The following is a 114398-nucleotide window of genomic DNA, read 5'->3' on the forward strand; positions in this document are numbered from 1 at the left end:
TGGTAGACCAGGGTGCGGTCGAAGCCGGTGAGCTCGCAGATCAGCTCGGCCGCCAGCTGGCATAACTCGGTGGTGGTGCCCAACCGCTCGATCGCGCCCATGAACTGGCGGATCTGCGGGTACAGGTCTTCCAGCGAGCCCGGCTCGCCCGGCACGGACTGCTCCAGCTCCACCATCAAGGTGTCGCCCACGCGGTGGCCCAGCACCTGGTGGGTGCAGCCGCCGGCAATGGCGTGCGCCCCGAGGAAGCGGGTGGTGTCCGGGGCCAGCTCGGCCAGCGCCGCGCGGCAGCTGGCCAGGGCACCGCCCAGCACCGCTTCCACCGGCTGGCCCAGCGGGTCGCCATGGGCTTCCAGCACAGCCGGCTGGGAGATGGCGCGTTCAATCACCACCAGCGAAGCCGGGTCCAGCACCAGCAGCATGCCGTAGGGCTGGATAGCCCCCGGGGTCCGGATGGGTTCGCGCGCGCACGCGGAAAGGTCCAAGGCGCTCTCGCTGGGGATTCCGTTCGACATGCCTAAAGCCACAGCCACAAAGGCTATAGCTTGGCATAGATGGGTGCCTGTTCATGTGTACGCCGATTGGCCCGCTGACGAAACCAATGCCAATGCATTGGATCCCGCTAACCGCCCGCCGAAACTCTGGACCCACGCACGCACCCATGTAGAGCCGGGCTTGCCCGGCTGCTCTCCCATCCCCGCCACAAAAGCCCGAACGTAGCCCACCACCCCGGTGGGCTACGCCGAGCCCCCAATCCCAACCGCTACTTCGGCATCAACACACTATCCACCACATGCACCACGCCGTTGGACTGCATGACATCCGCCGTGGTCACCGCCGCCTTCCCACCCTTGGCATCCACCACCCACACCTTCCCATCCTGCAGCTTCACCGTCAGCGGCTCACCCTGCACCGTCTTAAGCGTGCTGCTACCCCCGTGACTACGCGCCGCCGTCATCAGCTGGGAAGACGTATAGGTGCCCGACACCACGTGATAGGTAAGCAGCTGCGTAAGCTTTGCCTTGTTCTCAGGCTTCAGCAGCGTATCCACCGTGCCCGCAGGCAGCTTCTCGAAGGCCTGGTTGGTCGGCGCAAACACCGTAAATGGCCCCTTGCCGCTGAGCGTTTCGACCAGGCCAGCCGCCTTCACCGCTGCCACCAGCGTGCTGAGGTTCTTGGCAGTGGAGGCGTTCTCGACAATGGTCTTGTTCGCGTACATCGGCGCACCGCCCACCATCGGGTTGTCGGCGGCAAACGCGGCGGGTGCCGCACAGGCGACCGCGATACCCGCGGCGATGGCAAGGCGTTGAATCTGGCTACGCATGTTCGTGTCCTCGTTCATTGGGTGCAGGGAAGCCTGCGAAGGACGCGTCGTTGCAGGTCATGTCACGCGGCGCGTTGTGCACACCTCTACGAGCGGAACAGGCGGATCAGATGCAGCGCCTGGCGGATATGTTGTGAATGATTCAAGCACGTGAGCCCACGGGACTGTCAGGAATTTTGTGTTCGGGCATAACATGTTGAAAAGGATCATGTATGCCACCCAAGAAAATGACCGCCAAGGCCGCTGCCCGTCAGCTGCCTACCCTGCCTGCCGAGCTCGTTGAGCAGCTTGCCAACGGAGCGACGACCGCGGGCGAGATCCTGGACATCACCACAGCCCTGAAAAAGGCCTTGATTGAGCGGGCACTGAAGGGCGAGCTGGGCCATCACCTGGGGTACCCACCCGGAAGCGAGCGACCGGAATCGACCGGCAATCAGCGAAATGGAACGTCCAGCAAAACCGTTCTGACTGAGGATGGCCCCCTGCGACTGGACGTTCCCCGGGACCGGGATGGCAGCTTCCAGCCCATCCTGATTCCCAAGCACGAGCGGCGTTTCACTGGTTTTGACGACAAGATCGTCGCGATGTACGCGCGCGGAATGAGCGTCCGCGACATCCGCGCGTTTCTGTCTGAACAGTATGGAACAGACGTGTCGGCGGACTTCATCAGCTCGGTGACCGACGAGGTTCTGGAAGAGATTTCGGCGTGGCAGACGCGTCCGCTGGAGCTGATGTATCCGGTGGTGTTCTTTGATGCCCTGCGCGTCAAGGTGCGTGACGAGGGCGTAGTGCGCAACAAAGCGATCTATCTGGCATTAGGCGTTCTACCTGATGGAAGTCGCGACATCCTGGGCATCTGGATCGAGAACACAGAAGGGGCCAAGTTCTGGATGAAGGTCTTCAACGACCTCAAGACGCGCGGCGTGGAGGACGTACTGATAGCGGTGACCGATGGCCTTAAAGGCATGCCCGAGGCGCTGGCGGCGGTCTACCCAGCGACCACTCTCCAGACCTGCATCGTGCATCTCATCCGCAACAGCTTGGACTACGCCGGCTGGAAGGATCGAAGGGCTCTCGCAGCCGAGCTGAAGCCCATCTACCAGGCCATCAATGCAGAGTCCGCCGAACAGGCCCTGGAAGCGCTGGAGGCCTCGCCGCTGGGCAAACGCTACCCCTCGGCGCCCCAGGCATGGCGACGGTCATGGGACCGCGTCATACCCTTCTTCGCGTTTCCACCTGAGATCCGTCGTGTCATCTACACCACCAACGCCATCGAGAGCGTTAATGCGCAGCTGCGGAAGGTCATCAAAACCCGAGGGCATTTTCCAACTGACGAGGCGGCGATCAAGCTGATCTGGCTGGGGCTGCGCAACATCACGGCCAACTGGGGAGGCACCAGCCACGGCTGGAAGAACGCGATGAACCAATTTGCCGTACTTTACGGGGACCGATTTATCCGGAGCCCGTACTAAGAAGCCGGGCTGTCACAGGGCAGCCCACGTCGCCCGAACACAAAAATACGGACACTCTCGAGCCCACCCTCACGTAGAGCCACGCCCTGCGTGGCTACGACCGACCCACCGCAACGCGCCCGACCCCCACCGCACCGCACATCGGTCCATTCGCGACCACACAACCCACGCCCACCCCCAACTGCCAACCCGGTCACACATGGCGCAAAGACCCCCACACAACGCGCCTATCACGACACCAAGTGTCGATACCTGCCCAAGATTCACGTTGCTCGCCCGGTCGCCCCTATCATCCAAACCAAGCCGCAACCTCCTGCGTATCCATCTGATGCAGGGTGTGCCTTCGGAGCTTGAAATCTCCTCAATTCGCTACTGCTGCGCTTCCCACGTCGGGAGGGTGATGGAATACAACACCCCTGTGGGAAATACATCGCGTCGCGTTCCGTAGCGGATTGAGCGAATTTCAACCTCCCGACTCCCTCGCCACACCGGCGAGGGAGCACACTTCGAGTGAGGTTGCCCGTGCGTAAATCGATATTTGAACAACTCACCCTCAGGCACTCAGGCTGCAGCTGGCATCAGCCGAAGAAGGTGCGGGTCACCAGAATGCGCATCCCCGCCCAGGGGTACAAAACCGGGGTCGACGTTCCGGCGGTGATGCTGCAGGGCATGTGGCTGTACGGCTGGGAATTCGAGTCCGGTGGCTGGGTGAAGATCTCGGCCTCGCGGGGGAAGCTCGTGCTGGAGGTGGACCACGAGGCGCGGCGGAAGGCGGCGTGGTTCCGGAAGCATGGATCGATGAAGGGGTGGAAGCGTCGGCGGCGGGGGATCCGGGGTTTGATCTCAGCTGTCGTACGCTGGTGGCGCAGGTAGCGGGCTGAACAGGGCCGGGCTGGGCAAGAAGTGTCTTCCCAGCCAGTGCATGCTAGCGTTCAACTCACCAACACGGATGATTAATGCAATGGCTGCAGCACGCATATTTCAAGCGCTCGCCGGGCTCGCGACAGCCGTATCGCTAGCTGGATGCATGTCGGTCGGTCAATCGGCCAAGCCCACGACTCCCTTCATCACCATTCCACCTCCTCCAGAGGGTGTACATGAGATCGTCCTGCTGGCTGCGATGCAGGGCAGGATCGTCGACAGAGATGGATGCCTCGTTCTCAGATCCAAACGAAGTGAGAGTGCTGTCATCTTTGCCAGTCGCTTCAGGCTCGACCGCGCAAGTGGAACCTTAAGTGATGGCGTTGAAGGAGGGCGAACAATCAAACTGGGACAGAAAGGGCGCTTCTCAGGTGGTTCCAGTGACCGACGCAGCACGGAAGCTTGGCTTGGCGAAGCTTTCCCTATAACGTGCCCCGACAGAGTCGTTCAGATCGACGAAGTCAGGTGATCTAACCAACTCTTTAAGCCAGTCGGAGCAGTCAATCGAGCGTCCTCCGGTGGAAAGATAGTCCCGCATTGTCCCACCGTTCTCTGCGCTTACCGCAATGTTCATCGCTTGGGTCGCGCGCACATGGCCGGAAGCGGACGTTAGTCCCGTTCGGCCCTGAATGGAAGTGAGATTCGCGAGTTATATATAACATTTATCGACGGAAGGCGATTGGCTTTCACAATTGCCTTGGAAAACATGGCAGGTCCGCAGCTCCAATCAATGCGAGGGCGTTATGGATATCCAAGTCGACATGTTTGAGGTGCAGTTAGGCGCTGCAATTCTTCTACAGTTCAAGGTTGGTGCCGATCGCATTGTCACAGTGCTTGCAGACGGGGGAACAAGTGGGGGTAGTTACGGTGCAGATCATGTTCTAGAGAAGCTGAAAACGGTACTGCCGATCCAAGATGAAAGCAGCCCACCTCGCATTGACCTGCTAATAGGAACGCACTATGACGCTGATCATCTGAACAGGCTTGTCCCTGTCATAGATGCCTACGAAATTGGAGACGCGTGGATGCCCCCCATCGCGAACGACGCCAAGCAGCCCGCTGCAGACTGGGAAGGGGTTCGTTGGTCGAATCTTCTGGGGCCTCAGTTGACCGGTGTGAGCGGCGATAGCGCTCTAGCAGTGTATCTTCAGGCAAAAAGAGGTGTCATAGAGCGGGCATCTCGTGCGCGCCAGATGCTGGTCCAACGGTTCGAGGGTGACGGCTTCAAAGCCACGTACACTCCGAATTTCTATAAAGAACTGCACGTCGAAGAAGGCGACGTGAGTGAAAGCTACTTCCTGGCTGCCCGGGCGGGAGATCAATCAGACGCAGAAGATTCTCACGACCACGCTTGCAAGGAGGTTCGTCCACCGACCCATCTCGGAGTTGCGGAGGAGATGGAAGACGCGGTGGAGATTGCATATGGAAATTTCGCCTACCTCTCGAACCCGGATGCGGCGCTTATGCCCGGAAACAGCCAGGAGAGAAATCTGTCCTACATTGGGAAGGCTGCCGCGAAGGATGCATTGGCAGCCATGAATTTGAAGAAGGTAGTGGACGCATTGGCGAGGAAGAACGTCAGTGTCCGATACCAGTATGTAAGCGATGGTGAGCCTTCCTCGTATGCATGGAACGAGGAGAGAGAGAGTTTTGTCAGAGCGAAGAGTCCCAAAGGTCTTGCTCTAACGCTTCTTGGCCCTTCTAAGGGACTAATCGCCAAGTACTGGAAGCGACTCCCTGTTGGCGAGTATGTCGGATTTGCGCTCAAGCGTGCGCTTCCGGTGGAATCCATAACGCCCCAGAACGAGCTTAGCTATTCGATGATCTTCAGTTACGAAAATCAAGGTGTGTTGATATCGGGCGACACAGGTTTCGTCGACTTCGTTTCGTCGGGAGGCAGGTTCAGCCCGGAAAAGCTCTTTCCTAACCTAATTGAGGCGCTAAAAGTGCCGTTGCCGGTGGTGCAGGTTGCCCACCATGGTGGGCATAACAAGTACTTCTATCACGCGCTGCAGGCCGCTGGTTACCCACTGGCCGGTGGAGTAAATTATCTGCTCCTATCGCACGAGGAGAAGTCTGCCGTGCGTCCTTCTGAGGTATTTTCAGAATTCGTAGGGAACTTGGATATGGACCCGACGCGTATTCAAATCCTCTTCACCTCCAAGCCTCGTAAGGATCTCTCGTATGATTACAAGGACCTGTTCGGGCCTGTGGTTCCTACGAATGGTGAGGCGAAGCGAGGGGACGTTAGACTTATCTTCAGTGACGGGGAGTGGTCCGTAGTCCAGCATGCAGTCACCTACGGTTGAGAATTTTTTCGCGAGAAGCCGCTGTCTTGGAAGGAGGTGAGAGAGCACGGGTCCAATGATTACCCGACACCTGCTTTCCGTTGGCTGGTCTAGGTCATGAGGCTGTTTGTGCAGTCGGTGGCGTGTGGAATCGTCGCGATCGCGGTCACGCGGTGTTCGACGCCCTCTATGGCAGCAGGGACTAACACGAATGGGCAGTGCTTAAGAATGGGGTAATAGGCTCAGAATTACCCCATTTCCGCCCAGCGTAGAGCACCGGGAGCGCCGGCTACGGCGGTTCTGAAGCAGGAGCAGCGGGCAGCCGTTCACGGATCCAGGCCGCGAACTGTCCATTGTGTGCAAAACGACGAAGCTCGAACTGTCCGGATTCGTGCACGACCTGCCGCCAGCGGACGCATCCGTACCTCTGCGGAGTCTGCTCCGGTTGATGCTCGGCCACCCAGTCGGCAGCGGCTTCCAGATTCGCCCATCCATCAACGGACAGCTTCCGAACGGCCTGCCTCAGTGCCGTGACGATGCCCGCAATGGGCCAGTGGATCTGGCCATCCGGAGCGATGCCGTTGACCATCAGATTCGCGAACATGGGTGACTGAACCAGCTCAGCGGCCTGTTTCTTAGCTTCGTCCATGTATCCAGCAAAGGTGAGCAGCTGCTCGAATCGCCGGTCGATGTCTTCGTATGACTGGACCAGCACGAGTTGGGCACGTTGGCATCCATCTACCGTCCAAAGATCGTGTAGGTCAATGAAGTGGTGAACGAGCGCGTTGCGTAGCGATACCAGTTCGCGTAGATCCGCCTTCAGTGTGTCATAGGCTTCGCTTGGCAGATCAAGTCCTACCTTCACGCTAAACCCAATCGGGCCGCTGCTTTCGTTGGGTGTGCCGTCAGGGTGGGTATCGCACTCCTTCGAGATGTAGCTGCCCAACAGCGTTCCAACAAGCTGTCCCAGCGTGAGTCTGTCCGCGTCCACGCTGGGCACGGTCACTCCACGTGCAATGGATTCCGAAGTTCCAAAGACGCTGTGTGCGGCAATCATGGCCTTCATCAAGCGCTCGTACTGCTGCAGCCTCAGCAGGCAACGCCCCAGTAGCCGCTGCACTTCATGCTGAGGAGCGACAAGATCTGGTGGTTGGATGGCAGTCATTGAACACCTTGGCGAAGGCCGCCAACGAATACTAGCGCTCGACGATTGCAGAGCGTAGGGCCGTTGGATAAGCTGCTGTCGTACGCCTCGGTACCGTCTCTGCCTACAGGGCATGCGGCCGGGGTATTTTTTTGCCTGTCGGCGTCAGTACTGCTTCTTGGGCACATGCGAAGCTATTGAGAAATTGGTTTTAACCGATGCGCAGCAATCACAGCACCACCAGCAAGCACGCTTCACGCATGGGCTCGGCTCTCTTGGCCACAAGGGTGCCGGAGGTGCCGGAGAAGGTGGTGGCCGCTTGTACCCCACCTGGCTTCGTGCAGGGTTGTCAGGATTCGTGCCCCTGAAGTCACCGGGGAGAATGGGGCGGGGTTGGTTCGGTCTGCTTCTGCTAGTCATGAATCTCACACTCCTTCATCAACCTTACGAGTTCAACTTTGCTGACGGGAACGGCCAACGCTTCAGTACTTGCATGCACCAGCTATTTGCAGATGAAAAGACATCACGGGCCGTGGGCCCCAATTCAGCGAATCACACCCTGGCGCAAAGATCTTCTCCGGCACTGGGGCATCCCGATGTTGACGCGCATGGCGCGCCACCACAGCGGCCGCAGAGCCCTGATTTCCTACCTATTCACCCCGCATTTCACAATTTCACACTCCATCCACGTCGCCGGACTTCAACTGAATGCTGGGGAGAGCACCTGCGGAAAACACCGCTATATTCCAGACACCCCCGATGAAGGAGAACCACCCCATGTTCCTGACCAAGCAGCACCTCAAGACCGCGAGCAAGCTGGGCGTTGCCCTCGTTGTCACTGCCGGCCTCAGCGCCTGCGCCACCTACAAGGACGAATTCGCCACCATCAACTCGCGCCTCGACAGCCTGGACACCAAGGTCCAGGGCGCAGCGCAGAGTGCGGAGCAGGCCAACCAGTCCGCGCAGCAGGCCAACCAGCGTCTGGATGCCATCGAAGGCCGCGTACAGCAGCTTGAGAGCGCACCCCGCCGCGTGCCGCGCGGTTGATCCCTCCTCCACATTCGTTGAGGGATTTCTGAATAGGGACCAGTGGCCGTTGCTGGCCACTGGTCCCTTTTGATCATGTCGTCCTTGTTTTGAAGAGTAGTCCCCCATGCACGCACACCCCGCACGCCACGCCCTTCGCGGCGCACTCATCCTGGCACTGGCCTTTGCCGGCATCGGCGCAGCCAACGCGCAGGAAGCCGAGGTCGTCCAACCGGCCACCTCGCCCAATGACGAGCTGCCGCAGGACCAGCCTGTGTCCGACATGGTGATTGAGCTGGCTGGTTGGGTGGTGGCCACCAAGGACACGCAGGGCTACCCCTTCGCGATCATGGACAAGGGGAATGCACAGATTCTGGTATTTGACGGCAACGGCAAGCTGCGCGGTGCAGCCCCGGGGCTGTTTGGTTCGGCCGTAGGTGACCACACGGCACCGGCTGTCACCCATGTCGCGCTGAGCGCCATTCCGGGTAAGGACCGCACCACGCCCGCCGGCCGTTTCATCGGCGGATACGGCCCCGCCGCCGACGCTGAAAGCGTGCTGTGGGTGGACTACGACGCCGCCATTTCGCTGCATCCGATCCCGCCCGGCAGCAAGACCGAACGGCGCGCAGAGCGCCTGGCCACGCCCACGCCGGATGACAACCGCATCTCGCACGGCTGCATCAATGTGTCACCGACGTTCTATGCGGCGGTGATCAACCCCACGTTTGCCAAGGGTGGCGTGTTCTATGTGCTGCCGGATGTGGATTCGCTGGAGAAGACGTTCCCGGAGTTCGCGGCGAGCCGCGCCGGGAAGGCAGCGGATGGAGAAGGTGGCAAGCGTCACGCCAGTAACTAATGGTTGAACGTCCCCACCCTCAACCGCTCGCGTAAGAAAGGCCTTATACGACAACGGGTTGGATGAACTTAGCGGGTTTTGGCTAGGCTTAGCAGATCGCCGAAATGCCTGCTAAGGACCTCACGTGTCCCTCCAGACCACGCTGCCGTACTTCGCCCGCCCGGACCTGCTTGAGAGCGTCACCCGGCTGTTGCTCTCCGGCGCGAACGTTACCCTGTTCGCGCCTCGGCGGCATGGCAAAACCTCGTTTGTCCGCTATGACCTGCTGCCGGCGCTGCACGAAGCCGGCTGGTTTGCTGCGCGCATCGATCTCTGGCGCAACCGTGACAATCCCGAGCTCGGTCTGGTGGAAGGGCTGGAGGCCGTTGCCTATGCCACGCCGCCGCGCAGTGCGCTGATGCGTCCCATGAATCTGTCTTCCCTGCGGGCCACGTTCAAAGTGCCAGGGGTGGATATTCAAGGGAACTGGTCGCCGGCAACCGGGCCAACGCCGCACCCGGAGGCCAGCCTTGAGAACCGCCTTGCCAATGCGCTGCATCTGATTGCAGAGCGCGGTACGCATTCCTTGATTGCGCTGGACGAGTTCCAGGCGTTGGCGGACAAGGGCTCCGACAACTTCGTGGCCGCGTTCCGCACCGCGCTTCAGGACGTCGAGGGGCGGCTGAGTGTTTTCTTTACCGGCTCGTCCCGCGACGGTCTGATGCGACTGTTCCACCGGGCCCGGGCACCGTTGTTCAGGTCCGCCGAATCACTCACCCTGCCCAACCTCGGTGACGGCTTCGTGGATTCCCGGGCGGACTATCTGGACGAAGTGGCGGGAGTAAAGGTAGATCGCGATGCACTGAAGCTGTTCTTCCCGCGCCTCTGCTACACCCCGCTGTTCCTCAACGAAATCGTGCGGATCATGCTGGTCAGAGGAAATGCAGATCTCGATGCTGCGGTCCACGAGTGGTATCGCGCAAAGTTCGATGACTATTATGCCCAGTGGTTCGCCGCGCTGCAGGACGTGGAGTCTGCGGTGATGGTGTGGCTTGCCACCAGCGGGCAGAAGACCGTGAATAGCGAAGAAGCACGCGAGGCCATACGGCAGTACATCGAGGCAGACGCAGTGCCTACCACCTCGCGCGTGCAGACCGCCATCCGCCGCCTGACAGGCGAACAAGCGCTTGAACCGACCGGGGTCAATGGCGAGTACGAAATCGCAGATCAGGGCCTGCAGATTGTGCTGAGCAATGCGGTGAACCAGGATTTATTCAGAGCGTGCGTGAAGCGCCGCGCCGCCTGATCGCACAGCCAACGCCGTAGAGCCACGCCCTGCGTGGCTGCGCTCACCCATCTCCCGGCAGACGCGCATGGTGCGTCACAACGCGCGCCTACTCCGCAACGAACGTAACCGGCACCCGCACCCGGCTCCGAATCGGTTTGCCCCCTTCCTGCGCGGGCGTGAAACGCCAGGCGGCCGCCGCCTCAATTGCGGCAGCGTCCAGCTTGGGGTAGCCGCTGGATCTATCCATCGCCACTTTGGAAATTGCCCCTTCCGGATCCACGTCCAGGACGAGTACCACCGTGCCTGACTCATAGTCATCGGCCGACCCGGTCGGATAGCGCGGCGGCGGGTTGTATACGGCCTGCGGGAAGACAAAGTCGGACTGCGGCGGGACAGGTGGAGGAGGCGGCGGAGCCTCCGCCAATACGGTGCCGCTGATGGCCAGCAGCAACACTGGAAGCAGTCGCCCCACGCCTTTGCGCCCGCTCGAAACTCTGATGGCATCCATGCGTCACAACCTTCCTATGGGTGGGATAAGCGGCAATGTTATCGTGCTGGACCCTGATTCCAACCGTCGTCAGCGCTGACACCACGAGGCTTTCCGTGCCACCCCGCCGCACCCCCGCTGGCTCCCGCACACCGGTCACACTGCAGACCGTAGCCGACCGCGTGGGTGTTTCCACCATGACCGTCTCCAACGTGATACACGGCCGTGGCAAGGTGGGTGCGGAAACGCGTGCGCGCGTCAAGGAAGCTGTTCGCGTGACGGGCTATGTGCCCAACATGGCCGCGCGGCGCTTGGCCGGGGTGGCCGGCACGCGATTGGGGCTGCTCTACCCCGATGTGCGCTCGCCGTTCCTTACCGAGGTTCTGCTTGCCGCACTGGCCAGTGCAAACGCCGTGGGGGCACAGTTGGTGGTGCGCGAAGGACGAGCGGCAACCCTGGAACATGCCGAGAAGCTGGTGGTGGAGGCCATCGAGGGGGGCGCGGAAGGGCTGCTGCTGGTGCCGCCCTACGCGGAACTGCTCGCAGGTTCCGAAACGTTCCTGCGCCTGGGTATTCCATCTACCGCCATCGCCGGCGCGGCACCGCTACACGGCATGCAGACCCTTCGCATCGACAATCGCGGTGCGGCTGATCAGCTCACCTCTCATCTGCTACAGGCGGGGCATCATCGAATTGCCTTCATCACCGGGCCGATGGATCACGGCGACAGCCAGCAGCGCCTGCTGGGATTCCAGGACGCGATGCATCGTGCTGCTCTGCCCATCGACCCTGCGTCCGTCCGTGCGGGTCGCTTCTGCTTCCAGTCCGGCTGCGAGGCCGCCGAAGCGCTGCTGGCCGCATCTTCCCGGCCCACTGCCATCGTCGCCAGCAATGACGACATGGCGCTGGGAGTGCTCTGGGTCGCCCAGCGCGCCGGCCTGCGGCTGCCCGACGATCTTTCGGTGGTGGCATTCGACGACACCGCGGCGTCCCGCCGCGCCTGGCCTCCACTGACCGTGATCGCCCAACCCATGGCGAGCATGACGGATGCCGCCGTGGCGGCACTGATCAACACCTTGTCAGGGAAGGCCGAGCTGCCCTCCGGTGAATGGGTGCTGCCCTACGAACTGCTTGTTCGCACGTCCTCAGCTCCACCGTCCCGACGATAGGGGTGGAGGTTTAGCGATCAACCCGCTTTCATTGTCCTCATGTAAGCGTTTTCATGAGGTTTAAATGAGCATTCGTATCGATGCGCTGATGGCGCAGATGACGGTGGAAGAGAAAGTGGGGCAGCTCAATGTCACCGCCGACATGGTTCGGCCGTTCGCACCGGACATCAACCCGGTCGCCAACGAGCAGAATGCCGACCAGGTGCTGCAGCTGATCCGAGACGGCAAGGTCGGTTCGCTGTTCAACGGCAAGGGAAAGCACGGCGCAGTGGAGCTGCAGCGGGTGGCGGTGAAAGAGAGCCGGCTTGGGATTCCGGTCATTCTGGCCGCCGATGTGATTCATGGCATGAGCACGGTATTCCCCATTCCGCTGGGCGAAACCGCCAGCTTCGAGCCGGACCTGGCCCGCCGTACGGCACGGGCCACGGCGGTGGAAGCCACAGCACAGGCGATCCACTGGACCTACGCACCGGCCATCGACGTCACCCGCGATCAGCGCTGGAGCCGTGGCGCGGAAGGCACCGGCGAGGACACGCTGGTGGCTTGCCGGTTTGGTGCTGCACGCGTGCAGGGCTTCCAAGGCGAGACGCTCACCGCCGAAGACGCCTTGCTCGCCACCGCCAAGCATTACGTGGCATACGGGGCCAGCCTGGCAGGTCTGGACTACAACACCGTGGACATCGCACCGCAGACGCTGCGTGACGTGCATCTGCCGCCGTTCCAAGCGGCCGTGAACGCGGGCGTAGCCAGCGTGATGAGTTCCTTCAACGACATCAACGGCGTGCCGGCCAGCGCCAACAAGCCGCTGCTGGTGGACGTGCTGCGGGGGGAATGGAAGTTCAACGGCATCACCATTTCCGACTACACCTCGGAAATGGAACTGGTCGCCCACGGCTACGCCGAAGACATGAAGGATGCGGTGCTGAAAGCCTTCATGGCCGGCTTGGACCTGAGCCTGCAGAGCGGGCTGTATCTGGAACACCTGCCGGCGCTGGTCAAAGAAGGGCAGGTGCCGATGTGGCGGCTGGATCAGGCCGTGCGGCGCATGCTGGAACTCAAAGAACGCATCGGTCTGTTGGATGATCCGTATCGTTCGCTGCGCATGCAAGACATCACCGCAGAGCAGCTGGAACAGCACGAAGACCTGGCACGCGAATCCGCGAAGCGCTCCATCGTCATGCTGAAGAATGAAAGCCGCGTGCTGCCCTTGAAAAAGTCGGGCCAGCGCATTGCGGTGATTGGTCCATTTGGTCGAGACCGCGACAACATTGAAGGCTGCTGGACATTGTTCGGCGACGCGTCGCGCTATGTATCGCTCGAAGACGGCCTGCGCGCGGCCGTGACCGACGAAAGTGACCTGACCTTTGTCGATGGCTGCGGGCTGGAAGAGGGGATCGAAGGCGGTATTGAAGCGGCCATCGCGGCGGCGCGACAGGCCGACGTGGTCATCCTGGCGTTGGGTGAACCTCAACGCTATTCCGGTGAGGCTCAGTCGCGCATTGAGATCACTTTGCCCGCCGTCCAGCAGCGCCTAGCGGATGCTATCTCGGATGCAGGAAAGCCGGTCGTGGCCTTGATCCGTAATGGACGTGCACTGGCGCTGCACGGCGGTGTGCGCAAAGCTGACGCCCTGCTCATTACCTGGTTCCTGGGCTCGCAGACCGGTCATGCCACGGCCGATGTCCTGTTCGGCGATTACAGCCCGTCCGGTCGCCTGCCGGTTTCCTTCCCGCAGGCATCCGGCCAACAGCCGTACTACTACAACCATCCGCGCACCGGTCGTCCAGAGCTGCCTGACATCAAAGAATTCAAGACGCGCTGGCGCGAGATCCCGCACGAAGCGCTGTATCCGTTCGGGCATGGGCTCACGTATGGAGACGTGCGCTACAACGCGACCGAGCTCAACGCGGACGTGATGCCACGTGGTGGGTCCATTTGTGTAAGCGCCACTGTGACAAATGCGGGCGAGCGGGTGATCGAGGAAGTAGTGCAGCTCTACATCCACGATCGCGTTGCCAGCCGGGTACGTCCCGTGCGCGAACTGAAGGGGTTCGAAAAGATCGCCATCGAGCCAGGGCAGTCGGTGGAGGTTTCGTTCGAGATCAACGAAAGCATGCTGGAGTTCACGGACGTGGATGGCGTGCGCCGTGCGGAGCCTGGTGCGTTCGATGTATGGATCGCGCCGTCCTGCGTGGCTGGTACGCCGGGAAGATTTACGTTGGCGTAGCCTTCCAGCGCGTAGAGCCACGCCCTGCGTGGCTGAAGTCCCGGCAGCCACGCGTACCACGCAGGGCGTGGTACCTACGGATGAGGAGTTACCGCAGACGCGCATGGCGCGTCTCTACAAGGACGAAAGCACCCGGCTATCGTCCCATTTGTTAGACCTGCCATTTTGGCCATCCCCGAGATGGCACCCGCCCCCCACACCGTGCACAATCCCCGAATACCGGGCATGACGCCCGGTCCACTCCGCGTCACGTCCGGGGGGACGGCACGGAGCACGACAACAGGGGGATACACCATGGATTCGCTCTATCCGGCGGGGCCGTCGGCCGTGCCTGCACAGCTCACCGCGCCCAGCTCCGCCTACCGCCGCCACGCCTGGCTGGCAGTGGCCGGTCTGCTTGTTTTCGCCGGCGCGTACTTTGCCTTGATGGGCTGGTTCGGCTGGACCGCCTTCCGCATGCTGCGCACGCTGCTGTCTGGCGAGGGCGGCAGCGCGCTGGTCAATGCCATCGTCGGCGGCTGCGCGCTGTTCCTGGCCGTGTTCATGGCCAAGGGCCTGATCTTCCTCAAGCGCGGCAAGGCCTCCAAAGACCTGGAGCTGAAGCCGGCCGACCAGCCGGAGCTGTTCGCCTTTCTGCACCGCCTGGCCGACGAGGCCGGCGCGCCGCGACCGAATCGGGTGTATCTGTCGCCACGCGTCAACGCCGGCGTGTTCTACGACCTGTCGCTGGTCAATCTGCTGTTCCCCTCGCGCAAGAACCTAGACATCGGTCTGGCGCTGGTGAACGTGCTGAACCTCACCGAATTCAAGGCAGTGCTGGGGCACGAGTTCGGCCACTTCGCGCAGCGCACGATGGCGGTCGGCCGCTGGGTCTACATCGCCCACCAGGTCGCTACCCAGTTGGTGGCGCGGCGCGATGCGCTGGACAGTTTCCTGGCCGGCCTGTCGCGCACCGATTTCCGCGTCGCGTGGGTCGGCTGGACGCTGTCGATCATCATCTGGGCGATCCGCTCGCTGGTGGATACCGCCTTCAGCGTGGTGACCCTGTCCGAACGCGCACTCTCGCGCGAGATGGAATACCAGGCCGATCTGGTCGCCGCCTCACTGGCCGGCAGTGATGCGCTGGTGCATGCGCTGCACCGCCTGGGCGCGGCCGACGAAGCCTGGGACCGCACGCTGGGCTTCGCCTCGCGCGAATTCGAGGCCGGCCGCGCGGTGGCCGACCTGTTCGCGGTGCAGACGCGCATGATCGCCAACCTGCGCCGGGTGACGCCGGACCCCATGTATGCCGATCCGCCGGAGCTGCCCGAGCACGAGCGTGAGCTGCATCGGGTGTTCCGCAACGAGATGGTGCGCGCACCGCAGATGTGGTCCACGCATCCGGCGAATGCAGATCGCGAAAACAACCTGAAGCGCCGCTACGTGGCGGCGGTGATCGACGAGCGCCCGGCGATGCTGCTGTTCCGCGACGCTGACGGGCTGAAGCACCGGCTTTCCCGCGACATGCTGCGCGAGACGCCGCCAGCATTCGCCGACACGGCCGACTCGCTGGACCGGCTGGATGCGGAGTTCGAAGTCCGTGCCCTGCACCAGCGTTACCAGGGCACCTATCTGCGCCGCTCGTTCCTGCGCAATGTGGCGACGCCTGCCGAGCTGTTCCTCGCCTCACTGCCGTCGCTGGAGAACGCCGCGCTGCGCGAGCGCATCTGCGCACTGTACGCACCCGCCCATGGCGAGGCACTGCAGAGCCTGAAGCGTTTGGAGGAAGAGCGCGCCACCCTGGACGCCGCCCGTGCAGGCCACCTGCGCGCATCCGGCAACCGCGTGCACTGGCGCGACCAGACGCTGGACACCAAGCGGCTGGCCCCGGCTATAGCAACCTTGGATGCGGAGATCGCATCGCTGCGGCAGGCGGTGTTCCTGCACGACCAGGAGTGCCGCAGCCTGCATCGGCTGGCCGCACGCCGCAATGGTCATGGTTGGGAGGAACTGCTGGAGGGCCAGGTCAGCCTGATGCACTTCTGCGAACACGTCGAGGCCGATCTGCGCGATGTGTACGGCGTGTACGTCAATACCATGCACGTGGTGACCGCCGACAACCGGGTTTCCGGGAAAGAACTGCGCCGGCTGATCGCGGCCGCCAACATGACTCAGCGGGCCCTGGCCGTCGTCTACGACTACGCGCGCGTCTGTCATGTTGATGAAACCGTCATCGAACACGGCGGCCAGCCGCTGCAGGAATCGCTGGGAGAATTCGGCCTGGCCCCGGCTACGGAACAGAACATCAACGACTGGGTCCGCAAGGTGGGCAGCTGGGTCGAACACACCTGTGCGGTGCTGTCCCGCCTGCGCGCCGCTACGCTGGAAGCGCTGCTGGCCAACGAAGATGCCGCTGTGGACCGTCTGGATGCCGGAGAGGTGGTACCCACCGCGCCAGAGCCTTCGCGGGTGCCGAAGGACTACCCGGTGCTGCTGCCGGGCAAGGAACGCAAGCTGCAGACCAAGCTGGGATTGTGGGACAGGTTCCAGACGGCGGATGGCTGGGTCGCCAGCGTCGCGCGCGGCGCGGTGGCGGCGGCCATCGTCATCGGCGTCCTGGTGCTGGGCATGCACACCGGCACCGCCACGGTCTCGGTGTACAACGGCCTGGCCATTCCGGTGCGGGTCACCATCGACGGAAGCAGCGTCAACCTGGACCCGCTGCAAAGCACCGCGATGGATGTGGATCCCGGCGCGACCCACAAAGTGGAGAGCCACACTGCAGATGGGCAGCTGATCGAGTCCTTCGACAGCGAGCGCATCTCCGGCCGTCCGCACTTCACCTACAACGTGGCCGGTGCAGCACCGCTGGTGGAGTGGACGGCTGTCTACGGCAACGTGAAAGAGCAGGCCGAGCGCAAGCTGGGTGCGCAGCGCTGGCTGGCTACCAGCGTCGACTTCGTGCTGAAGACGCCGCCAGAAACGATCCAGACCAGTGAGTATGAGAGCGGCGGCACCCGCTCCGTGCTGTCGGCCGTAGGCGACGTGGCTCCGCACCACCAGACTGGCCTGGTCGACAACGACGAACAGCGCAAAGCCATGATCCTCGCGCATGCGCGTTGGGATGCGCCGGAGTCGCAGCACCTGATCATGTGGCTGGGGATGGCGTCGACCTATCCGGACGCCCTGCAGAGCCTCATCGCCGAGCGGCTGAAGCGGAATGCCGAGGACGTTGTCACCTTGCGAATGGAACAGGAGCTCAGCACGGGTAACGCGCACGCGGCCACCTGTGCGCGCCAGCAGCAGGCGGCGGCGGAAAAGCCGGAGTCTTCGGCGCTGGCCTATCTGGCGGTGCGCTGCACGGCCGACGGCCCGGCGCAGGATGAGGCGTTCCTCGCAGGGCACCGTCGCTGGCCGGACCAGCCCTGGTTCGCACTGGCGGCGGGCCACACGCTGGCCGCGCGCAATGATTGGACCGGTGCCAACGAGATGCTGACGAAGGCGGCCGCCGCACCGCAACTTGCCGAGGTAGCGTCCGTGGAGCTGGCCCGGGTCAAGCGCATGCTGGGCAGCAGCGCGCAGGAGCTGGCGTCGCTGGCGGAGCAGTCGTCGTTCGTGGCGCGCATGCTGGCGTTCGAAAGCGAGGAAGTGGTCGGCTCTCCGTTTGAAGCCTACCTGCAGCTCGACCGCGGAGAGTACGAGCGCGCGTTGGGCCTGGCGCAGGTGGATGCTGACCTGTTGACGCGCCTTGTCCCTCTGGTTGCGGCTTCCGACGGTGCCCCCGGCGAATGGGCCCAGAAGGCACTGGCGATGCCGGTGGCGGACGACGTGGACTCCGATTCGGCATGGACCCTGTGGGCCCTGGCGCTGCGCCACGGCCGCAACGAAGCGGCGTGGCGCGAGAAGGTGCTGGCCACCGATGCCAGCGAGGCCGCGCGCGTGGTCGCGTTCGCTGACGCAGTGCGCGCGAATGCATCCGTGCAACAGGCCGAGGCGGCGCTGGGCAACGTGAGCTCCACCAACCGTGGCTACGCCTATACCGTCGCCGCCGTGCTGCGCGGTAAGGACTGCCCGCAAGCGTGGCGCGAAGGTGCCAAACGTCTGCTTTTCGGCTACGAACGCCCCCACCTCACGTAGAGCCATGCCCTGCGTGGCTGGACCATCCCCAGATGCACCTGAAAGCACTCCTCAACCGGTTGGGAATCGGCCGCCGCCAAAGCACGGCGGCCGAACCCATGTTCATGAACATGCCCGACGACGAGCTCGCCGCCGTTGCACGTACCGCACAGAAAAGCCTTGCCCACTTCCGTGCGCTGCTCGCGGCTACCAAAGAGCCTGATGCCTCGCCGCTGGTCAAAACCTACATTCCGGATCCGAATGGCAAAGGAATGTGGCTGTGGCTGAGCGTCGAGGGTGAAACCGGGTCTGGCTTCGACGCGCGTGTGTTCGAGGCCCCAGCCCATTTTCCTGGGGTCACCGCCGGTTCCCTGCGCTTCATTCCCGATGAAGAAGTAGGGGACTGGGCAGTCATCATTGATGGTGTGCTGCATGGGGGATATTCGCTCCGCCTGCAGCGAAGCCGGCTGCCGGAATCGGAGCGAGCTGCCTACGACGCTTACATCGGGGCGCAGCGCTACGCGCCTCTGCCTGACCTGATGTAATCATTGCCGGCGCATTCGACGCGTAACACGTACGCTATCGCCATATGGCACGTAGAGCCACGCCCTGCGTGGCTGCATCCCACGCAGGGCGCGGAACCTACTGGAAAGGAATCAAAATCCATTGACGCGCATGGCGCGTCACTACTCACCACTGTCTCGACGCTCCATTTCCCTACGTCGCTTTCATTGCCTGACATTCCAGCGTTTGATGCTGGTAGTTCTTCCCCAGTCTATTAAGTTCGCTTTGCGCCTTCTTGAGCGCATCAGCCTCACTCGTGGCAGTGACAAAGTAGACCGGTCCAGCACCAAATTGCACATACTTGCCGACGTTATCCTTGGCTTGACACACATACGATGCCTGCGGGCCGTCCTCAGATGCTGCCGCCAGACTTGCCGGCAGCGTCAGAGCCAGCAAAAGAAAGTGTTTGATGTACATCGGAATGCCTCCGGAACCATCCAGACATTCCCCCGCCCAAGCATCATCCAATGTCAGTTGTTACCGACGCGTAGAGCCACGCCTGCGTGGCTGCAGTTCGTTCGGAGGCCTTCAGCCGGGCAAGCCCGGCTTTACGCCTGGATCAAGCCACGCCCGCTGCGCGCGCCAACTCCGCTGCAAGCGCATCTCCTTTGCGCTCGCTGTAGCGGTCAACAAGGTAGTCCGAACGGCCGCGGGTCAGCAGGGTGAACTTCACCAGTTCCTCCATCACATCCACCACGCGGTCGTAGTAGGGCGAAGGCTTCATCCGGCCGTCCTCATCGAATTCCTGCCATGCCTTGGCCACCGAGGACTGGTTGGGGATGGTCAGCATGCGCATCCAGCGTCCCAGGACGCGCAGCGTGTTGACCGTGTTGAATGACTGTGAGCCACCACACACCTGCATCACCGCCAGCGGTCGGCCCTGGGTGGGACGCACGCTGCCGTCTTCCAGCGGCAACCAGTCGATCTGGTTCTTGAACACGCCAGTAACCGTGCCGTGCCGTTCCGGGCTCACCCACACCTGCCCCTCCGACCACTGTGACCATTCCCGCAGCCGCTGCACTTCGGGGTGGCTCTTGTCCACGCTGTCCAGCATCGGCAGCCCGTGTGGGTCGAACACCCGGGTCTCGCAGCCCAGGTGACGCAGCAGCCGTTCGGCCTCCAGCGCGAGCTTGCGGCTGAACGATTGCGGCCGCAGCGATCCGTAGAGCAGGAGGATGCGAGGCGGGTGGCTGGGCTCGGCGGCCAGACGGACAGGGTCGGGCTGGGGAAGAAGGCCGCCTTCCAGATTTGGGAGCAGGCCACTTGTGGTAGAAATATTCATTCGACTATTCTAGAAATATGGAAACAAAGAATGCAATCGCCGCTCTCACCGCCCTCGGCCACGGCACCCGTCTGGCCGCCTTCCGCCTGCTGGTCGAAGCCGGTCCCGCCGGACGCATGGCCGGGGACATTGGCGCGGCGCTGGAAGTGCCGCCAGCCACGCTCAGCTTCCACCTGAAGGAGCTGTTGCAGGCCGGCCTGGTGGAGAGCGAGAGCCAGGGCCGCAATGTCTGCTACCGCGCCAACTTCAGCGCGATGACCGGGCTGATCGACTACCTCACCCATAACTGCTGTGCCGGTTCTCCTGTGCCGGACTGCAGCCCCCGTTCCCCTGATTGCGCCTGCTGACCGGAGAATTCTGTCGTGACCGCCCAACGCGTTCTGTTCCTGTGCACGGGCAACTCTGCCCGCAGTGTTCTTGCCGAAGCTACGCTGCGGGCGTTGGCCGGGCACCGTTTTGAGGTGCTCAGCGCTGGCAGCCAGCCCACCGGGCAGGTCAATCCATTTGCCATTGCCCAGCTTCGGTCCGAGGGCATCGCCACAGCGGGCCTGCGAAGCAAGTCCTGGGATGAGTTCGCCGATGCCGCGCCCATGGATCTGGTCATCACGGTCTGCGACGCCGCCGCGTCTGAGGCCTGCCCGCTGGTCTTCGGCGACTTCATCCGCACCCATTGGGGCCTGTCCGATCCGGCAGCCGTGGACGGCAGCAACGAAGCCAAGGCACAGGCGTTCGCCGACGCCCACGCCATTGTCAAAGCACGACTGCTGGCCCTGCTGGCGCTACCGGCTGCGCTCTGGAGTGACCGCGACGCGCTGAAGCAGGCGCTGGACCGGATCGGTTTCGTGCAGCCGGATGACGCCGCCGCATGAGCAGTGCGGCACCGATGGGGCTGTTCGAGCGTTACCTGACCCTCTGGGTCGCGCTGTGCATTGTGGTGGGTACGCTGCTGGGCCACTTCCTGCCGGGCACGTTCGCCACATTGGCGGCAGCTGAGGTCGCCCAGGTCAACCTTCCGGTCGCGGTGCTGATCTGGCTGATGATCATCCCGATGCTGCTGAAAGTGGACTTGGGGGCCATGCGGCAGGTCGGCCAGCATTGGAAGGGCATTGGCGTCACGTTGTTCATCAACTGGGCGGTCAAGCCGTTCTCGATGGCGCTGCTGGGTTGGTTGTTCCTGCGCCACGTGTTCGTGAGCTGGCTGCCGGGGGAGCAGATCGATAGTTACATCGCTGGGCTGATTCTGCTCGCGGCCGCGCCGTGTACGGCCATGGTCTTCGTGTGGAGCAACCTGTGCCGGGGCGATGCCAACTTCACCCTGAGTCAGGTGGCGCTGAACGACGCGATCATGGTGGTGGCCTACGCGCCGGTGGTGGCGCTGCTGCTGGGGCTGTCCGCCATCACCGTGCCGTGGAACACCCTGATCCTGTCAGTGGGTCTATACATCCTGGTGCCGGTCGCCGCGGCCGCGCTGCTGCGGCGATGGCTGCTGCAGCGTTCCGGTGCCGCGGGTCTTCAGTCCGCGCTTCAGAAGGTTGCTCCATTGTCCCTGTCCGCGCTGTTGCTGACGCTGGTGCTGCTGTTCGGCTTCCAGGGAAGGCAGATCGTGCAGCAGCCCCTGATCATTGCGGTCATCGCTGTGCCGATCCTGATCCAGGTGTACTTCAATTCGGGCCTGGCTTACCTGCTTAATCGTCGCCTCGGGGTCGCGCATTGTGTGGCCGGGCCGTCCGCACTGATCGGTGCCAGCAACTTCTTTGAACTGGCCGTTGCCACCGCCGTGGGGTTGTTCGGCGTGCATTCCGGCGCCGCGCTGGCCACGGTAGTGGGCGTGCTGATTGAAGTGCCGGTCATGCTGTCGGTGGTGCATATCGTCAACCGATCACGCCGCTGGTACGAAAGGCATCCGTAGAGCCACGCCCTGCGTGGCTGCAGTTCGTTCGGGGGCCTTCAGCCGGGCAAGCCCGGCTCTACGTTCGGCAAAGCCGCATCACGTAGGGCAATGCAGCATCCCATGGGGAAATGCCGCATCGGTCAGAGCAACCCAACCATCCCACGTTTTGCACTACATTGGTGCAATGACGTCCGCGCTCCCTCCTCCCGACCTCGACACGCTGGGCACACCCGTTGCCTGGGCCGATGCCGAGGGCCGGGTCGCAGGCTGCAATCCGGCCTTTGCCCGCTGGCTGGGGGTAAGCGTTCGCCGCCTGATCGGCCAGCCGCTGGCGTCACTGGAAGTGCAGGGCGAGGCGCTGGCCCATTTTCTGGCTCGGGGCGAGCAGGACACCCTGCGTCTGCACCGGCTGGCGCTGGCGTTACCGGGCGATGCACCGCGCTTCGCCGAGGGCTGGCTGAGCCGGCGCGATGAGAGCGGTTGGCTGCTTGAAGCTCACCCGGTCGACGAATTTCCTGGCCTGGACCCGACCCAGGCACTGCCCAGCGCACTCAGCGCGGCGCTCAAGGGTCTGGCCCACGAGCTGCGTAATCCGCTGGCTGGCTTGAAAGGGGCAGCCCAGCTGCTGGCCCGCCGCAGCGCCCAGCGCGACGCCGACGAGCGCGAGCTGATCGCGCTGATCGGCTCGGAGATCGAACGCCTAAACGGGCTGCTGGAACAGCTGCTGTCGCCGGCCCCGGCCGCGCCGCATGCGCCATTGAACATCCACGCCTCGCTGGAGCGGGTGCTGCGCCTGGCCGAAACCGAGGGTGGCTGGGCGGTGCGCCTGCAGCGTGACTACGACCCCAGCATTCCCGAGTTCGACGGCGACGCCGACCGCCTCACCCAAGCGGTGTGGAACCTGGTCCGCAATGCCATCCAGGCCGGCGCGGGCACGGTCACCCTGCGCACCCGGGTCGAACATGGGGTGCGTATCAACGACGCACTGCACCCGCTTGCGCTGCGCCTGGAAATCGTGGACGACGGTCGGGGTGTGCCCGAAGACCTGGCCGAGCACCTGTTCCTGCCGCTGGTCAGCGGCCGCGCCGAAGGCACTGGCCTGGGCCTGGCACTGGCCCAGCAGGTGGCGCGCGAACACCGGGGCACACTGACCTACCGCTCGCGTCCGGGCCATACCGTATTCACCGTGCTGCTGCCGATGGGGCAGGGCACGCTCGCCATGGAGGAGCCCGCCCATGGCGGATGACAGCCGTAGCACTGCCCCGCGCATCTGGGTGGTGGACGATGACCGCTCCGTGCGCTTCGTGCTTTGCACGGCGCTGCGCGATGCTGGCTACCAGGTGGAAGGCTTCGACGGCGCGGCCGCCGCGCTGACCATGCTGGAAACCCAGGCCCCGCCCGACTTGCTGTTCACCGACGTGCGCATGCCCGGCGATGACGGCCTGGTGCTGCTGGACAAGCTCAAAGCCGCACACCCGCAGTTGCCGGTGATCGTGATGTCGGCCTACACCGACGTCGCCAGCACTGCCGGCGCGTTCCGCGGCGGCGCGCAGGAATTCCTGTCCAAGCCGTTCGACCTGGACGACGCGGTGGCCCTGGCCCAGCGCGTGCTGCCGGAGCCTGACACCGCCATTGCCGAACCCACGGCGGCCACGGCAGCGGCCACGGTTGACCAGCGCCCGCAACTGGTCGGCGACACGCCGGCGATGCGCGCGCTGTTCCGCGCGATCGGCCGTTTGGCGCAGGCTCCACTATCGGTTCTGATCAACGGCGAAACCGGTACCGGCAAGGAACTGGTGGCGCATGCGCTGCACCATGAGTCCCCGCGTGCGCAGGGGCCGTTCGTGGCGCTCAACACGGCGGCCATTCCGTCAGAACTGCTGGAAAGCGAACTGTTCGGACACGAAGCCGGCGCGTTCACCGGCGCGCAGCGCCGCAACGTGGGCCGCTTCGAGCAGGCTGATGGCGGCACGTTGTTCCTGGACGAGATCGGCGACATGCCGCTGCCGTTGCAGACCCGTCTGCTGCGCGTGCTGGCCGAGGGCGAGTTCTTCCGCGTCGGCGGGCGCGAGCTGATCCGTGTCGATGTGCGCGTAATCGCCGCTACCCACCAGGATCTGGAATCGCTGGTAGCGCAGGGCCGTTTCCGCGCCGACCTGCTGCATCGTCTGGACGTGGTGCGCCTGCGCCTGCCGCCGCTGCGCGAGCGCCGCGACGACATCGCACAGCTGGCCGACACGTTCCTCGCCGCCGCCGCACGCAAGCTGGACACGCCGCCGAAGCGGCTTACAGCTTCGGCCCTGCAGGCGCTGCGCGAGCACGACTGGCCGGGCAATGTGCGCGAACTGGAGAACGTCTGCTGGCGCATGGCCGCACTGGCGTCTTCCGACACCATTGGCGTGGCCGATGTGGACAGCGCGTTGCACCGGGGGCCCGGCGCGCGGACCCGCAGCCAGGGCGACCCGGGCCAGTGGGAAACGCTGCTGTCGGTCTGGGCACGACAGCGCCTGGCCGAAGGCGCGGAAGGTCTGCACGCGCAGGTGCGCGAAAAGGTCGACCAGGCCCTGCTGGAAGCGGCGCTGCAGATCACCCACGGCCGTCGCGCTGAAGCTGCCGCTCGCCTGGGACTGGGGCGCAACACCTTGACCCGCAAGCTGGGGGCCGGGCGTCGTCGCGGGGGCTGAATGCCCTGTTCACGGGAATAACACGTATGTGGTGGCCGCTTTCATGATCCATGGACAGCGCCGCCGTTAGGTTGGAAATACAAGGAGTCTTCCATGCGCAGTACCCGAATCCTGATTGGCAGCGCCGCGCTGGTGGCACTCAGTGCGTGCAGCACCACGCCGCCACCACCTCCGCCGGCTCCGCCACTGCCCACGGTGAGCACAGCGAAGATGGCCGAGGCCAATCTGTCGCCGGCGTCGGCCAGCATCGTTAGCGGACGGTTGGCCGTGGTGCCCGACCCGCGCGGTGGCGTGCACATCACCGGCGTCATCGGTGGTCTGCAACCGCTGCAGACCGCGGCGTTCCACGTGCATGAGCGTGGCGACTGCAGCGCGGTGGATGCCAGCAGCGCCGGCGCGCATTTCAACCCGACCAACCAGCCGCACGGCCGCACCAGCGGCGGCACGCATCACCTGGGCGACATGGACAATCTGCGCGCCGATGCACAGGGAAGGGTCAATGTCGACGTGCGCCTGCCGGCGGTGACGCTGGGTGGTGGCGCGCCCAATGACATTGCGGGGCGTGCCCTGATCGTGCATGCCAGCGCCGATGACTACCGTAGCCAGCCTGCCGGCAATGCCGGTGCCCGCGTTTCCTGCGGCATCATCCGGGTCACGCGCTGAGGCGCGTTCCCTTTTGCCGCTTCACCCCGTTGTATCTGCAAGGAGATCCACATGCGTCTGATCCACACCGCGTTGTTCGCCGCCATTGCCACCCTTGGCCTGACCGCCTGCAACAAGCCGGCCGAACCGGAAGCAACCCCGGCCGCTGACACCGCACCGGCGGCCGATGCCGCTGCCGCCGCCAACGATGCGCCGCCGGCGATGATGAGCAGCGATGCGCATGCCAATCACACCGCCATGGCCGAGCTTGCGCCGACCCAGGGCAACGACGCCAAGGGCAGCATCACCTTCAGCGTGGTGGACGGCAAAGTGCACGCCAAGGGCGAAGTCACCGGCCTGAAGCCGAACAGCGAACATGGCTTCCATATCCATGAAACCGGCGACTGCAGTGCACCCGATGGTGCGAGCGCCGGTGGTCACTTCAATCCGGGCAAGGAAGACCACGGCAGCGTGGCGGCCAGCCCGCATCACGGCGGTGACATGCCGAACATCAAGGCCGATGCAGAGGGCAAGGCGGTGGTGGATGCGGATGTGTCGACCAACGTAAACATTGGTGAGGGCAATGAATTTGACATCATTGGTCGTGGGCTGATCGTCCATGCTGACCCGGATGACTACAAGACTCAGCCGACCGGGAATGCCGGTGCCCGTCTGGCGTGTGCTGTGATCAAGGCTGCGCCGTAAGACCGCGCTTTGACGCGCATGGCGCGTCACTACGCAATGCACAACGCCGGCTCTCGCCGGCGTTGTTCATTGAATCCCCCGTAGGGACACGCCATGCGTGTCCGGCGCGATCTCAGCGCGCCAGCAGCTCGCGCGGCTCCTGCCCCGGTTCGCAATGCACGAACAACACCGGCAGGCCGTGCGCTTCCAGCACGGCGGCCATCTGCCGCTGGCGCATCAGGTATTGGTCGTAGATGCCCTGCAGGCGCTCGCAGTCACCGGTGCCGTGGTTGTAGAAGTTGCACCAGCCGGCGGGATCGAACAGCGCCATACGCACTTCGCCGTCAGCGTATCGAAGCAGCGGTTCCGGTGCGGCATCCAGCCATTCCTCGGCCTGCGGGGCCAGCACGGCGGTTTCGATCAGCGGCCACAGCGCGGCCAGGCCCTGGTTGTCGTACTGCATCGACATCATCGCGGCCAGGTCGTTCACGGTGAAGTACCGCGCGTGCTCGATCTGTGCGCCAAACGCGTTCTGTGCCAGCAGGGCGGTGTCGGCCCCGGCCATGCCCGAGGCCAGCAGCACGTCTTCCAGCGCTTCGGCGACGGCCTGGGTCTGGGCCACTTCGCTGCCGGTCAACACGAACGGCACCACCCGCAGGCCACCGCCGGTCAGGGTGGCGTCGGCCTGCAGCGGCAGCGGTACCTCGCCGTCGGCATTGGTGCCGAACGCCAGCAGGCGCGGGCCTTCGTTGCGGCCGGGAGCGCGCATCTGCAGTTCTTCCAGGCGGCGGTGAATGGGCCAGCCCGGGCGCAGCACTTCGGCCGGGTCGAAATGGGCTCCGAAGAACACCAGGTCCAGCCCGCTCACGCCGGGGACCAGCTTGGCCAGGTCGCGGCCGATGCGTTCGGCCAGTTCGCCGGCCTGGGCGGACGACAGCGCCGCGTGGCGCGGGGCGTCGCCGCCGGCCAGTTCCAGTGCCAGTACGCCTAAGGCATTCATGCCGGGGTCGGGTTTGCTCATGGTTTCACAGTTGGCCCATCACAGGGCGGCAGCTACACTTGGCTCCATTATGCCTGCTCCTTCGTGCAGGCCATGTTGCAGACACCCCTTCCATGTCAGGTATGTCCATGCCCAACGCTCGTCCCGTCGCCATCCTCGGTGGTGTCCGCATTCCGTTCTGCCGCCAGAACACCGCCTATTCGGATGTCGGCAACCTTGGCATGTCGGTGCGCACGCTGGGCGCGCTGGTGGAACGCTTCGGTCTGCACGGGCAGCAACTGGGCGAAGTGGCGATGGGTGCGGTGATCAAGCACTCCAGCGACTGGAACCTGGGCCGCGAAGCCACGCTGTCGTCGGGCCTCTCGCCGCTCACCCCGGGCATCACCCTGCAGCGTGCCTGTGGCACCTCGCTGGACACCATCATTACTGTCGCCAACAAGATCGCGCTGGGCCAGATTGAATCGGGCATCGGCGGCGGTTCGGACACCACGTCCGACGTGCCGATCGTGTACGGCAAGAAGCTGCGTGCGCGTCTTCTGGCCGCCAACCGCGCCAAGAGCACCGGCGACAAGATCAAGGCGCTGACCTCGGGCTTCAAGTTCAGCGAACTCAAGCCGGAGTTCCCGGGCGTGGCTGAGCCGCGCACCGGCAAGAGCATGGGCGACCACTGCGAAGACATGGCCAAGGAATGGAACATCGCCCGCGATTCGCAGGACGAGTGGGCCGTGTCCTCGCACAAGAAGCTGGCCGCCGCCTATGAGCGCGGCTTCTTCAACGACCTGATCGCGCCGTTCCGTGGTGTTGAGCGCGACAACATCCTGCGCCCGGATACCTCGCTGGAAAAGCTGGCCACGTTGAAGCCGGCGTTCGACAAGGTGTCCGGTCGTGGCACGCTCACCGCTGCCAACTCCACCCCGCTCACCGACGGTGCGGCGGCGGTGCTGCTGGCCAGCGAGGAATGGGCGCGTGCACATGGCCACGAGCCGCTGGCCTACCTGCGTGATTCGCAGGTGTCGGCGGTGGATTTCGTGCACGGCGAAGGCCTGCTGATGGCTCCGACCATCGCGGTGCCGGAAATGCTCAAGCGCAACGGTCTCACCTTGCAGGATTTCGACATCTACGAGATCCATGAAGCCTTCGCGGCGCAGGTGCTGTGCACGCTGCGTGCGTGGGAAAGCGAAGATTATTGCCGCAACCGCCTGGGCCTGGATGCGCCGCTGGGCCGCATCGATCCGGAGAAGATCAACCCGCTGGGCTCGTCGCTGGCCACCGGCCATCCGTTCGCCGCCACCGGCGCACGCGTCATTGCGACGGCCGCCAAGCAGCTGGCCGAACGCGGTGGTGGCCGCGCGCTGGTGTCGATCTGCACCGCCGGCGGCATGGGCGTGGTGGCGATCGTCGAACGTTGATTGATCGCGTCGACGAAGCAAAAGGCCGCCAAATGGCGGCCTTTTTGTTGGTGGGCGCTACCGGTCAGGGCTCGCGCCGGTTCCCAAACGCATCATGCTCGGCCGGGTGATCCAACACCGGTGCCGGCTCACTCATCAATGACTGCTCTTCCACAGTCGCCCGCTCCGGCACCACCGCGGCCACCGGCGCACCTGCGGCCTCAGCCCTAGCCAGCGCCACGCTGTCCTCACCACGCTGCTGCCTCAGTGCATTCCCAAAGCACTGCGCAGCCAACGTCGGCTCACCGCGCGCTACGAATACTTCGCCCAGCGCTTCCCACGCCTCCGGACCCGCACCGGCAGCAATGGCACGGTGCAGATAGTCCTCGGCCTGCACATGCTCGCCCTGGCGCGCAGCAATCCGCCCCAGTGCCAGCAGCAATGCCGGGCTACCCGGCTGCTGGCCCAGCCAGCGCTGCAGATTGGCTTGGCGGGTCGCCAGCTTGTCCACCGGCATCTGCCCGTACAGGGTCACCAGCGATTCGTTCCAGCGCGAGTCCAGCGCCTGTTCCAGGTTCAACAGCGCCGGTTCTTCCCAGTCCAGCGCCACCGCGCGAAGCGCATACGCGCTCACCACATCCGGGTCGCTGCGCAATGCCTTCGGCGTGGCTTCCCACTGCGCAGCCAGCGCATTGACGTCAGTGGCTTCCAGCAGCGACTGCGCGGCCAGACGGCTTTCCAGTTCGGCCATGTCTTCGTCGGGCAGGATCTTCTGCTTGCGCAGCGCACCCAGCTGTCCATACGCCTCGTGCGCGCGGCCTGCACGCGCCAGCGCCTCGGTGCGCAGCCACAGGCCACGCGGCGGCAGCGGCTGCACGCCGGGTACGTCCAGCGCGTTGATCGCGTCTACCGGCCGCTCCAGCTGCAGCAGACGCTCGGCCTGCATCAGCGCATATCCGGTGGCATCGGTGGTGGAAAGACGCTGCAGATACTGGTCGACACTGGCGGCGTCATTACGCGCTTCGGCGCTGCGCACCGCTGTGGTCAGCGCCACCGAGCTTACTTCGCTGTCTTCAGCGGCGCTCACCAGCGACTTCTCCGCACGCTGCCAGTGGCCGTACTCGTGCGCCTGCAGACCTTCGATCAGCTTCACCCGGCCCTGCTTGCGACGGTAGCGGCCCCAGGCGCGGAACGGCGACGAGGCCAGGCTCCACAACAGCCACAGCACCAGCAACGCCACCAGCACCATCAGCGCTACCTGCGGCACGCTGCTGCGGTAGTCCACGCCGCCGTGGCGGTAGATCACCTCGCCATACTGACGCAGTGATTCGGTGCCCAGCCATTGCGCGGCCACCACGCCCAGCACCACGGCCAGCAGCAGGACCACCACGGATTGAATCGGCTTCATTGTTTAACTCCCGTCGCGCAAGGTGCGCAGTTGCTGCAGGGTGCTGCCCAGTTCGGGCAGGGCGGGGCGCAGCACGCTGGTGCGCAGTTGCCTCAGTTCAGCACGTCGCTCGCGCAGAGCGGGTGAATCCGGCCACAGGCGCGGCATCCACAGGCCCACGCGGTCCAGCGCCTGTTCAAACGCCGCCTGGTCGCCACGCTCCACTGCCGCCCGTGCCAGGGTCAGTTCCAGCTGCAGCGAATCCCAGGCCGCCACGCGTTCAGCACTGCTCAGCGGACCTTGCGAAGCGGTCGGGGTGATGGTGACGAACGGAGCCAGCAGGCTGTGCCACCATGGCGTGGCGGTCGACGCGGCAGGGGCTTCCACGCGCTCGGGCAGCGCGGTCAGCGCCTGCGCGAAGGTGCCCAGGCGTTGTTGCACGGCGGTGCGCGTGCCGGACCCCAGCGTGTCCAGCGCATTGCGCTCCTGCATCAATGCCTGGCGCAGGTTGAGGTAGTCGTTGCCCTGCACGTCTTCCAGTGCGGTGGCCGCCAGCGCATACAGGCGCTTGGCTCCGTCCACGTCGTCGGCATACGCCAGCCGCTGCCCGGCTTGGCTGAGCAGCAGTTCGGTTTCTTCCAGCTGCAACGCCTGCGCGCTGTGGCGGGTGCTGTCGGCGAGCTTGGCCAGGTTCTCTTCCAGCAACGCGCTGCGCTGGCTCAGGCCAAGCATTTCGTCGCGCAGCACGCGGTTGGTGGCGGCGGCATCCTGCACCCGCTGCGAGGTGGAGCGCTGGTCGCGGCGCAGCGCCTCCAGGCTGTCACTCAGGCCCTGTACCAGGAGCGCAGCGTCGGCCTCGCGCTGGGCGGTGCGGGCCTGCTGGGCCTGCCATTGGCTCCAGCCCCACCAGCCGGCCGCGCCCGCGCCCACCGCCACGACAGCCAGAGGCAGGATCCAACGCAGGGCAGGGCGGTGTGGCGGGGGTGATTCAAGCTCATTCATGTACGCATCCTTGTCGTTCGCGCCGGTGTCTTCACGAGCTGGCGAGCGATCAGGCGCACAGCATCGCCCGTCCCCCGCGCGGCCCGCAAGGCCACCGTTCTTCCCTGTTCAGTCAGGTGCGCGGGCGGTGACGACCGCGTGCGCTGCCTGCGCCAACTGTAGCGGTTGTGGGCCCTGCGCCAGATGGATACGGGCAAAGCCGTCGCTTTCGGCCAGCGTGGCCAGACGCTCGCTGGCGGCGACCACGGTGCTGGCGCGCAGACGGGCCAGCAGGTCGGGCGGCAGCTGCGTCACCGCCCAGGCCAGGGCCTCGGCGCTGCTCAGGGCCAGGACCCAGGGGTCGGGCTGCCGGCGCAGCCGCTGCAGGGTGCGCGGGGCCGGGGTCAACGGCGTGCGTGTGTACACATCCACCCGCCGCAGCTGCGCACCGCGCGCTTCCAGGGTGGGTGCAATCAGTCCGCGTCCGCCCGGGGCGGTGACCAAGGTCACCGAGCGCCCCTGCAGCTGCGCCAGTTCCGGCAGCCCCAGCAGCCCCTCGCTGTCCATACGCTCCGGTGCCGCCACCTCGCGGGCTCCGTGGCTGTGCAGGGCAGCGGCGGTGCCGGCCCCCACCGCCAGCCACTGGCCCGGATGCGGGTCTGCCAGGGGGGCCAGTCGCGCGGCGGCATGGGCGGCGGCCGGGCTGGTGAACACCACCCGGTCAGCCTGCAGGCCCTGCGCCAGCGCGCTGCGGGTGATGGCGTCAGTGCGCGCCAGCAGAGCCCAGGGCGACAGCGCCAGCAGTTGGCCGCCCAGCGCCTGCGCGGCCCGTCGCATCGCCGCATGCTGCCCACGCGGGCGTAACGACACCAAGGTCCATTCCGGCACATGTGCGTGGCTGTTCATTCCGGGCATTATGCGAGTCCTTCGCTGCAACGTCGCCGTACCGATGTCCGAACCGCTCTCCCTGCCCGACCATCTGGGCGCGCTCCAGCAGGTGCTGGACCGCATGCCGCCCGTGGCGGCCATGCAGATCCGCGTGGCTGGCTACCAGGACCAGCAGCTGGCGCTGACCGCACCGCTGGCTGCCAACGTCAACGACAAGGGCAATGCCTTCGGCGGCAGCCTGGCCTCGGCGCTTACCCTGGCTGGCTGGGCCTTGGTCACCCTGCGCCTGCGACTGGCCGGTTTCGACGCCGACGTTTATGTGGCCGACAGCCACGTACGCTACCTCGCACCGGTCTATGGCGACCTGTCGGCCCAGGCCCAGGCGGTCGACGAGGCCGACTGGGACACGTTTCTGGCCACCTTTGCCCAGCGCGGCAAGGCCCGCATCGAGGTGCTGGCCCGCCAGCCCGGCGACGCCGGCAAGCCCGCCGCTGAACTGAGCGGCCGCTACGTGGCGTTCGCAAGAAGGTAGGATGGGCACCTTGCCTATTGGGGAATTCGCATGCGTCGTACCTTCCAGATCCTGTTGCTGGCCTTGCTCGCGCTGACCAGCGCGTCTGTCTTCGCGGCCGACGGCCAGAAAATCACCAAGAAGATGCGCAAACAGCTGGAAGAAACCCAGGTCAAGTACGACTCCACCCTGCGCTGGGGCAATCTGGATGACCTGATCCCCTATCTGGACCCGGAGTACGCCGAAGAGCATCCGATCACCGACCTGGAGCGCAGCCGCTTCGAACAGGTGAAGATTGCCGGCTACCGCGGCAGCGACAACATGCCCATGCCGGGTGGCCGCGTCGGCCGTAGCGCCGAGGTCCGGGTGATCAACAACAACACCCAGGCCGAACGCGTGGTCCGGGTGAACGAGATCTGGCGCTGGGACGCTGAAGCCAAGCGCTGGCTGCAGGCCAACGGTCTGCCCGACCTCTGGCAGAGCCGCTGACACCCCCTCAAACCCCCGCTGGCCGCCGCTTCGCCCGCATGTGCGACAATCGGCCCCCGCTTAATTGACCCGTGATCTGAGTGAATTACGAAGAGTTGCTGGCCTTTGCCGGCCGAAACCCGATGCTGTCGGCGGCCTTTGTCGGCCTGACCGTGGCCATCATCGTCACCGAAATCCGCCGTATGACCCGTGGCTACCGCGGGCTGAAGCCGGCTGAGCTGACCCAGCTGATCAATGCCGGTGGCACCGTGGTGGTCGACCTGTCGTCCTCGTCGGACTTCGAAAAGGGCCACATTGCCGGCAGCCGCAACGTGCAGCCGAGCCAGTTCGGACCGGAACACAAGCTGGTGGCCAACGCCAAGCAGAGCCCGGTGGTGCTGGTGTGCCGCAGCGGCACGGCGTCGGAAACGGCGGCCAAGGCCCTGAAGAAAGCCGGTTTCGAAAACGTGAGCGTGCTCGAGGGCGGCATTCCGTCCTGGCAGCAGGCCGAGCTGCCGCTGGTCAAGGGCCGCAACTGATTTCCCCCGATTCGCATCGCGCACCTTGTGCGCGGTGCCACACGCCCGCATAGCAGGGCATGTAACAATCGGTTTCTACTGTATTCATTACTGCATTCATTCTGGAGCATCAGGAAATGTCCGAAGAGAACACCAACGGCGCCATCGCGCCGGCCGACGCCGCCACCGGTCCCGCCTTCACCGTTGAGAAGATCTACGTCAAGGACGTTTCCTTCGAATCGCCGAATGCCCCGGGCGTCTTCAATGAAGCCGTGCAGCCGGAACTGCAGCTCAACCTGAACCAGCGCGTGCAGCGCCTGGGCGAAACCGCCTTCGAAGTGGTCCTGGCCGTCACCCTGACCTGCAAGGCCGGCGACAAGACCGCCTACGTGGCTGAAGTGCAGCAGGCTGGCGTGTTCGGTCTGATCGGTCTGGAGCCGCAGGCCATCGACGTGCTGCTCGGCACCCAGTGCCCGAACATCCTGTTCCCGTACGTGCGTTCGCTGGTGAGCGAGCTGATCCAGGCCGGCGGCTTCCCGCCGTTCTTCCTGCAGCCGATCAACTTCGAAGGCCTGTACGCCGAAACCCTGCGTCAGCGTCAGGAAGAGGGCGGCACCTCGCTGGCCGATTCCGAGCCGGCCGGTAACGCCTGATCGGCGTTTCGATGACTCAGAACGCAGACAAAGTCGCCGTTCTTGGTGCTGGCTCCTGGGGCACCGCCCTGGCGAGCCTGCTGGCTCGCCACGGCTGCAACACCGTGCTGTGGGGCCGCGATGCGGCCATGGTCGAGGCCATCGACCAGCGCCACGAGAACACCCGTTATCTGCCGGGCATTCCGCTGCCGGAATCGCTGCGCGCCACCACCGACCTCGCGTCGGCGGTCAAGGACGCCACCTGGATCCTGGTCGTGGTGCCTTCGCACGCTTTCGGTGAAACCGTGCGCGCGCTGGCTCCGCTGCGCCCTGCCGGTGCCGGCGTGGCCTGGGCCACCAAGGGCTTCGAGCCCGGTTCCGGTCGCTTCCTGCACGAAGTCGCGCGCGAAGTGCTGGGCCCGGACGTGCCGCTGGCCGTGGTTACCGGTCCGTCGTTTGCCAAGGAAGTCACCCAGGGCCTGCCCACCGCGATCACCGTGCACGGTGACGACGTGGAGTTCGCCCAACAGGTGGCTGAAGCCATGCACGGCCCCGCCTTCCGCGCCTACACCGGTGACGACATGGTCGGTGCCGAGCTGGGCGGCGCGATGAAGAACGTGCTGGCCGTAGCCACTGGCGTCGCTGATGGCATGCAACTGGGCTTGAATGCCCGTGCCGGCCTGATCACGCGTGGTTTGAACGAAATGCTGCGGCTGGCCGCTGCCATTGGTGCCAAGCCGGAAACCCTGATGGGTCTGGCTGGCTTGGGCGACCTGGTGCTCACCTGCACCGGCGACCTCTCGCGTAACCGCCGCCTGGGCCTGGCCCTGGGCCGTGGCCAGACGCTGCAGGACGCCATCCGCGAAATCGGGCAGGTGGTGGAATCGGTGCAGACGGCAGATGAAGTCATGCGCCAGGCCCGCCGCCACGGCATCGACCTGCCGATCTCCGACGGGGTGCGCGCCGTGCTGCACGGTGAGCAGACCCCGGCCGAAGGATTGCAGGCATTGCTGGCCCGCGAACAGAAGCCGGAATATCCGGACACGCTGTTCAAATGATCCAGACAGAACCCCGGTGCAAACCGGGGTTTTTGTTTGCGGTCGAGATGCCCCAACCCAATCTGCAACTTCTTGCAGAGTGTGTGCTCACATCGTGCGCAGCCGCGGCCATTCCATCCGTAACCACGGCGTCAGCCGCGCATTCGCATCGGCCAGTTCGTATCCAGCGCCGCCGCCATTATCGAGCAGGCCTGCGGCATCCCGGTTAGCCTGAACTCCGCGCGCCCACGCGACACAACCACGCGGCTACGGCCGCCACCGCCATCGACGGCGTTCGCTGCGCCTGCATTGTGACGTGGTAGGTGAAACCCGGCAGTGTCGGCCCGAATGGCCGGCGTAGCTGTCCGGCAGCGAGTTCCTCGGCCACCAACGCCACGCTCAACAGCGCAATGCCCTGGCCGGCCACCGCCGCCTGGATGGCGTGGCCCTCGTCGGAAAAGCGAAGTTGCGGTCTTGAGGCGTCCCACGGGACGCCAGCTTTGGCGAACCATTTCAGCCAGGTCGGATTGTCTGCCGAGACACGCTGCCAATCGAAATGGATCAGCGGCACTTTGGCCAGGTCGCCATAGGTCTCCACTGCCAACATCGGGTTTACTACTGGCGCATACACGTCGGCGAACAGAGCTTCACTGTCCGCACCCGGGTAGTTCCCTTTGCCGTAGCGGATGGCGATATCGAAGGACGGATCAGCCAGATCGACCAAAGCATCGGACGCATGCAACTGCAGGTCGATGTTCGCGTGCTCGGAACGGAACGCCGCCATGCGTGGCACCAGCCACTTCGCGGTAAAGGCATTGGTGGCGGAGATGGTGACCTTTGCCCGCGTCTGCGGCCGCATCAGGCGCGTCAGTTCCGCTTCGAACGCATCAAAGCCCTTCTGCAGTACGGGGTACAACTGCGTCCCTGCATCGGTGAGTTGCACTTGGCGCACTTGCCGGGCGAACAGTTTCACCTCCATGAAGTCCTCCAGCGCCCGCACACTGTGGCTAACCGCAGTGGGCGTGATCGACAGTTCAGCAGCGGCCAGCTTGAAGCTGCCGTGGCGAGCAGCGGCTTCGAAAGCGCGCAGAGTGGACAACGGAGGAAGACGTCGCATGGGGCGCTCCAATAGATGAAACAAGATCATCCATAGCCTGAGAAATGATCGTTTGTACCTTGTCTCCGGGGCGAACACCATGAGGCACCTGAAGTCATTCATGACTTTGGCTCATCTAATTGTCGCCCAGAGAACACAGCCATGCGCGAACGCATCTCCACCCAGCCCGACCCTTACGCCCCGTACCTGCTCTCCCAGGGAATCCGCTTCGGCGACCTGGTCTTCATTTCCGGCCAAGCCGCCGGCGGCGAAGACGGCCGTATCGTGCCCGGCGACTTCCTCACCCAGGGTCGGCAGGCCTTTGCCAACCTGCGCCGCGCGCTGGAAGCCGGGGGCTCCAGCCTTCACGACGTCATCAAGGTCACCATCTTCGTAACCAATATGGGCCACTTTCAGGACGTGGTGCAGCTTCGCCGCGAATTCTTCACCGCTCCCTATCCGGCCGACACCATTGCCGAGATCAAGGCGTTGTATGACCCCGCTGCAATGATCGAGATTGAAGCCATTGCCGCCGTCTGCGCACCGAAGGTGGCGTGACCATGACCAATGTGCTTGTACAGCCGACCGCGCTCGGCCGCCTGTCGCTGCCCAACCGACTCGCAGTGGCCCCGATGACCCGCGTCAGTGCCAGTGTCGATGGCCTCGCCAGCGCCCGCATGCAGGACTACTACGCGGGCTTCGCCGAAGGCGGGTTCGGACTGGTCATCACTGAGGGGCTCTATACCGACCAGGCCTTCGCCCAGGGTTATGCGTACCAGCCTGGCATGGCCAGCGGAGCGCAGCGCGACGCATGGAAGCCGTTGGTGGCGACGGTGCAGCAGCGCGGTGCGCGCTTCGTCGCCCAGCTCATGCATGCCGGCGCGCTGTCGCAGGCGAACATCTACCGCACCGGCACGCGCGGTGCCTCCGTAGTGCAGCCCAAGGGGCAGCAGATGACGTTCTATCGTGGTAGTGGACCCTATGCGTTGCCTGCAGCGATGACCCAGGCTGAGATCGATGAAGCGGTGGCCGGGTTCGCCCAAGCGGCCGCGCATGCGGCCGCCGCCGGCTTTGACGGCGTGGAGATCCATGCCGCCAATGGCTATCTGCTGGATCAGTTCATCACCGAAGCCACCAACCAGCGCAGCGACCGCTACGGCGGTGAAGTTGAACAACGATTGCAGCTGCTGCGCGAAGTGGTGGCGGCCGTACGCGCGGAAGTGGGAGCTGACTTCCCGGTCGGCGTGCGCATCTCACAAGGCAAGGTCAACGACTTCCACTACAAGTGGCGTGGTGAAGCCGAGGCCACCGCACTGTTTCGCGAATTGGCAGCACTGCCGTTGGACTTCGTCCACGTGACCGAGTTCGAAGCATGGCAGCCCGCGTTTGAAGGCAGCCCCTCCCTGGCGCACCTGGCGCGACAGCATAGCGGCCTGCCGGTGATCGCCAACGGCTCGCTGCACGACCCTGCGCAGGCCACCACACTGGTTCAACGCGGCCACGCTGACGTCATTTCGCTGGGTCGCGGCGCGCTGACCCACGCCGATTGGCCCAACCGACTTCGCCAAGGGTTGCCTCTGGAAGCATTCGACCCCGCCATCCTGAGCCCGATCGCCGACCTGAAGTAGAGCCGGGCTTGCCCGGCTGCTTCAAAAAAGAAAGCCCGGCTAGGGAGCCGGGCTTTCCATGACGCGTGGGAGAGAGGTCACACGTCACACAACAACGTACTGCATAAATATTTCAACACTTACCACGTGAAGCGTGGCCCAACGAAGTACTCCTTGTCGCCGCCCTTGGCCAGCTTCACTTCACCGCTCAGGCCCCAGTTCGGGGTGAACTTGGCCTGGGCACCCACGCGGCCATAGAACTCGCCGTCCGGGTTGATGCCGTGCTTCTTGGTGTAATCCTCGTAGCCGGCCATCGCGTAGCCTTCAAAGTTCGGGGTGAACGCCGTGCGCACGCCCACTTCGGTGCTGTAGCCGTTGAAGTCCAACCCGTGCTTCGGGTCGAACTTCTGGTACGCCACGCGGGCCACCAGGTCGGTGGTCGGGGCGATGCCGTAGTTGTAGCCGGCACCGATGCGCCACTGGTCAACGTCGGCGTTGCCGCGCTTGGTTTCCTGCGCGTTGTAGTCACCAAAGATGTGGAAGTTCGGATGCACAGCCACGGAGCCCTTCACGCCCCAGCCATCCGCATCGCCACCCTTGGCGTCGGTGTTCACGTAACCGCCTTCCACGTAGTTGTACGACAGGCCATCGGCGGCAGAAGCGGCGAACGGCAGCGCGGCCATCAGGCCCAGGGCAAGCAGAGAGGTCTTCATAATCGGGAAACACCTTTTTTATTTTTGGTTTTGCCGACCACACCGCTCGGGGGAGGGGAGAGAGCGGGTGGTCGACAGGTGTTAATTATCCGTTTGATGACGCAATCGACCCTGAATATTGAACTGACCAGTACATGAATGAAGCGGGGGTTCAGGGAACTCTTGTCGCTTCTGCCTGGTGATGCTTTCCGTCCCGAGATACCCAAGGCTTGCCCAAGTTCGAAATCTCGTTCAAGAGACTGTGACCATGGCCGAACACGAAATACCAATCCTTGCTTCAGGTAAGTGCCCCGCATGTGGTGCGACTGATGCGCTGACTGCATTCAATGGCTCTTTGCCTCTGGCCAGCGGTAGCCTGACCGTAGACGTTTGACTCAGCAACAGGCAGCACTGCTCGCGGGTGTCGGACCCAATGGCTTCAGTCGATACGAAAAAGGTCATGCACAGCCGGTAGCGGCTGAATCGGATCGGGTGCTGCGCGTCGCGCGCGTGGTCAGCGAGGCTGAGCGCGTCTTCGGCGACGCCACAAAGGCGGGCCGCTGGCTCTCCAGTGTCAGCACCATTCTCGGTGGCAAGCCACAGGACCTGCTGGCAACCGATGCCGGTGCGCGCGACGTGGAGTACGAGTTGATGCGCATCGATCAAGTGGACTTTGCCTGATGTGGGTGTTTCTACCAGAACCGTTTCAACAACCTTCGCAGGTGTCTGCGCTTACCGCCCTTGAACCCGGCCTTCTCCCATGCGAGTGAGCCGCGGATCTGCAGAAGGATCTCCGTACCCTGACGGGACGGCGCGGACCGCACCCTCAACGTGCCGCCGACGCGCGCGGCACGCTCGCGCATGCCCGCCACGCCCCAGTGCCCGGCACCAGCGAGGGCGTCCGGCTGGAAGCCAACGCCATCGTCGCGAATGCGCAGCGCGAACGCGTGCCGCGAGTAACGGATCCGGATTTCAACCGACGTTGCCTCTGCGTGCTGGAATGCGTTGAGCAGCGCCTCGCGGCCGATCATGTAGGCCTCTTCCCAGACGCGCAGTTGAATCGCTCGGGGTGCGCCTTCCACCGCCAGGTGCACGGCAGGCATTTCCCGTCCGGCTTCTTCCTGCACGCCCAGCAGCGCCGCCCCAAGGTCGCGTGACTCACCGGAGTGCCGCCGCAGTCCGCGGACGCGCTCCCGGCCTTCGGAGGCCACACGCTCTGCGGTGTTGATCGCGGACTCCAGTTCGGCCCTGACCGGGTCATCGCCAGCCAGTTTCCGGCTCGACGCGTCCAGCCGCAGAATCAGGCCCTGGGTGCTCTGCAGCAGCGTGTCGTGCAGCTCACGGGCAATGCGCTCGCGCTCGCGATGGCGTTCATCCAGCCGGGAGCGGATGCGGGCTCCCACCTGCCTCAGCCTGAGCAGATACAACAGCCAAAGCACCCCTGCGAACACAATCACGCACAGTGCTCTGAACCACCCGGTTTCCCAGTAGTTCGGCGCGATGGAGATGACCAGGCTGTCGCCGGTTTCGTTCCAGACGCCATCGTTGTTGCTGGCCATGACGCGGAACACGTAACGGCCATGGCCCGGGGCGTTGTAGAGCGCGGAACGTTCCGATGTTTCGATCCAGCGGTCGTCGAAACCCTCAAGCCGATAGCGGAACCGCACCCGTTCGGGAATGGAAAGACTCAGCGCGGTGAAGCCGATGCGCAGGTTGCGCGTGTCGGCGGCCAGTTCAACCTTGCCTTGGTCGAACGGCAGCGCAGTGCCATCTGCTTCCAGAGAGAGGATCTCTACCGGTGGTGGAATCAGGTTGCGCGCAATCCTGCGGGGGTCGACCGAGACCAATCCGCTGGTGGTGGCGAACCACAACCTGCCGTCGTCGGAGCGAGCAGCAGTAGGCAAGGGCCGGAACTGCGCGGCGACGCCCGGCAGTCCGTCCAGTGCATTGAACTTCTCATAGCGAGGCCGATCCGTTCCGCCAAACAGTGCAGGTACATCGGCTGCACGAACATGCAGCACGCCACGGGCTCCATTGAGCCACAGATCCCCTGCCGCATCGGAGACGATGCCACTGATGCCGCGGAAGTCCTCCAGAACGGCGGGCAGCACGTTGCGCACCCGTCCATCTTCAATCCGCGCCAGACCGCGCTCGCCGCCAATCCACATGGCCTGGCCGTCTTCGTGCAGCGCCGTCACGTTCCCCACCTGCGGCGCTTCCCCGGTCCACGGTGTCCGAAACCGGTCGCCTTCCATGACCACCACGCCACCGCGTGCAAAACCGAGCCAGAGCCGGTTGCGGGCGTCGACCTGCATGACCAGCGGCGAGTCGCCCGACGGCAGGCCGGCGCGGTCCTGCACCGGTGTCCAGCGTTCGTGCTGATAGCGATGCAGGCCCGGCGTATTCAACGACAGCCAAAGGGCCCCGTCACTGGTGACGGCCATCGCCTGCACGCCGGAACGTGCGGCCACGGGCAGGTCGGTGATCCTGCGGAACTGCGTGCCTTCCGCTTTCCAGACGCCATCGGGTCCGGCCAGCCATAGGCCGCCGGAGCGGTCACGCTGGATCGCGGTAATCACGGACGACAGGGCAAGCGGTTCGCGCGTTGTGGCAGTGACCCGCTGCAGTGGCTGGTTGCGGGTTCCCACCAGCAGGCGGTCACCGTCGGCGGCGATGGCGAAGTCCTGCGAACCCTCCGGCATCGGAACCTCGGCCAGATTGGCATGGCGGAACCGATCCAGGCCGCGGCTGCTGCCCACCCACAGATTGCCCTCGCGGTCTTCCAGCAGTGGCTGCAGGTAGTCGGAGCTGAGCCCATCGGAGCGTTGGAAGCGCTCGGGGTGCCGCATCGCATCGCCAGGGGCGAATCGCAGCAGCCCGGCTCCCAGCGTGCTTGCCCACAGCACGCCATCACGGTCGAACAGCAGGCCCGCCGATGGTGCGTCTTCCCCCGTCCCGGAAAGCGGTCGGATACCGCCGTCCGCCTCGGCCACCCAGACGGCACCATCCGGAGCCTGCGCGATCTGGCTGACGCGCCCCACCTTGCCCGGCACCGCAACGAAAGCGCTGGAACCCCGCCGTAGCACCACCATGCCGTTTCCGGTCGCGATCCACAGCGTGCCATCGCGATCGGCGAATACGGTGCGGGCCTGGTGCCCGGGGTAGGCCATTGAAGCGGCCGGCCGGTTCCAGCGCTGTCCGTCGAAATAGAAAGGGCCGGTAAACGTAGCGGCCCACAGGCGACCGTCGGCGTCCTCGGCCATGCGGTAGACGGTGCTGGTCGGCAAGCCATGCTGCACCGAGAAATGCCGCAGGTGACCGCCTTCGATCAGGCTGATGCCGCCATAGCGGAATCCCACCCACAACTGTCCGCTGCGGGAGGTGTACAGCGTGGACACGCTGGTCGCGGGAAATGCACTGGCGTCGGGTGGGATGAAGCGGGTAAAGCGATCGCCGTCGAACCGGTAAAGCCCGATCTCGGTTCCCAGCCACAGGTAGCCATCGGGCGTCTGCGCCAGCGCGGTGACCTGCCCCGGCGCACCCTCGTTGACCGTCCACGCGGTGTGGTGGAACTGGGCCACCGAACGCTGCGGATCCAGCGCAACGGCGGACCCGGCCAGCAACAGCAGGCATACGCAGAGAAGGCAAGCCAGGGCGCGCGTGGGGAACATGAAGTGGAAGCCTGTAGTCTGCACGCCGGTGCGGCATATGCAGGGCGCATCATATGAAACGCACAGGGCAGCGTGAAGCCCGCGCTGGCAACCACGCGCGCGCTGGTAAAGAAGACGTAGAGCCACGCCCTGCGTGGCTGCGTCGCGACCGGAAGGGTCGAAGCCACGCAGGGCGTGGCTCTACGGTGTCGAACTACTCGCTTTCCGCTGCAGCCAGTGCAGGTGTATCCAGAGTAGGAAGCACCGGCTTGCGCTTGGCAACCACAGGTAAGCCCCCGAGCGGTAACGCCCCGAACTCGCGCCGGATTCCGGTATTGATGGTTTCCAGGTCACGCGCCATCACGGCGTCGTGGTGGGGGTCGCGCTTCTTCAGCGGTTGAGGCCGGTACCGACTGACGCCGTCTTCCATTGCCCTGCTCCCTTCATCCGTGGGGCCAGGCCGAACGGCCCGGGGTTGTGGCGGACGTTATCACAGGTTTCGGACCGGTACAGCGCCCGGGATTCCGGCAGCGCGCCCTCCCGGAATGCGCGATGATGCGTATACGGAACCACCCTGCGAGGGATTGCCACCATGCTTCTCTGGATTCGCTCCGCTCTGGCTTTACTACTCGCTTCAAACCAGGCGCAGGCCGCGTCCGATGACCCTGGTCTTGTGCTTGTACAGCCTAAGGAGAGGGAATGTTTGGACACGCGGAACCACGGTCGTATCCCACTCGTACTCACCAATCGTTCCGCAGGACGCATTGCGTTCCATCTCTCCGCTCCAGGCCAGGAGCGCAACTGGATTCATGCGCGTTCATTCGATATCGACTTCGGTCCGCTGAACTCCAATGAGAATGTTGGCGTGGTGCTGGATGAGCATTTCCCGTCAGGACGGCAGGTGCGCTTTGACCCGGGTGATCAGATGGACGTCTTCGTGACTGCCGATATATGGCCAACGCCTGGCTACACCGGAAAGGTCCGCGCCAGATTGAGGGACACAGAAGGCCGCCAGTACGTATCCGAGGAACTTGACGTTTGCCAAGTGTCCGATGCCGCAGATACAGAGAAGTGAGGAAGTCCATCATGCAGAAATGGAAGGCATCCGCAGTCGGTGTCGTCGCTGTGCTGGCGATCGTGATCAGTGGGGGATACGGACTTGCGTGGCGTGCGCTGCCGGACTGCGTTGACCCTACTTTTCAGGATGTCCAGCGCCGGGGCGTCACCGGTCTTGAGTTCGGTGGGCGCAAAGTCGCTCTTGGCAGGGCCGATGTCGTGGCCCGTATCGAGGGACCTTTCCTGGTAGAGACGATGTACTTCGTGCCGTTCGACCTGCACGGCACAACTCATGTGCAGCGCTACCTCATTCTTCCCTGGGGGCTGCGACAGATTGGAACCAAGGCCTACCATTACGTCGATGCCGGCTGCTCACACGAGGCATTCCGCCAATTGGAACTACACCGCCCGGAAAGCGGGCGGTGTAGTGTCCAGTATCATGCCTCAGCGTAAGCCGGATAATCGATATACCCCTCCGCGCCACCGCCATAGAACGACTCGCGCTTCGGCGCGGCCAGCGGCCAACCGTTCTTCAACCGCGCCACCAGATCCGGGTTGCTGATGAAGCTGGCACCAAACGCGGCCAGGTCGATCACGCCTGCGTCGATCAGCTGCTCGGCGCGTTCGCGGGTCATGCCACCGGCCAGTATCAGCGCGGTCTTGGGCAGGTGAGGCTTCAGGCTGTGCAGCAGGCCTTCGAAACCACCCTCGCCGCTGCCGTCCGCCGGCCGGTCGCCCATCTTGTAGCCCGACTGGTCCATCAGGTGCACATACGCCAGCTCGCGCTTGCCGATCTCACGAACAAGAGCGGTATAGGTGGCGCCAATCTCGGGATACAGCGGCATGTCGAACAGCTGGCCATAGGGCGAAAGGCGAATCGCGGTGCGGTCCTTGCCAATGCGCGCCACCACCGCATCAATCACCTCCAGGGTGAAGCGCAGGCGGTTCTCCAGCGTGGCAGCGGAGTAGGCGTCGGTGCGGTCATTCACCAGCGGGTTGAGAAACTGCTCATGCAGGTAACCGTTGGCACCGTGGATTTCCACGCCGTCAAACCCTGCCTCGATGGCGTTGGCGGCGGCCTGTGCGAAGGCTTCCACGATGCGCGGAATCTCGGCGGTTTCCAGCTGGCGCGGCGCCGGGGTTTCAATCAACGCCGCTTCGCCCTGCGGGTTATAGCCGAACGCCTGCGCACCCACTGCCTGCCTGGAGCTGGCGCTGACCGGCTGCTGGTTGTCGAACTGGATGGTGGGATGGGACACGCGGCCCACGTGCCACAGCTGGGCGAACATGCGGCCGCCGTTGGCGCGCACTGAGTTGGTGGTGAGCCGCCAGCCGGCAATCTGCTCCGGGGTGAAAATGCCCGGGTTGAACAGGTAGCCCTGGCCCTCGCGCGAGATCGGGGTGCCCTCGCTCACGATCAGGCCGGCGCTGGCACGCTGGCTGTAGTACAGCGCGGTGCGCTCGTCGGCGGCGTCGTGCGGGGCACGGGCGCGGGTCAGCGGGGCCATCACCACGCGGTTCTTCAGGGGGGTGCCCGCCAGGTCAAAGGGTTCAAACAAACGGCTCATAGGTTGTCCTGCAGTAGGGAAGGGGCGCAGGGGACTGCGCGCTGCCCATCAAGCTAGGGGCTTGCGAAACGGGCTACAATCACGCCGTCCGGCAAATCACTATTGCTGGAATCGCAATTTGCCAACCGGTGCCCCGCCGCCCATGCAGCTCAAGGCTCTCCGCTACTTTCTTACCGTTGCCGGCACCGGCAGCTTCCTCGCCGCCGCCCGGCAATACAGTGTTCCAGCCTCGTCGGTGTCGCGTTTCATCGCCGCGCTGGAGAAGGAACTGGGCAAGCAGCTGCTCTACCGCAGCACCCGCGCGGTGCGTCTGACCGAGGCTGGCGAGCTGTTCCATCATCAGGTGCGCGATGCGCTGGAGATACTGGACCAGGCGGCCGAGCAGGTTGAGGGCAAGGATGCCGGCATCAGCGGGCTGATCCGCATCAACGCGCCCGAATCGCTGGGCCGCCGGCATATCGCACCGATCATTGCCGAACTGCAGGAGCTGCACCCGGCGCTGGTCGTCGAACTCACCCTGACCGACCTCTACATCGACCCGGTGCAGGACGGCGTGGACATCACCATCCGCATTGGCCCGTTGGTGGACTCGGGGTTGATCGGCAAAGTGATATCGCCGAACCACCACCAGGTGGTGGCAAGTCCGGCCTACCTCGCGGTACATGGCACGCCTGAAACGCCGGAGGAGCTGCTGCAGCACCGCTGTCTGGTCTACAAGGGGCAGCTGGGCATGCAGCGCTGGTACGTCAATACCGGCGACGGGCAACCACTGAAGGTGCTCAACGTCACCGGCCCGCTACGCAGCAACAATGCGGAAGCGTTGTTGGCGGCGGCTGTGGCCGGGCGTGGCATCGTGCTGTTCCCGGACTGGATGTTCGACAACGGAACGTTCGCGCGCGGCGACATGGTGAAGCTGCTGCCGCAGTGGCAGTTCTCCACCCAGCCGGATCAGGTGTACCTGCAGATGCTGTCGCCCGAGAACAAGATGCGCTCGCGCAAGGTACAGACCGTGTCGGCGTTCATTCTGGAAGCGATCGGGTCGCCGCCTTACTGGTGCCTGGACACGTGAGCTGTGGGGGAAAAAAGCGGTCCCGGCACCATTCATCCCCGCCGGGACCGCCACAGCACGTCCGTGTTACTGCTCTGGCGGTTGCGGGGGAGCGGCGCTCCTCGTCAAAGCGCCAACACAACCAGCCAGTCCGCACAGAATAGAAATGCCGTAACCAGGTCGCCATCAGGCAATCCTTAAAGCCGGGTCGCTGCTACCGGAAAAGATCCGACTCGAGGCAGTAGCTGATCAGGTCCTGGTCGGACTTGGTACCCAGCTTGCGCATGGCGTTGATCTTCTGGGTACTCACGGTCTTGCTGCTGCGACTGAGCTGCTTGGCAATATCATTGACGGTCAGCCCCTGTGCGAACAGGCGAATTACCTCGAACTCACGCGGGGAAAGCGCACTGGCAGAGGGTGCCTCGCCAACATCGGGCAGAGGCTGTTCAACCGGCAACTCCGGTGAGCGGTATACGCGCTTGGCCTGAACCGCCTGCACTGCAACGATCAACTCCTTCAGGTCGCCACTCTTGCGCACGACCCCCGCGGCACCGGCACGATACATCTCGACGATGATCGACGGGTTGGAGAGCATGGTCAGCACCAGCACCTGGGTATCCGGAAAGTGCCGGCGCAGGTACGAGATCAGCTTGATGCCGTCGCCCAATGATTCGTCACCGGGCATGTTGTAGTCGGTGATGATGATCGCCGGGGAAAGCGTGCGTGCCAGCACCACCAGGGATGCCGGGTTCTGGGCCTGGCCGACAACGGTCAGGCCCGGGTCGCGGTCAATCACATCGCGAATGCCGGCGAGCACAATCGGGTGATCATCGGCAATGACGATCGGGGTCTTCATGGGGAGGCTCCACACCGGCAGGAAAGGTCAGGAAAGCGCAAGCTTGTCATCGGGTGGATGCTGTTCCAACTGGGACAGTGCGCGTTCCAGCTGATGGTGGAAGGTTGCCGTGGCGAAAACCACCTGGTCAACCGGTGCACCCGCATCGATGGCAACCTCGATGTCGGTCACCTGGTCGACCAGTCGCTGTGCAGACACGGTAACCAGCGCACCGCCTATGCGGTGCAGCATCTGGCGCATCTGCACGGTGTCCGCCTCCAGCGTTGCCCTCTCCAGCGCGTGCAGATCGTCCCGCATGGTGGTCAGAAACAGTGAGCGCAGGTGCGCCGGCACCGCCAACGTACATACGGCATTGTCACTGCCGGGTGACGAGTCCAATGCAACGCTGGCGGCCAAAGGGCTCAGCTGAAGGTAGAGCGCGTGCAGTGAGATTGGCTTGACCAGGCAGCTGTTCATGCCGGCAACGCGGCAGCGCTCGCGCTCCTCCGGTGCCGCGTTGGCCGTCGCGCCAATGATCGGAACCTGCGCACCCCGGCCGCGCAACGCGCGCGCCAATGCGTAACCATCCATATGGGGCATGTTGACGTCGGTCAGCACCGCATCAAAGCGACGTTGGTCCCAGTAACCCAGCGCTTCGTCGCCATCGCCGGCGACCACCGCATGGCATCCCAGCTGCTCCAGCTGTTCGCGCAGTATGGTCTGGTTGATGGGATTGTCCTCGGCGATCAACACATGCAGTCCCAGTGGACGCAGCGCCGGCTCGGGCAGCACCGCGTTCGGCAACTTGCCGTGCCCACTGGCCTGCAGCAGCGCGTCGACCATGGCATCCAGACGATGCATTCCGACTATCCAGCGTCCCTGGTTGAACTCGGTGCGGTCCCCGCCGTCGGTCACGGCCACCACATGCGGCCCGGCCCACTCTGGAACGGGTTCGTCAAGCACGATATCCAGCAGCGGCGTGTGGGTGTCGAAACTCTCAGCATTGTCGACGTTGAACAGCACTGCATGGGCCCCGCGTTGACGGAGGCGGCCGCACAGACTTTCGGCCAGCTCGCGGGCGGATGAGCGCACATAAAGCGTCTGCGGCGAGTCAAAACGAGGGTGCGGGTCCGCAGCGTCCCTGCTGTGCATCAGCGGCAGCGCGAAACTGAAGCTGCTGCCCAGGCCGCTCTCACTCACCACACGCAGCTGGCCGGCCATCAGCCCCACCAGATGCGCGCTGATGGCAAGGCCCAGGCCGGTGCCGCGCAGCGCGTCCGTACCTGGGTTGGCTTGATAGAAGGCTTCAAACAGGCGCTCGTGGTGTTCCTGGGCAATGCCGATGCCGGTATCAGCTACCTGCCAGTGCAGTCTGGGCGGTTCGCCTGGTTGCTGGAGTGTGGTCAGCCGGACGACGATACGGCCAGCATCGGTGAACTTGACCGCATTGCTGAGCAGGTTGTTCAGCACCTGGCGGATGCGCGCGGCGTCGCCGACCACCTTGATGTCGGTGCTGGTCTCAATGCAGGCATACAACTGCAGGTGCTTTCGGGTAGCGGCTGCCGCGTACGAACGCAGCACATCCTCGGTCAGGGTGGCGGGGTTGAATACCACCGGTTCCAGAGTCAATTGACCGGCTTCGGCCTTGGAGACGTCCAGAATGTCGCTGATCAACTCCATCAGCGTGGCCGAGGAGCGCTGGATGGTGCTCAGATACTCCTGTTGCCGTGGTACCAGCGGCGTCAGTCCCAGCAGCTCGAGAGTGCCCAGCACACCGTAGAGCGGTGTGCGGATCTCATGGCTGATGGTGGCCAGGAACTGGCTCTTAGCCCGGTTGGCCTGGTCGGCGGCCACGCGGGCCTGCTGCAGCACCTGCTCCGCTTCATGCTGCGCGGTGAGGTCCACGAACAGGCACAGCACCACCGGCTCGCCGCGATAGCGGGCCGGGGTGGCCGTCACCAGCAGGTGGCGACCGCCCGGGGTGGTGAAGGTCTGCCCATCCGGGTGGTCTGTACTCAGGCTGGTCTGGGCGGCGGCACGCCACTCGCTGTGCCAGCCCGGTGCCTCGTGGCTGTTGCCCAGCCAGGTTCGGGCCGGTGCATTGTCCAGCATCACCTCGCCATCCCGTCGGCGCAGCAGGCACAGGCCAATCGGTGCGTTGTCCAGCACGGTCCTGCTGAATGCTTCGCTTTCCAACAGGCGCTCGTGGTTGGCGCGCAGGGGTTGCAGCACCGAGCGTCGGTAGCTGCGCAGCAGCAAGGTGCCGCCCCCTGCCAGCAACAGCGCCAGTACCACGCTGCCGATCAGTGGGCCGCGTGGATGGCTGAGAATGCGCCCCCAGCGCACGTGATAGACCACCTGCCAGCCGGCGTCGGTTCGCATGCGGTACACCAGCCCGCGCAGCGTGTACTCGCGGCCGGCCTGACGGGTGGCGGTCACTGCAGGGCCGTACACCTGCATGCCATCGGGTGCGATGATCGACAGCTGGTCATAGATGGACTCACCCAGTACCTGTCGATGATCGTCCAGTCGGGAGACGTCCAGCAGGCAGGCAACTGCAGGTGCATTGGCGCTGCCTTCTTCGCCGCCCCACGCCGCCGCGTCCTGGGGGGCACGCGCTATCGATATCAGCCGCGGATTGCCCGGACCCAGTTCGCGGCCGGTCCAGCGCACGTCACCGCGCTGCGCGGATGCGCTGGGAGCCAGCTGCTTGATGTACCCCAATGTCGCTTGCAGGATGGGCAGCGGCGGGCGGGCCGAGCCGATGTCATCGGCGGTGGAAGGCACCAGAATGCCTGCGGTACCGGCCGTGTTGATCAGCAGGCAGCGGGGCGAAGGGAAACGTGATTCCGCCCAGAACGCACTGTAGAAGCCGGTAAATCGCCGTCCCAGCAGGGTGGCGCTGTCATGCAGCGCCGGGTCGACGCCCAACTGGGCGAACGGGAGATAGGTGACGGGCCCTTTGACCGGTGGTCCACCCGGTTGTAGCGGATGGTTGGGGTCCTGCACGCGCCAGCCACGCAGGAAACGCTCGTGCTCCTGCAGTGCGCCACCCAGGCGGCGGAAGTGGAACTCAATCTTGTCCTGCTCGCTGTGCAGCAGCTGGGTGGCAGTCGACAGCAGCAGGCCCGCCTGCAGCGTTGCCAGTGCAATGACGCCGATCAGCAGCGCATGTACACGCAGCGAACGGCGGGCCAGCTGACGGAACGGTGCAGCTTCAGGCATGACGTCCCCTTGAAGGGCGGCGGCAGTACGTTGGGGGAAGGCGTGGCGCGCTCCACTGACATCCTCGGCCATTGCGCCGTCAGTGGCAAGGCGGGGTGGGGTGGACACTGCCCTCGCGGCCCAGCAGCGCGGCAAACGCATCGGCAGGTACCGCCCGTGAAATCAGATAGCCCTGCACCTGGGTGCAGCCGAGCTTGCGCAGCGTGGCCAGCTCTTCGTCCGTCTCCACACCCTCAGCCACGATGTTCAGCCCCAGCCGGGTACCCAGCGCGATCACCGTGGCCAGTGCGCCGTGCAGTGCAGGGTCCCGCGCGCAGCCGGTGACGAGTGCGCGGTCGATCTTGACCTCGGTAAACGGGGTGCTCACCAGGTTGTGCACCGAGCTGAGCCCCTGACCAAAATCGTCCTGGGCCAGGCCAAAGCCTTTCATGCGCAGGCGGCACGCTCCCGCGTAGTAGTCGCTTACATGCGCGGTGGTGCTGCCCTCCATCAGCTCGAAACAGAGGTCGCCCGGACGGCCATGATGGGACAGGGTCAGTTCCAGCAACTCATCGGGAAGGCTGGAGCGCTCGAGCAGGTGCGGTGGCAGATTGATCGAGACCGGGATGCGGAAGCCCTGCTCGCGCCAACGCGCCTGAGCCTTCACGCTTTCCACCAGGATGTGTCGAAGCAGCATCGGCTCCAGTCCCTGCTCGGCAATCAACGGCAGGAATACCCCCGCCGGCAGCGTGCCCCGGGTGGGATGGCACCAGCGTACCAACGCTTCTGCCGCCACCACCTGGCCGGAATCCAGTGACTTCTTGGGCTGGAACCACGCGGTGATCTCGCCCCCGGCGATGGCATCACGCAGTTGCGCACGACTGGGCGTCAACGGTGCTGCGTCAGCCGGCATCGCAGGGACGGTCAACGGCGCAACGCGTAGTTGGGCTACCAGCGCATCCATGTCCGCCTGTGTGACCGGCTTTGGCAGGCTGCCCAGCACGGTCAGGCCCAGCGACTCGGCCATCAGCCGCGCCGAGGTCAGCATGCGCGGCGGGGCAGAGCTCACAAGTGACAGCTTCGGGTGGTGCTCCTTGGCCGCCAGTGCCTGGATGAACTGGATGCCGTCCACACCCGGCATCATCAGGTCGGTAATCACCAGGTCATAGTCAAACAGATCGCACATCGCCACCGCATTGGCTGCATCACCTGATGTATGAGTGACGACACCCGGCAGCGCGTGCAGCAGGTTGGCCAGATAGCCACGCTGGAACGGCTGGTCCTCCAGTATCAGTACACGCAGCGGGGTCATGTCTGTACTCCTGTGGTCAGTTCCGTGAGGGCGCTGCGCAAGACGCAGAGATTGATCGGCTTCACCAGATAGCTGTCCATGCCGGCGGCCAGGCAGCGTTCGCGGTCCTCCGGCGTGGCATTGGCGCTGGCCCCGATCACGGGCACGGCAGCACCCTGTAAGCGCAGCTGACGGACCAGTGAAAGCCCATCCAGCTGCGGCATGTTGATGTCGGTCAGGACCACGTCGAAGCCTTCCGGTGTGAACTGCGCCAGAGCTTCGCGGCCGTCGACTGCGGTTACCACCGTGCAGCCCAGCATCTCCAGCTGTTCTTTCAGGATGACCCGGTTGATCGGGTTGTCCTCGGCGACCAGTACCCGCAACCCCAGTGCCGAGTCACGCGCTGACGGCAATGGCGACGGCGAGGCCAGCATGCCCTGCTGCAGCAGGGCCACTGCCTCGGCGATGGCGCTGATGCTGTGGAGCGTAACAATCAGGCTGTTGGGATGCGTCGAGTCCAGCGCAGCCAGCTCGCCGCCCGTGGCCAGCGCGGTGACGCGAGGTCCTGGCCACGCAAGCGGAACACGGTCATGCGGATCGCTGTCGAGCAGGATCGCGTGGGCGGCATCCAACGGCGGCATGTCCTCGTTGTAGCGGTAGGCGGTCGCTCCCCATCGGCGCAGCCACTGGCAGGCACTGTCGGCCAACTCGGTATGGGCCGTGCGGACATACACCGGCGGGTGCGAGCGCAACTTCGGCGCATTCGTGTCGTGCTCCTGGCCATCTTCGTCCACACCTGCCGGGATGATGGCGGTGAAGCTGCTGCCCAGTCCCGGCTCGCTGACCAGGCGCAGCTCACCGTTCATCAGGCGAACCAGATGGTCGCTGATGGAAAGCCCGAGCCCGGTACCGTCGGAGCGCAGCGGATTGGCAACCTGCATGAACGGCTCGAAAAGGCGCGGCTGTTCGGCTGCCGGGATGCCAATTCCGGTATCGGTTACCTGCCAGCTGATCGTGGCCGAACCGGCCTCGCGCGCCACCAGGTTGACCCGCAGCACGATGCGGCCGGCATCGGTGAACTTGATTGCATTGCTCAGCAGGTTGCCCAGCACCTGACGGATGCGATCGGCATCGCCGCTTACCTGAGCCGGCAGGCGTGGGTCGGTGCAGACCAGAATCTGCAACTGCTTGCGTGCGGCGGCGGCGGCATAGCCCAGCACCACGCTCTCACCCAACGCCATGGGCGAGAAGGTCCTTACCGCCAGGGTGAGCTGTCCCGATTCGATCTTGGAAACGTCCAATACATCGCTGATCAACTGCAGCAGCACCGAGGACGACTGCTGGATGGTCTTCAAGTACTGTGCCTGGCGTGCATCCAGTGGGGTCCTGCCCAGCAGCTCCAACGTGCCCAGCACGCCATAAAGCGGCGTGCGGATCTCGTGGCTCATGGTTGCCACGAATGCGCTCTTGGCCTGGTTGGCTTCTTCCGCGGCCTGTTTGGCGGCCGACAATGCCTCCTGGATCTGGCGATGGCGGCTGACGTCGCTGAACACACACAGCAGTACGTCGTCGCCGTGGTAGCGCGTGGCGGCGTGCAGCACCTGCAGCAGGTGCCCGGCCTGCGTCTTGAACTCGATGCTCTGCACGCCACGCGCCGATGCAGTGGATAGAGCCACCGCGCGTCGCCAGTCACCATTCCAGTCGCCGTGAAGGGTGTCCGCCCCCAGCCAGTCCCTGGCCAGCTGGTTCTCGACCATCACGTTGCCATCGCGCAGCCGCAACACACAGATGCCTACCGGTGCCATCTCGATGACCGTGCTGCCGAAATCGAAGCTCTCCAGTAACTGACGATGTTGTTGCTGGGCTGGCTGGATCAGTTGCCGGTCCAGCCGGCGGACCAGCACATACAGCGTCGCCATCGCCGCTGCGCAACACAGCAGCGACAGCAGAAAGGGAAGCATCAGGTCGCGCAGCACCGTGCGTAATGGAAGGTGGCAGACCAGATGCCAGTTGTCCTGGCCGATGCTCTTCACCAGGGCCAGGCCCTGCGGAAACCCGAAGTCCCAGATGAAGGAAAACGCATCATTGTGTTGCGCATGCAGCCAGCCGCCGGGCAGGTCGATATCGTCGCCGCTGAACAGTGCCGGTCGACCTTGCGGGTCGGCCAGCAGCACGCCGACCATGCCGGTGCCATCGGTTATCTGGGTCAACGCCTGCGGGTCCAGCACCAGCACCAGCCAACGCAGGGGATGCGGCCCTTCCTCGGCAGCACGGTACAGGTACACGGTGCGCTGCGGGCCGCTGGTGACGAGCCAGTACACCTGCACGTCGGGGCCGGTGGATGCTGCGTGCGCGCGCAGCAGGGAAGCGGTGAGTTCCGGCGGCGGCGGGGTGGTGAGCGGATGCTCGCCGTGCAGCCAGCGGCGCGGCACATACGGGTCGTCGCTGACCAGCACCAGGCGAGCGCCCAGTTCGCTCAACGTGCGCTCGGCGCGTGCTGACAGCAGCAGGCTCAGCTCGCGACCGTCGCGCCCGGCTCCCAACGGCAGCTGGCGCACGCCGACATCGTCAGCGCTGTGCGCGTCGGTACGCAGCGACGCCGATTCCACTACCGAGTCGGTGAGGTAGTTCAACAGCGCCTCGCGGCGGTCGAAATAGATCTGGGCCCGATACGCGGTGGCGTTCATGTCCCGGCGGTACTGCGACACGTTGCCGCTCAGTTGCGCCAGCAGATAGAACCCGGCTGCGCCCAGCAGGCAAAGCAACACGCACACCGACAGCCAGCGCAGCAGCGCAGTGGCAGCAGCGATGGGGGCATCAATGCGCGATCGTTGGGGCAGAATGCGGTACATGGGCTCATGCTAGGAATCGCCCGCAGCGGCACCCATCAGCCAATCCTTAAAGCCAGCGGATCGGCCCTTTCGTGCCGTTATTGGTTCAGGCGGGTGAAAGCAAAAAGGCGCATGCACCGGCATCCATCCAGGATGCCCGGTGCACGCGCCCCCGGAGACGGTTACCAGCGGTAGGAAATACCCATCTGCGCGCCGATGTCGCGGAAGCCCATGCCGCCGCTCTGACGGTTCAGCTCACCCCAGCCACGCCAGCTTCCACCCAGGTTCACCTGCACGCCTGCCTTGGCTTCGTAGATGTCCTGCGGCAGCTGGCGACGCAGGGCTTCACCGTCCATACGGATGACCGCATCGTTGCCGCCATTCCACCAGTTCAGTGCCACATACGGCTGTACCGGGTGCTGGGCGGCGTCTGCCGCGCGGGTGTACAGACGCACCCCGACGCGGGTGGTGGTGGTACCGCTGTTGTCGTGCTCCACTGCCGTGCTGTTTTGTTCCACCAGTTGATCGGCGTCGTAACGGCTGTGGATCACCTGCACCTGCGGCTCCAGATACACGCTGCGGTGTTCATTGCGGGCCAGCGGCAGCGTATAGCCTGCTTCGGCCGAGCCGGTCCAGCTGTGCGAACGATAGCGTTCCTCGGCCAGGCCTTCGCCCTGCACACGGTTGCGGAAGCGGCCGTACTGCACCCAGCCGTCGACATATGCACCGCCGTCCATCTGTACACTCTGCAACCAGGTGGCATACAGGCCCGCGGTGCTGCCATCGACCACACCGCGGGAGGTGTAACCAGTCACGCTGGAACGCGTGTCGTTGCTGGCGTGGCCGACACCCAGCATCGCACCGACCTGCAGTTCACCGCCTTCATTGGCGGCAAAGCGGCGACTCACGCCAACCAGCGCGCTATTGACGTGGCTGTCCACGTGCAGCTGGCGGCTGGCATTATGGCCCTCCGGTTGGTTGCTGCGCACCCGTGCCCAGGTCACCATCCGGTCATCGCCGTTGGCCTGCGCGGCGGGATCGCCCGCACGGTCGTACAGGCTGTGGCGGAACATGCCCTGCGCGGCGCTCTGATTGGCCAGATAGGAGCCCGATTCCGGCCGCTCTACTTCAGGACGGATCGGGTCTACCGGAGCGGTGGGGTCAACCGGGTCAACGGGGAGTACCGGATCGACGGGGTCCACCGGGTCCACTGGATCCACCGGGTCGACGGGGTCAACCGGATCCACCGGATCGACAGGATCCACCGGATCGACATACACAGAGCGCAGATACCAGTTGCCGTCATCCGGGGTGGTGATGCCACCCTTGTACAGGAAGTAATCGTAGGCACCGGCCACCGCACGACCCTGCAGGCTGAACGCCGCGTCGGACTGCCCACCGACGGTGATCAGACGAATGCCCTCAACGGTGTCCGCACCCGCACCGCCGGCGTTGTTCACGCTGACGCTGGCGGTGCCGCTGCTGTTGCCTTCGATGACCAGTTGGTCACCCGGCGAGGCGTCATCGCCCAGAGCCCGGTTGAATACCCACTGCCCGCCCTGGCCGACGTAGTCGCCGGCCACCGTGACGGTCTTGAACGTGCCTGCGGTCGGGGCATCGAAGGTGATGTTGCCGGCATGGGTCAGCGTGCCAACACTGGAGTCGCCACGCACAGCCCACTGGCTGGTGCCGTCTACGCTCAGCTGTGCCACGGCATTGCCCGTGCTGTTCACCAGCGCGCCATGCAGCAGGCTGCCGTTGTTCAGTGCCACGTTCACTTGTGCGGTCGCGCTGTCCACGCTGATGTCGCCCAGCAGCGTGCTGCCATTCGTGGCGGAGACGTCCACCTGGCTGGTGGCGATGCTGCTGCCGTCGGTGAATACGGTATCGCTGACCCGCACCGCTCGGCCGGTACCGTTGCCGGCAGTCACGGTGCTGTTGTCCAGCGTCACGGCGTGATTGCTGCCCTGCAGCCACAGCGCCGGGCCACTGGCCGACTCGAAGTTGCTGTTGGTGAAGGAAGCGTTGTTCCAGTAGGGCCCGAACGCGGTCAGGTAGGAACGGTAGGCACCGCTGTTGTCGCCGGTCATGCGGATGTCCAGCGCATCGGCCTCGGACAGCACCGCCGTGTTCATCTGTACCAGACCGAACGTACTCGTACCCGCACCGCGAATGGTCAGGTTGTCCAGCGCCGCGCTGACTGCCGAGCCACCGAGGAACACCGCACCGCCGCCGTTTCCGGCCACGGTCAGGGTGGTGCCGCTGGCATCCATGCGGCTGTAGGTGCCGCCGGTTGAGCCGGTAACGCGCAGGCCGTATACGGAGTCGCCGTGGGTGGTGATCGCACCGCCCACCACCGTGGCTTCACCCGAATACACCTCCACACCGTGGCCGTTGGTGTTGGTCCACGTATCCACGGTGCTGTCGGTCAGTTGCAGTCGCGACTCATCGCTGGACAGCCAGAAGCCGGCGAAGCCGTCGCGCACGTCGAAGGAGGCACTGCGCGCGCTGACCGAGCCCCAGTTGTTGATGTTGACGCCGTAGCCCCCGACGGTGCTGAACGAGCCGCCGTCGATGTCCGCAGTGGCATAAGTGCTGGACGTGGTGTTGCCCATCACCCGCAGGCTGCCGCCCACCGAGTTGGCGGTGACGTTCTGCAGCAGCAGGCTGCTGTTGCTGCCGCTTACGTCGAACCAGCCACCGTCCACCTGGGTGTCATACACCTCGGCACGGCTGCCGGTGCCGTCCACTGCGAAGCCAGCCAGCGTGCCACCCGGCGCGAAGTTGATCTGGCTGTCGCGGACGGTCAGCAGGCCCGCATTGCTGGCGCGCAGGCGACCACTCTTGCCGGCGCTTACCTGAACGCCGTCCAGGTGGATGGCACTGCCTGCACCAGTGGCGACGAGCGAGCCACCGATGTTGCTCAGGGTGATGTCACCGCCGGCGTAGTTGATCACACCGCCAGCAGCGGCCTGCATGGCGCTGCTGTTGGTGGACGTGCCGCCAGGGATGATGCTGACGTTGGTGGCGTCGATCACGCTGCCAACGCCATTGGCGTAAAGCGTATTGGCATTGGCCGCGATGACGGCGTCGCGCAGGGTGACCTGGCCGCCCGAAGCGGCATACACACCGCCGCCCGTACCCAGCGCCTCGATGTGGCTGCCGTCAATGGTGATGGTGCTGCCGGTGCCACTGGCCGTAACGGCATTGCTGCTGGTGGAGACACTCACGGTATCGTCGCTACCCAATGTCTTGGTGGTGCCGTCGGTCACGGAAACCGGGGTGACATAGTCAGCGGCAGCGGCAGGCAGCGTCGCCCACAGCGCACTGGCCAGCAGGGTAGGCATCAAGGGGACGCAGGCCAGGCGATTGCCGGCCGACCCGCTGCGACGGCGGTTGAGAATAGCGTTCATTCGAAGGGATCTCCTGTAGCTGCGCGCGGTTACACGCTGAATGACGTCAGCGTAGAAAGCGCGCCCGCGCGAGGACATCAGGCGATCCCTAATACCGGGTGGATCAGTGTGCTGGCAGGGATTGGTTCAGGAAGCCCGTCTGCAGAGAATCGGCGGGGTGTACGCACGAGGTGTCTTGGCGTTCAGCCGGTTGGGGCTATGGCGCGGTACCACGTGGCTACTTGGGCGTTTCGCGACACGCTGAGTTGACCTTGGAGAGATGTGCGGGAACATTCCACATAAGGAGCCCGCCATGACGACCCACACCGCCCGCCTGAGTCTTCGCCAGAACCCCGCTGTCAAGGAGTGGTTCGCCCGTGCTGCGGAACCGATTGTGATACTTTCCGAAGAGGAGTCGCGTCGATTTTTGGATGCGCTCGACGCCCCCTTCCAGCCAAATGCCAAGCTGAAGAAAGCCCTGGCGCGCTTGACCACGGACTGACACATGCCATTGGATGACATCGCAGGAAGCCTGTTCGGCGGCCTGTTCCGCTTCGTGATCTACGTCTTCGTGGACATCTTCTTCGAGGCCATCATCAAAGGCACCGGCCATATCGTGCTGGTGACGTTGCGGCCGAACAAGGAGCCATCCGAAACGGCATGCGCCGCGGTGGGTCTGTTGTTCTGGGCTGCGCTTCTGGTTGCAGGTGTGCTTATCCTGCGGTCGCTGCTGAAATGACCCCCAGCCCCGCACGCTCCCTCAACTCCTGCCGGTAGCGCCGGCTGCAGGGCAGGGTAGTGCCGTCGCGCAGGTGCACACGGGCATCGCCGGTATCCAGCGGTTCCAGCGAAGCGATGTGGTCGAGCGCCACCAGATAGCTGCGATGGATGCGCTGGAACCGCTTGGGGTCGAGCAGGGCCTCGAAACTGGCCAAGGTGCTGCGCAGCGGGTAGTCATGCCCGCGCACGCGAAGGTTCACATAGTTCCCGGCGGCTTGCGCCCATTCGATGTCGTCCGCGGCAATCAGGAAATCGCGGCCCAGCTTGCGCACCACGAAGCGACCGGGACGTTCCACGGGCTCCACCGGTGGGCCCTCATCCGGCTCGGTCAGCAGGCTCGCCTCGCCCTGCCAGCGCCGCAGCAGGAAGCGATAACCCTCGATCAGCAGGATGATCGTGGCCACGCTGCGCACGTCCTTCAGGTACTCGTAGGCCAACTCGCGCGGCCAGGGGCCGAAGGTGTACTCCATTTCCATCAGCCGGTACGCCAGTATGCGAAGCGTGACCATGCCGGCCACGTGCACCAGGCAGACGGCGAGGCTCAAGGGCACAAAGGCCAATGCCCAGCGCCGCCAGGTGTCCCAATGCAGGGGGAACCGGCGTGTGTATACCACCAGCACGGGAATCAGCAGCAGCCACATCAGGGCGCTGCTGGCCTCCCAGACCACGGGCTGCCAGACCTCGGCGGCAGGGTCGGAGCGGCGTAGCTCGATCAGCGTGGTGATGCTGTTGCCTACCAGGTTCGCACCGATAAGCAGCAGCCAGAATCCGGCTTCACACCAGCGCCGCCAGGGCAGGTAACGTTCGTAGGGCATCAAAACGGGGGATGTCATGGTGCCAGTGTAGGTGGCACCCGTCGTGACGACCATTTCGCTTCGTCACTTTCCGCAGTCGGTTCGTCCCAGAACCCCCGCGGCCTGGCCCTCCGCGCTGTTTCCCCTCTGCAGCCCGTAGCAGGGTAGGGGCTCTTTCCATCGGAGCTGGGCATGCACCGCCGTTATGATCTGGACTGGGTTCGTGTCTGCGCCTTCGGCGTGCTGGTGCTTTACCACGTCGGCATGTACTACGTGACCTGGAGCTGGCACGTGAAAAGCCCCTACGCCAGCACCACGCTGGAGCCGCTGATGATGCTGAGCTCCCCATGGCGGCTTTCGTTGCTGTTCCTGGTCTCCGGGGTAGCGACAGCGTTCCTGTTTGGTGGCCCGGCCGGGACCGAGCCGGACGCAGGCAGCAAGCGCCGTGTGCTGGCATCGCGCTCGTGGCGGTTGCTGGTGCCGTTGGCGTTCGGCATTGCCGTGGTGGTGCCGCCGCAGTCCTACTATGAAGTGGTGGAGCAGCTGCCTGGTGGCTACCACGCCGGCTATCTCGCGTTTCTGGGCAAGTACTTCACCGGTTACGGCGGATTCTGCGATGCCGAGGGTTGCCTGCTCGTCCCCACCTGGAACCACTTGTGGTTCGTCGCTTACCTGTGGGCCTACACCGCCGTACTGTGGCTGATCTGGGCGCTCGCACCGCGCGCCTTGCAGAAGTTGGGGCAGTTACTGGAACGACCGCTGTCCGGGCTGGGCGCGCTCATTCTGCCTGCGCTCCTGCTGGGTGCGCTGCGTATCGCCCTGGCCAGCCGCTTCGAACAGACCCATGCGCTGATTGATGACTGGTACAGCCACGCCCAGTACTTCAGCGTGTTCCTGCTGGGGCTTCTGCTGGCACGCGCTGCGCCCTTCTGGGATGCACTCGCGCGGCTGCGCTGGCTGGCGCTTCTGCTCTGGCTGGCCAGCTGGGCAGGGCTGCTGGCTTACTTCCACGCGTACGCCGACGCGGATCCACCGGAGATGCTGCGCATGGCCATGCGCGCCGTATGGGGGCTGGACCAGTGGTGTGCCATTGTGGCGGTGTTGGGCTTTGCCCGGCACTGGAGCCCTGGCGACAGCCGCGCGCTGCGCTATCTGGTGCCGGCCGTGTTTCCAGTCTACATCCTGCATCAGACCATCATTGTGGTCGCTGCGTACAACATGAAGCCGCTGCGGCTTACGCCGGGTGTGGAAGGGCCACTACTGGTGCTGATGACGTTTGTGCTGGCGTTTGGCTTGTATGAAGTCATCCGCCGGGTGAGGTGGTTGCGGCCGTTGTTTGGCTTGAAGCTCGGAAGGGCAACCCCGGCACGGTTGCCGGTGACCAGTGGCAATGCCTAGAACACAACCCCATCAACTGGCACAGCGGCAATCCTTACCCCGAAACTGCGGATGTTCGGCAGCGTAGCGTTGTGGTGGGCAATGATCGCCGTGGCTGGCGCATGCGGCTTGTCGTGGGTGGTGTGTGCGTCGGCTGCCAGCGTGATCTCATACCCCATACCGGGCCACTGGCAGCACACATCCTGTATTTGAAACCTGCGGGTTGCATAGGCAGCCGTCAGTGGAAACCTCAGGGTTTCATCCGCACCACGAACTACGCCGTGCAGCAAGCGTCAGCGAGGATCGATCCTCGAAAGTAAGTCATACATGACGGATTAATGCACTTTAACAGTCATATATGACTGATTACGAAATCTCGCATTGCCAGGCGGAAATGGCGCGATGATCCGTCATATATGGTAGCTTATAGGTTGTAAACAATCAGGAATGACGGAAATGCGCACTTCGCCCAGTGACCTGGTGTCTCCGGCAGTCCGGCGCGCCGCCGCCCATTTGGGCAAACTCATCCGTCAGGCTCGACTGGCACGTTCGATGACGCAGTCAGAGCTGGCAGTCAGAGCCAAAACGAGTCCATCAACTGTCATGCGCGTGGAGAAAGGCGGCGTCGAAAGCGGCCTGGGCACCGTGCTGCTGATGCTCGAACAGCTCGGACTTCTGCACCACATCAGCGAGTTGGCCGACCCGACCACGCAAGCGCTTCTGGAGCACAAGGGCCGCAAGCGTGCACGTTCATCCGCAGTAGCAGACCTGGATTTCTGAAATGGCTCGTCGTTACGTCTTTATCCACCTACCCGGCCAGACCGAAGCCGTGCCTGCGGGGCAACTGGATCTGGTGATGAAGAACGGCCAACTGCAGACCTCTGCGTTCAACTACGGTGATCGCTATCTGCAGCGGGGTGGGGCGGTGGAAGTGGATCCGATCTCGCTGTCCCTCCCTACGGGGGCAGACAGGCAGAGGTTCCCAGCAAATCAACTGGAAGCATTTGGTGCTGTCCGCGATGCGAGTCCGGACTCGTGGGGCCGCCGCGTCATTGAGAACCGCCTGCGTCAACAAGGTACGTTGTCTGAGGTTGATTATCTGGATCATGCCGGAAGCGACAGGGTGGGCGCACTGGACATCCGTCGAGAAAGGAACAGCGCGCCGGCACCGAGTACGCTGCCGCACCAGGTGGATCTACCTTATCTGCTCGATGCGGTCGACAGAATTGAATCCGGTGAGACGATTCCAGCTCAGTTGGCTCCCTACTTCGATGGTGGACCCACGCTGGGCGGCATGCGGCCAAAGGCGGTGGTTATCCACGACGGCCGACAGTACGTCGCGAAGTTCCCTTCCCGGTCAGACCGGCGCTTCAGCGTGCCAGCCGTGGAGCACGCCACGTTGCAGTTGGCCAAGCGCGCAGGACTCACCGTGCCGGATCTACGGTTGGTGCCGTTGGACGGTGGACGAACCGCTATGATGATTCAACGCTTCGATCGTGTGCCTACAGCAGAGGGAATGCAGCGGCGTCACATGGTTTCAGCGCTCACCATGCTGGGGCTGCCCGAAATGTCATCAGCAGAGGGCTCCTATGCCGCTCTGGCGGAAGTCATCAGTGCCCGCGGGCCTGTAGAACAGGTCCAGGCTGACAGGACTGAGCTCTTCAGACGCATGGTCTTCAATATCCTTGTCACCAACAACGACGATCACCTGCGGAATCATGCATTTCTGTACGACTGCACCGATACTCTGGCAGATGGGACCCGTTTGGGCCGCTGGCGGTTGAGCCCGCTTTATGACGTGGTGCCTGCACCTGTCGCGGGTACGGAACGCTTTCTCGCCATTGGTGTGGGCGTGCAAGGGCGGCTCGCAAGGCTGGACAACGCACTCTCCAGCGCGGGGCAGTTTGGATTGAGGCGCACCGAGGCAGCACGTCTCATTCTTGAGCTGGTCGCCGCAGTGAGGCCATGGAAGAGCGTGTTTGAAGAGCATGGCGTGACGGCTGCGGATATCGTTGCAGTGGAAGGAGCATTCCGACGCGCGGCAGACATTGGGCTTCGAGAAGTAGAGCGAGTTGCTGGCTGACTGTGGACCGGTTGAGTTGTCAGGTCTGCGGGCGCCGCTCTTGCAGCAAGCTAAAGCCACCTTCGGGTGGCTTTGTTGTTTGTGCATGGTTTTGAACGCTGGTGATTTAAGCGCGAGTCCGTCGGGTTCCATGCGCTAAAGCGGTGATCGTTGCTATCGGCAGACGTCTTGCGACCGTCTCTACCAGAGCATTTCTCCAGCGATCCGGTCGGCGGCCGGGATGCATCGGATGACAAATGCGCGGGCATGCGTTGTAGGGACACGCCATGCGTGTCCGCGGTGTCAGATGCGTCGCACCATTTTCAGATCGCGAAAAAATTCATGCGCCAGAATCCCGACATCAAGATGTGCGGAATCCGACAACACGCATCGCAATCTGCAGCAAACGTCAGAAAATCGCGAGCCATTCGCGTCATTCGCTCCAGTTGTACGGGTGTCGCAAGAGGTCCTAGGAAAATGCTCATTTCATTCCCGCCGCGCATCCGGCAAGGTGCTGCCCGGGTGTAGAAGCCCATGCAATAGCAAATACTTGAAGACGTCCCGAGTCGGGAGGGTGGCTAATACAACACCCTCATACGGGGGAAATACGTCGCACCGGCTGCTATTGCCCGGCTTCTAACCTCCCGACCCCCTCGCCATCCCGGCGAGGGGTAAAAACCGATGAGGGAAGAGAAATGCATAAGCATTGGTCAGACACGCACCACGCTGGACCCATCCGTGATGAAGTAGAAGACGCCTACACCGAGCAGGAACAGGCCGCCCACCCGCAGTACGTCTGCGACGCCTGCAACGACGACAACGAACCGTTCATGACCTTCCGGGGCTACTGGATCTACGACATGAACATGCCTGCGGGTGCAGGGTTGGAAGTGGTGACGCTGGACGATGGCTTCTGGGTACGACCGGTTCGTCCGTGCGGCCCGGTGGCCCGGCACATGCCCCGCATCATCAAGCGCGTGGTGCAGTACACGGAAGTGGAGACGAACCGCCAACGCAAGGGCGGCGTAGGGAGTGTGCGATGAGGCGGTCCGGCTGCCTGCGCGTGCGCATGAGCCAGGCCATGCGGCGCAGCTTCAACGTGGCCGCGCGCCGCGCCAATCGCAGCCCGGGCGAACTGGCACGGCTGTTGTTCCAGCGCTACATCGAACTGCAACCCCGACCGCTGGACGTGGACTTGACCATCGATAGCAACGTCCCGCCACGCACCCGCGACTAGGCCGGGGCGGACGATGACAACACCGTTAGGAAGCGCGTTCGGCTTCCAGCTTGTCCAGGAAGCCGAACAGCGCCTGATTCATCTGTGACCAGTCCTGTGCGCGCAGCATGTCAGCCTTCTGCACGAAAGGACGGTCACGCAGCGCGGCCAGCTCCTGCGTGGACGCTGCAATCAGCATCTCCACCACCTCCGGTGTGAACTCCATATGGCACTGGAAGCCATAAGCGCGCGAGCTGTATTCGATGATCTGGCGCGGGCAGCCTTCGCTGGTCGCGATGATCGTCGCTTCCGATGTCAGCCCAGGCATGTCGCCGTGCCAGTGACCCACGTCCAGCGTGTCGGTGAAGTCGGCGAACTTGGGGTTGGTGCGGCCTTCCGGCGTCAGCGTGATCGGGAACTTGCCGATCTCCTTCTCCGGGCTGCGTTCGTGCTGCCCACCCAACGCTTCGCCCAGCAGCTGCGCGCCCAGGCAGACGCCGACGACAAGCTTTCCAACCTCGACGAACGAGCGAATCAACACCATCTCCGCATGGGCATTGAAGTGTGGGCACTCGGCTTGGGACGTGGCAGGGGACTGCGGGCCACCCATGACAACCAGCATGTCGTGCTGGCTGGCATCCGCCGGCAGTGCGTCGCCACCGTGGAGGTGGGTAAAAGTGGCGGTATGGCCACGTTCCTTTACCCACCGCAGGTAGGCCCCCGGGGCCTCGAAGGACTCATGGATGACGAAGTGGACCTTCATGGGCGAATCGCTGGGCGGAGGTGTTAGGGAATGATGCCATGGGCCGGAATGGCGTGTCGCATATGGCTCGAAACTCCCCCCATGCCAGCGCGGGTAAACCGTGGCCTCGTATAATGGACTTTATCGACCGGCACACGTGAACTGCATGGCACCCACGACGCTCACCGCAGGCGACATCCTTTCCGTAGGCGGGCCTACGGATCTGCGCGCGCTGGGGCCGTTCACGACGCTGAAGGCGTCAGTGGACGCCTCGCTGGGGGTAAGGCTCGCAACCCGCAGCTGGGATTCGTTGTTTCAGCTCATTTCCGACATCCAGGCCGTAGCGCTCACCGAGCCCACCCTTCGAACAGATGTTTCGCAACCGCTTTCCGAGACCGCCAAGACCCGCCTCTCAGATGTGCTCCTGAGCGCATCCGCGATGGCACAGCCCTCCCATGAGCAGCAGGTGGTGCTTTCCACGCTATTGCCAAGCTCGCAGCAGCTGCACGCGACCCTGCGGTTCAGTTCAAGGCAACCCGCTCGCAGAATTTCCACCACAGCTCGCGCTTGGAGGGCATCGATATGCGGAAGGCACGCCCAGCGGATTCACTGCAGGTGGTGCTGAACCGGCATCGCAAGAAGTAGCGTGAATCTTCATGACGAGGTCGCCGATCACTACGTCGTAAGGCTTCGGAGTGATTGATCTTGACTAATGCAGCGGTAGGGTCGGTCGATAGACGACCGCCGATGGAAATGATCGGCACGGTGACGAGTGACCTTTGAACGGAGAGGCGCGTTACCCCAGCCATGGTCATGCGTCCCAGCGTTGATTGTTGTTATCGGTCGTCGTCTGTCGACCGACGCTACCAAAGCGTGCACTCGCTATGGCTGCACCGCCTCTGCGGCGAGCTCACCCAACCGCTGCACGGCTTTCTCCAGTCTCGCATCCCACGCCATGCCGCAGCCCAGCCGCACATGGTCGCGGTAATCGCCTCGGCTGGAGAACAGCGCGCCGGGCGAAATCCCAATGCCTTCGCCCATCGCAGCAGCAGCCAAGGCATCCGCATCACCGTCATCGGGCAACTGCAGCCACAGCGAAAGCCCACCCTTGGGCGAGCTGCACCGTGTGCCTTCCGGCCAGTAGCGCGCGATGGCGTGCTGCATGCGGCAGGCGTTGTCGGCCAGCTGCTGGCGCAGGCGGCGAAGATGCCGGTCGAGGTCATGCTGTTCCAGGTAATCGACCAGCGCCAACTGCGGCAGCGTGGGGTTGCCTACAGTGGAGTGGTACTTCGCGCGCACCAGCGCATCGGTCCAGCCGGTCCCCAGGATCCAACCCAGCCGCAGCCCCGGTGCCAGTGTCTTGGAGAACGAACTGCAGGTCAGCACCTGTCCGCGCGTGTCGAAGTGCCGCAGCGGCGGCGGGCGCTCACCGGACCAGCCGAGGTCGCCGTAGATGTCATCTTCAATCACCACGGTGCCGTGGCGGGAGCAGCTGTCCAGCAGGGCCTGCTTGTCCGCGTCGGCCAACACCGTGCCCAGCGGGTTGTGGAAGTTGGGGACCAGTACGGCAGCACGTACTGGCGTCTGTTCCAGCAGCACGTCCAGGCGTGCCAGATCCAGCCCGCCGCCCTGGCGATGCGGCAGCTCCAGTACCTTCAGGCCGTGCGCGGCCACGGCCTGCAGAATGCCGTGGTAGGTGGGCGTTTCCACGATCACCACGTCGCCCGGCTGGGTCAGCACCCGCAGCGCGAGACTGATTGCTTCCATGGAGCCGGCGGTGATCACCACTTCGTCAGGTGATACATCGGTCGCCAGCCGCGCATAGCGCTGGGCGATCAAGCGCCGCAGTGGTGCATGCCCCTGCGGCGGCGCGTAGTCCAATGCCTGTTGCTGGCTGCGGCGCAACGTTCGCGCCATCGACGTGGCCAACGCCTTGGCCGGAAGCAGTTCGGTGGCCGGCGAAGCGTTATGCAGCGCCAGCAGGTCAGTGCGGGCCAGCAGTTCATGCAACCGCGCCAGCGCGGGATTGTCGACCGGGCGCGGCACGCGCCGGCGCGGCGCGGTGCTGCGTGGCGGTTCCGGGCTGGCCAGCACGTAGTAACCGGAGCGCGGCCTAGCCTGCACCAATCCCTCGCGCTCCAGCTGCAGACAGGCCTGCACAGCCGTGGCGGGGCTGACCCCGTGGCCGCTGGCGAGCTGGCGGATCGACGGCAGGCGCTCGCCGGCGCGCAGCACGCCCTGCGCGATCTGGTCGCGCAGGGTGGCGGCAATGGCGGAATAGAGCAGCATGGGTGTTCCCATCTGTACTGGTCGAAATTGATTCTAGCTGAGTCTGTATTGGTCGCGTGTGGAGGCACAGACTGCCCTTCCCCCTCATCGGAAGCGGCCATGCAGGCGTCCTCTCCCTCCCAGGCCCGGCTGGCTCTCTGGCAGCTGGTGGTGGCCGAAATCCTGATCGGTTCGGTCGGTGTGTTCGTCCACGAAAGCGGCCAAGACCCGATCACCGCGGTGTTCTACCGCTGCCTGTTCGGTGCAGTGTTTCTGCTGGCGTGGGGCATTGCGCGCGGGCATCTGCAGGGCGTGTGGCGCGACCGGGTGTTCCTGCGCGGCGCGGTGATCTCCGGCGTGCTGCTGGTGCTGAACTGGGTGGCGCTGTTTGCCGGCATGGCACGGTCGTCGATCGGCGTGGCGACCATGGTGTATCACTGCTTCCCGTTCGTGATGCTGATTCTGGCCGCGCTGGTGTTGAAGGAGCGCACGCGTCCCGCCGACTGGGGCTGGACGGTGCTGGCGTTCGTGGGTGTGGCCGCGTCGGCTGATCCCATGCAGGTGCTGGCCGGGAGCAGCGGCTACCTGCTGGGCATTGGATTGACCCTGCTGGCGGCGCTGCTGTGCGGTGCGTCGCTGCTGATGTCGCGGCAGATCGGGCGCGAGCGGCCGTTTGCGCTGGTCACCGTGCAGTGCCTGGTGGGTGTGGTGATGCTCGCAGGGTTTGCCGATGCCGGCGCGCTTCACCTCGGCGGCCACTGGGTGTGGTTGATCGGGCTGGGCATCATCCACAGCGGCATTGTGTATGTGCTGTTTTATTCGTCGTACCGGCATCTGCCGGTGGCCACCATTGCGGTAATTGCATTTGTGTATCCGCTGGTGGCACTGCTGCTGGATTACTTGGTGTATGGGCATCGATTGAGCCCCATCCAGCTGGCTGGGCTGGGGCTGATCGTGGTCGGTACGCTTGGAGTCAACCTGAAGTGGTCGCTGCCGGTGGGGCGCAAGTTGAGTCCGGTGTCGGAACAATGACCGGAAAAATGACCGGAACGGGTAGGGTCGGTCGATAGACGACCGCACGTACCGCTGATCGGCGCTGGGACGCTTGACCTTCGAACGAAGAAGCGCGTCTCCGTTCGAAGGTCATGCGTTACAGCAGTGATGATTATCATCGGCGGTCGTCTGTCGACCGACCCTACCGCCCACGCATCAGCAGTGACCGTATCTTGGCCTCCGTCTGCGCGTACTCGCCTTCGCCCAGGTGCTGATACACGATCCGTCCCTCCTGATCGATCAGGTACAGCGCGGGCCAGAACCGGTTCCCATACGCGTTCCAGGTCGCATAGCCGTTGTCCATCGCCACCGGGTAGGAGATGCCGAACTGTTTGACCGCGTCCTGCACATTGCCAAGCTGCTTCTCATACCCGTATTCCGGCGTATGCACGCCCACCACCACCAGACCCTGGTCGCGATAGAGCTCATGCCACTGCTTCACGTGCGGGGCGACCCGCGCGCAGTTGATGCACGAATACGTCCAGAACTCCACCAGCACCACCTTGCCGCGAAGGTCACTCATCTTCAGGGCGGGCGAGTTGATCCAATGATCGATGCCGGCGAACTCCGGGGCCAGCGGTGAGGGCGAGGCATGAGTGGGCGGCACCGGGTCCTCAGGTGCCAACGGTGAACACGCGGCAGCAAACACAGATGCTCCCAGCAGGGTGATGATGGCAGGCAGCTTCTTCATGGTATTCACCCCAGTTCGATCTGCGCGTTGATATTGCCGCGCGTTGCTTTGGAGTACGGGCAGGTCTGATGCGCCTGTTCGATGATGGCCTGTGCTGTTGAAGCATCCAGCCCGGGCAGGTGGACCCGCAGCCGCGCCTGCAGCTGGTAGCCCGCGCTGTTTTGCCCCAGATCCACTTCCGCATCCACAGCCGCATCTGCGGGCAGCGCGACCTGCAAAGCACGCGCGGCGAAGCCCATGGCCCCCAGGAAGCAGGCCGACCATCCTGCAGCGAAGAGCTGCTCGGGGTTGGTGCCGGGACGCGGGCTGCCGGGCGGGGAAAGGACGATATCCAGCTGGCCATCGTCGCTACGGGCATGGCCCTCACGGCCGCCGAGGGTGTGGGTCTTGCCGGTGTAAAGGACGGTATCGAGGGCATTCATGGGTGTAGGGCTCCAGGTGGGTTGGACGACATTTCGCGCCCTGCGCGTATCCACGAGGTGTCCCGCAACCCGGCTTTTTGTCTCCGAATGCACCCAGGCAGGCTTCGTACACACTTTGGTACAAAGACCTGCGCGGGCGGGTCCCGGTGCCGGCCACGAGGGCGCTAACATCAGCGCCACGGGGCATGAGCCCCATCCTGACGGCGGCCGAGCGTTCTTCATGTCCACCCACACCGATCACATCCTGGTTGTCGATGACGACCGTGACATCCGCCAGATGGTGGGCGACTACCTGCGGCGAAATGGCCTGCGGGTCAGCCTCGCAGCCGAGGGGCGCGAGATGAAGGCCACGCTGGACACCAGCGATATCGACCTGGTGGTGCTGGACGTGATGATGCCGGGCGAGGATGGTCTGTCGCTGTGTCGCAATCTTCGCGCCGGACGGCACCGAGCGACGCCGGTGCTGCTGCTGACCGCGCGCGACGACGAGACCGATCGCATCATCGGCCTGGAAATGGGCGCTGACGACTACCTGACCAAGCCGTTTTCCTCGCGCGAGCTGCTGGCCCGCATCAATGCCGTGCTGCGCCGCACGCGCATGCTGCCGCCCAACCTGCAGGTTTCCGAAGCCAGCCGGCTGATCGGGTTTGGCGACTGGCGGCTGGATACCACTGCGCGGCACCTGCTGGACACCGCCGATACCGCGTATCCGCTGAGCGGGGCAGAGTTCCGCCTGCTGCGGGTGTTCATCGACCACCCGCAGCAGGTGCTCAGCCGCGACCAACTGCTCAACCTCACCCAAGGGCGCGACGCAGAGGTGTTCGATCGCTCCATCGACCTGCTGGTCAGCCGCCTGCGCCAGCGGCTGGGCGATGGCGCGCGTGAGCAGACCTACATCAAGACGGTACGCAGCGAAGGCTATGTGTTCAGCCAGCCGGTGGTGCTGATCGGCGAGGGCGCATGAGCGCGCCGGCCCGACGCTGGCATCTGCTGCCGCGCACGCTGTGGATGCGGCTGCTGCTGATTCTGGGCATCGGGCTGCTGTTGGCGCATGCGCTGTCATTCGCGCTGCTGTTCCAGGAGCGCATGGATGCCACGCGCAGCATGATGCTGCGCAACCTGTACGAGGACGTGCCGGTGAGCGTGGCACTGCTGGAACGCCTGCCCGCGGCCGAACGCGCCGCATGGATTCCCCGTCTGGAACGACGCACCTACCGCTATCTGCTGCGCCCAGCGCAGCCGGGAACCGCGTTGGATAGTGCGCGCGCGCGTCAGGTGACTGCCTTGATTCACGATGCGCTTGGGCGCGAGTACGCGCTGTGGCCCCGCGCGGTGTCACGGGTACCCGAACGTTATGAGGTGGAGCTGAGTCTGCGTGATGGCAGCCCGCTCACCATCGAAGTCACGCCCTCGTTGATGCCTGTCGCCACCTGGCTGCCGTGGGTGCTGGTAGTGCAGGTGCTGTTGTTGCTGATCTGCGTGGCGGCGGCGGTGCGACTGGCAACACGGCCGCTTGCCCGCCTGGCCTCGGCGGCCGGGCAGATGGACCCGGCCGGCCGAGGCGCAGCGCTGCCGGAGCGCGGTCCGACCGAAGTCATGCAGGCGGCACGGGCGTTGAATGCCCTGCAGACGCGTGTCGCCGCACATGTGTCTGAGCGCACCCAGCTGCTGGCGGCCATCTCGCATGATCTGCAGACGCCCTTGACCCGCATGCGCCTGCGCGTGGAGGCGATGGAGGAAGGCGATACGCAGGACAAGCTGATGCGCGATATCGACCAGGTCAGCCAACTGGTCTGCGACGGGCTGAACTATGCGCGCGGAGCCCGCATTGCGTTGGACGCGCCGGTGCGCCTGGATCTGCGTGCGTTCGTTGAAAGCGTGGTGGATGACTATCAGGATGCCGGACGTGACGTTCGTCTGCAGGCGTCAGAGAGCGCGTTGCGTGACACCCATCCGCTGGTGCTGCGGCGGGTGCTGCAGAATCTGATCGACAACGCGCTTACCTATGCCGGTGCGGTGGAGACCCGGCTGCGGGTGGAGGGTGGAGTCGTGCACGTAGATGTGCTTGATCGGGGTCCGGGTATCCCTGAAAACCAGCTTGAACAGGTGCTGCAGCCGTTCACCCGGTTGGAACCTTCGCGTAGTCGCGATACAGGCGGAACTGGGCTGGGGCTGGCGATTGCCCAGCAGCTGGCGCAGGCGCTGGGTGGGCGGCTTCGATTGTCCAATCGCGAAGGCGGCGGCCTGCAGGCCACGCTGACGCTGCACTGACACTGACACCGCGGTAGTGCGCGACAACCACCGAAGGTGCTCAAATGATCCGCAGCGTAATCGCCTTCAACACCGCCCGCGTGCGATCCCGCGTGCCCAACTTGTCCAGAATGGTGGACACATAGTTCTTTACCGTGCCCTCAGCCAGAAACAGGCTACGGGCGATCTCCTTGTTGGAATACCCCCCAGCCAGCAGCCGCAGGATCGCCACTTCCTTCTCGCCGAACGTATCACTCGGCGGTGCCTCGTCGTGAAAGCGATAGCGCGCCCGCACCGGATCAGTACTCACCGGCAGCAACAGGGTCTCCCCACCGGCCACCTTCAGAATCGCCTCGTGCAGATCCTCCGGCGCGGCGTCCTTGAGCATGAACCCCTGCGCACCGGCCTCGCTCGCCTGCAGCAGCAGCTCGCTCTCATCAAAGGTGGTCAGCAGCAGCAACGGCGTGCTGTCGCCGCGTGCGCGTAACTGCCGTGTCGCGGCAATGCCATCCACGCCCGGCATACGCACATCGCTCAGCACCACATCCACCTTCTGCTCAACCAGTCCATCCAGCAGGCCCTGCCCGTCATCCGCCTCCAGCACCACCTCGATGCCCAGTCCCTGCAGCAAAGCACGCAATCCAGCGCGTACCAGGGCCTGGTCGTCGGCCAGCGCCACGCGCAAGGCAGGCACCGTGCTCATGCCGGCAACCGCGCGGTGAGGTGCATGCCACCGGAGTCGGTGCGTGCCAGTTCCAGCTGGCCGTGTACGGCAGCCAGGCGCTCGCGCATGCCGGTGATGCCATTGCCCTCGCGGATGCGTTCGGCGCGTTGGCCGTCGTCGCGGATGTCGATACGCACGCAGTGTTCTTCATTGTCGATGTTCAACCACACGGTATCCGCATCGCCATGGCGGGCGGCATTGGTCAGGGCCTCCTGCACCAGCCGCAGCACGGCGTCGGCGACCAACGGGTTGGCAATGCGCACCTGCTCGCCAATATGCACGCGTAGATCCGGGCGCGGGAACGGGGTGGCCAGTGCCTGCAACGCGGTGGCCAGGTCCAGCCCGCGCTCGTCGCGCATGCTCTGCACCACTTGGCGGATGTCGCCGAGCAGTTCCGCCGACAGCTGCTCCACCAGCTGCACGCGCTCGCGCGTTGCCGGCGTGGCATCACTGGCCAGGGCGCGCAGGTTCAGGCGCATGGCAGTGAGCTTGTGCCCGGCCACGTCGTGCAGCTCGCGGGCCAGCCGCAGGCGCTCGGCGTCGCGCGCGCTGTCGGCGAGCAGGGCGCGCGTGGCCAGCAGGTCGGCGTTGACCCGCGCCAGCGCCTCACGGGCCAGTTCAGAACTGCGGGCGTAATGCGCGGTAAGCGCCGCGAAGGCCTGGAAGCCGGCGTAGATGGTGGTGACCAGGAAGGGATGATTGGCCCCGCCGGTACGCAAGGCGAGATAAAGGCACACGTTGACCGCCAGCGCCGACAGCAGCACGGTGCGCGCCGGCCAATGCTCGGCGAGGTGGGCTATCAGCACCACCAGCAGCACCGGCAGGGTTCCGACCCGCGGCTCCAGCCACACCAGCGCCAGCGCGGTCAGCGCCAGCAGCACATCACTGACCAGCCGCCAGCGCGAGCGGACAGGCAGATGGTCGTAGATCACGAACAGCACCATGAACACGCCCAGCGCGGCCCAGCGCAGGGTCTGCTCGCCCTGTGTGGCCACACCCAGCGAAAGCCCGACGGCCACGATGGTCAGCAGGCCGGCAAGGCTGAGGGGACTGATCAGGTCGCGCAGGAAGGAGGACATGGCCGCATGCTGCCCGCCCGTCGCCCGGTTCGGCAATGGGGTCCGGGTAGAAAGTGACTTCTGGCACTGCGGATCGATGACCACTGGGCATGGGTTGGGCCAGCCCTGCCGCGCAGACTGGCTCCACACACCCAACCGGAGTCCGCACCATGGTCCGCACCCTGTTCAACCTGCTCCCCTACGCCTGCCTGCTGGTGGCGACCTCGGCCTCCGCCGGCGACCTGCAGGTGGATCTGCAGGACGTGTTCACCCACACCGGCACCCTGCATGTGGCGGTGGTGGATGGCCCGGCCGGCTGGAACAACCAGGCCAAGCCGGTGCAGGCGCAGTCGCTCAAGGCCGAGGCGGACAAGGTGCACCTGGTGTTCAAGAACCTGCCTGCGGGCGACTACGCGGTGCTGGTCACCCACGACCAGAACGACAACGGCAAGCTGGATACCAACATGCTGGGCATTCCGGTAGAAGGCTATGGCTTCAGCAACAACCCGCAGCTGATGCGCAAACCGACCTTCGAAGAGGCGCGGGTGCACGTACCGGCGGAAGGTTCCACCATCTCCGTCATCCTGCGCTGAGGCTCGCATCATGGACCGTCGCCGCTTCCTGCAGTCGTTGCTGTCTGTTGCCACCACCGCCGCCATCGGCGGCGTGGCCCTGCGCGCCGCGCCGGCACTGGCCGGTGATGCCGCCGCCTTCGCCGCTGCCCGTGACCAGCATCCCTGGCTGACCGGCTGGCGCAGTGTGACCAGCGAAAGCCTGGGTCCGGCGACGGTGGACCTGCAGGGCCGCCTGCCAGCGGGGTTCGCCGGCACGCTGTACCGGAACGGCCCGGCCTGGAAGGAGCGCAACGGCTTCCGTTACGACCACTGGTTCGACGGCGACGGCATGGTGCACGGCTGGCAGTTCAACGGTAACGGCACGCTCACGCATCGCGGCGAGATGGTGCAGACACCCAAGTTCACCCGTGAGCAGAAGGCCGGGCGCTTCCTGTACCCGGCGGCGGGCACCGACGTGCCGAACCGCCAGGCGGTGCGCAACAACGACGACGCCAACGCGGCCAACACCTCGGTGATGGTGGTCAATGGCCGGTTGTTCGCATTGTGCGAAGCGGGATCGGCGTTCGAGATGGACCCGCAGGAGCTGACCACGATGGGCGCTACGACGTGGCGGCCAGACCTGGCTTCGATCCCGTTCTCGGCGCACCCGCTGGTGGACCGCGACGGCAGCGTGTGGAACTTCGGCAGCATTTCGCTGCTGGGTGGCACCGGGCTGCTGGTGTGGCACATCGGCGCGGACGGGCAGCTGCGCTCGGCCAGCGTGGTCGATACGCCCTTCCTGGGTTACATGCACGCCTTTGCGATGACGGATTCGCACCTGGTGTTCATGCTGATGCCGTTTGATCGCAAGGAAGGTGGTGGCGCGTTCTTCGAACGCATGCAGTTCGCCCCGCAGCGACCCTGCCGCATCGCAGTGGTACCAAAGAAGGCACCTGACACCGCGCGCTGGTTCGAAGCAGCTTTCACTGCGGCCTATCACTTCGGCGATGCGTATGAGAAGAACGGCCGGATTGTGATGCGCACGGTGCGGCATGACGACATAGAAGAAGCCCGTTCACCGATGAAGGCGGCGATGGAGGGCGACGCCGCGCATGCCGCCAATTCCGATGCCAGTCTGCTGGAGCTGCATCTAGACCTGCGGAGCGGTACCGCGCGCTGGGAAGAGACGGGAATCCGCGGTATTGAATTCCCGATGTTCGACAGCCGCACCGCGGGTGATAAAGGCGCACGCCTGTATACGCCGGTGATCCTGGGCGACCACAGTGCGCCGTACTTCAATGGGGTTGCGGGGTTTGATGTGGATCGCGGCCGTCGCCAGGTGTGGCGTTACGGGACCGATATCCTGGCCGAGGAGCATGTGTTCGTGCCGCGCCCGGGCAGCCGCAAGGCCGACGATGGCTGGCTGGTGGGTACGCTGCTGGACTCGGCCAATCAGCGCAGCGGTATCGCGGTGCTGGATGCGCGGCGGATTGATGAGGGCCCGCTGGCGCAGGCCTGGCTGCCGTATGCGGTGCCGTTGGGGTTCCATGGCACGTTTGCTGCCAAGGGATGATTGGGGTTGCCGGCCAGCGGCCGGCACTACCGGTGCGACCTGCGCTGATGGTGCGTTGGGAATGCCGGCCAACGGCCGGCACTGCCGATGCGTGGGGAGAGGTAGGGTCGGACGATAGTCGACCGCCGATGGCAAGAATCACTGCTTTAGCGAGTGACCTTTGACGAAGCCGCGCGTTTCTTCGTTGAAGTTCATGCGTTCGTCGCGCCGATCACCTTTATCGGCAGCCGTCTGTCGATCGACTCTACCCCATCCCGCACAGGCACGCGGCAGCGGAACCGGCATGGCGGCACAACACCCGTGCCGCCACCCCTTGGCACCGGCAATCAGAACCGCACCGTCGCCCCGACAAAGAACGTACGCGCACCACCGTCGTAGTTGTTGCCCTCATCGATGGTCGAGACATCCCCAAGGTTCAGCACACCCGCACGCAGGGTGAGATTCTCGTTCACGTCAAACCCGGTCACCAGGTCTACCGTGGTGTACGCCTTGGCAAACGTGGCGCCGGTTGCCGACACCAGCTGCTTGCCGATGTGCTGGGCACTGAGGTTCAACGACCACGCATCCGTCACCTGCCAGTCCAGCGAGGTGTTGGCAGTCAGCTCCGGCACCACCAGCAGCGTGGCCCCGGTGGTGCGGTTCTTCGATTCCAGCATGCGGGTCGCATTGGTGGTCCAGCTCAGGCGCTCATGCAGCGGCACGGTAACGCTGGCTTCCACGCCACGGGTGCGAGCCTTCTGGATGTTCTGCGCCACCGTCCACCAGTAACCGTTGACCAAGCTGGTGGTCTGGCCGGGAATCTGCGCCAGCGGTACCTGCTCGATCTTGTCGTCGAAGTGGGTCAGGAAGTAGGTGGCCGAGGCAGACCAACCGTTCTTGTCGAAGCCCACGCCCAGCTCGTAGTTGGTGCTGGTTTCCGGTTCCAGATTCGGATTGCCGGCCATGTAGCAGCCGCGGGTGCCATCGGCGTTCACCGAGGTACTGCTCCAGCCTTCCACGGTAAGCGCGCGGCAGCCGTTGCCACCGGACTGGGTGGCCGCGCCGGCGGTGCCTTGCTTGAGGTTCGGCGCGCGGAAACCCTCGGAGATGCCGCCACGGATCGTCCACGCATCGCTCGGGTGCCACACGCCGTAGATGCGCGGGCTGAGGTTGTCGTCGTAGTTTTCGGTATTGTCCCAGCGCAGGCCCACGGTGAGAATGAAGCGCTCATGCAGGGTGATGTGGTCTTCAGCGAACAGCGCCCAGGAATCGGCCTCGCTGGTCGGGCTGATGCGGCCGCTGCCGGTCCACGTCACCGGCACGGTGCCGATGGTGTCGCTGTTTTCCAGCTCCTCGCGCTTCCACTGACCGCCCACGTTCAGGCTGTGCTCGAAGCCCCAATGGAAACCGCTGGTGAAGGCGGTATCGAACACGGTCTCCTTGGAGTGGTTGCCCACCTCACTGCCCTTGTCCTCGTAGTCGTTCTGCACCAGCGTGGTCTTGGAGGTTGTGGCGTCGCCGTACTTGCCGTCATGGGTCAGCACGTAGCCGGTCTGCACCAGCTTGGACAGGCCCCAGCTGTTGACCGCACCGGCACCACTGTTGCGCTGCACGCCGCGTGACGCTTCCACGCCGACCATGTGGTCATCATTGATGCGCCAGTTGAAGAGCACGTTGGCATTCTCGGCCTTGTTGCCGGGGGTCTGGCGCGCGCCACGGTCGGACTCGCGGTCGGTCACGTTGGCACCCACGCGCAGGCCGAGGTTTTCGGTCAGCGGGCCGCTGAACAGCGCGCCCATCTGGGTGGTGTTGCCGCGGTCATCGGCATCGGGCTTGCTGTAGTTGAAGGTGACCGAGCCGCCCCATTCGGTGGCGATCTTGCGGGTGATGATGTTGATCACGCCGCCCATGGCGTCGCTGCCGTACAGCGAGGACATCGGACCGCGCACCACTTCAATGCGCTCGATCATGTCCGGCGACAACCAGTTCAGATCCTGCGGACCCAGGTCGTCGCGATAGTTCACGCCGGCCGAGCTGCCCTGGCGGCGGCCGTCGATCAGGATCAGGGTGTACTGCTCGGGCAGGCCACGCAGGCGGATCTTCGACTGCGCACCGGACAGCGCGTAGCCACCGGTCACGCCGGGTACCGTGCTGAGTAATTGGCCGATGCTGCTGACCGGCTTTCGCTCGATCTCTTCGCGGGTGATCACGCTGATGCTGGCCGGGGCATCCTTGATCCACTGCTGTGCACCGGTGGCGGTGACCACCACGGTATCCATCTGCTGGGCGCTACCACTTGAAGCGGCATCCGGGGCGGCATGGGCCTGGCTGGAAAGCGCCAGGGTGACAGCAACAGCAAGGGTGAGGCGGGGTAACGACATCGAGCAGTCCTCCTGTGAGGGCAGGGTCCGCTGGCGATGGCTGGGACATCCTTGTGGGGTGGTGAGAAAACTTAACAATCGTATCACGAATCATTCTCATCTGATACAAATCGACATACCAACCCCCACTGCGCAGTTGCGAAGATTGGAATGTTATAATGTCACTTTGACCGGATAGGCTGTCCGGTCACCCTCGTGCCAGGTCTGCTCCCACCCATGAAGTCCCACGTTCTTGTGGCCGCCGTCGCGGCCGTGTTGTGCGCGCCTGACGCGCGCGCCCAGTCCAATGATGCTGCCCTGACGCTGGGCAAGGTGGATGTGCATCAGCACACCGAAGGCCAGCTCACCGCCCATAAGGTGCTGACCTCGGTGGACGTGCTGGGAGCCGATCAGATCGAAGACAGTAACGTGGCGCACAGCTGGGAACTGCTGGGCAAGATGCCGGGCATCCAGCTCACCGAAACACGGCAGGGTGCCGAGTCGGGCAAGATCAGTTTCCGCGCGTTCAATGGCGAGGGATATCTCAACGCCATCAAGACCCTGATCGACGGCGTGCCGAGCAACGTCAACAGTGGCAACCAGCGCTTCATCGACATGCTGTTCCCGCTGGAAATCAGCTACATCGAAGTCGTACGCGGCACCAACGACCCGCGCTACGGCCTGCACAACATCGGTGGCAACGTGAACTTCGGTACACGCCAAGGCGGCCAGTACACCGACGCGCGGCTGGGCTACGGCAGCTACAACACGCGCGATGCGCAGCTGGCGGTCGGTCGTGAAGCCAGCGGCTTCGCGCAGAACTACTTCGTTGGCTGGCAGGCCTCCGACGGCTACCGCGACCACGACACCTCGAAGAAGTACAGCATCGGCGGCAAGTGGTTCTACGGCAATCTGGACGACGACGGTCTGCGAGTCGGGTTGACTGCACGTGCCTATCATCACGAGGCGGACGAACCCGGGTTCATCACCGCGGACGAACTGCACGATGATCGCCGCGGATCGGCATTGCGCAACGCCAACGACCGCGACGACCGCGACATGCGCCAGATTGCGGCGCACGTGGACCTGAAGCTCGCAGGCAACGTGTTCTTCGGCACCATGCTCTATTACAACCGCTACGAAGACGACCGCTACGTCACCTTCAGTGACCTGCCCACCGGCAACCTGCCACGCCAGCGCCGCTACTGGGACGAGAAGCAGGTGGGTCTGCTCAGCACGCTGACCTGGCAGACCAGCGATCAGCTTACGCTGGAGGGTGGGGTGAACTACGAACACCAGAACAATGGCTACGTGCGCGAGCGTTACAGCTACAGCATGCCGACCGACTTCAGCGTGGCCCCTGCGCGCGTGCAGAACGACGACCGTCACAGCTTCGACAACTGGGGCGCGTACGTGCAGGCGATCTACCAGCCGATCGAGGCCTTGAAGATCGTTCCGGCGTACCGTGTCGACCGCTTCGATGGCACCACCCGCCTGCCGGGTGGCGTGACCGCGCCATTGCAGGACGTCGGTACCATCGAACAGCCGAAGCTGAGCGTGGTGTACGCGTTCACCCCGAACACCAACGTGTATGCCAACTGGGGCCGTACCTTCCAGGTACTGACCGGTTCCACGCCGCCGGCCTACATGACCCCGGGGCAGGTGGCCATTGCGCCGTCCACCAATACCGGCATGGAGCTGGGCATGAAGTTCCGTCCCTTCCCCGGCAGCCAGGCGCGCGTTGCGGTGTGGCAGCAGGATGCAGAGAACGAAACCTCGAACATGCCGGCTACTGGTACCACGGTGACGTTGGGCAAGACCCGTCGTCGTGGTGTGGATGCGCAGATCAGCGCGCAGTTCGGCGAAAAGTGGACGGCGTGGGCGTCACACGCGTATCAGGAAGCGAAGATCGTGCGCGATGATCGTGCCGCCGGCATTTCGCTGAAGGGCAACGAAGTCGCGGCGGTACCACGACACATCAGCAACATCGGGCTGGACTTCCAGGCGACAGAAGCGCTGCAGCTGGGCCTGCAGGGGCGCGCGCAAAGTGATTACTACCTGGAAGAACGTAACGTGGCCGGCAAGTATGGCGACTTCGCGGTGCTGGATGTGAGTGCCCGTTACCAGTTCAGTCCGCGTTGGAGCGTGGATCTGCAGGTGAAGAACGTGACCGGTCGCGAGTATGTGTACGCGTGGTATGACAGCTTCTTCCAGACCGCAGCGCAGCCGATGTTCTCGCCATCGGCTGGGCGTACGGTGTATGTCGGGTTCAATATGAAGTTGTGACGAGCACCGGTAGCGCTGGCCAACGGCCGGCGCTACCGAACAGTGCACGTCGGCGGGAATGCATCGCGGTGAACGCCATCGACGGAAACGATGGCGTCCAACCGCACAATCCGGCCGTCATCCAGCCGCATCGTCTCCACGCCGTCATGCGCGGTGATATCGACAATGCGGGCGTGCAGCGCGTGCTCGCTGGCATCTGCCTCAATCACCATCGGCACCGAACGCCGCTGCACCGCAACGGTTTCCAGTACATCGTGAAACTCGCAGTTGATCGGAACATAAGGCCGGGACATGGCGAACTCCTGAGCAGAACAATCAGCGCAGCTTCACGCCGGGAAAGTCGACCGGCACCGCAAACGCGACGTTGACGTAGTTGGTGAACAGGTTCAAGGCCACATGGGCGAGGATCTCGACGATCTCTTCGTCATTGAAGCCGACGCTGCGCAGCCGGGCCACGTCGCCGTCTTCGATCTGGCCACGCCCTTCCACCACACGCAGGGCGAAGTGCAGGGCAGCAGCGGTCTTCGGGTCGTCGGACTGACCGCCCTGCGCCGCGCTCATTTCCTGGCTGCTGGCACCGGCTTTGCGGCCCAGTGCGGTGTGTGCGGCCAGGCAGTATTCGCAGGCATTGCGGTTGGCGATGGCCACGGCGATCTTCTCGCCCAATGCGGCCGGGATGACGCCGCCGCCCAGGGCTCCGAACGAACCCCACATGCTCTTCAGCGCAGCCGGGGAGTTGGCCACGGCACGGAACATGTTGGGGGTGGCCCCGAACGCGCCGTGGATCTGGCCAAGCAGGGTCTGGGTGTCGCCGGTGGCGGCAGCGGGGGTAACAAGCGGGATACGGGACATGATCTGGATTCCTGTTGAGGACCGGTCCGAAGTGGCCGGTTGAGGGTCATACTAGGCACCCGAGCAGGACGTTTGGTGTCTATATGTCGCTGATTGATGTCAATTCGTCCGAGGTGGGTGTGCCGGCGATCGACCGCCTGACGCCCGTGCTGGAGCGCTTCCGGGTCCAGGCCAGCCTGTTCCACGCCGGTCCCTTATGTGGATTGAGCACCTTCGATGCGCAACCGGGCCGCGGCTTCCTGCACGTGCTGCGCCGGGGCGAGATGGAACTTCTGCTGCGCCAGGGGGCAAGGACAGAGCGCACGCCGCTGTGCGAACCCACCCTGCTGCTGTTCCCGCGCGCGGTGCACCATGAGTTCATCAATCCACCGGTGGACGGTTCGGACTTCACCTGCGCCACCCTGGATTTCGATGGTGGCAACCGCAATCCCATCGTGCAGGCGCTGCCCGATGCGGTAGTGCTGCCGTTGAAGGAGATCGACGGTCTGGGCGGCGCGCTGGACCTCCTGTTCGCCGAGGCCGACCAGACCCGCTGCGGCTCGCGCCTGCTTGCCAACCGGCTGTTCGAGGTGGTGTTGATCCAGGTGCTGCGCTGGATCATCGATCATCCCGAGCGTGCGCAGGTAACACCCGGGATGATGCGTGGGCTTTCAGAACCGCGTCTGGCCAAGGCGTTGATGGCGGTGCATGCTGCCCCGGAAGCCGATTGGACGCTGGAGCGCATGGCGGAACACGCTGGCATGTCGCGCAGCGCCTTTGCGGCTGCGTTCAAGAGTGCGACCGGCGCTACGCCGGCCGCCTATGCGTTGGACTGGAAGCTCAACGTGGCCACGTCGTTGCTGCGTGCGGGGCGGCCGGTGAAGCAGGTGGCGCTGGAGCTGGGGTTTGCCGATGCGCCAACATTTTCGAGGGCGTTTCGCCGGCGCAACGGCAGCTCGCCACGTGAGTGGTTGAGCCAGCGACACGCGTGACGTCGGGGTCATGCGTTCGTCGCACCGATCACCGTCATCGGCCGTCGTCTGTCGACCGACGCTACCACGGCTGCCTCGTGCGACTCAGGCCGGGTAGGGTCGGCCGACAGGCGACCGCACGTATCGTCCGTCGCTGCTGTAACGCATGGCCCTTGAACGAAGAAGCGCTTCCGCGTCCCACCTCACCGATCCAGAAACGCCACCAGCGCCGGAATGGTCTGCTCAGGTGCCTCCTCCATCAACCAGTGACCCGAGCCCTTCACGATCACGCCCTGCACATCGGTGTCCACCAGCTTGGCCTGGTCGATCAGGAACTGCCCGCCCGCCTTCTCGCCGGACAAAACGAGCATCGGCATATGCAGCGGCGTCTGCGCAAAGCCCGCAAAGTCCTTCGCATCCTGCTCGAACGCCTTGAAGTACTCAAAGCCCGCACGCATGCCACCCGGCCGCGCATATTCCTTCGCATAGAACCGGCGGTCGGCTTCCGGAATCGAATGTGTGCGGTCTGCCGCGAAATCATTCCAGAAGTGCTCGAAATACGTGCGCTCGCGCCCGTCCACCAGCTTCAACGGAGTTTCGCCGTAGAAGTGGAAATGCCACAGGTCGCGCAGCAGCCACACGTGGGTCCAGTCGCCGACGCCAGGCAGGAACGCATCCATCAGCACGATGCTGTCCACTTCGTCCGGGTACTGCGCCGCGTAGGCATAGGCCACCATCAGGCCGATGTCATGGCCGACGATGCGCACCTTCGGGTAACCCAGCTTCTGCACCAGGGCATGGATGTCCTGTGCGAGCGTCTTCTTGTCGTAACCGCCGTCCGGCTTGGACGACTGGCCCGCGCCGCGAAGATCCGGCGCGATCACCACATGAGTGCCGGCGAGCTTGGGCATCAGCGGTCGCCACATGTGGCTGGTTTCGGCGTAGCCGTGCAGCAGCACCACCGGCAAGGCATCGCCTGCGCCGGCCTGCAGATAATGCAGGGTGACGCCATTGACGTCGGCGCTATGGTCCTGGATCTGAGTGTTGCCGGCTGCCTGCGCAGTGGCGTGCAGCGCAGCCAGCATCACCACCACCGCCGCGGAACGACGGAACAGTCGAACAAAGGTATTCATGGCAGTCTCCTGAAGTGAGGGGTTACAGCTGGCTCATGCCACCGTCGGCAATGATCTCGGTGCCGACGATGTAGGCCGATTCGGGCGAGGACAGGTGCAGCACGGTGGCGGCGATCTCTTCCGGGGTGCCAAAGCGGCCCAGCGGAATCTGGCTCTGGATCTGCGCGGCGGTGGCTTCCAGCTGCGCTGCGTCCAGCCCGAGCTTGTTGTAGATCGGTGTGGCCACCGGACCCGGGCTGAGCACGTTGACCCGTACGCCACGCGGCAGCAGCTCCGCCGACAGCGTCTTGGCCAGAGAGATCACGGCCGCCTTGCTGGCGGCATACACCGAGGTGTTGGGCATGCCGATACGGGCGTTGATCGAGCCGTTGATGACCACGGATGCGCCGTGGTTGAGCAACGGCAGCAGCGCCTGCAGTTGGAAGTACGGCCCCTTGATGTTGGTGTTGAAGATCTGGTCCCACAGGGCCTCGTCCACGTCCGCAAACGGGGCGAACTTTGCCGCACCGGCGTTGAGGAACACGGCATCCAGACGGACGCCCTCAGTACTGAGGCTGGCAGCCAGCGCCTGCGCCGCCGTGGTCGAGCCGGCATCGTTGACGACCGCCAGCGCGGTCGAACCGAGGGTGGCGCGCGCCTGCTCCAGGCTGGCGGCGTCGCGGCCGGTGATGACCACCCGGGCCCCTTCCGCCGCAAACGCCTGGGCGGTCGCCAGGCCGATGCCGCTGCTGCCGCCGGTGATCAGGACGGTCTTCTGGTTGAAACGGTTCATGGTGTTCTCCTGCAGACACAGCCGATTGCTGTGAGGCAATAGTGGCGAGGGCTGCGGGCGTTTCCGTGCCACAATCCCGGCGCACTCGTTCGAAAGGATCGAACATGTTGTCCATCGAAGAACTGGCCCTGCTGGAGGCCATACGGGAGACCGGCAGCCTGTCGCGGGCAGCGGCCCGGCTGGGCAAGGCACCGTCCACGGTGTCGCATGCCGCCCGACAGCTGGAAGCGCGCTTCGACGCGCTGCTGTTCGACCGTCGCCGCTACCGCCTGCAGCTCACCCCGGCCGGCCATCTGCTGGCCCAGGAAGCGTCGCGGGTGATGCTGGACGTTGACCGCCTCACCCGCCGGGTAAAGCAGGTCGCCGGTGGCTGGGAAGACCGGCTGTGGATTGTCACCGACGAGATCCTGGAATTCGAAACCCTGTTGCCGGTGATTCGTGCGTTCGATGCGCTCGACTCCGGGGTCACCCTGCGCATCACCCATGAGGTGCTGACCGGCACCTGGGATGCACTGCGTGACGGGCGAGCGGATCTGGTGGTGGGGGCTACCAATGAGCCGCCGGTCATTCCCGGCCTGCGCTGGTTCGAACTGGGGGTGATGGACTGGGTCTTTGCCGTCGCCCCGCACCATCCGCTGGGCAAGGCGACCGAACCGCTGGAGCCGTCGCAGCTGCTGCAGCATCGTGCAGTGGTGGTGGCCGATACCTCGCGGCGGGTCGAGGTGCGCGGCTACGGCGTACAGGGCGGGCAGCCCACCTTGGCCGTACCCAGCATGCACGCCAAGATCCATGCCCAGCGCGAGGGACTGGGTGTGGGTTGGCTGCCGCGCCAGCGCGTGGCCGGGCTGCTGGAGCGGGGCGCTCTGGTTGAAAAGACCATGGCCAATCCGCGCGAACCCAACCTGCTGTATGTGGCGTGGCGCGGCGACCATCAGGGCCGCGCGCTGGACTGGTGGCTGGCGCAGCTCAGGCAGGAACGCCTGGCTGCGCGCCTGGTGCAGGGCATCGCCGTCACTTGAGGTTTTCCTCAGGCGACGCCCGCGGCGTCCTGCGTGGGCAAATGCCGTTCGATCCACTGTTTGAAGTCGGCCACCACCTGCTCACGGCCGTCGTCATTGAGCAGGTCATGGGCATGGCCTTTGTAGAGTTTCAGTGTCTTGTCCTGCGAACCGGCGTTATCGAAGAAGATCTGGCTGCCCGCCGGCACGGTCACCTTGTCGGCGTCGCCATGCACGATAAGCACCGGCAGACGCAGGCTGGAGAACCCACGTTCCAGCCGGTCATTGCCGGCCAGCATCTGCGCCACGGTCAGCGCCGTCTGTTTTTCATTGGCGATCAAGGGATCGGCATTGAGCGCCCTGACCACATCGGGAAGCCGTGAGAACTCCTTGTTCGGCAGCTTCAGCACCGGCAAGGTGGGGAAGGGCCCACTGAACCAGCGCACCAGTGTCAGCACTGCCGACGGAGCCGGTACACGGAAGGCGAAGCTCTCGCAGATCAACCCGGCCAACTCGTCCTGGTGTTCCAGGGTGTAGCCGGTGGCGATCACCCCGCCGGCACTGTGCCCGAGCAGGAATACCGGCAGGCCCGGCTCGCGTGCGCGGGCCAGGCGCAGCAGGCTGTCCACGTCGGCCAGGTAATCGTCGAAATGCCGGACATGGAAGCGCGGTCCGCTGGACTTGCCGCGTCCGCGCAGGTCCACCGCGTACACCGCCAGCCCCATCGCGGTGAACTGTTCGGCGGCCCACAGGTAGTGGCCGCTGTGCGAGTTGAAGCCCGGCACGATGGCCAGCACCGCGCGGGGGATTCCGGCAGGTCGCCAACTGCGGATGAATAGTTCGCCCTCGCCGCCGGCGATGATCTCCTCACTGCGCGACGGACCGGGGCGGCCGGGACCGGAAGCAACGGCATGCAGGGTGCTGTTCATGGCAGATCCTCACGACGGGGAGGGACGCCCATGCCGCCGCCAACGGGTGGCAGGCGACAGGGACGGCGATCAGGGGGGAGCGGCCGGCATCCGGGGATGCCGTATAGGAGCCCAACGCACAAGCCAGGAAGCAACGGCCACGCAACTGCGGGCGTAGGATGGTGTCGTACAGGTGGACCCTGACCGGGTCCGGAGGAGCTCCCCATGCTCGACGCCCTGCCCGTGCTCGATGCCATTCTGCAGCGCCACGCTGCCGAACTGGGCAAGGACCACCTGCCGTATCGCAATCACGCTTACCGGGTAGCCAATTTCCACTGGTGCCTGTTACCCGGAAGTGACGAGGACCGGTACGTGCTGTCGGTGGCCGCTGCCTTCCACGACTTGGGTATCTGGACCGACGGCACCTTCGATTACCTGGGACCGTCGGAGGCCCACGCGCGTGCCTATCTGCAGGCCGAGGGGTGCGGGGATCTGGTGCCCTTGGTGCTGGCGATGATTGACCATCATCACCAAGTATCGGCGATGAAACGGACGGCGGATCCGCGCGTTGAAGCGTTCCGGAAAGCGGACTGGATCGATGTCACGTTGGGGCTGCGCCGGTTCGGTGTGCGGTTGGACGACTTCAAGCGCATTCTGGCACGCTTCCCGCGTTTGGGATTTCACCGCCGGCTCGTGCAGTTCGCGTGGCATCACAGCCTGCACCATCCAACCAATCCGCTGCCCATGCTGCGGCGGTGACGGTTGCGCCTCCGGTACCTCCCTCGGCACGTTCTACATTGACCATGCCTGGATGTTGCTTCGAACCCGCATGGAACCCGCTTTGGTAGGGTCGCACGACAGTCGACCGCCGATACCAATCATCGCTGCTGGAAGGCATGACCTCAGAACGAAGAAACGCTCCTCCGCCACAGCTCATGCCCAAATGCACTGATCACCGTTATCGGCGGTCGACTGTCGTGCGACCCTACCGGAATGCTTCCCCGTCACTCAGCCTGGCTTCGTCACCGTTGACCTTCACCGTCCGCACCTGCGCGGCCGGCGCTGCGATCTTGAACCGCGCCCGATACTCACAGATGCAAGCCGCCATGTCACCGTCACCGGATGTTTCAAGCCGGTAATCCAGCTTCAACGTTTCGCCGCTCAGCCTTGCCTTCGGTTCCAAGCCCCTGTCGTAACCGCAGCCGTAGTTATGCCGAACCAGATACGTGGTGACGTCACCTTCCTGGTTACGCAGTACCTCGGGTGCATATGACTCATCCTCCCAGTCACCCTCGCACCCCAGGTACTTGAACTCCTTGAGCAGACCTTCGCCATCACCGACGTCGCCCGGATTCGAGCACGCGGTGAGTCCCATCACAACAGTCAGTACAACCCCTGTTCGACGCATCGTTCCATTCCCTTGGTGATCTGCAGCCATCATATGAACTTCCGGGTGCAGCTGCCCAATCCACTCGGCGACGGCCGGAACACCCCTCGGCGCCCCAACTCCGGCGGAGGTCGCATCGACCGCATGAACGCCTGCCCGGTAGGGTCGCACGACAGTCGACCGCCGATATCAACCATCGCCGCTGGAAGGCATGACCTTCAAACGGAGCAGCGAGCTTTCACCGCAGCCTGCGCCATTGCGCACCTATAGGGCTGCAGGTTGACTGTGCATCACTTCAATCGTCGATCCAACCGGAACATCGCTCTTTTCAAGTCCATGGAACGACAGGAACACTCGAGTAAATGGCTCTCTTTTTTGATGCTCGATCATCGGACGCGCTTTCCGTCTGGTTCCGTCGGGTCGCACGATCGTCGCTTGATAGGATCCACCGGAGTTGAGTGGGGCGAGATCCTCTGCCACCCGAATCGCCAGCATGTTGAAGTGCTTTATGTGGAGCGCTTCAACCACAGTGAACAGCATCAAGCCATCCGGTATGCCTCTCTCGCGCCTTCGTGCACAATGCCAACGCTCTAGTGCCAAACGGCATTCCGGGCAGTACCACGCTTTAACTGATGACGGCCCTCCGTCTGGGACCAACCTTGCATCAACTGCGGCATTTGGAAATTGCGCCGAGCGCTCGCGGATATACGTGCTGGAGAGGGTCAAACAGCCATTGAACGTAGGCAGGCTACAGGGCAGTAGGTCACGCTCATGCACATGGCAGAAGCGCAGAGCTGCTTCGAGCTCATGGATGTCGTGGTGCCATGATGAATGAGTTGCGTAAAAGCGATCCACTTCTTGTTCCTGCCAGAACTTCAGCCGGGGTCGAAATCCTTGCGCAAGAAACTTTAAGAATCGCTCCTGGCCGAGGCATTCGGCGAATGCCTTTCTCAGCAGATTCAGATCAGTCATAGTGCCCGCCCCCCCACGGTGTGAGGAGCATACATCACCAGGCAGCAAGCCGGGATCCTGACCTGTTGTCGGCCCGTTCTCGACGTGGCAGCATTCCTTTCACGACGGGAGAAGCAATGCCAATGGAAAAAGTACGATGGATCGTTCAATCCAATCTGGGCAGTCGGAGGGACATAGAGGCGATCGCCGATGCCTGCCAGAAGCTGGGACTGGAATGCCTCCAGGTTGCCGTCATCCCCTTCTCCGATGCACTGCCTGAGGTACCGACCGACGCTCCCGCCGTCTTCTACGGGTCGGCAAATTTTGCCACCAACGTGCACCGTTCTGGTCGCTGGGTACCGGGGGTTTTCTTCGACGAGCAGGCGTTCCAGTTCACTCACACCCTTCAGCAGTACGGAGACGAGTGCCTCAATTCCGACGCCCGGGTGACCACCATGGCAGAGTTAGCAGCGCTTGATCTGGCCGACGACGTGCGCCTGTTTGTGCGTCCGGTGGCGGATCTGAAGGAGTTTGCCGGAACCGAGTTCAGCCTCGGCGAGTACCGGAGTTGGTATGCCCGTCTGGCCGGGGGCGACTTCGATCTGGGCCCCGATACACCAATCATCGCCGCCTCGATCAAGCCCATCGAACACGAATGGCGGCTGTTTCTGGTCCACGGCCGGGTGGTGGCCGGTAGTCACTACCGTAGTCATGGCGAGTTGCAGGTATCGCCAGAGATTCCGCCTGAGGTACGCGTCTACGCCGAGCAGATGGCGGCGGTCTGGAGTCCCTCGGCCGTGTTCGTTCTCGATGTGGCGCAATCGCAGGGACGCCTCTGCGTCATCGAGATCAACGGATTCAACAGCTCCGGCTTTTACGCCAGCAACATTCAGGACATCGTGGAGGCGGTCTCCGAAGTGGCGACACACCCCAAGCCATCCGACCCCCACTTCGTCGCGTGAATGCAAAATCGGTGGGGTCGGACGACAGGCGACCGCCGATAGCAACCATCGCTGCTGTAAGGCATGACCTTCGAACGAAGCAGCGCTCTTTCACCGCAGTTACTGCGCCACCGCGACGTACTTCTGCAGGACCTGTGTCACCTCCTCCTGCAGTTGGTGTGCTGAAACAATACCGTCCGAAATGAGATTGACTTTGTCTTCAAGAATTAAAAGTTCAATCCAGAGATCCCGAGGCAGCCCCGTCGTCTCGCGGATGTCCATGGAGATCCAGATCGCTGTCAGGACACTTATCTCTCCTGCCGCGAGCCTAGAACACGTGTCGGACAGCAGCCATCGTCCTGCTTGCTGCCAGTCAGCCTGGCTTGCGCCGATCTTGAGTGCATCCATCACCGTGTACTTGTCGTGGGCAGTGGCGATCTCGATGATCTCGATGGGCGGTGCATCCAAAGCCGCGATCACGTCGTACGCCCATGCGTTTGCGTCGTCGGACGTCAAGATCGCCAAGGTAATTCCTGCCCAGAAGTATGCGCAGACGGAGGCGCGGTGTGCCTCGGCAGGAAGCACCCACGTTGAGCGACCTGAATTCAACAACCCCAAGGTTCGATGATCAGAGGCGGTCAATGGAGTTCACCAGAATCTCAGCAGGCCACTGCGACATGTGCCCGCAACCACCCCACCCAGGCGAAGGTGCTCGCAGTGCGCCCAATACTTGAACGCGGTGGCCATTGAATCGCTGCCATGATGCAAACAGTAGAAGTGCTGCAACAAGACGGATGAGCGTGTGCACGCGCAGGGCGCCCAGACAAGTCAGCGACAACAGCAGAACGGCCAGTCCCGCCCAGCCTGCGCTGACCGCACCGGTAGTGAGCGGATACTCCAGCCCCTTGGTCGCCTCATCTGCGAACATGAAAAGTGCCAATCCGATGGGCATTACCCCGTGACCCGCAATAAGAAATGAGATCGAGTAGCTGACCGCCAGAACGAGGCAGGTGACGGCGGCCATCACGCGCGGCGGTTGAGACGTGGTCGCTGCGGTGGCGTTCAAGCGATGCTCCATGCCGAATTGAGCTTGAATCCTACGGAGCCTCGCATTTGAAGTGCAAGAGGGCAGCCATACGAACACCGGTAGGGTCGACTGACGTTCGACCCTACCGGAGCGTGTCGCGCAACTGGCGTCAGTATGCCGGTGTGGGATCAAGGGCGAATACGCGTATTCGTAGGCGGTCATCTCAGCGACGGGTCAGCTTGGCCTCATCTGCAGCACGTTTCAAATCGTTGTAGCGGCTGGCCGGAAGTACCCCCATCAGCGGGGAAGGCTTCAGCATTCCCAGTTCGCCCGGAGCGTTCATGAAGGCGCTGAGCGTATAGGGCAGTACCACCAGGTTTTTGAGGTCAAAGCGCGTAGGCACTCGAAGACCCGCCACCCTGAGCTCCGACTCCTTTTCGATCAGAAAGCAGCCTCGAGGAATCGGTTTCGGGCGTTGTGATGTTCCATACGCAACTCGCAGCCGGGCGGGCTCGCTGTCGTCCATTACCGAGATGACCAACGCAGGCCGTTCCTTGAGTGTGGGGTCCTTGGGGTCGTAGTTGGGAAAGTGGCACCACAAGATGTCACCAGGGTTCGGAGCGGGTGTCCACGCTGAGCTCTCCACCTCCCGATCCGAACCCGTCACAGTCCGTCAATCAACGACCGGGTCGGCTTGTACCCAACCTCATGTGCCTCAAACCGCTCGCGGATGGCTTGCAGCGCCGCTGGCGACAGGTCGGGGGTGGGGGCCGGCATGCTTGGCATTACCTGCTCTCGCAGCTTGGCCAAGGCGTAATTGATCAACTGGGTTTCGTTGAAGCCCAGGATCTCGGCCATCGCCTTCACCGAACTACGGGTCACCGTGTTGGGGGTGTCCTTGTCCTTGAACTTCATCAGCAGCGTCTGGGATGACATGACGGCACCTGTATATGAATTATATATATGGTCCCGCCGGAGCCCAGGAGTGTCAAGCATTCCCGTCGGAATCGGCCCCTGTCGTCTTTCCCCCTTGCACCCCCAAACCTAACACTGTTAGATTCGCGCCTAACAACGTTAGGTAGCCTCCCCTCCATGCGTCAGGCCATCGCCCGCGACAACATTGTGGACGCCGCCTTCAGGCTTCTCGACGAAGCCGGCATGGAGGGCGTCACCCTGCGCAAGGTGGCCTGTTCGCTGGGCATCCGCGCGCCTTCGCTGTACTGGCACTTCAAGAGCAAGCAGGCGCTGGTGGATGCCATGGCCGACGCGATGATTGTCGACGTGGCCCGGCACATCCCTGAAGGCCAGCCCTGGCGGCAGACCCTGCTGCAGATCGCGCGCGAGTTCCGGGTGGCGTTCAAAGCCCGGCGTGATGGCGCGCGGGTGTATGCCGGCACCTTCATCGCCACCGAAAACGTACTGCGGGTGGGCGAGGCCAGCATTGTTGCGCTGACCAACGCCGGCGCGCCGGCCAGCTTCGCCGCCACCGCCGCGATGGACCTCGTGTATTACACGATGGGTTTCGTGATTGAAGAACAGTCGTGGCCAGGCGACGGCAGCATGGAAGCGCTGGGTGAGGCCTTCATGGCCCTGGCCGAACAGCGTTTCCCGCACTGCTGGCAGGCCCGCGAGGTCTGGCGTGAAGTCGACTTCGATACCCGTTTTGAACAAGGCGTGGGGCTGATGCTGGACGGCATCGAACAGCGCCTCGCCCGCACCTCCTGAATCCTTTCCCCTTACCGCTGCTCCGACACGGAAGCTCATCCATGCGTTCGCTCTTACTTCGCTCCTCCCTGCTGGTGCTTTCCCTGGCCGTACTGACCGCCTGCGGCGGCAAGGACGATGCCGAGGCCGATGCGTCCACCACTTCGGCGCTGCCGGTATCGGTGGCCGCTGCACAGACGCAGGTGATGCCGCGCACGGTGCTGGTGTCCGGGCCGGTCAGCGCCTTCGAGGAAATGCAGCTGGGCGTGGAGATCAGCGGCCAGCGCGTCACCGCCCTCAACGTGGACGTCGGCCAGTACGTCAAGAAGGGGCAGATCCTTCTGCAGCTGGACCATCGCACTCTGGACAGCGAGCTGGCCCAGGCCGAAGCCTCGCTGCGCCAGGCGCAGGCCTCGCAGGAGCTGGCCCGCCTGAACTACCAACGCAGCGAAAAGCTGGCGGCGGAAAAGCTGATCAGCGAAAGCAGCCTGGATGAGCTGCGGGCCAATCGTCTCAACGCGGAGGCGCAGACCGCCACCGCCCGCGCCTCGCGTGACTCGGCACAGCTGCGCCGCGATTTCGCCGACCTGCGCGCCCCGGCCGATGGCTTGATCTCCAAGCGGCTGGTCCAGCCGGGCCAGGTCGTGTCGGCCGGTACCGAACTGCTGCGCCTGATCCGCGATGGTCGCCTGGAGTGGCGCGCTGAGCTGCCCGAAGACCAGCTGACTGGCGTGGCCGTGGGTAACCCGGTGCAGCTGCCGTACGCCGGCCAGACCATCACCGGTCGCATCCGCGCCGTAACCCCGGGCGTGGATGCGCAGACCCGTACCGGCACTGTGTACGCCGATCTGCCCGAACCGGGCACGCTGAAGCAGGGCGTGTACGTGGAAGGCCGCATCGTCACCGGCGACGGTGAAGTGCTCACCATTCCCACTGCCGCCATCGTGCAGCGCGACGGCCACAGCTATGTGTTCAGCGTCAGCGACAAGCAGCAGGCCACTCGTCACCGCGTGCGCACCGGCCAAGCGCTGCAGGGTCGCACCGCGATCCTGGAAGGCCTGAAAGCCGGCGACAAGGTGGTGGTGGAGGGCGCAGGCTTCCTGGGTGAAGGCGACCGCGTGCGCGTGGTCGATGCCAGCGCCGCCAAGAAGGCGGCCGCGCAATGAACTTCTCCGCCTGGGCGATCAAGCGCCCGTTACCCGCCCTGCTGATCTTCTTCGTGCTCTGCGTGGCCGGCCTGTGGGGTTTCCACCAGCTGCCGGTGGCGCGCTTCCCGGACATCGCCTTCCCGATGACCACGGTTACCGTGACCCAGCCGGGCGCTTCGCCCAGCCAGTTGGAAGCGGAAGTCACCCGAAAGGTGGAGGACTCCGTCGCCACGGTGAACAACGTCAAGCGCGTGATCTCCTCGGTCAGCGAGGGCGTCAGCACCACCACGATCGAGTTCCAGCTGGAAGCCGATCTGGCCACCGCGCTGGACGACACCCGTGATGCGGTCACCCGCATCCGCACGGATCTGCCGCAGGACATCCAGGAACCGGTGATCTCCAAGGTCGACATCGGCGGCTCGCTGATGACCTACGCCCTGGTCGCCCCGCACATGACCCCGGACGAGGCCAGCTGGTTCGTCGACCGCGACATCTCCCGCGCCATGTATGGCGTGCCCGGCGTGGCCCGGGTCACCCGGGTGGGCGGCGTGCAGCGCCAGATACGGGTGGACCTGGACCCGAACGCGTTGATTGCAATGGGCATCACCGCCGGTGATGTCTCGCAGCAGCTGGCGCGCATCCAGGTCGAGCGCGCCGGCGGCAAGGCTGAAATCGAAGGTGCGCAGCAGACCATCCGTACGTTGGGAACGGTGGGCGATGCGCAGGCACTGCGCGACTATTCCATTGCCTTGCCGGACGGCCGCTCGGTGCGGCTGTCCACGTTGGCCAAGGTCACCGACGCCGCCGCCGACCCAACCGAAGCGGCGCTGCTCGACGGTAAGGCCGTGGTGGCATTCTCGATGTCGCGTACGCGTGGCTCCAGCGAAGTAAAGGTGGAAGCCGGCGTGCATGAAGCGCTGGACAGGATCAAGGCCGAACACCCGGGCATCGACTTCAAGCTGGTTACCACCGCCATCGACGAAACGCATCGCTCCTACGATTCGTCGATGACCATGCTGTACGAGGGCGCGTTGCTGGCGCTGCTGGTGGTGTGGCTGTTCCTGCGTGACTGGCGTGCGACCTGGGTGTCGGCGCTGGCGCTGCCGCTGTCGATCATCCCCACGTTCGCGGTGATGTACTTCTTCGGCTTCACCCTGAACATGATCACGCTGCTGGCGTTGTCGGTGGTGGTCGGCATCCTGGTCGACGATGCGATCGTGGAGATCGAGAACATCGTGCGCCACCTGCGCATGGGCAAGCCCCCGCTGGAAGCCGCGCGTGAGGCCGCCGGCGAGATCGGCAACGCGGTCATCGCGACCTCGCTCACCCTGGCCGCGGTGTTCATCCCGGTGGCGTTCATGCCCGGCATCGCCGGCAAGTTCTTCCGCGAGTTCGGCTGGACCGCCGCCACGGCGGTGCTGTTCTCGCTGCTGGTCGCACGTCTGCTCACGCCGATGATGGCGGCCTACCTGCTCAAGCCGCACGGCGAGGAGAAGCCCGAGTCGAAACTGATGACCTGGTACCTGGGCTGGGTCGACGCGGCGTTGCGCCACCGGGGCCGCACCCTGTGGCTGGCGACCGGTCTGTTCGTGGCCTCGCTGGCGCTGGTGCCGCTGATTCCGGCGACCTTCATCCCGCAGTCAGACCTGGGCCGCAGCAACCTCAGTCTGGAGCTGCCGCCGGGTACGCGCCTGCAGGAAACCGTGGCGGTGGCCGAACAGGCGCGCGCGCTGCTCAAGGACATCCCGGAGCTGAAACAGGTGTACACCGCCGTCGGCAGCGTGCTCGACCTGGGCGATCCCAGCGCCACCGGCGTCGGCGAGCCGCGCAAAGCGACGCTGGTGCTGGACTGGGGTGTCGCCGATGACCGCGACCGCGATCAGCGCGTGCTCGAACGCGAAGCGCGCAAGCGCCTGGCCGACCTGCCCGGCGTACGGGTGAGCTATGTCAGCTCCGAACCGGGGAACCTGCTGCAGCTGGTGCTGTCCGGTGACGACCCGCAGCGCCTGCAGGACGCTTCCACCGCGCTGGAACGCGACCTGCGCGGCATCCAGGGGCTGGGCAGCGTGACCTCCACGGCTTCGCTGCTGCGTCCGGAAATCCAGATCGTGCCGAACCCGGCGCGTGCCGCGGATCTGGGCGTGGCTACCGCCGATATTGCCGAGGCGGCGCGCATCGCCACCGCCGGTGACTACGAACAGCGCCTCGCCAAGCTCAACCTGCCCGACCGTCAGGTGCCGATCCGCGTTGGTTTCGCCGAAGCCGACCTGGCCAACCCGTCGCTGGTGCACCAGCTGCGTGTGCCCGGTCGTGACGGCCCGGTGCCGCTGGCCGCGGTGGCCGACATCCAGCCGGGCAGCGGCCCGTCGCAGATCTCGCGCTATCAGCGCCAGCGCAACGTCACCCTCACCGCCGAGCTCAACGGTCGCCCGCTGGGTGAAGTGATGACCGAGGTTCAGGCGCTACCGACGGTGAAGAAGTTGCCGCCGGGCGTGACCTTCCTCAACACCGGTGACGCTGAAGTATTCGTGGAGCTGTTCATCGGATTTTTGCTGGCGATGGCGGCAGGCTTGATCTGCATCTACATGGTGCTGTTGCTGCTTTTCAATCACGCCTTGATGCCTGTCACCATTCTGGCCGCGGTGCCGCTGTGTGCCGGCGGTGCATTCGGTGCGCTGCTGATCACCCAGAACATGCTTTCACTACCGGCGCTGATCGGCCTGCTGATGCTGATCGGCATCGCCACCAAGAACTCCATTCTTCTGGTGGACTACGCGGTGATGGCCGAGGACGAGCAGGGCATGAGCCAGCACGACGCGCTGATCGATGCCTGCCGCAAGCGCGCGCAGCCGATCATCATGACCACGCTGGCGATGGGTGCCGGCATGATGCCGATCGCGCTGGGCTTTGCTGGTGATTCCAGCTTCCGCGCGCCGATGGCCATTGCGGTCATCGGCGGCCTGATCACCTCCACGCTGCTCAGCCTGATCGTGATTCCGGCGGCCTTCACCGTGGTCGATGACGTCGGCGAGTGGCTGTCGCGGAAGTTCCGCCACCGCTCCTCGCATCATTCGCACGCTGCCGGCGGTCCTTGACCGCCGATGGGGATGTGCGCGATTGCGGCGTTACGTGGGCTACGTGGGGGATGGCTGGCATCTGCGGAATGTGGGGTTCCCTGGATGTGTGGGGTAGGGTCGGTCGATAGACGACCGCCGACCTTGCCTATCAGTGCATTGACGCATGACCTCGGCCGGAGACGCTGCTACGGCGATGGTCATGCGTCACCGTAATGATCACCGCTATCGGCGGTCGTCTATCGACCGACCTACCAAAGCAAACGCCACAACAAGCGCCACAGCAGACGCCATAGCAACCGCCACAGCAGCCGCCACCGCTGTGACGCAGTCCACACTGCGCCCCGGCCTGCGCAAACCGTTAACAGAATGTCATGTGGAGGTCACCCACGCTCCAGATACTCCGGCGCGTCTTCCATCCCCCACTGAGACCCCATGCGCATTGCCGGACGTGTTCCCCGCATCACCCTGCTGGCCCTGACCCTCACCGCCGCGCTGGATGTACTGGCGGCCGAGAATGCCCCTGCCGACGATGCGCGCACGCTGGACCAGGTGCAGGTGATCGGCCAGGCCACCAGCTACGCCAAGACCAGCGTCAGCCAGGAAACCCTGCAGCGCCAGCAGATCATCGGCAGCGTCAATGGCGCGCTCAATGAACTGCCCGGCGTGGTGGTCAGCGAAGCCGACGCCACCGGCTCGTCGGTGTGGGGCACTCAGATCAGCATGCGCGGCTTCGTCACCAACCGTGACACCCAGCAGATCGGCACCACCATCGACGGGCTGCCCAATGGCGGTTCTGGTTACGGCGGCGGCTCGCTGGCCAACCGCTACATCGACACCCTGGACCTGGAAACCATTGAAGTCAGCCAGGGTACCGCCGACATCTCCTCGCGCTCCAACGAGGCGCTGGGCGGCACCCTGAACTTCCTCACCAGTGACCCGCTCAGCGAACAGCGCCTGCGCATGGTGGTCGGTGCCGGCGACAACGACATGCGCAAGTACTACGTGCGCTACGACACTGGCGTGCTTGGCGGGCATACCCGGGCCTGGGTCAGTGCCTCGTCGGCACGGGTCAGCGACTGGATCGACGGCAGCGGCAAGACCAGCAACGACCACGTGGCCGCCAAGTTCATCACCGAGCTCGACCGCTGGACCCTGAGCGGCTATGCCTCGTACAACGACGCCGACGAGCCCGAGTACACCAGCGTCACCCCGGCCGCGTTCGCGACCAATCCCGGCCGCGATGGCCTGACCGGCACGCTCACGGGTATTCCGAACCTGGACCAGAACTACCGCTCCGGCTCGCGCGCGCTGCGCGAGAACACTTTCGCCTACCTGCGTGGTGCGTTCGACAGCGGCAATGGCTTCAAGGCCACCCTGAGCGGCTATGTGCACAAGATGGAAGGTCGGGGCGACTGGCTGCCGCCGTACCTGGTGCAGGCACGCAACGACGGTGCCGGCGCGCCGGAGTCGGAATTTCTGGGCAGCAGCACCACCTACGGTGGCAGCGCGCTGGGCCAGTTCTACTTCGTCAACCCCGACGGCAGCGCCGCGCAGATGATCGCCGGCTGCACGCCGCGCGCGGGTTTCAGCGCCGAGTACGACCCCAACTGCTATGCCGCCAATGTGCAGGGCGTGCAGTCCTATCGCCACACCCATTACGACAACGACCGCGCCGGCGTCACCGCGGATGTGGAGTGGACGCAGGAACTGGGTGCGGTGAACAACACCGTCCGCGCCGGCCTGTGGCTGGAAAAGTTCGACCGCACCGCCCGCCGCGACTGGCATCGCCTGCTCAACGTCGGCACCGACATCGGTTTCGACCAGCAGCCGTACTGGGTGCAGTTCGAGGACGACTACAGCACCGACGAGCAGATGTACTACGTGGAGGACGTGGCCCGCTTCGGTGCCTTCAGCGCCCGCGTCGGCGTGAAGCAGTTCTTTGTCGACCAGACCCGCCACCGCACCATCGGCGCGGCCGAGAACGTGCGCTCGGATTCGAAGTCCGATCCGCTGATCTCCGCTGGCGGCACCTGGACGCTGCCGGTGCAGGGCCTGGAAATGTTTGCCGGCTTCTCGCAGAACTTCGCTGCCATTCCCTCCGGCGTGCTGGGCGAAACCGATCCGCAGCGCTTTGCCCGGGTGGAACCGGAAACCGCCGACAACATCGAGCTCGGCCTGCGCATCAGCCGCTGGCCCTTGACCGGTGCGATCACCCTGTACAACATCAAGTTCGACAACCGCATCGTCTATCTGCCGGCGCGTCTGGCTGATGGCATCGACTATCTGGATGAAACCGATGGCGTGTACGAAAACTTCGGCGGCGTGGAAAGCAACGGTGTGGAGGCCGCACTCGGTTATGGCTGGGACAATGGCTGGCGCATCAACGGAGCCTACACCTACAACCGCTCCAAGTATCTGGGCAGCGGCAATGCTGACCGTGACGCCGCACTGGGCATCGTGGATGGCGCGCAGGTGATCGGCCAGCCGCGCCACATGCTGGTGATGGCGGCCGACTGGCAGGGCGAGAACTGGAACTTCGGTCTGTCCGGCCGCTACCTGGGCGAGCGCTATCTCAACGCATCCAACAGCGCGAAGCTGTCGTCGGCTACGGTGTTCAACGCCAACATCGGCTTCGACCTGCAGAGTCTGTCGCCGAAGCTGAAGGGCGTGGGCGCGAGCATCGTGGTCAATAACCTGACCGACCGTAAATATCTCGCCGGCGTGGATGGCAGCAATTCGGCCTTCATCGGCGCGCCGCGCACCGTCGGTTTCTCGGTACGGGTTGACCTGTGACCGACCTCGGTCGACGTCGATTGCTGCAGGGGGGCATCAGCGCCGGCATCGCCGCGCTGATGCCCAGCATCGCGCGTGCTGCGGCCATCGCGCCGGACGCGCGCACCCGCAGCCTGCAGGACCTGCAGCACATCGTGGTGTTCATGCAGGAGAACCGCTCCTTTGATCACTACTTCGGCACGCTGCCCGGCGTACGCGGCTTCGGTGACCGTTTCGTCGCGCCCGCCGCGCCACTGGCAGCGGGGCAGCCAGCGCGTACCCTGTGGTTGCAGCCCAACGCGGCCGGTACCCGCGGTATCGCACCGTTCCCACTGGACACGGCTGCGCAGTTTGGAGTGATGCGCGTGGAAGGCACACCGCATACCTGGCCCGATGCACAGCGCGCCTGGGATCATGGGCGCATGGCGCACTGGCCGGTGGCCAAGCAGGACCATGCGATGGGGTACTACCGCCGCGCCGACCTGCCGTTCCAGTTCGCGCTGGCCGAGGCGTTCACCGTCTGCGATGCCTACCACTGCGCCATGCAGGCCGGCACCAACCCAAACCGCCTGTTCCTGTGGACCGGGCACAACGACCCGCACGCGCGCCATGGTGGCCCGGCGGTAGCCAATTCGCACGACAACTTCCCGGAACTGGGCGGCAATCCGGACAGCTACACATGGGCCAGCTATGTGGAACAGCTGCAGCAGGCCGGCGTGGACTGGCGCATCTACCAGGACATGGCCGACAACTTCACCGACAACCCGCTTGCAGGGTTCGAGACCTTCCGCCAGGCCTGGCGCGGCGCGCCCGGTCACGATGCGCAACTGCGCGAGCGCGGGGTAAGCACGCGCGGATTGGCGCAGCTGCGTGAGGACGTGCTGGGCAATCGTCTGCCGCAGGTGAGTTTCATCATCGCCGATGCCGCCGGCAGCGAGCATCCCGGGCCGTCCAGCCCCGCGCAGGGCGCGGCGTATACCGCGCGCGTGCTGGATGCATTGACCGCGAACCCGGAAGTCTGGAGTCGCACCGCGTTGCTGCTGATGTTCGATGAGAACGATGGCTTCTTCGACCACATGCCGCCGCCGGCCCCGCCGTCGAAGGACGCCACGCGATCGGGCGGATGGGCCGGTGCCTCGTCCGTTTCTACCGACCGTGAATACCACCAGCATGCCTCGCCGGGCAACGAGAAAGCCGATCCGCCGGATCTGCGTGGACGGCCCTATGGGTTGGGCCCGCGCGTTCCGCTTTACGTCATTTCGCCGTGGAGCCGCGGTGGCTGGGTGGACTCGCAGGTCTACGACCACACCTCGGTCATCCGCCTGATCGAGCGTCGCTTCGGGGTGGCAGCACCGCAGCTCTCGCCGTGGCGGCGCGCGGTGTGTGGTGACCTTACCGCCGCATTTGATTTTTCGCGCACCGATGAGCGTCCGTTTGTGGGCACATTGCCGGCCACGGCTGAGACCGCCGCGCGGGCGGCTGCACTGCCCGGGCGTACCGTTCCGGAACTGCCGGCGGGTCTGGAGCCGGCCATCCAGGAGCCGGGCGTGCGTCCGCTGCGCGCATTGCCTTATCGGCCGCAGGTGGGGATGGATCGTGAAGGCGATGCGGTGCGGCTCGAAATGCGCTGCGAAGGGGCCGCTGCGGTGCTGCATGTGTATGACCGGCTGGACCTGGAGGCGATTCCACGTCGCTACACAGTGGCGCCGGGTGAGGTGTTGCAGGACGTGTGGCTGGTGGATGCGGAACGTGGCTACGACCTGTGGCTGCTGGGGCCGAATGGCTTCCATCGGCATTACCGGGGTGAGGCAGGTGTGGAACCGGTGCAGGTGGCGTTGACCCGGAGCGGGGGCGAACTCTTTCTGCGGTTGGACAACCCTGCCCGCAGTGCCATGAGCGTGGACGTACGACCGATGGCATACGCCGCGCACATGCCTACCCGACGTGTGGAGTTGCCGGCGCGTGGGCGGGCCGAGATACGCTGGCTCGCCACACCGACGTCGGGGTGGTATGACCTGGAGATCGCGCAGGCAGGTGCGTCGCAGCGGTTGGCGGGGCGGATGGAGGATGGGCGACCGGGGACGACCGATCCGGCAATGGGGACGCAGTCGATGGTGTTTCACCTGGAGTGACCGCTGAAGCAGTTTCGATCAAGGTCATGCGTTACCGGATGTTGCACCGTTCACGGCCGTCGTCTGTCGACCGACGCTACCGGGTCTGCGGCAACGGCACCTTCGCCGCCCGGCTCCACGCGCGCAGTCCCATCACCGCCAACCCGATGAACAACACATACAACCCGGCGGTCACATTCAACGACTTCACCACGTACATGCCCACGTACACCACATCGACCACGATCCACAGCCACCACGTGGCCACGTGACGCCTTGCCTGCCACCACTGCGCCACCAGACTCAACGCGGCCAGCATCGCATCCAGCCAGGGCAGCGCCGCATTGGTCCAGGTGTGCATCGCCGCACCCAGCAGCAGACCACCCAGCACCCCGACGCCCAGGTCGCGCAGCAGCTGCCGGCGTGACAATGGCGCGATGGTGATCTGCCCCTCGGTTGCCGCGGTACGCCGCCAGCTCAGCCAGCCATACAGCAGGAAGCAACCGAACGCGATCTGCAGCAGCGTGTCCGAGTAGAGTCGCGCCTCCGCGAACACCACCGCATACAGCGCCACCGCGACCAGCCCCACCGGCCACGCCAGCAGATGCCGGCGCGCCATCAGCCACACGCCGAGGATGCTGGCAGCGACCGCAGACCATTCGAGCACGGCCGGATTCATAGGCCGATCGTCACCGACAGGCGCGCCTGGCGCGGTGCACCGGCGAACAGGTAGTAGTCGCCGTCGGTGCTGCCGGTGTCACGCCAGTAGAAGTGGTCGAACAGATTGTCCACCGACAGATTCCACCTTACCGGGCGTTGGCCCAGGGTGTGCTGGAAGCGCAGCCCGGCATCGAACACGCTGTACGACGGCACCTTCACCTTGCCATCCACCGTGGCCACGTTCGCCGACGCGTAGCGCCAGCCCGCCCCCACCGCCAACCCTTCGACGAAGGGCAGTGCGTAATCCACGTGCACCGTGGCGCGACGCTTCGGCACGTTCACCAGCTGATGGCCCTCATAGGCCGGCGTGCCGGTGTCACGTGCACGCGCCTGCAGCACGCTGGCGCTGGCGGTGAGCGTCAGGCGCTCGCTGAGCTGGCCGTCGGCGCTCAACTCCAGCCCGGTGTGCACCTGGCGTCCGTCCTGCACGAAGGTGTAACCGGCCTCGCTGTCATCGGGCTGCGCGTACTGCAGGGGCAGGGACGTGCGGAACAGCGCCGCACCCAGGGTGAGCGCGTCGGTGCGGGCGAACTTCACCCCCACTTCGGTCTGGTGCGACTCCAGCGGCTGCAGCCAGCTGCCGCCGTTCTGGGTCCAGAACGGGGCTTCCTTGCCCAGCGAAAGGCCTTCCACATAACTGGCATACAGGCTGACCGCGTCATCCGGCTTGAACACCACCGCCGTCTGCGGCATGAACGTCGACAGCCGGCTGTGGCGCTCAGGCGTGCCGCGCTTGTCGTAGGCGCGCTCGTCCATGCGCACGTAACGGCCGCCGGCCAGCCACTGCCACTGGTCGGTGAAGCTCACCCGGTCCAGCACGAACGCCGAACGCTGCCAGCTGTCCAGCCGGCGCGCCGAGGCACCGGGCTGCAGCGGCGAAGGGTCGAACACCGGCACCTGCGGGTCATGGATGTTGGCAGTGCCGACGTACTCGTTGACGTTCTGGCGCTTGTCCACGGTGCGGTGGAAGGCATCCACGCCGAACGAAACCTCGTGCCGCACGCTGCCGGTGGCGAAACGCCCGCGCAGTTCGGCGCGCAGCTGCTGGTTCACCCGGGTGTCATCGGGGCTGCGGTAGTCGTAGATGTCGTAATCGCCATTGGGCGCGAAGTAATTGCCCGGCGTGCTGCCGTCGGCGCAGGCGTCGCTGTAGTAGCAGCCGTAGGCAAAGGCGACGTTGTCGTTGATCACCGTGCGGCTGTGGGCCACTGACGCGCGCGACTGCCAGTCCGGGGTGAAATCGAAGGTGTGCAGCGCGGTCAGGTTGGTGCTGGCGATGCCGACCGGCTGTACCCACGGCTGGTAGCCCAGCATCTTTTCGCGGTCCACGCCGCGCGGAACGCCGGTCGCGCCGAGCAGCTGGAAACCGGACGCCGAGCGTTGCGCGCTGGTCTGGTAGTTGGCATCTACTTCCAGCTTGCTGCGTTCGCTGATCCGCCAGTCGGTCGCCAGCGAATAGAAATTGCGGCGGCCGTCGGCATGCTCGATGTAGGAATTGCTGTCGTCCCAGGCCGCATTGAAGCGGATTCCAAAGGTCGGCGTCAGCCAATGGCCGACGTCCATCGCAGCGTAGCGGGAGCCTTCCGAGTCGGTGCCCAGGGTCAGGTTGCGCACCTCGGCCGTGCGCTTGCCCACGTAGTTGATCAGGCCGCCCGGGGCCATCACCCCGGCGGCGAGGCCGGCTTCACCCTTGAGTACTTCCACCTGGGCGATGTTCTCCAGCGCCAGGCGCTGCTCGCCGGCGATGGACAGCCCGTTGAAGCGATAGCCGGTGGCCAGGTCCAGCGCAAACCCGCGGATGGCCACGTTCTGGTAGTAGCCCACCGGGGCATAGCTGTCGCCCAGCGACGCGTCGTGCCGGGCCAGTTCGGACAACCCTCGCACCTGCAGGCGGTCCAGGTACTCGCTGCCCAGCACGTTGACCGAGGCGGGGGTGTCCTTCCAGCTGCCCACCCCGAAGCTGCTTGATGGCGGCGATTTCTTTGTCTGCTGGTGCGCCTGCACACGGATGCCGGCAAGGTCGGTGGGCGAGCGTTCGCCCGCGTCGGCAGCGGGTTCGCTGGCATGCAGCGGCAGGGCGGCACCGAGGGCGGCGGTCAACAGGGAAATGCGCAGGCGGTTCATTCGTTTCGTCATCAGCCAGAGGAGACGAAGCGAAGGCACGCACGCAACAATGCCCTGGACGGACACTGCGTGTGCTGCTCAAAGCTCCCTACGCCGGTGCAAACCGGATCAGGTTCCAAGGGACTCTCTCAGCCTGGCAGATCCAGGCACCCCCGCTTCAGCGGACATTTTCACACCAAACCGGCCGGAAACGCCAATCAGCGTCTCAGGCGGCGCTGCGAAGCGTGTCGAGCAGGGACCGACCGGTGGTGCTGGTGAACCAGTCGGCATGGCCGATCAGGAAGGTGTGGTACGCCACGTCGGCATTCGCCCGCGAACCGGTGATGGCGTCGAAGTACTCCACCTCCGAGAGGGCGAAATCAACGTGGACCACCGGCAGCAGGTCGACCAGCAGCGCCACCTGCGCCGCGCTCAACGGCCGCTGCTGGCGGTAGCCCTCGAGAAGGGCGAGCGCGGTGTCGGGGTAGCCCACGGGACCGCCGCTGGCCAGCCAATCCACCGCATTGCGTTCGATCGCCGTGGCGAGGTCGAACAGGGCACTGGTGCGGGCGGCCAGCCCGAAGTCGAACACCGTGCTGATGGACGCGGCTGCACCGTCGCCCTGCCACAGCAGGTTGGAAACATGCCAGTCGTTATGGCCCCAGCACGCGGCTTCGCCGGCATAGCGGTGGCCCAGTGCGGCATGCCATGGCAGGACCGCACGGGTCAGGTCGGCTTCCCAGGGCACGTCGGCCAGATACGCCGCCAGCCCCGGACGTGCACGCAGCTGGGAACGCAGCAAGGCGAGCAGATCAGGCGCGCGGATCAGGTCGTCACGCGCGACCAGTACATGGGTGTCGCGCTGCGCTGCGGTGTAGTCAACAGCGGCCTGGTGCAGCTGGGCCAGCATCGCCCCGACGGTGCGTGCGCGGCCGAGGTCGGTCAGCGGCGTCCACGACGGCATGTCGCGATAGAGGTCCGCCCCGACGCCTTCAGCATGCACTTCATAGGTCCACGCATCCCGCGCCAGCGCGGTGTGCCCGTCGAGGCCGGCCAGCACCTGCACCACGGGGACGCCGGCGGCGGCCAGATGGGCGATGAAGTGGTGTTCTTCCTCCAGCGCCGACGCACTGCGCACGCGCGCATGATGGCGTTTGACGAACACACGTCCCTGCGGACCCTGCACCAGCGCGGCAGCCGAGAACGGACGCGGGCTGTGCCAAAGCACCCGCGCGTGGCCTGCCAGCGCGGCGTGGCGCGTGCCCAGCCACGCCAGTTCTTCGTCTCCCAGTGCCGGCCAGTCGGCCTGGACGTGGTCGTTGTCCAGGCCCTGCACGCGGTGCTGCGGCGTGCTCAAAGCTTGCTGTCGCGCAGATAGTCGAACAGTTCGGCGTCGCCTTTCAGGCCCAGCTTGAGCATCGCATCGCCCTTCTGGCGGCTGATCGTGCTGACGCTCTTATGCAGATGCAGCGCGATTTCCTTCACCGTCTGCCCTGCACCGAGCAGACGCAGAACTTCCACCTCCTTGGGCGACAGCGTGCGGGTGTCTTTCTCGTCGACATCATGTGTGCCAATTGCGTCAATGCGTTCCTTCAGCGTGCGGCTCAGGTACGCCTGCTTGCGGTGCACGGCAAGTATCGCCTGCGGCAGCTCCTCCATCGAAGAGGCTTTGTCCACCAGCCCCTGCACGCCGGTGGAGACCACCATGCGCAGGATGGCCAGATTGTTGGCCACGCTGAGCAGTACCACTGGAAGGTCCGGGTAGTGCCGACGGATCATGCTGATCATGGCAAAACCGTCAGCCTGGTCGCCGCCCGGCATGGAGTAGTCGGTGACCAGTACGTCGCAGGGGTGTGCCTTGAGCATGTCCATCAACTCGCTGGCACTGCTGGCTTCAGCCACCACGATGCCGACGCCGTTCTTTTCGATGACGGAACTCGCCCCGATACGAACGACCGGGTGATCGTCGGCGATGATGATGCGCAGTAGCGGCGGTGAGGTCATGGGCTAGTATTGCCTGCAAGGCAGCGGCCCTTCGGGGCCCTTCGGGGTGTTGGAATCATTTTACGGAGATCAGACCGCATGCGTACCTCGGTTGTCCGCTGGCTGGTCGTGCTGGTTCTGCTGATCACTGCAAGTACCTCCGGCATGGCGGCGCCCGCTACCTTGCCAGCACCGGCGCTTTCGCCGCGCCAGGCCGAGTGGATCGAGCGCAACCCTACCATCTTACTGGGCCTGTACGACAGCGGCTGGCCGCCGTTTGAGTTCGTGCAGAACGGGCAGCCAAAAGGGCTCGGTTACGACTACCTGATGCTGCTGTCGCGCCAGTTGGGGCTGAACGTTCAGGTTCGTATGTATCGCGACTGGGCTGACGTACTCGACGCAGCCTGCCGCGGTGAAGTCGATGTCGTAATGAACATAGCGCTGACCCCGGGGCGCACCCGCTGCATGGTCTACACATCGCCGTATGCCGAAGCGCCGCTGGCGCTGGTGGGGCGCCCCGGTGACACCCGCGCGTCCGCCGACCCGGACCTGACCGGCCTGCGCGTGGTGACCGAACAGGAGTTCCTGACCAGCGAACAGATCCGCTCACGGTTCCCGGGCGCGCGCCGGGTCATCGCCGCGAACACCACCGCGGCGCTGAACATGGTCGCGCAGGGGCAGGCGGACGTGTACATCGGCAATGCACATGTCGCAAACGCCATCATCCGCGACCGCAAGCTGGAGGGCATCACCCTGCTGCGGCCCAGCGACCTCGCGCCCGAGCGCCTGCACTTCGGTGTGCCCAATGCCCGCCAACCGTTGGCCGAAGCACTGGACGCCGCGCTGACACGGCTGCCGGCCAGCCAGCGCGAGGCCATCGAAAAACGCTGGCTGACCCCGCTGCAGTGGTCCGCGCAGTCTCGCCTGGTGCTGGGTGAAGCCGAGCGTGGCGTGCTGGCCACGCCGTTGCGCATGGGCTTTGCACCGCATGCGGCACCGTTGTCGTTCATAGACGCTTCTGGTGAGCCGGCGGGTGTCGCAGGTGACTACCTGCGGCAGCTGCGCATGGTCGGTGCGCAGTTGAACCGCGTTCCTGCGCATGACTGGTTTGAAGTGCGTGACCAGATGCGGCGCGGCACCGTCGACGTGGTCATGGGCATGCCCAACGATGCGCACTACCTGGGCGACGACTGGGTGTTCAGCCAGCCCTTCATCAGCGTGCCGAACGTGGTGGTCACACCGAACAACAGCCGTTCGGTGCTCGGCCTGAGCGACCTGGATGGGCGCACCATCCTGCTGTCCGACCCTGACCGCCTGCGCGGCTACATCCTGCAGTACGCGCCCAAGGCCCGCATCGTGCCGGCGCGCAGCGTGGAACAGGCACTGGCGCGGCTGGCCAATGGAGACGCCGATGCCTATGTGGGCAACCTGGCCATGGCCGACCGGGTGATCCGCGAGCTGTACCCGGCCCGGCTGCATGTGGCGGCACCGGCCGGCTTCAGCGACCAGCTGTCGCTGGCGGTGAAGCGGCAGTACGCGCCGCTGGCCACCACCTTCGACCGGGTGCTGACCAACCTCACCCCGCGCGAGCATGCGGCGATCCGGGGTGACTGGCTGCTGGCCGAGTACCGCGCGGGACTGGACTGGCGGTCGATCGCGCGCTGGGCCGTGCCGCTGTCGCTGGTGCTGCTGACCGGCATGATCGTGCATGGCTGGGGCTACCTGCGTCTGCGCCGTGAAGTGTCCATGCGCCGTGGCCTGGAGAAGCGCCTGGAGGAGATCACCGACAACCTGCCAGCCATCGTGTACCAGGCCCGTCGCGAACATGATGGCCGGGTGACCTTCCCGTACATCACCGGTGACCTGAACTCGATGTTCGGGGTCAGCACCGTGGAAGTGATGCGTGACGACACCCTGCTGGAAGCGCAGATCGACGCGCGCGACCGCGACGCCATCCACGAGGCGATGACGCATGCGGCACGCAACTTCACCCCGATGGATATCGAGTTCCGCACCAGTCCGCATGGCGTAGTGCGCTGGGTGCGGACGCGCGCGCTGCCGTACGCGGCCGCGGATGGGGCGGTGCTGTGGAGTGGTTACTGGGTGGATGTGACCGAGGCCCGTGCCCAGGCCGATGCCCTGGCGGCGGCCAAGTCCGATGCCGAACGCGCGACCGCGGCCAAGTCGAACTTCCTGGCGACCATGAGCCACGAAATCCGCACGCCGATGAGCGGTGTGCTGGGCATGGTGGAAGCACTGTCGCATACCGACCTGGATGGCGAGCAGCGACGCATCATCGGCGTCATTGAAGACTCCGCACAGATGCTGCGGCAGATTCTGGATGACATTCTGGACTACTCGCGGATCGAGGCCGGCGCGTTGCCGCTGGAACCGCAGCCGGTGGCGCTGCGCAGCCTGCTCGACAACGTGCAGCAGCTGCTGTCACCGCAGGCCTCCAGCAAGGGCCTGGACCTCAGCCTGCAGGTTGACCCGGAGGTCGCGCCGCAGCACCTGGTGGATGGCATGCGCCTGCGCCAGGTGGTGTTCAACCTGCTCAGCAATGCCATCAAGTTCACCAACGAGGGCGCGGTGAGCATCGCGCTGACGGTTGAACGCTCGGACGAGATGGCGCAGACCCTGCGTCTGACCGTGGCCGATACCGGCATCGGCATTTCCGCCGAGCAGCGCCAGCGTCTGTTCAAGCCCTTTGCCCAGGCCGATGTGGCGATCACCCGCCACTATGGCGGCACGGGTCTGGGGTTGAGCATCTGCCAACGACTGGTGGGGCTGATGCGCGGCCGGCTGGACATGCACAGCGAACCTGGCCAGGGCACCCGTGTGGACGTGGTGCTGAGCCTGCCGCGTGTACCGGGCGAGGATGCCGGCCAGGATGCCGCGCACGGTGCCGCTGATGTGCAGCCGTTGCCGTCGGGGCAGGCACGGCGGCGTGTGCTGGTGGTTGAAGACCACCCCACCAACCAGGCCCTGATGCGCTGGCGGTTGCAGCAGCTCGGCCTGCAGCATGAGCTGGCGGTGGACGGCGAGGCGGCGTTGGCGCTGCTGGCGTCCTCCAGTTTCGACCTGGTGATCACCGACTGCCGCATGCCGGTGATGGACGGCTACACCCTGACCCGGCGCATCCGCGAGCAGGAACGGGGCACCGGCCGCCATCTGCCCGTGCTGGCACTGACGGCCAGCGCACTGGCCGAGGACCTGCAGCGCTGCCGCGAAGCGGGCATGGATGACCTGCTGGCCAAGCCGGTGGCGCTGGCCACGCTGCGCAGGGCCCTGCGCCGCTGGCTGCCCACCGACCCCGGCGATGAAGCCCCAACCGCCGCCGATCTCGCTCCGGCCGATGCCGACACACCTGCGCCGCTGCCGACGCGTGAGGCCATCGTGCAACGGTTCGGGTCCGAGCACGTGGCCAATGTACTGATCGAAAGCATGCGCAAGGCCACTGGCGAGGACCTGCAGCGGGGTCTGCTGGCGCGCGAGCAGGAAGACAGCAACACCGCGGTCGAAGTGCTGCACCGGATTGTCGGTGGGTTGGGCACGTTGGGCGCGGAGGCGCTGGCCATGCAGGCGCGCGCGCTGATGCAGCAGATCCAGAACGAGGGTGTGGCGGCGTGTGCGGCGGACATCGGCGCGTTCGAGCTGGCGCTGGAGTCCTACCTGAAGAGCCTGGACCCGTAGGGACGCGCCATGCGCGTCCATGCCGTAGCCGACTGGGTCGCAGACGCGCATGGCGCGTCTCTACGGGTGGTTGCCTTTCAGATACTCGATCACCAGCTTCCGCCGCTCCGGATCGGCGGTGGAATTGACCATCCGCGAATCCGGCACCACGCTCGCGGGCGAACGCAGAAACGCATCCAGCGTCTGCTCACTCCACACCAGGTTCGCGCGGCGCATCGCCGGTGAATACGGATAGTCGGAAAGACTGCCGGCGCGACGACCGATCACCCCGTGCAGGTTCGGGCCGAAGCGGTGCACGCCGCCCGCGTTCACCGTATGGCATCCACCGCAGATCGCAAACGCACGTTCGCGCTCGCGTTGCCGCGCCTGTTCCGGCGTCTGCGGTGCGGCCGTGCATGCACTGAGCAGCACGACCGCCAACACGGCCAGCGTTCTCACATCGACGGGTAGTTGGGACCGCCGCCGCCCTGCGGGGTCACCCACACAATGTTCTGGGTGGGGTCCTTGATGTCGCAGGTTTTGCAGTGCACGCAGTTCTGCGCGTTGATCTGCAGCTGTTCCTGGCCTTCGCTGCCGACGAACTCGTACACGCCCGCCGGGCAGTAACGCGCTTCCGGGCCAGCGTACTCGGCCAGGTTGACCCGCACCGGAATGCTGGCGTCCTTCAGCGTGAGGTGGCTGGGCTGGTCTTCCTCGTGATTGGTGCTGCTCAGGAACACCGAGCTGAGCCGGTCGAAGGTCAGCACGTTGTCCGGCTTCGGATACGTGATGCGGGTGTGCTGCGATGCCGGTTCCAGGCATTCGTGGTCCGGCTTGTTGTGACCGATCGTCCACGGCGGATTGCGGATGCCCAGCTTCGGCAGCAGCCACTGTTCAATGCCGGTCATCAACGTGGCCACGGTGCGGCCCTTCTTGAACCACTGCTTGAAGTTCTTCGACAGCTTCAGTTCGTCATGCAGCCAGCTCTGGTCGAACGCTTCCGGGTAGGCGCTCAGTTCATCGCGCTGGCGGTCGGCGACCAGCGCATCGAACGCGGCATCCGCGGCCAGCATGCCGGTCTTGATTGCCGCGTGGCTGCCCTTTATTCGGCTGGCGTTGAGGTAACCGGCTTCGCAGCCGACCAGCGCACCGCCCGGGAACACCGTCTTCGGCAACGAGAACAGGCCGCCGGCGGTGATCGCGCGTGCGCCGTAGCCGATGCGCTTGCCGCCTTCCAGGTGCTTGCGGATCGACGGATGGGTCTTGAAACGCTGGAACTCCTCGAACGGGCTCATCCACGGGTTCTTGTAATCCAGCCCCACCACGAAGCCCACGGCGACCTTGCCGCCTTCGGCGTGGTACAGGAACGAGCCACCGTAGGTGTCGCTGTCCAGCGGCCAGCCGGCGGTGTGCACCACCAGGCCTGGCTCATGCTTGGCCGGGTCGATCTGCCACAGTTCCTTGATGCCGATGCCGTAGGACTGCGGGTCCTTGCCGGCGTCCAGCTGGTAACGCGTGATCAGCTGGCGGCCGAGGTGGCCGCGCGAGCCTTCGGCGAAGATCGTGTACTTCGCGTGCAGTTCCATGCCGCGTTCGAAGTTCGGGCCGTGGCTGCCATCCTTGCGGATGCCCATGTCGCCGGTGGCCACGCCCATCACTGCGCCGTTCTCGTCATACAGCACTTCGGCGGCGGCAAAGCCGGGGAAGATCGCCACTTCCAGCGCTTCGGCCTGCTGCGCCAGCCAGCGGGTGACCTCGCCAAGGCTGACGATGTAGTTGCCCTGGTTGTGGAAGCATTCCGGCAGGAACGCATGCGGGGTGCTGCGCGCGCCGTCCGGGCTGAGGAACAGGAACTCGTCGCGGGTGACGGCCTGTTTCAGCGGCGCGCCGCGCTCGGCCCAGTCCGGGAACAGCTCGGTCAGTGCGCGCGGGTCCATGATCGCGCCGGACAGGATGTGCGCGCCGGGCTCGGATCCCTTTTCCAGCACGCAGACCGACAGTTCGCGGCCGGCTTCGATGGCGCGCTGGCGCAGGCGGATGGCCGTGGCCAGGCCGGCGGGGCCGGCTCCGACGATCACCACGTCAAATTCCATGGCTTCGCGCGGGGGCAGGGCGGTGGTTTCTTCGCTCATGGTGGTGCGTAACTCGTTGGGTAGTGCCAGCGGCCAAGGCCGGGGGCGGTTGCCTGGGAATGCAGTTCAGTACGTCAGGGTACCGGGAGCGGGCGTTTACGCCTAGTTCGCCGACGTTGCCAAAGGTTTGAGGGATGAATGGTGCGGTGCCGCATTACCCGCCAAATGCACCGTGATACCGCACATCAGCATCCGGCCATTCCCCTTGCAGCAACACCGTCTGGAAGTACTCCGCCGGCACCCCGGGCAAACGCAGCCGTGGATCGGCCCGGAACCCGAAGCGCCCGTAGTACGCCGGATCCCCCAGCAGCACGCAGCCGGCTGCCCCGCGCTCCTGCAGCGCCGCCAGCGCGGCCCGCATCAATGCGCTGCCTACGCCCCGACCCTGCTGCGTCGGGGCCACCGAGATAGGCCCCAGTCCATACCAGCCCCGGCTGCCATCACTGAGCGTGACCGGCGACAGCGCGACATGGCCGATCAATTCATCCGCTTCCTCGGCCACCAGCGACACCGACAGCGCGCCGGCCGCGCGCAATGCGTCAATGACGTCCTGCTCGGTCCCATCACGGTGCGGCGCATTGGCAAATGCCTCGCGGGTCAGTGCGTGAATGGCGGCGGCATCGGTCGCGCGCTCGGGGCGGATCTGCATGGCGGACGGCTCTGCGACGGAATGTCGCCATTGTAGGCCCGTGCTGCGCCGTGCCTTGGCCGGGTGGCGCTGAGCGCGGACAATGGCCGCCTCTGCTGCTCCTTTCCTGCCAGGTAGCCATGTCCCTGAATCCATATGACCTGTTCGATGTCCGTTCCCTGCTCAGCGAAGAGGAACGCGCGGTACAGGCCAGCGTGGCCCGTTTCACCGATGAGCGGGTGCTGCCCATCATTGGTGACGCCTTCGACCAGGGCCGGTTCCCGGATGAGCTGATCCCGGAGATCGCCTCGCTTGGGCTGCTGGGTTGCACCCTGCCGGAACAGTACGGCGGTGGCGGCCTCAACGCGGTCAGCTACGGGTTGATCTGCCAGGAACTGGAACGCGGTGACTCGGGCCTGCGCAGCTTCGTGTCGGTGCAGAGCTCGCTGTGCATGTACCCGATCTTCGCCTATGGCAGCGAAGAGCAGCGCCTGCGCTGGCTGCCGGACATGGCCGCCGGCAAGGTGATCGGTTGCTTCGGGCTGACCGAGGCGCATGGCGGTTCGGACCCGGCGGCCATGAAGACCCGCGCGGTGCGCGATGGCGGCGACTGGCTGGTCAATGGCAGCAAGATGTGGATCACCAGCGGCCCGGTGGCCGACATCGCCATCGTCTGGGCCCACACGGATGACGGCATCCAGGGTTTCGTATTGGAAAAGGGCATGCCGGGCTTCACCACCCAGGAGATCAAGCACAAGATGAGCCTGCGCGCCTCGCTGACCGGCGCGCTGTTCTTCGACAACGTGCGCGTGCCCGAGCGCAACCGCCTGCCGAACGTGCAGGGCCTGAAGGGGCCGTTGGGCTGTCTGACCCAGGCGCGTTACGGGATCAGCTGGGGCCCGATCGGCGCTGCAGTGGCCTGCCTGGATGAAGCGCTGGGCTACACCAAGGAACGGGTGCTGTTCGGCCGGCCGGTGGCGGCCACGCAGAGCGCGCAGATCAAGCTGGCCGACATGGCGCGGCGGATCACCAGCGCGCAGCTGCTGGCATTGCAGCTGGGGCGGTTGAAGGATGCCGGCCAGATGCAGCCGCAGCAGGTGAGCCTGGCCAAGTGGAACAACTGCCGCATGGCCATCGATATCGCCCGCGATTGCCGCGACCTGCTGGGCGGGGCGGGCATCACCACCGAACACGTGGCGATACGGCATGCGCTGAACCTGGAATCGGTGATTACCTACGAGGGCACCGAAACCGTGCACCAGCTGGTGATCGGCCGCGAGCTGACCGGCATCAACGCGTTCTGACGTTTTACACGGCACGACCAACGGTCGTGCCCTACCGGCTCGGTAGGTATCGACCGTTGGTCGCTACGCTGTTACACGCCGCCGGCAAACCCGTTCTGCCGCCACGCCTCGTACATCACCACGGCTACCGTGTTGGACAGGTTGAGGCTGCGATTATCCGGGCGCATCGGCAGACGCAGCCGACGCCCGTGCGGCAGCGCGTCCAGCACATCCTGCGGCAGGCCGCGGGTCTCCGGGCCGAACAGAAAGGCGTCGCCGTCTTCGAACTGCTGGGTGTCATAGCGCACGCTGCCACGGGTACTGAGGGCGAACAGGCGCTTGGGGGCAATGCGCTGCAGGGCGGTGTCCAGGTCTGGATGCACCAGCAGTCGTGCGTATTCGTGATAGTCCAGGCCGGCGCGCTTGAGCTGCTTGTCGCTCAGGTCGAAACCGAGCGGTTCAATCAGGTGCAGCTGCGCGCCGGTGTTGGCGCAGAGGCGGATCACATTGCCGGTGTTCGGGGGAATTTCCGGCTGGAACAACACAACATGGAACTGAGGAGAGGTCATGGCCAAAGTGTACGCCGCGACGTCTCACTGCTGGTACCGACCGAACCGCTGGATCACGGCCGGTAGGTACCGCAAGGATCGGCTTGCCGGTCCTAACGTCGCTTGCCGACGGCCCGAAGGGTGGCCGCCGAAGGCGGTCATACCGTTGGTCGGTACGCTGTTACGGACGGACCAGCACCGAAGCCGCATCGACTGCAAAGGCCTGCAGGTCGCTCGGCGTCGGGCGCACCTGCAGGGTCGGCAGGCTGATGATCACTTCGTTGGCGACGGCGGTGGCCGCAGCAGCGAAGGTGCCCATGTAGTCGCGGTGGCTGTCCTGCTCGGCGGCCAGCGCTTCACGCTGTTCGGCGGTGGGACGCACTTCGACGGCGGCCAGGGTGGTCACGCGACGGCTGTCGGCCAGTTCCTGGCGGTACTCGGCGATCTGGCCGGCGGTGGGACGCACTTCCACCAGCGCCAGGGTCGGGATCGGGCTGTTGCGTTCCCATTCGGCCTGGGCCAGCTGGTCGGCGGAGGGACGGACCTGGACGGTTTCCAGGGTGGGGATGGCGGAAGCGGCATGCACGTTCGAAACAAACGCGGAGCCGGCAGCGATGGCGATGGCAATTGCGATGGTCTTGGTGTTCATGACGGGCCTGTTTAGTGTTGGTGAGCAGTGGTGTGGTAGTAAGGTAGTACACCGAATCTGGGCTTGCAAGAGAAATTTTCGATTTCGGTGTTTTGTTCAGCGATCAGTCAGTTTGTGTTTGATCGCCTTCTGTCCGCACGGAGATCAAAGCAGGACCCGTGCCAACTTTTTGCCATTGATTTACAAGGGTTTTTCGCCTGAATCGCAGTGTCCGCTGTCCGGACACCTGTCCGATATGCAAGCCAGGACTGTCCGGACGCCGCGATGTGACGTGCCCTGAGAGCGGCAATGACTGTTGGCCGATGCCAGATTCAGTGGGGGCGGGCTAGGATCGGCCTCCACTTTCACGACCAAGGACCCGGAATGACCCTGCACCTTCGACCGCGTGGCGCACTGCTTGCTGTTGCGCTCTCTGCCGCCCTGGGCACGCTGGCCCCGGCACCGGTGCTGGCCAAGCCGGCACAGACGGCCAAGGTCGACATTCCGTTCGAGGAGTTCACCCTGCCCAACGGCCTGCGCGTGGTGGTGCACACCGACCGCAAGGCCCCGATCGTGGCGGTGAACATCTGGTACCACGTAGGCAGCAAGGACGAGCCCGCCGGCCGCACCGGTTTCGCGCACCTGTTTGAACACCTGATGTTCCAGCGCAGCGAA

General features: G+C 64.7%; 103 protein-coding genes and 1 riboswitch (2 of these 104 cut by a window edge). Of the genes, 55 read left to right on the forward strand and 48 right to left on the reverse strand.

The window, feature by feature from the left end:
- Together PDM29_RS07840 and PDM29_RS07845 are read right to left on the reverse strand one after the other, a co-directional pair.
- A protein-coding gene (locus PDM29_RS07840) for an ATP-binding protein (protein ID WP_311193286.1) crosses the window boundary here: on the reverse strand, positions 1-515 show its 5' end (the start). 1723 nt of this gene lie to the left of the window's left edge; the window shows 515 of its 2238 coding nt (coding positions 1-515); it begins with the start codon at positions 513-515; its stop codon lies off the left edge, out of view.
- A gap of 248 nt (positions 516-763) precedes the next feature.
- Complete coding sequence (locus PDM29_RS07845) at positions 764-1324, reverse strand: fasciclin domain-containing protein (RefSeq protein WP_311193287.1); 561 nt, start codon at positions 1322-1324, stop codon at positions 764-766.
- A gap of 212 nt (positions 1325-1536) precedes the next feature.
- Between PDM29_RS07845 and PDM29_RS07850 the strand changes: the two genes are divergently transcribed.
- The 3 genes from PDM29_RS07850 to PDM29_RS07860 all read left to right on the forward strand — a co-directional run bounded on the left by PDM29_RS07850 (position 1537) and on the right by PDM29_RS07860 (position 6026).
- Positions 1537-2796 carry an IS256 family transposase gene (locus tag PDM29_RS07850; protein ID WP_311190592.1) on the forward strand — a complete coding sequence of 420 codons (1260 nt, stop codon included), beginning with the start codon at positions 1537-1539 and terminating at the stop codon, positions 2794-2796.
- A 606-nt stretch (positions 2797-3402) separates the two neighbouring features.
- A complete protein-coding gene (locus PDM29_RS07855; RefSeq protein WP_311193288.1) occupies positions 3403-3669 on the forward strand; it encodes a hypothetical protein in 267 nt (88 codons plus the stop codon).
- 791 nt (positions 3670-4460) lie between these two features.
- Positions 4461-6026 carry a ComEC/Rec2 family competence protein gene (locus PDM29_RS07860; protein WP_311193289.1) on the forward strand — a complete coding sequence of 522 codons (1566 nt, stop codon included), beginning with the start codon at positions 4461-4463 and terminating at the stop codon, positions 6024-6026.
- 268 nt (positions 6027-6294) lie between these two features.
- On the opposite strand, the gene PDM29_RS07865 is transcribed toward PDM29_RS07860, so the two are convergent.
- Positions 6295-7170, reverse strand: a complete 876-nt coding sequence (locus PDM29_RS07865; RefSeq protein ID WP_311193290.1) for an OST-HTH/LOTUS domain-containing protein — start codon at positions 7168-7170, stop codon at positions 6295-6297.
- Positions 7171-7926: 756 nt separating this feature from the next.
- Between PDM29_RS07865 and PDM29_RS07870 the strand changes: the two genes are divergently transcribed.
- The 3 genes from PDM29_RS07870 (at position 7927) to PDM29_RS07880 (ending at position 10319) form a co-directional block, all read left to right on the forward strand.
- A complete protein-coding gene (locus tag PDM29_RS07870; protein WP_311193291.1) occupies positions 7927-8196 on the forward strand; it encodes a hypothetical protein in 270 nt (89 codons plus the stop codon).
- Positions 8197-8347: 151 nt separating this feature from the next.
- Entirely contained in the window at positions 8348-9034 is a 687-nt protein-coding gene (locus PDM29_RS07875; protein ID WP_311193745.1) for a hypothetical protein, read from the forward strand.
- Positions 9035-9158: 124 nt separating this feature from the next.
- On the forward strand, positions 9159-10319 hold the full coding sequence (locus PDM29_RS07880) for an ATP-binding protein (protein WP_311193292.1): 1161 nt from the start codon (positions 9159-9161) through the stop codon (positions 10317-10319).
- Positions 10320-10407: 88 nt separating this feature from the next.
- Here PDM29_RS07880 and PDM29_RS07885 read toward each other — a convergent pair whose 3' ends face one another.
- On the reverse strand, positions 10408-10809 hold the full coding sequence (locus PDM29_RS07885; protein ID WP_311193293.1) for an energy transducer TonB: 402 nt from the start codon (positions 10807-10809) through the stop codon (positions 10408-10410).
- A 95-nt stretch (positions 10810-10904) separates the two neighbouring features.
- Between PDM29_RS07885 and PDM29_RS07890 the strand changes: the two genes are divergently transcribed.
- From PDM29_RS07890 to PDM29_RS07905, 4 genes are all read left to right on the forward strand, one after another.
- Positions 10905-11957 (forward strand): LacI family DNA-binding transcriptional regulator, encoded by a 1053-nt coding sequence (locus PDM29_RS07890; RefSeq protein WP_311193294.1) that lies wholly within the window; start codon positions 10905-10907, stop codon positions 11955-11957.
- Between the two features lie 64 nt (positions 11958-12021).
- The gene (locus PDM29_RS07895; protein ID WP_311193295.1) at positions 12022-14184 is read left to right on the forward strand and encodes a glycoside hydrolase family 3 N-terminal domain-containing protein; all 2163 of its coding nucleotides are present in this window, start codon (positions 12022-12024) and stop codon (positions 14182-14184) included.
- A 294-nt stretch (positions 14185-14478) separates the two neighbouring features.
- Positions 14479-18300, forward strand: a complete 3822-nt coding sequence (locus tag PDM29_RS07900; protein WP_311193296.1) for a M48 family metallopeptidase — start codon at positions 14479-14481, stop codon at positions 18298-18300.
- 32 nt (positions 18301-18332) lie between these two features.
- A complete protein-coding gene (locus PDM29_RS07905; protein ID WP_311193297.1) occupies positions 18333-18824 on the forward strand; it encodes a DUF2314 domain-containing protein in 492 nt (163 codons plus the stop codon).
- Between the two features lie 172 nt (positions 18825-18996).
- On the opposite strand, the gene PDM29_RS07910 is transcribed toward PDM29_RS07905, so the two are convergent.
- Both PDM29_RS07910 and arsH read right to left on the reverse strand, forming a co-directional pair.
- Positions 18997-19260 carry a hypothetical protein gene (locus PDM29_RS07910; protein WP_311193299.1) on the reverse strand — a complete coding sequence of 88 codons (264 nt, stop codon included), beginning with the start codon at positions 19258-19260 and terminating at the stop codon, positions 18997-18999.
- 142 nt (positions 19261-19402) lie between these two features.
- Positions 19403-20125: an arsenical resistance protein ArsH gene (gene arsH / locus PDM29_RS07915; protein ID WP_311193300.1), complete on the reverse strand. Its 723-nt coding sequence runs from the start codon at positions 20123-20125 to the stop codon at positions 19403-19405.
- Positions 20126-20142: 17 nt separating this feature from the next.
- Here arsH and PDM29_RS07920 point away from each other — a divergent pair, with 17 nt between their 5' ends.
- The 7 genes from PDM29_RS07920 (at position 20143) to PDM29_RS07950 (ending at position 26047) form a co-directional block, all read left to right on the forward strand.
- Complete coding sequence (locus PDM29_RS07920) at positions 20143-20472, forward strand: ArsR/SmtB family transcription factor (RefSeq protein ID WP_311193302.1); 330 nt, start codon at positions 20143-20145, stop codon at positions 20470-20472.
- Positions 20473-20487: 15 nt separating this feature from the next.
- Positions 20488-20994: an arsenate reductase ArsC gene (locus tag PDM29_RS07925; protein ID WP_311193303.1), complete on the forward strand. Its 507-nt coding sequence runs from the start codon at positions 20488-20490 to the stop codon at positions 20992-20994.
- Positions 20995-21008: 14 nt separating this feature from the next.
- Positions 21009-22034, forward strand: coding sequence for an ACR3 family arsenite efflux transporter (arsB, locus tag PDM29_RS07930; RefSeq protein WP_311193746.1), 1026 nt, complete (start codon positions 21009-21011; stop codon positions 22032-22034).
- Positions 22035-22200: 166 nt separating this feature from the next.
- On the forward strand, positions 22201-23262 hold the full coding sequence (locus PDM29_RS07935) for a two-component system sensor histidine kinase NtrB (protein ID WP_311193304.1): 1062 nt from the start codon (positions 22201-22203) through the stop codon (positions 23260-23262).
- Positions 23252-24700 carry a nitrogen regulation protein NR(I) gene (gene ntrC / locus PDM29_RS07940; protein ID WP_311193305.1) on the forward strand — a complete coding sequence of 483 codons (1449 nt, stop codon included), beginning with the start codon at positions 23252-23254 and terminating at the stop codon, positions 24698-24700. The genes PDM29_RS07935 and ntrC overlap by 11 nt, the downstream gene beginning before the upstream one ends.
- Positions 24701-24793: 93 nt before the next feature.
- The gene (locus PDM29_RS07945; RefSeq protein ID WP_311193306.1) at positions 24794-25363 is read left to right on the forward strand and encodes a superoxide dismutase family protein; all 570 of its coding nucleotides are present in this window, start codon (positions 24794-24796) and stop codon (positions 25361-25363) included.
- A 51-nt stretch (positions 25364-25414) separates the two neighbouring features.
- Positions 25415-26047, forward strand: a complete 633-nt coding sequence (locus tag PDM29_RS07950; protein ID WP_311193307.1) for a superoxide dismutase family protein — start codon at positions 25415-25417, stop codon at positions 26045-26047.
- A 112-nt stretch (positions 26048-26159) separates the two neighbouring features.
- On the opposite strand, the gene PDM29_RS07955 is transcribed toward PDM29_RS07950, so the two are convergent.
- Positions 26160-27047 carry a hypothetical protein gene (locus tag PDM29_RS07955; RefSeq protein ID WP_311193308.1) on the reverse strand — a complete coding sequence of 296 codons (888 nt, stop codon included), beginning with the start codon at positions 27045-27047 and terminating at the stop codon, positions 26160-26162.
- 92 nt (positions 27048-27139) lie between these two features.
- Here PDM29_RS07955 and PDM29_RS07960 point away from each other — a divergent pair, with 92 nt between their 5' ends.
- On the forward strand, positions 27140-28435 hold the full coding sequence (locus PDM29_RS07960; protein ID WP_311193309.1) for an acetyl-CoA C-acetyltransferase: 1296 nt from the start codon (positions 27140-27142) through the stop codon (positions 28433-28435).
- 64 nt (positions 28436-28499) lie between these two features.
- On the opposite strand, the gene PDM29_RS07965 is transcribed toward PDM29_RS07960, so the two are convergent.
- The 3 genes from PDM29_RS07965 to PDM29_RS07975 form a co-directional block, all read right to left on the reverse strand.
- Entirely contained in the window at positions 28500-29822 is a 1323-nt protein-coding gene (locus PDM29_RS07965) for a heme biosynthesis protein HemY (protein WP_311193310.1), read from the reverse strand.
- Between the two features lie 3 nt (positions 29823-29825).
- Positions 29826-30803, reverse strand: coding sequence for a uroporphyrinogen-III C-methyltransferase (locus tag PDM29_RS07970; RefSeq protein ID WP_311193311.1), 978 nt, complete (start codon positions 30801-30803; stop codon positions 29826-29828).
- A gap of 108 nt (positions 30804-30911) precedes the next feature.
- On the reverse strand, positions 30912-31688 hold the full coding sequence (locus PDM29_RS07975; protein ID WP_311193312.1) for a uroporphyrinogen-III synthase: 777 nt from the start codon (positions 31686-31688) through the stop codon (positions 30912-30914).
- 43 nt (positions 31689-31731) lie between these two features.
- Between PDM29_RS07975 and PDM29_RS07980 the strand changes: the two genes are divergently transcribed.
- From PDM29_RS07980 to PDM29_RS08000, 5 genes are all read left to right on the forward strand, one after another.
- Entirely contained in the window at positions 31732-32202 is a 471-nt protein-coding gene (locus PDM29_RS07980; protein ID WP_311193313.1) for a YiiD C-terminal domain-containing protein, read from the forward strand.
- Positions 32203-32232: 30 nt separating this feature from the next.
- Positions 32233-32670 carry a hypothetical protein gene (locus PDM29_RS07985; RefSeq protein WP_311193314.1) on the forward strand — a complete coding sequence of 146 codons (438 nt, stop codon included), beginning with the start codon at positions 32233-32235 and terminating at the stop codon, positions 32668-32670.
- Between the two features lie 80 nt (positions 32671-32750).
- Positions 32751-33188: a rhodanese-like domain-containing protein gene (locus PDM29_RS07990; protein ID WP_311193315.1), complete on the forward strand. Its 438-nt coding sequence runs from the start codon at positions 32751-32753 to the stop codon at positions 33186-33188.
- A gap of 116 nt (positions 33189-33304) precedes the next feature.
- Positions 33305-33820: a protein-export chaperone SecB gene (secB, locus tag PDM29_RS07995; RefSeq protein WP_311193316.1), complete on the forward strand. Its 516-nt coding sequence runs from the start codon at positions 33305-33307 to the stop codon at positions 33818-33820.
- A gap of 11 nt (positions 33821-33831) precedes the next feature.
- Entirely contained in the window at positions 33832-34857 is a 1026-nt protein-coding gene (locus PDM29_RS08000; RefSeq protein ID WP_125361656.1) for an NAD(P)H-dependent glycerol-3-phosphate dehydrogenase, read from the forward strand.
- A 205-nt stretch (positions 34858-35062) separates the two neighbouring features.
- Here the strand turns inward: PDM29_RS08000 and PDM29_RS08005 are convergent, their stop codons facing one another.
- On the reverse strand, positions 35063-36055 hold the full coding sequence (locus PDM29_RS08005) for a LysR substrate-binding domain-containing protein (protein ID WP_311193317.1): 993 nt from the start codon (positions 36053-36055) through the stop codon (positions 35063-35065).
- 39 nt (positions 36056-36094) lie between these two features.
- On the opposite strand from PDM29_RS08005, the gene PDM29_RS08010 reads away from it, so the two are divergent.
- Together PDM29_RS08010 and PDM29_RS08015 are read left to right on the forward strand one after the other, a co-directional pair.
- Positions 36095-36490 (forward strand): RidA family protein, encoded by a 396-nt coding sequence (locus PDM29_RS08010; protein WP_311193318.1) that lies wholly within the window; start codon positions 36095-36097, stop codon positions 36488-36490.
- 2 nt (positions 36491-36492) lie between these two features.
- Positions 36493-37560 (forward strand): NADH:flavin oxidoreductase, encoded by a 1068-nt coding sequence (locus PDM29_RS08015; RefSeq protein ID WP_311193319.1) that lies wholly within the window; start codon positions 36493-36495, stop codon positions 37558-37560.
- Positions 37561-37679: 119 nt separating this feature from the next.
- On the opposite strand, the gene PDM29_RS08020 is transcribed toward PDM29_RS08015, so the two are convergent.
- Entirely contained in the window at positions 37680-38252 is a 573-nt protein-coding gene (locus PDM29_RS08020) for an OmpO family porin (RefSeq protein WP_311193320.1), read from the reverse strand.
- A gap of 369 nt (positions 38253-38621) precedes the next feature.
- On the opposite strand from PDM29_RS08020, the gene PDM29_RS08025 reads away from it, so the two are divergent.
- Positions 38622-38912 (forward strand): antitoxin Xre/MbcA/ParS toxin-binding domain-containing protein, encoded by a 291-nt coding sequence (locus PDM29_RS08025; RefSeq protein ID WP_311193321.1) that lies wholly within the window; start codon positions 38622-38624, stop codon positions 38910-38912.
- 11 nt (positions 38913-38923) lie between these two features.
- Here the strand turns inward: PDM29_RS08025 and PDM29_RS08030 are convergent, their stop codons facing one another.
- Complete coding sequence (locus PDM29_RS08030) at positions 38924-41902, reverse strand: sensor histidine kinase (RefSeq protein ID WP_311193322.1); 2979 nt, start codon at positions 41900-41902, stop codon at positions 38924-38926.
- A 193-nt stretch (positions 41903-42095) separates the two neighbouring features.
- Positions 42096-42311, reverse strand: a complete 216-nt coding sequence (locus tag PDM29_RS08035; protein WP_311193323.1) for a hypothetical protein — start codon at positions 42309-42311, stop codon at positions 42096-42098.
- Between the two features lie 162 nt (positions 42312-42473).
- On the opposite strand from PDM29_RS08035, the gene PDM29_RS08040 reads away from it, so the two are divergent.
- Complete coding sequence (locus tag PDM29_RS08040; protein ID WP_311193324.1) at positions 42474-42956, forward strand: hypothetical protein; 483 nt, start codon at positions 42474-42476, stop codon at positions 42954-42956.
- 11 nt (positions 42957-42967) lie between these two features.
- The gene (locus PDM29_RS08045; protein ID WP_311193325.1) at positions 42968-43390 is read left to right on the forward strand and encodes a hypothetical protein; all 423 of its coding nucleotides are present in this window, start codon (positions 42968-42970) and stop codon (positions 43388-43390) included.
- Here PDM29_RS08045 and PDM29_RS08050 read toward each other — a convergent pair.
- Positions 43375-44505 (reverse strand): alkene reductase, encoded by a 1131-nt coding sequence (locus tag PDM29_RS08050; RefSeq protein ID WP_311193326.1) that lies wholly within the window; start codon positions 44503-44505, stop codon positions 43375-43377. The genes PDM29_RS08045 and PDM29_RS08050 overlap by 16 nt on opposite strands.
- A gap of 142 nt (positions 44506-44647) precedes the next feature.
- Between PDM29_RS08050 and PDM29_RS08055 the strand changes: the two genes are divergently transcribed.
- Entirely contained in the window at positions 44648-45574 is a 927-nt protein-coding gene (locus tag PDM29_RS08055; RefSeq protein WP_311193327.1) for a LysR family transcriptional regulator, read from the forward strand.
- Between the two features lie 193 nt (positions 45575-45767).
- Here the strand turns inward: PDM29_RS08055 and PDM29_RS08060 are convergent, their stop codons facing one another.
- From PDM29_RS08060 to PDM29_RS08080, 5 genes are all read right to left on the reverse strand, one after another.
- Positions 45768-46409, reverse strand: a complete 642-nt coding sequence (locus tag PDM29_RS08060; protein ID WP_311193328.1) for a response regulator transcription factor — start codon at positions 46407-46409, stop codon at positions 45768-45770.
- Positions 46410-46436: 27 nt separating this feature from the next.
- Positions 46437-49613: a hybrid sensor histidine kinase/response regulator gene (locus tag PDM29_RS08065; RefSeq protein ID WP_311193329.1), complete on the reverse strand. Its 3177-nt coding sequence runs from the start codon at positions 49611-49613 to the stop codon at positions 46437-46439.
- A 79-nt stretch (positions 49614-49692) separates the two neighbouring features.
- Positions 49693-50904, reverse strand: a complete 1212-nt coding sequence (locus PDM29_RS08070; protein WP_311193330.1) for an EAL domain-containing response regulator — start codon at positions 50902-50904, stop codon at positions 49693-49695.
- Positions 50901-53735, reverse strand: coding sequence for a response regulator (locus PDM29_RS08075; RefSeq protein WP_311193331.1), 2835 nt, complete (start codon positions 53733-53735; stop codon positions 50901-50903). The genes PDM29_RS08070 and PDM29_RS08075 overlap by 4 nt, the downstream gene beginning before the upstream one ends.
- 161 nt (positions 53736-53896) lie before the next feature.
- Positions 53897-57127 (reverse strand): autotransporter family protein, encoded by a 3231-nt coding sequence (locus PDM29_RS08080; RefSeq protein WP_311193332.1) that lies wholly within the window; start codon positions 57125-57127, stop codon positions 53897-53899.
- A 292-nt stretch (positions 57128-57419) separates the two neighbouring features.
- On the opposite strand from PDM29_RS08080, the gene PDM29_RS08085 reads away from it, so the two are divergent.
- Positions 57420-57608: a type II toxin -antitoxin system TacA 1-like antitoxin gene (locus PDM29_RS08085; RefSeq protein WP_311193333.1), complete on the forward strand. Its 189-nt coding sequence runs from the start codon at positions 57420-57422 to the stop codon at positions 57606-57608.
- A 3-nt stretch (positions 57609-57611) separates the two neighbouring features.
- Positions 57612-57845 (forward strand): hypothetical protein, encoded by a 234-nt coding sequence (locus tag PDM29_RS08090; RefSeq protein WP_311193334.1) that lies wholly within the window; start codon positions 57612-57614, stop codon positions 57843-57845.
- Here PDM29_RS08090 and PDM29_RS08095 read toward each other — a convergent pair.
- Positions 57820-58719: a LytTR family DNA-binding domain-containing protein gene (locus tag PDM29_RS08095; protein ID WP_311193335.1), complete on the reverse strand. Its 900-nt coding sequence runs from the start codon at positions 58717-58719 to the stop codon at positions 57820-57822. The genes PDM29_RS08090 and PDM29_RS08095 overlap by 26 nt on opposite strands.
- A gap of 153 nt (positions 58720-58872) precedes the next feature.
- Between PDM29_RS08095 and PDM29_RS08100 the strand changes: the two genes are divergently transcribed.
- From PDM29_RS08100 to PDM29_RS08120, 5 genes are all read left to right on the forward strand, one after another.
- Positions 58873-60078, forward strand: coding sequence for an acyltransferase family protein (locus tag PDM29_RS08100; RefSeq protein WP_311193336.1), 1206 nt, complete (start codon positions 58873-58875; stop codon positions 60076-60078).
- 435 nt (positions 60079-60513) lie between these two features.
- The gene (locus PDM29_RS08105) at positions 60514-60837 is read left to right on the forward strand and encodes a helix-turn-helix domain-containing protein (protein WP_311193337.1); all 324 of its coding nucleotides are present in this window, start codon (positions 60514-60516) and stop codon (positions 60835-60837) included.
- A 1-nt stretch (position 60838) separates the two neighbouring features.
- Positions 60839-62140, forward strand: a complete 1302-nt coding sequence (locus PDM29_RS08110; protein ID WP_311193338.1) for a type II toxin-antitoxin system HipA family toxin — start codon at positions 60839-60841, stop codon at positions 62138-62140.
- 674 nt (positions 62141-62814) lie between these two features.
- Positions 62815-63162 (forward strand): hypothetical protein, encoded by a 348-nt coding sequence (locus PDM29_RS08115; protein ID WP_311193339.1) that lies wholly within the window; start codon positions 62815-62817, stop codon positions 63160-63162.
- A complete protein-coding gene (locus PDM29_RS08120) occupies positions 63159-63356 on the forward strand; it encodes a hypothetical protein (RefSeq protein ID WP_311193340.1) in 198 nt (65 codons plus the stop codon). The genes PDM29_RS08115 and PDM29_RS08120 overlap by 4 nt, the downstream gene beginning before the upstream one ends.
- Positions 63357-63381: 25 nt before the next feature.
- Here the strand turns inward: PDM29_RS08120 and PDM29_RS08125 are convergent, their stop codons facing one another.
- Entirely contained in the window at positions 63382-64098 is a 717-nt protein-coding gene (locus PDM29_RS08125; protein WP_311193341.1) for a glutamine amidotransferase-related protein, read from the reverse strand.
- Between the two features lie 462 nt (positions 64099-64560).
- Here PDM29_RS08125 and PDM29_RS21050 point away from each other — a divergent pair, with 462 nt between their 5' ends.
- Positions 64561-64722 carry a YhfG family protein gene (locus PDM29_RS21050; RefSeq protein WP_425508748.1) on the forward strand — a complete coding sequence of 54 codons (162 nt, stop codon included), beginning with the start codon at positions 64561-64563 and terminating at the stop codon, positions 64720-64722.
- 237 nt (positions 64723-64959) lie between these two features.
- On the opposite strand, the gene PDM29_RS08130 is transcribed toward PDM29_RS21050, so the two are convergent.
- Positions 64960-66366: an aminotransferase-like domain-containing protein gene (locus tag PDM29_RS08130; protein WP_311193342.1), complete on the reverse strand. Its 1407-nt coding sequence runs from the start codon at positions 66364-66366 to the stop codon at positions 64960-64962.
- Between the two features lie 99 nt (positions 66367-66465).
- On the opposite strand from PDM29_RS08130, the gene PDM29_RS08135 reads away from it, so the two are divergent.
- The gene (locus PDM29_RS08135; protein WP_311193343.1) at positions 66466-67377 is read left to right on the forward strand and encodes a DMT family transporter; all 912 of its coding nucleotides are present in this window, start codon (positions 66466-66468) and stop codon (positions 67375-67377) included.
- A gap of 163 nt (positions 67378-67540) precedes the next feature.
- On the opposite strand, the gene PDM29_RS08140 is transcribed toward PDM29_RS08135, so the two are convergent.
- Both PDM29_RS08140 and PDM29_RS08145 read right to left on the reverse strand, forming a co-directional pair.
- A complete protein-coding gene (locus PDM29_RS08140; protein ID WP_311193344.1) occupies positions 67541-68089 on the reverse strand; it encodes a thioredoxin family protein in 549 nt (182 codons plus the stop codon).
- 5 nt (positions 68090-68094) lie between these two features.
- Complete coding sequence (locus PDM29_RS08145) at positions 68095-68511, reverse strand: organic hydroperoxide resistance protein (RefSeq protein ID WP_311193345.1); 417 nt, start codon at positions 68509-68511, stop codon at positions 68095-68097.
- 220 nt (positions 68512-68731) lie between these two features.
- On the opposite strand from PDM29_RS08145, the gene PDM29_RS08150 reads away from it, so the two are divergent.
- A complete protein-coding gene (locus PDM29_RS08150; RefSeq protein ID WP_311193346.1) occupies positions 68732-69475 on the forward strand; it encodes a response regulator in 744 nt (247 codons plus the stop codon).
- Positions 69472-70782 (forward strand): ATP-binding protein, encoded by a 1311-nt coding sequence (locus PDM29_RS08155; RefSeq protein ID WP_311193347.1) that lies wholly within the window; start codon positions 69472-69474, stop codon positions 70780-70782. Before PDM29_RS08150 ends, PDM29_RS08155 begins: the two co-directional genes overlap by 4 nt.
- A 40-nt stretch (positions 70783-70822) precedes the next feature.
- On the opposite strand, the gene PDM29_RS08160 is transcribed toward PDM29_RS08155, so the two are convergent.
- Both PDM29_RS08160 and PDM29_RS08165 read right to left on the reverse strand, forming a co-directional pair.
- Positions 70823-71455, reverse strand: coding sequence for a response regulator transcription factor (locus tag PDM29_RS08160; RefSeq protein ID WP_311193747.1), 633 nt, complete (start codon positions 71453-71455; stop codon positions 70823-70825).
- Positions 71456-71460: 5 nt separating this feature from the next.
- Positions 71461-72564, reverse strand: coding sequence for a sensor histidine kinase (locus tag PDM29_RS08165; protein WP_311193348.1), 1104 nt, complete (start codon positions 72562-72564; stop codon positions 71461-71463).
- Positions 72565-72713: 149 nt separating this feature from the next.
- On the opposite strand from PDM29_RS08165, the gene PDM29_RS08170 reads away from it, so the two are divergent.
- Positions 72714-73136: a DUF2141 domain-containing protein gene (locus PDM29_RS08170; RefSeq protein WP_311193349.1), complete on the forward strand. Its 423-nt coding sequence runs from the start codon at positions 72714-72716 to the stop codon at positions 73134-73136.
- Between the two features lie 10 nt (positions 73137-73146).
- Entirely contained in the window at positions 73147-74670 is a 1524-nt protein-coding gene (locus PDM29_RS08175) for a carotenoid oxygenase family protein (protein WP_311193350.1), read from the forward strand.
- 326 nt (positions 74671-74996) lie between these two features.
- Here the strand turns inward: PDM29_RS08175 and PDM29_RS08180 are convergent, their stop codons facing one another.
- Positions 74997-77030, reverse strand: a complete 2034-nt coding sequence (locus PDM29_RS08180; RefSeq protein WP_311193351.1) for a TonB-dependent receptor domain-containing protein — start codon at positions 77028-77030, stop codon at positions 74997-74999.
- Between the two features lie 216 nt (positions 77031-77246).
- On the opposite strand from PDM29_RS08180, the gene PDM29_RS08185 reads away from it, so the two are divergent.
- Positions 77247-79295, forward strand: a complete 2049-nt coding sequence (locus PDM29_RS08185) for a TonB-dependent receptor (RefSeq protein ID WP_311193352.1) — start codon at positions 77247-77249, stop codon at positions 79293-79295.
- 32 nt (positions 79296-79327) lie between these two features.
- On the opposite strand, the gene PDM29_RS08190 is transcribed toward PDM29_RS08185, so the two are convergent.
- Complete coding sequence (locus PDM29_RS08190) at positions 79328-79588, reverse strand: hypothetical protein (protein ID WP_311193353.1); 261 nt, start codon at positions 79586-79588, stop codon at positions 79328-79330.
- A gap of 22 nt (positions 79589-79610) precedes the next feature.
- Positions 79611-80147 (reverse strand): carboxymuconolactone decarboxylase family protein, encoded by a 537-nt coding sequence (locus PDM29_RS08195; RefSeq protein ID WP_311193354.1) that lies wholly within the window; start codon positions 80145-80147, stop codon positions 79611-79613.
- An 83-nt stretch (positions 80148-80230) separates the two neighbouring features.
- On the opposite strand from PDM29_RS08195, the gene PDM29_RS08200 reads away from it, so the two are divergent.
- Entirely contained in the window at positions 80231-81118 is an 888-nt protein-coding gene (locus PDM29_RS08200) for an AraC family transcriptional regulator (RefSeq protein ID WP_311193355.1), read from the forward strand.
- A gap of 182 nt (positions 81119-81300) precedes the next feature.
- Here PDM29_RS08200 and PDM29_RS08205 read toward each other — a convergent pair whose 3' ends face one another.
- Both PDM29_RS08205 and PDM29_RS08210 read right to left on the reverse strand, forming a co-directional pair.
- Positions 81301-82230, reverse strand: coding sequence for an alpha/beta fold hydrolase (locus PDM29_RS08205; RefSeq protein WP_311193356.1), 930 nt, complete (start codon positions 82228-82230; stop codon positions 81301-81303).
- A gap of 22 nt (positions 82231-82252) precedes the next feature.
- Positions 82253-83002: an SDR family oxidoreductase gene (locus PDM29_RS08210; RefSeq protein ID WP_311193357.1), complete on the reverse strand. Its 750-nt coding sequence runs from the start codon at positions 83000-83002 to the stop codon at positions 82253-82255.
- Positions 83003-83106: 104 nt separating this feature from the next.
- Between PDM29_RS08210 and PDM29_RS08215 the strand changes: the two genes are divergently transcribed.
- Positions 83107-84021 carry a LysR family transcriptional regulator gene (locus PDM29_RS08215; protein WP_311193358.1) on the forward strand — a complete coding sequence of 305 codons (915 nt, stop codon included), beginning with the start codon at positions 83107-83109 and terminating at the stop codon, positions 84019-84021.
- Positions 84022-84029: 8 nt separating this feature from the next.
- Here PDM29_RS08215 and PDM29_RS08220 read toward each other — a convergent pair whose 3' ends face one another.
- Entirely contained in the window at positions 84030-84929 is a 900-nt protein-coding gene (locus tag PDM29_RS08220; RefSeq protein ID WP_311193359.1) for an alpha/beta hydrolase, read from the reverse strand.
- Positions 84930-85133: 204 nt separating this feature from the next.
- Here PDM29_RS08220 and PDM29_RS08225 point away from each other — a divergent pair, with 204 nt between their 5' ends.
- Positions 85134-85667, forward strand: a complete 534-nt coding sequence (locus PDM29_RS08225) for a hypothetical protein (protein ID WP_311193360.1) — start codon at positions 85134-85136, stop codon at positions 85665-85667.
- A 226-nt stretch (positions 85668-85893) separates the two neighbouring features.
- On the opposite strand, the gene PDM29_RS08230 is transcribed toward PDM29_RS08225, so the two are convergent.
- Both PDM29_RS08230 and PDM29_RS08235 read right to left on the reverse strand, forming a co-directional pair.
- Positions 85894-86349, reverse strand: coding sequence for a hypothetical protein (locus PDM29_RS08230; protein ID WP_311193361.1), 456 nt, complete (start codon positions 86347-86349; stop codon positions 85894-85896).
- Positions 86350-86559: 210 nt separating this feature from the next.
- Positions 86560-87267 carry a hypothetical protein gene (locus PDM29_RS08235; protein ID WP_311193362.1) on the reverse strand — a complete coding sequence of 236 codons (708 nt, stop codon included), beginning with the start codon at positions 87265-87267 and terminating at the stop codon, positions 86560-86562.
- A gap of 116 nt (positions 87268-87383) precedes the next feature.
- On the opposite strand from PDM29_RS08235, the gene PDM29_RS08240 reads away from it, so the two are divergent.
- On the forward strand, positions 87384-88208 hold the full coding sequence (locus tag PDM29_RS08240; protein ID WP_311193363.1) for an ATP-grasp domain-containing protein: 825 nt from the start codon (positions 87384-87386) through the stop codon (positions 88206-88208).
- A 99-nt stretch (positions 88209-88307) separates the two neighbouring features.
- Here the strand turns inward: PDM29_RS08240 and PDM29_RS08245 are convergent, their stop codons facing one another.
- The 4 genes from PDM29_RS08245 to PDM29_RS08260 form a co-directional block, all read right to left on the reverse strand.
- Positions 88308-88829: a hypothetical protein gene (locus PDM29_RS08245; protein ID WP_311193364.1), complete on the reverse strand. Its 522-nt coding sequence runs from the start codon at positions 88827-88829 to the stop codon at positions 88308-88310.
- On the reverse strand, positions 88816-89253 hold the full coding sequence (locus tag PDM29_RS08250; protein WP_311193365.1) for a hypothetical protein: 438 nt from the start codon (positions 89251-89253) through the stop codon (positions 88816-88818). Before PDM29_RS08250 ends, PDM29_RS08245 begins: the two co-directional genes overlap by 14 nt.
- Before the next feature lie 184 nt (positions 89254-89437).
- Entirely contained in the window at positions 89438-89740 is a 303-nt protein-coding gene (locus PDM29_RS08255; RefSeq protein WP_311193366.1) for a hypothetical protein, read from the reverse strand.
- A gap of 137 nt (positions 89741-89877) precedes the next feature.
- On the reverse strand, positions 89878-90150 hold the full coding sequence (locus PDM29_RS08260; RefSeq protein ID WP_311193367.1) for a hypothetical protein: 273 nt from the start codon (positions 90148-90150) through the stop codon (positions 89878-89880).
- 156 nt (positions 90151-90306) lie between these two features.
- On the opposite strand from PDM29_RS08260, the gene PDM29_RS08265 reads away from it, so the two are divergent.
- The 5 genes from PDM29_RS08265 to PDM29_RS08285 all read left to right on the forward strand — a co-directional run bounded on the left by PDM29_RS08265 (position 90307) and on the right by PDM29_RS08285 (position 100047).
- On the forward strand, positions 90307-90939 hold the full coding sequence (locus tag PDM29_RS08265) for a TetR/AcrR family transcriptional regulator C-terminal domain-containing protein (RefSeq protein WP_311193368.1): 633 nt from the start codon (positions 90307-90309) through the stop codon (positions 90937-90939).
- A 41-nt stretch (positions 90940-90980) separates the two neighbouring features.
- Positions 90981-92084, forward strand: coding sequence for an efflux RND transporter periplasmic adaptor subunit (locus PDM29_RS08270; protein ID WP_311193369.1), 1104 nt, complete (start codon positions 90981-90983; stop codon positions 92082-92084).
- A complete protein-coding gene (locus PDM29_RS08275) occupies positions 92081-95161 on the forward strand; it encodes an efflux RND transporter permease subunit (RefSeq protein ID WP_311193370.1) in 3081 nt (1026 codons plus the stop codon). Before PDM29_RS08270 ends, PDM29_RS08275 begins: the two co-directional genes overlap by 4 nt.
- A gap of 414 nt (positions 95162-95575) precedes the next feature.
- Positions 95576-97936 carry a TonB-dependent receptor gene (locus PDM29_RS08280; RefSeq protein WP_311193371.1) on the forward strand — a complete coding sequence of 787 codons (2361 nt, stop codon included), beginning with the start codon at positions 95576-95578 and terminating at the stop codon, positions 97934-97936.
- Complete coding sequence (locus PDM29_RS08285) at positions 97933-100047, forward strand: phosphocholine-specific phospholipase C (protein WP_311193372.1); 2115 nt, start codon at positions 97933-97935, stop codon at positions 100045-100047. Before PDM29_RS08280 ends, PDM29_RS08285 begins: the two co-directional genes overlap by 4 nt.
- A 76-nt stretch (positions 100048-100123) precedes the next feature.
- Here the strand turns inward: PDM29_RS08285 and pnuC are convergent, their stop codons facing one another.
- The 4 genes from pnuC to PDM29_RS08305 all read right to left on the reverse strand — a co-directional run bounded on the left by pnuC (position 100124) and on the right by PDM29_RS08305 (position 104853).
- On the reverse strand, positions 100124-100705 hold the full coding sequence (gene pnuC, locus PDM29_RS08290) for a nicotinamide riboside transporter PnuC (protein ID WP_311193373.1): 582 nt from the start codon (positions 100703-100705) through the stop codon (positions 100124-100126).
- Positions 100702-102870 carry a TonB-dependent receptor gene (locus PDM29_RS08295; protein WP_311193374.1) on the reverse strand — a complete coding sequence of 723 codons (2169 nt, stop codon included), beginning with the start codon at positions 102868-102870 and terminating at the stop codon, positions 100702-100704. The genes pnuC and PDM29_RS08295 overlap by 4 nt, the downstream gene beginning before the upstream one ends.
- A 68-nt stretch (positions 102871-102938) precedes the next feature.
- A riboswitch (TPP riboswitch) is annotated at positions 102939-103034 on the reverse strand.
- A 41-nt stretch (positions 103035-103075) separates the two neighbouring features.
- Positions 103076-104206 (reverse strand): phosphotransferase enzyme family protein, encoded by a 1131-nt coding sequence (locus PDM29_RS08300; protein WP_311193375.1) that lies wholly within the window; start codon positions 104204-104206, stop codon positions 103076-103078.
- The gene (locus PDM29_RS08305; protein ID WP_311193376.1) at positions 104203-104853 is read right to left on the reverse strand and encodes a response regulator; all 651 of its coding nucleotides are present in this window, start codon (positions 104851-104853) and stop codon (positions 104203-104205) included. Before PDM29_RS08305 ends, PDM29_RS08300 begins: the two co-directional genes overlap by 4 nt.
- A gap of 78 nt (positions 104854-104931) precedes the next feature.
- Here PDM29_RS08305 and PDM29_RS08310 point away from each other — a divergent pair, with 78 nt between their 5' ends.
- Positions 104932-108525 (forward strand): ATP-binding protein, encoded by a 3594-nt coding sequence (locus tag PDM29_RS08310; protein ID WP_311193377.1) that lies wholly within the window; start codon positions 104932-104934, stop codon positions 108523-108525.
- Between the two features lie 60 nt (positions 108526-108585).
- Here the strand turns inward: PDM29_RS08310 and PDM29_RS08315 are convergent, their stop codons facing one another.
- The 3 genes from PDM29_RS08315 to PDM29_RS08325 form a co-directional block, all read right to left on the reverse strand.
- Complete coding sequence (locus PDM29_RS08315; RefSeq protein WP_311193378.1) at positions 108586-108948, reverse strand: c-type cytochrome; 363 nt, start codon at positions 108946-108948, stop codon at positions 108586-108588.
- A gap of 11 nt (positions 108949-108959) precedes the next feature.
- Positions 108960-110636 (reverse strand): electron transfer flavoprotein-ubiquinone oxidoreductase, encoded by a 1677-nt coding sequence (locus PDM29_RS08320; protein ID WP_311193379.1) that lies wholly within the window; start codon positions 110634-110636, stop codon positions 108960-108962.
- A 154-nt stretch (positions 110637-110790) separates the two neighbouring features.
- Positions 110791-111285, reverse strand: coding sequence for a GNAT family N-acetyltransferase (locus PDM29_RS08325; RefSeq protein WP_311193380.1), 495 nt, complete (start codon positions 111283-111285; stop codon positions 110791-110793).
- A gap of 119 nt (positions 111286-111404) precedes the next feature.
- Between PDM29_RS08325 and PDM29_RS08330 the strand changes: the two genes are divergently transcribed.
- A complete protein-coding gene (locus PDM29_RS08330; RefSeq protein WP_311193381.1) occupies positions 111405-112568 on the forward strand; it encodes an acyl-CoA dehydrogenase family protein in 1164 nt (387 codons plus the stop codon).
- Positions 112569-112639: 71 nt separating this feature from the next.
- Here the strand turns inward: PDM29_RS08330 and trmL are convergent, their stop codons facing one another.
- Together trmL and PDM29_RS08340 are read right to left on the reverse strand one after the other, a co-directional pair.
- Positions 112640-113116: a tRNA (uridine(34)/cytosine(34)/5-carboxymethylaminomethyluridine(34)-2'-O)-methyltransferase TrmL gene (trmL, locus tag PDM29_RS08335; protein ID WP_311193382.1), complete on the reverse strand. Its 477-nt coding sequence runs from the start codon at positions 113114-113116 to the stop codon at positions 112640-112642.
- 160 nt (positions 113117-113276) lie between these two features.
- Entirely contained in the window at positions 113277-113744 is a 468-nt protein-coding gene (locus tag PDM29_RS08340; protein WP_311193383.1) for an XAC0231 family protein, read from the reverse strand.
- 363 nt (positions 113745-114107) lie between these two features.
- Here PDM29_RS08340 and PDM29_RS08345 point away from each other — a divergent pair, with 363 nt between their 5' ends.
- Positions 114108-114398, forward strand: partial view of a M16 family metallopeptidase gene (locus PDM29_RS08345; RefSeq protein ID WP_311193384.1) — the start only. 2553 nt of this gene lie beyond the right edge of the window; only the first 291 of its 2844 coding nucleotides appear in the window; the start codon lies at positions 114108-114110; its stop codon lies beyond the right edge, outside the window.

Source organism: Stenotrophomonas oahuensis, from assembly GCF_031834595.1.
Classification (GTDB): domain Bacteria; phylum Pseudomonadota; class Gammaproteobacteria; order Xanthomonadales; family Xanthomonadaceae; genus Stenotrophomonas; species Stenotrophomonas oahuensis.

Bases quoted from the DNA above. Each gene is read 5' to 3' on its own strand.
- PDM29_RS07845 (WP_311193287.1), bottom strand. From the start codon at position 1,324: ATGCGTAGCCAGATTCAACGCCTTGCCATCGCCGCGGGTATCGCGGTC.
- PDM29_RS07850 (WP_311190592.1), top strand. From the start codon at position 1,537: ATGCCACCCAAGAAAATGACCGCCAAGGCCGCTGCCCGTCAGCTGCCT.
- PDM29_RS07855 (WP_311193288.1), top strand. From the start codon at position 3,403: ATGCGCATCCCCGCCCAGGGGTACAAAACCGGGGTCGACGTTCCGGCG.
- PDM29_RS07860 (WP_311193289.1), top strand. From the start codon at position 4,461: ATGGATATCCAAGTCGACATGTTTGAGGTGCAGTTAGGCGCTGCAATT.
- PDM29_RS07865 (WP_311193290.1), bottom strand. From the start codon at position 7,170: ATGACTGCCATCCAACCACCAGATCTTGTCGCTCCTCAGCATGAAGTG.
- PDM29_RS07870 (WP_311193291.1), top strand. From the start codon at position 7,927: ATGTTCCTGACCAAGCAGCACCTCAAGACCGCGAGCAAGCTGGGCGTT.
- PDM29_RS07885 (WP_311193293.1), bottom strand. From the start codon at position 10,809: ATGGATGCCATCAGAGTTTCGAGCGGGCGCAAAGGCGTGGGGCGACTG.
- PDM29_RS07895 (WP_311193295.1), top strand. From the start codon at position 12,022: ATGAGCATTCGTATCGATGCGCTGATGGCGCAGATGACGGTGGAAGAG.
- PDM29_RS07900 (WP_311193296.1), top strand. From the start codon at position 14,479: ATGGATTCGCTCTATCCGGCGGGGCCGTCGGCCGTGCCTGCACAGCTC.
- PDM29_RS07905 (WP_311193297.1), top strand. From the start codon at position 18,333: ATGCACCTGAAAGCACTCCTCAACCGGTTGGGAATCGGCCGCCGCCAA.
- PDM29_RS07910 (WP_311193299.1), bottom strand. From the start codon at position 19,260: ATGTACATCAAACACTTTCTTTTGCTGGCTCTGACGCTGCCGGCAAGT.
- arsH (WP_311193300.1), bottom strand. From the start codon at position 20,125: ATGAATATTTCTACCACAAGTGGCCTGCTCCCAAATCTGGAAGGCGGC.
- PDM29_RS07920 (WP_311193302.1), top strand. From the start codon at position 20,143: ATGGAAACAAAGAATGCAATCGCCGCTCTCACCGCCCTCGGCCACGGC.
- arsB (WP_311193746.1), top strand. From the start codon at position 21,009: ATGGGGCTGTTCGAGCGTTACCTGACCCTCTGGGTCGCGCTGTGCATT.
- PDM29_RS07935 (WP_311193304.1), top strand. From the start codon at position 22,201: ATGACGTCCGCGCTCCCTCCTCCCGACCTCGACACGCTGGGCACACCC.
- ntrC (WP_311193305.1), top strand. From the start codon at position 23,252: ATGGCGGATGACAGCCGTAGCACTGCCCCGCGCATCTGGGTGGTGGAC.
- PDM29_RS07945 (WP_311193306.1), top strand. From the start codon at position 24,794: ATGCGCAGTACCCGAATCCTGATTGGCAGCGCCGCGCTGGTGGCACTC.
- PDM29_RS07950 (WP_311193307.1), top strand. From the start codon at position 25,415: ATGCGTCTGATCCACACCGCGTTGTTCGCCGCCATTGCCACCCTTGGC.
- PDM29_RS07955 (WP_311193308.1), bottom strand. From the start codon at position 27,047: ATGAGCAAACCCGACCCCGGCATGAATGCCTTAGGCGTACTGGCACTG.
- PDM29_RS07960 (WP_311193309.1), top strand. From the start codon at position 27,140: ATGTCAGGTATGTCCATGCCCAACGCTCGTCCCGTCGCCATCCTCGGT.
- PDM29_RS07965 (WP_311193310.1), bottom strand. From the start codon at position 29,822: ATGAAGCCGATTCAATCCGTGGTGGTCCTGCTGCTGGCCGTGGTGCTG.
- PDM29_RS07970 (WP_311193311.1), bottom strand. From the start codon at position 30,803: ATGAATGAGCTTGAATCACCCCCGCCACACCGCCCTGCCCTGCGTTGG.
- PDM29_RS07975 (WP_311193312.1), bottom strand. From the start codon at position 31,688: ATGAACAGCCACGCACATGTGCCGGAATGGACCTTGGTGTCGTTACGC.
- PDM29_RS07980 (WP_311193313.1), top strand. From the start codon at position 31,732: ATGTCCGAACCGCTCTCCCTGCCCGACCATCTGGGCGCGCTCCAGCAG.
- PDM29_RS07985 (WP_311193314.1), top strand. From the start codon at position 32,233: ATGCGTCGTACCTTCCAGATCCTGTTGCTGGCCTTGCTCGCGCTGACC.
- secB (WP_311193316.1), top strand. From the start codon at position 33,305: ATGTCCGAAGAGAACACCAACGGCGCCATCGCGCCGGCCGACGCCGCC.
- PDM29_RS08000 (WP_125361656.1), top strand. From the start codon at position 33,832: ATGACTCAGAACGCAGACAAAGTCGCCGTTCTTGGTGCTGGCTCCTGG.
- PDM29_RS08005 (WP_311193317.1), bottom strand. From the start codon at position 36,055: ATGAATGACTTCAGGTGCCTCATGGTGTTCGCCCCGGAGACAAGGTAC.
- PDM29_RS08010 (WP_311193318.1), top strand. From the start codon at position 36,095: ATGCGCGAACGCATCTCCACCCAGCCCGACCCTTACGCCCCGTACCTG.
- PDM29_RS08015 (WP_311193319.1), top strand. From the start codon at position 36,493: ATGACCAATGTGCTTGTACAGCCGACCGCGCTCGGCCGCCTGTCGCTG.
- PDM29_RS08020 (WP_311193320.1), bottom strand. From the start codon at position 38,252: ATGAAGACCTCTCTGCTTGCCCTGGGCCTGATGGCCGCGCTGCCGTTC.
- PDM29_RS08030 (WP_311193322.1), bottom strand. From the start codon at position 41,902: ATGTTCCCCACGCGCGCCCTGGCTTGCCTTCTCTGCGTATGCCTGCTG.
- PDM29_RS08035 (WP_311193323.1), bottom strand. From the start codon at position 42,311: ATGGAAGACGGCGTCAGTCGGTACCGGCCTCAACCGCTGAAGAAGCGC.
- PDM29_RS08040 (WP_311193324.1), top strand. From the start codon at position 42,474: ATGCTTCTCTGGATTCGCTCCGCTCTGGCTTTACTACTCGCTTCAAAC.
- PDM29_RS08045 (WP_311193325.1), top strand. From the start codon at position 42,968: ATGCAGAAATGGAAGGCATCCGCAGTCGGTGTCGTCGCTGTGCTGGCG.
- PDM29_RS08050 (WP_311193326.1), bottom strand. From the start codon at position 44,505: ATGAGCCGTTTGTTTGAACCCTTTGACCTGGCGGGCACCCCCCTGAAG.
- PDM29_RS08055 (WP_311193327.1), top strand. From the start codon at position 44,648: ATGCAGCTCAAGGCTCTCCGCTACTTTCTTACCGTTGCCGGCACCGGC.
- PDM29_RS08060 (WP_311193328.1), bottom strand. From the start codon at position 46,409: ATGAAGACCCCGATCGTCATTGCCGATGATCACCCGATTGTGCTCGCC.
- PDM29_RS08065 (WP_311193329.1), bottom strand. From the start codon at position 49,613: ATGCCTGAAGCTGCACCGTTCCGTCAGCTGGCCCGCCGTTCGCTGCGT.
- PDM29_RS08070 (WP_311193330.1), bottom strand. From the start codon at position 50,904: ATGACCCCGCTGCGTGTACTGATACTGGAGGACCAGCCGTTCCAGCGT.
- PDM29_RS08075 (WP_311193331.1), bottom strand. From the start codon at position 53,735: ATGTACCGCATTCTGCCCCAACGATCGCGCATTGATGCCCCCATCGCT.
- PDM29_RS08080 (WP_311193332.1), bottom strand. From the start codon at position 57,127: ATGAACGCTATTCTCAACCGCCGTCGCAGCGGGTCGGCCGGCAATCGC.
- PDM29_RS08085 (WP_311193333.1), top strand. From the start codon at position 57,420: ATGACGACCCACACCGCCCGCCTGAGTCTTCGCCAGAACCCCGCTGTC.
- PDM29_RS08090 (WP_311193334.1), top strand. From the start codon at position 57,612: ATGCCATTGGATGACATCGCAGGAAGCCTGTTCGGCGGCCTGTTCCGC.
- PDM29_RS08095 (WP_311193335.1), bottom strand. From the start codon at position 58,719: ATGACATCCCCCGTTTTGATGCCCTACGAACGTTACCTGCCCTGGCGG.
- PDM29_RS08100 (WP_311193336.1), top strand. From the start codon at position 58,873: ATGCACCGCCGTTATGATCTGGACTGGGTTCGTGTCTGCGCCTTCGGC.
- PDM29_RS08105 (WP_311193337.1), top strand. From the start codon at position 60,514: ATGCGCACTTCGCCCAGTGACCTGGTGTCTCCGGCAGTCCGGCGCGCC.
- PDM29_RS08110 (WP_311193338.1), top strand. From the start codon at position 60,839: ATGGCTCGTCGTTACGTCTTTATCCACCTACCCGGCCAGACCGAAGCC.
- PDM29_RS08115 (WP_311193339.1), top strand. From the start codon at position 62,815: ATGCATAAGCATTGGTCAGACACGCACCACGCTGGACCCATCCGTGAT.
- PDM29_RS08120 (WP_311193340.1), top strand. From the start codon at position 63,159: ATGAGGCGGTCCGGCTGCCTGCGCGTGCGCATGAGCCAGGCCATGCGG.
- PDM29_RS08125 (WP_311193341.1), bottom strand. From the start codon at position 64,098: ATGAAGGTCCACTTCGTCATCCATGAGTCCTTCGAGGCCCCGGGGGCC.
- PDM29_RS08130 (WP_311193342.1), bottom strand. From the start codon at position 66,366: ATGCTGCTCTATTCCGCCATTGCCGCCACCCTGCGCGACCAGATCGCG.
- PDM29_RS08135 (WP_311193343.1), top strand. From the start codon at position 66,466: ATGCAGGCGTCCTCTCCCTCCCAGGCCCGGCTGGCTCTCTGGCAGCTG.
- PDM29_RS08140 (WP_311193344.1), bottom strand. From the start codon at position 68,089: ATGAAGAAGCTGCCTGCCATCATCACCCTGCTGGGAGCATCTGTGTTT.
- PDM29_RS08145 (WP_311193345.1), bottom strand. From the start codon at position 68,511: ATGAATGCCCTCGATACCGTCCTTTACACCGGCAAGACCCACACCCTC.
- PDM29_RS08150 (WP_311193346.1), top strand. From the start codon at position 68,732: ATGTCCACCCACACCGATCACATCCTGGTTGTCGATGACGACCGTGAC.
- PDM29_RS08155 (WP_311193347.1), top strand. From the start codon at position 69,472: ATGAGCGCGCCGGCCCGACGCTGGCATCTGCTGCCGCGCACGCTGTGG.
- PDM29_RS08165 (WP_311193348.1), bottom strand. From the start codon at position 72,564: ATGTCCTCCTTCCTGCGCGACCTGATCAGTCCCCTCAGCCTTGCCGGC.
- PDM29_RS08170 (WP_311193349.1), top strand. From the start codon at position 72,714: ATGGTCCGCACCCTGTTCAACCTGCTCCCCTACGCCTGCCTGCTGGTG.
- PDM29_RS08175 (WP_311193350.1), top strand. From the start codon at position 73,147: ATGGACCGTCGCCGCTTCCTGCAGTCGTTGCTGTCTGTTGCCACCACC.
- PDM29_RS08180 (WP_311193351.1), bottom strand. From the start codon at position 77,030: ATGTCGTTACCCCGCCTCACCCTTGCTGTTGCTGTCACCCTGGCGCTT.
- PDM29_RS08185 (WP_311193352.1), top strand. From the start codon at position 77,247: ATGAAGTCCCACGTTCTTGTGGCCGCCGTCGCGGCCGTGTTGTGCGCG.
- PDM29_RS08190 (WP_311193353.1), bottom strand. From the start codon at position 79,588: ATGTCCCGGCCTTATGTTCCGATCAACTGCGAGTTTCACGATGTACTG.
- PDM29_RS08195 (WP_311193354.1), bottom strand. From the start codon at position 80,147: ATGTCCCGTATCCCGCTTGTTACCCCCGCTGCCGCCACCGGCGACACC.
- PDM29_RS08200 (WP_311193355.1), top strand. From the start codon at position 80,231: ATGTCGCTGATTGATGTCAATTCGTCCGAGGTGGGTGTGCCGGCGATC.
- PDM29_RS08205 (WP_311193356.1), bottom strand. From the start codon at position 82,230: ATGAATACCTTTGTTCGACTGTTCCGTCGTTCCGCGGCGGTGGTGGTG.
- PDM29_RS08210 (WP_311193357.1), bottom strand. From the start codon at position 83,002: ATGAACCGTTTCAACCAGAAGACCGTCCTGATCACCGGCGGCAGCAGC.
- PDM29_RS08215 (WP_311193358.1), top strand. From the start codon at position 83,107: ATGTTGTCCATCGAAGAACTGGCCCTGCTGGAGGCCATACGGGAGACC.
- PDM29_RS08220 (WP_311193359.1), bottom strand. From the start codon at position 84,929: ATGAACAGCACCCTGCATGCCGTTGCTTCCGGTCCCGGCCGCCCCGGT.
- PDM29_RS08225 (WP_311193360.1), top strand. From the start codon at position 85,134: ATGCTCGACGCCCTGCCCGTGCTCGATGCCATTCTGCAGCGCCACGCT.
- PDM29_RS08230 (WP_311193361.1), bottom strand. From the start codon at position 86,349: ATGATGGCTGCAGATCACCAAGGGAATGGAACGATGCGTCGAACAGGG.
- PDM29_RS08235 (WP_311193362.1), bottom strand. From the start codon at position 87,267: ATGACTGATCTGAATCTGCTGAGAAAGGCATTCGCCGAATGCCTCGGC.
- PDM29_RS08240 (WP_311193363.1), top strand. From the start codon at position 87,384: ATGCCAATGGAAAAAGTACGATGGATCGTTCAATCCAATCTGGGCAGT.
- PDM29_RS08255 (WP_311193366.1), bottom strand. From the start codon at position 89,740: ATGGACGACAGCGAGCCCGCCCGGCTGCGAGTTGCGTATGGAACATCA.
- PDM29_RS08260 (WP_311193367.1), bottom strand. From the start codon at position 90,150: ATGTCATCCCAGACGCTGCTGATGAAGTTCAAGGACAAGGACACCCCC.
- PDM29_RS08265 (WP_311193368.1), top strand. From the start codon at position 90,307: ATGCGTCAGGCCATCGCCCGCGACAACATTGTGGACGCCGCCTTCAGG.
- PDM29_RS08270 (WP_311193369.1), top strand. From the start codon at position 90,981: ATGCGTTCGCTCTTACTTCGCTCCTCCCTGCTGGTGCTTTCCCTGGCC.
- PDM29_RS08275 (WP_311193370.1), top strand. From the start codon at position 92,081: ATGAACTTCTCCGCCTGGGCGATCAAGCGCCCGTTACCCGCCCTGCTG.
- PDM29_RS08280 (WP_311193371.1), top strand. From the start codon at position 95,576: ATGCGCATTGCCGGACGTGTTCCCCGCATCACCCTGCTGGCCCTGACC.
- pnuC (WP_311193373.1), bottom strand. From the start codon at position 100,705: ATGAATCCGGCCGTGCTCGAATGGTCTGCGGTCGCTGCCAGCATCCTC.
- PDM29_RS08295 (WP_311193374.1), bottom strand. From the start codon at position 102,870: ATGAACCGCCTGCGCATTTCCCTGTTGACCGCCGCCCTCGGTGCCGCC.
- PDM29_RS08305 (WP_311193376.1), bottom strand. From the start codon at position 104,853: ATGACCTCACCGCCGCTACTGCGCATCATCATCGCCGACGATCACCCG.
- PDM29_RS08310 (WP_311193377.1), top strand. From the start codon at position 104,932: ATGCGTACCTCGGTTGTCCGCTGGCTGGTCGTGCTGGTTCTGCTGATC.
- PDM29_RS08320 (WP_311193379.1), bottom strand. From the start codon at position 110,636: ATGAGCGAAGAAACCACCGCCCTGCCCCCGCGCGAAGCCATGGAATTT.
- PDM29_RS08325 (WP_311193380.1), bottom strand. From the start codon at position 111,285: ATGCAGATCCGCCCCGAGCGCGCGACCGATGCCGCCGCCATTCACGCA.
- PDM29_RS08330 (WP_311193381.1), top strand. From the start codon at position 111,405: ATGTCCCTGAATCCATATGACCTGTTCGATGTCCGTTCCCTGCTCAGC.
- trmL (WP_311193382.1), bottom strand. From the start codon at position 113,116: ATGACCTCTCCTCAGTTCCATGTTGTGTTGTTCCAGCCGGAAATTCCC.
- PDM29_RS08340 (WP_311193383.1), bottom strand. From the start codon at position 113,744: ATGAACACCAAGACCATCGCAATTGCCATCGCCATCGCTGCCGGCTCC.